Here is a 107075-nt window from a genome sequence, read left to right on the forward strand (position 1 = left end):
GACCGAGACGCTGCCGGTGCCCGGCACGAGGTCGGAGAACATGTCCAGGGTCAGCGTCAGGCTCTCGCCTTTCGCCAGGGTCCGGATTGACCGCCGTGCCAGCACCTGCGTCGCCGCCTTGACGTCGAACGCGTAGTGGCGCGCCAGCGTCAGCCCGTTCGGTCCCTTGATGTCGACATCGAGCGTCGCCTGCCCGGCCGCGGTCGCGTCGATCGCCAGCGCAAACGAGTTGCGCTGCTTGGCGGCGAGCTTGACCGTGGTGGCGGGATTGCCCGTCATCTTCACCGGGCCGCCGGTCTTCACGTTGATCACGTAGTCGCCGGCCTGGCCCTCGACATTGTCGATCTCGAGGTTGACCGTGCCGTGGTCGCCATTGAGCAGGAAGCGCGGCAGCGTCGTGGTCAGCACCACGGGGTCGCGGATCACGACGTCGGTGTTGGCGCGGCCAAGCTTGGTCGCGGTCCACGCCACCGCCATCACGCGTGCGGTGCCGGCGAACTCCGGAATGTCGAAGCTGACTTCCGCACTGCCATCGGCGCCAACCGTGACGATGCCGGAATAGAGCGCCAGCGGCTTCTGCGCGGGCGGCGAGCCCTGCAGCTCGCCAGCGCCGGCGTCACCGCCGGACTTGATCTGGCCGCGCGTGCCGGACATGCCGTCGATCAGCTGCCCGTAGAGGTCGCGGATCTCGGCGCTGAGGCGGCGCTGGCCGAGATAGTAATCGTCCGGCGCCGGCGGCTTGTAATTGGTGAGGTTGAGGATGCCGACATCGACTGCGGCAATGACAATTTTGGCGTCCTCGCCCGGATTGAGCCCGTCGAGCTTGACCGGGATCTTCAACGCTGCGTTCGGCCGGATCAGCGCCGGCGGCGACAGCTTCACCTGCAAGGTGCGGGTCTGCTTGTCGATGCCGAACCATTTCAGCCCGATCGCCCGGCCCGGCATGCGCTGGGCCGCGGCATCGAGCGGGCGGCGCAGCGTCGCCACCACGTAAGCGCCTGTGCCCCAGTCCTTGGCGACCGGGAGCTTCACCTGGGCAGTGCCTTCCTTGACGTCGATCGTCTGCGTCGTCAGCAGGCGGTCGCCGAGCACGTTGATGGTGAGCTTGCCGGCACTGCGGACATTGACCGACACCGTCATGGTGTCGCCGGAGGAATATTGCGGCTTGTCGATCGAGGTCTCCAGAAGGTCCGGCGTGTCGGCGCTGCCGTCGGAATACCAGCCGACGTCGAATTGCACCGAGGTCACCGGGCCATCGGCGTCGTTCGACTTCACATCGAGACGGTAGCGGCCGGGCTGGGCGTTGAGCGAAATACGCGCCGGCTTGTCGGCCGTAACGGTCACATCACCGTCGGCAACGCGCGAGGTCGACTTGACCGGCTCGTACTCCCAGTAATTGTTCTGGCGATACCACTGGTAGCGCGACTCCATCTTGAGGAGCTCGTAGCGCAGGCCGTCGCGGCGCAGCTTCTCACCCTCGGGCGAGACGAACAGAACATCGAACTCGGCCTTGTCGCCCTCGGCGACGTTCTTGTCACCGAATAGCGGCTTGACGCCGATCAGGGCCGTCGCGGGCGCAACCGGCAGCACGATCTTGCGCTCGACGGCGCGGCCGCCGGTCTCCACCATGCGAACGAAGATCTGGGCTTCCTGCGGACGGGTCGAAGCGGGCTGCTTGTCCAGCGTAACCGGGAAGGTCGCAACGCCATTGGCGTCGGCTTCGGGCAGGTTCTCGAGCGGCGTACGTTCGTTCGAGGTGGTCTCCTCGTCGGCGACGCCGAACTGGTAGCCGGCAAAGCCGGGGCGCTCGCTTGCGGGCGCGACCAGCATGTCGCCTTCGAGCTGCAGGCCGGACGCGGGCGCGCCATAGAGGAAATGGCCGTCCGCCTTAAGCTCCACTGGAGCGTTAGCTTTGATCAGCTTGTCCTTGGCGGACAAGTTGAATTCGATCCGATCAGGAACGTAGTCCTCGACCATGAAAGTGGTCTCGCCGACCGACGAGCCTTTCGGGTCGGTGAAGGCGCGCACCCGCCACGTCCCGGTCGGAACGGCCGAGTTGAGCGGCACGGACAGCGTACGGCCGCCGGCGCCCTGGTCGGCGAGCGCGGCACGTCGGTATTCGACGCCATCAGGGCGCTCGATCACCAGCGTCAGCGGTCCGCCGCTGACGGCATTGCCCTGCCCGTCGCGCAACAGCACGGTGAGATAGACGGTCTCGCTGGACCGGTAGACGCCACGCTCGGCATAGACGAAGGCATCGGCGCCTGCAGGGACCGCACGGCCGGAGACGCCGCGATCGGACAGGTCGAAGGCGGAGGACTTCAGGCTGAGGAAGGCATAATCGGCCTTCTCACCCGTGACCGTCAGCATCGCCGGCGACAAGCCGCCCTCGCCGCGCGCAAGCCCCGCCTCGAACAGCACGTGGCCACTGTCGTCAGTCTTGCGGGTCGCCAGGATCTCGTTGTTGCGGGCAACCAGCCGCACCTCGGCCTTGCCGACCGGATCGGTCGAGGCCAGCGAGTTCACGAACACATGGATACCATCATTGCCGGAATAGGCGGAAACGCCGAGATCGGAGACGATGAACCATTGGGTGGCGAGCTGGTAATCGTCGTCCGAACCCGGGCCCTTGGCGGCGGCCGTCATCACGTAGACGCCCGGCTGGAGCTCGCCGAGTGCCTGGTCAACCGGAAACGCCGTGGTGACGTCCTGGTTCAGCGTCATCGCGGTCGCAAGCTCGCCGGTCCAGACCTTCACGCCGCGCTCGCCGCCGAGATCGGAGAGCTGGTATTTCGACAGCGTCTTCTGGAAATCGCTGTCGACCACGGTGTTGATCAAATTGCGGTCGCCGATCCGGAACACGTTGATGTTGACCGCGGGCGTGTTGACGCTGACCACGGGAATGCCGCGCTGGCCGGTCCGGGGCAGCACATAGGCCCGGCTGGTGAAGCGCACGAACGGCTTGCGGTCGCGCACATAGACGTTGAACTCGGCCGATTTCGGCAGCCCCTCCTTCACAGTGGACGGCAGGCCGGCGCGCAGATTGATGTTGTAGCGCTCGCCGTGCTTCAGCCCGTCGACGCAGAGCTGCTTGCCTTCGGCCGACAGCGCCGGCTTGTCCTGGCCCGCCAGCGCCAGGTACGGCGCGAAGTCGGTGCGCTTTGCCAAATCCTCGGAGAACTGGAAGCAGGCGCGCGGGCTCGCCGAATCCGAGTCCACGGTGTAGTCGAGCAGCCGGAAGCCGTGCTCGTCGCGCATCTTCTCATATTGGCCGCGGACGTCGGCGACCTCGCGCATGTCGAGCGACAGCCGCAGCGAATCCAGCGCCGGCCGCCATAGCTTGCGCTCCGACAGCGACTTGCCGAGCACCGCAAGTGCGTCGGCCTCCTCGCCCGGATTGCCGGCACGGAGGTAGGCGATGTAGGCCGCGGTCGAGGCGCGTTCCAGCAGGAACGTCTGCTCGCTCGAGCTCTTCGGCGAGATCTGGAAGATGACCTTGGCAAGCCGCAGCCAGTTGCCGGCGTCTTCCGGCGTGGTCGCCGCGATCTGGCCGAGCACCGACAGGCCGGTGCGATAGTCACTGCGCCGGAAGGCGGCGTCGGCGTCCGTCTTCAACGTCGCATTGGTCTTGGCGACGGGCCCCGCCTCGCTCTTGATCTGGGCCTCCAGCTTGATCGCGGAATCGGTGAGGTCGTCGCGCTTGAACGCCTTGTCGGCAGCGTGTGCCGCGCTGAAGCCGAGCGCCAGCGTGGCGCAGATTGTGACGGCGCGGACAAGACCGATCATGATGGACTCCCGGAAATCGCGGACAGCCGCCCGCAGGCAGCATGAAATGCGCGGAAAGGTGACGGACTCAAGGCGATGGAACCAAAGGTGCTAATCGTCGCATTCGCCATGGAAAGGCAAGCCCAGAGGAGACCGATCAAGATACCGCCGCTCACGCCGTCCTGATGGCGCAGCGATACCCGACCCGTCGACCGGCGGCCACATCCCGGAAGCTGGCCAGCGTTCCCGGCGATGTGATCCATCGTCCAGTCTGCGGCCGCTCAACCCGGCACCCTGACATGCCACCGTCTCGCTTTGTCGCGGCTCTGAGGAAAACGGTTCGGTTCAGACTTGGCGAAAGACGATATTTTTCATATTTGGCATGGTAGATGAACAGCCGGCCTCCAAACAGAGGCTGGCGTAGCGACGGTCCCATAGCTCAACTGGATAGAGTAGCGGATTTCTACTCCGCGGGTTGCAGGTTCGAGTCCTGCTGGGATCGCCACTCACGATTTCACCCTCTTATTTTTCATAGGCTTACGAGCTTTTTTGGCAAACTGGTTCGGCGGTTTGCCAATTCCTGTTCCTGCTCTGACCTTGTTGGCGGCGCTCTCAGCCAGACGAATCCGATTCGCTTCTTCGATGTAGCGCTGCGCCTCAGTGATCGTTTTCCAACCGAACCAAGCCATCAGCTCAGGAGCTGTTGCACCATTCAGCGCGTGATGGATGGCCGATGCCTTGCGCAGGCCGTGCGCCCTCCCCGGAATCTCCGCTTCCTTGCATCGATCAGCGAACCAATTGCCGAAGCCGGCCGGTGTGAACTGCTCGCCGAGCTCGGTTGTGAGGAACGCCAAATTGCCCGACGAAGGATGCCGCTTCAGCTCAGCCACAAGATCCGGCAATAGCTCGATATCAAACTGCACCCCTGTCTTTTGGCGGCGCATCGAGAGTTTGCCGCTCTTCACATGCTGGCGCCCCATCCGGACGACGTCCGATCGCGCGTGCCCAGTCTGCAGCAGCAATTCCAAGGCAAGCCGCGCCCTCGTCCCAGGCTTATGACGCTCCCGATACTGAACGATTTCATCTTCAGTCCAGGTGTGGAAGCCGCCCGTCTTTTTCATTTTCGCGCGCTTCACCGCGAGCAGCGGATCCACCTTGATCATTCCTAGCTGCACGCAATGGTCAATGAATCCGCGCATCGTTTTAACGAAGTTGCGCTGCGCCGCCGGCTTCCTTGAGTTCACGATATTCTGGAGCGCCTGCGTGTGCATCATCGCGATGCGCTTGTCGCCATGGTCGTTCCGGAAGCGCTCCAGGATTGCGCGACGATTGCCCTGCGTGCTCTTCGCCAGAGACGTAAAGGGACCTGATTGGTAGTAGCTGATCAGCGCGGCGTTGACGGTGCCAGCGACGGTGCGGCTTGCACCGAGCGGCGGAGCCTCCCAATCGGCATTAAGCGCCCTCTCCCGAGCTTCCATGAATTCTGGAGACCATGGCAGCCCGGGCAACGGCACCCGCTTTCGTCCAGGTACACGAAGATAGAAACGCGGCGTTCCGTCATGATCCTCGAAAGCATGCGTGTACTTGGGATATTTGTGTTTCACCGGACCTTGTCCCACTCGTTGGGCTCGTCGCCGATGCCGGGCTCACCGGTGACCACGACGATCCGACCCGACTTGTCGACCTCGACTCGCCGCACCGGCTCTCCGGCCGCTCGCACGGCCCGCACAGCCCGCGTCACGTCCTGCTGCCGGAATGTGGAAGGCAATCGGCTCATGCCGCAGCCTCCGCCGAAGGCGCACGCCAACCCTCTGGATCGGCCTCCCAGGCTTCCACGTCGGATTTGCGCCAGGCGACCTTACCCGGCGAGATGCGGACGCGCTTGGGGAATCTTCCCTTCCGCTCCATTCGCCACATCGTCACCGTCGAGAACGGAAGTCGTTCTGCTAGCTCATCGATCAAAAAGAACTTGCACGTTGGTGCACTGCTCATCAGGTCCAACTCCAAAGGAACGCGATACAATTCCCCCGAAAGAAGCACCTGTTCGGTTGTCCCGGACTAGACCGCTTTCTTCCCCTCCCTTTCGCAACTAGGTGATTTGCAGAAGGCGCAGAATAGCGATTTCACTTATACACAGGGGTCCCACAGCCTATTTCAAGAGAGTGCGTGCCGTTTTGGTCAAAACGGAAGCCCGCCGGTTTCACGCCCGGCGAGCTCTGCTTTCCCGACGAAGGGCAGTGTCAGCCAGCCTTCACGCTGCGGATAGCTGCTAGAACAGCATGACGCATCCCGGCTGGAGGCTCCACAACCATCCAACAATGTGGGTTGCGTCCATCCTGCTCATGCAGGTGAAACCATCGGCGCGGCTGGTAATACCATTTGTATCGTTTTCCCTCGTGCGAGGCCTCTCCAAACCATTGCCCAGAGCCGACGTGCTTTTCGAAGGTGAGGATATTCATGGTGCGACCTTGATGAAGCCGCGGCATCGAGGCGGCGGAATTGATGGTGCTTGCTGCGTACATTGCTGTTCTCCCGGGTTGGCCCCTAGGCAGAGAATCGCGTTCACAGGGTTGCGGTTCTGGCGGCGCAGCGGCGGGCAGCGATGCGCTTCGGAGGCTAGCTAGAATCAGATGGACGGGAGAGGCTGGCAGAGCGCCTGGGGCGCCCGGTGATCGATTGCTGGTCATGCCGCCGCCCCTTCGTCGTCGCACTGCTCCTCGACGTCGACCCCGACCTCGGGGTGCCAGCTGGGCCAATAGGACACCGCGCCGGCCGACGTGATCTCGTGGGATCCGAGCGACGGCTCGTCGTCGCTTTCGTCACGATCGAGCTCCGAGTCGTCACAGGGGTGGTCGTCAACCTGATCCTCCAGCTCGGTGGAGGCGTAGGGGTCGGAAGCGTCCAGGAAGGCCATCAGCCGCTCGATCTCGGCCGCAGCTTTCTCCCGGAGCCCGGCGAGACGCCCGAGCGCCTTCTTGCGGTCCCGCTCTTGCCGAGCAAGGCCGGAGGAAGCGGACGCACGGGCAAGGCCCGCAGCAGGCGGGAACATAGGTCTGGCAAGTGTCATCGGATGGTGCTCTTCGGATTGGCTTTCGACAGCCGCGCCGGTGACAGACCGGCAGCCGGGGGGTCGAAACCAGCCGAAGAGACTGGTCGGCGTGCTTTTAAGCCTTTCGGCTCTGGACATGGCGCACCGCCCCCGGCATAAAGGCCAGGTTGAGGCGCGCCGCCAAGCGCTCCTAAGCGCCTGAGGAAACCCGCCAAGGTCTCCTACGCGCATTGTCGGCCGCCACCCCGCCAAGGGTCGCAGGCCTCATCTTCGGTCCGGGTTTCGACACCCACGGACATTCCACCACTGATTTGGTAAAAAATCCATCCCCTTCCGGGGCGCACGGCGCGCTGGAACGTTTGGTACCGCGGCGCGTCCTTGAGACATCGATCCTGTTGCTTGTGGGTCGACCGATGGACACAGTAGCCGCCTATGCGATCTCGGCCTTTATCGTCGGCTTTGGCGTCGGGATATTCGTTGCCGGTCTGAACTCGGGCGCGCCAGCTTTGTGGGCCTGCGTCGCCCTGATACCCGTCGCGATCGGGCTCTTGAGCGTTTTTGGTCCCAAATAACAAATCCATCCCCTTCAGGGGCTTCAGCGCGCCCGTACCACGCGAATGTTGGGGGCGGCGGAACGGCCCCGAAGCGCGCAATACCCCCGGTAAAAAACGGCCCCAGCCAATGGCGGCGGCTGGGGCCGTTGGGACTTACTCCGGCCCGCAGGGGGCATGGAGCCGGAGCACGGCACCAAGCCCGCGGCTTGCCGGTAGTTCCTAGAGAAGAGATTGCGCCGAATGCGAGAACCGGCCCATCGCCAAACGCGCGTATGACGACGGACCGTCCCGGGTGGATGGCACGTCTAGATCGCGCCACAGACCGAAATTCCAATCCTGCTGGCCGGAGAGTCGTTCCTCTATGCCAGATCTCCCGAGCGGGCCGGGAGGCCGCCCGCTGAAGCGGTCTTACTTCGGCTTCTCGGCGTGGATGTGGAGGACGTAGAGGGTGTTCTGGAACTCGTCCACTACCTCCATCCGCCATCCACGGGCCGGCGTTAGCTTCCCGTCGAGGCTTTGGAGTATCTGCCCAGCCGTCACCGTGGCTTCATGCCAAGCGGCGTGCTTGTCGGGCAGCTCCTCGCCCTCAAGGTCAGGTTCGTGGCGTTCGTGGGTCACATGGAAGAAATAGCGCGGCATGCGTCAGTAATGCTGACAAGCGGGCGCACGTTCCAGCCGACCAGTCTACTTCTGTTCCTTTGCAACTGTATTTAATTTCTAGGTTGTGGTGCATGCGAACAAACCGGGAAGCGGGATTCGCAACCAGTGAATCTAGGACACCTTATGTTGCCGGACTTCCCCAGGCTGCATGTTCAACGCCGCCGCGTCGCTGGCGCCGAGCTCCCGCTCAACAAGGCTAGCCGTCCACCCCTCAGGGATGGCATCGAGCACCGCGTCGATTGCGTTGTCCCGAGCGGTTGCCGCAAGCCATATCTGGCGTTCGCCGCTGTCAGTAATCACCCGAACAATGTGAACCCGCTGCATCCTTCACCGATTTAATGCTCATAAGAGCTTTCCCGCTGCGCCTTCTCCGCCATAGCCAGTGCCTCATCAAGGCAGGCCTTTGCTTGGCGGCGGTATCTGGCAGCGTCATTGTCCATAAGCACCAAATGCAAGAGCAAGCCGAAGGTGCCTAAAAAACAGCCGCAGGCGCTGCTTTAGAACAGCGCCCGCGGCTTCGCCGCGACAGTCCGCACGATCGGCGCGGCACGTCCAGGCTAGCACAGAGGCCCCCCAGCGTGAACCGGCGGGCCCTACGCCGCCGCTACCAAAGCCCTTCTGACACAGTGTCAATCAGCCGGGTGCCCGATCTCCTTGGCGGCCCTTACCCGTAATTTCCCTAGGTCGAGGGCGCCGACGCGCACCTGCTATTGATCTCGCGCGCCGGTTGCGCTTGGATATCCTTTTTCGGGTCGGGGGATCCTCCATGCGCAATTTGGGTATTGTGGCGCTTTGCGCCGTGCTGGGCGGCTGCATGTCGACTGGCGAGACTGTTTCTTTCCGAGCGTCAAATCCGCAACAGCAAGCCCTTATGCGCGACGGGCAACCCGCCCTCGTCTCTCGGCAAAAAAGCTCGCTCGTCTTGGTGCGCCCAGCGGCCAGGCAACTGCAAGCGAATGGCAGGCCGGTCTTCGTGGTCGGCATCAACAATCTAAGCAGGCAGCCGGTCGACTTCCGCGTGGGACAAGTCGAGGCCGTCCAGCACGCCGCAGGCTCTGACTTCGAAATGAAGGTCGTGACCTACGAGATGTTGGTCCAAGAGGAGCGAAACCGGCAAGTCGCCGCCGCCGTCCTCACCGGTCTGGCCGCGGGTGCCAACGCTTACAGCGCCGCGAACGCTGGGCATGGCAGCTACACCACCCCCAGCGGACGCACCGGAACGTTCTACAGCCCCACTGCGGCTGTGATCGCGCAGAACAACGCGGCCGTTCAAAACGAAGCAATGATCGCGGCCACTGTCGAGACGGGTCAGCGCAACATGGCGGCGCTGGAGCAAGCCGTAATCAAGGATAACACCTTGATGCCAGGCGAATGGTACGGAGGGCAGCTCCACCTCGCGCCGCCTGCTGACCAAGGCGGGGGTCCTAAGACCTACACGATAGTAATCACTGTGGGTACCGAACGCCACGTCATCGACGTGACGCAGGGGCCAGCGGGCGTCTGAAGCCGAGGCAGGAATGATTTTGGATATTTTCGACGTTGAGCATGGTGCTTGTGCGCTGATTGCGACGAGCAACAATCGCTACGTGATGATCGATTGTGGCACCAATACCACCACCGGCTGGAGACCAGGCACTTACCTCAGATCACAGGGCATCACTCACCTCGATCAGCTGATCATTTCAAATTACGATGAGGACCACGTTGCGGGCATTTCTGATTTACTGGATCAGGTAAACGTTGCCGTGCTTATGCGAAATGCATCCGTCAGCGCGAGCGATTTGAAGCACCTTAAGACTGAAGACGGTATGGGGCCCGGCATCGAACGCCTGGCTGCTGAGATCAGCCGCACCTACATTGGAGGCGCTCCTTCGCCATCGGAGAATGATTATGGGGATGTATCATTCACAAAGTATAGAAACTCCCTCGGAACTCCACCCTTCGGTTTTGATGACGAGAACAATCTTAGCCTAGTTACCTTCATTACCTGCCACACGCACAAGTTCATTTTTCCTGGCGACATGGAGAAAGCGGGCTGGAGAGCGCTGCTGCTTGATCCGACTTTCCGCGCAGAGCTTTCTGGTGTGTCTGTCTTCGTGGCATCTCACCACGGTCGAGAGAACGGCTATTGTGAGGAAGTGCTCAACCTCTGTCCGAACATCCAAGCCGTCGTGATCTCAGATAAGAAGCTCGGCTATCAAACGCAGGAGACTGTCGACCGATACCGGAACTACGCGCGAGGCTTCATCTATAACGGTACGAAGCGGCACGTCCTGACGACCAGAAGCGACGGCTCGATGACATTCATCATCGAGCCGGGCGCATCCAAAGTTTTCTTGGGCGTTTAGAACCCATGCGATTTCCAAGACAAGCCAACCTTTACGAGCAAGCCGGAATACTTATTCCCGGCGCAACTCTGGTTGCACTGCTGGCATTGCTCTGGCCAGAAGCCAGGGCGCAAATAGTCCACACGTCTATCTCGATAGGCGCTTTTGGCGTTGTGCTGGTAGTTGGTTACGCATCAGGTCAGTTGGTCGCGGCGCTCGGAAACATGGTGGATATTGTGTACTGGAAGCTCTGGGGAGGTCTTCCGTCTACCTGGATCGTAGGCCCCCATCCGAAACTATTATCCAGCGCGCAATTGCGTAAACTGGATGAGATGGTGAGGAACGAGTTGAGCATAATTTGCGCGCCCACGTCGGAGCAGACCCCCAAAGACTGGTTTCCCATCTCGCGCCAGATATACAGTTATGTGGAAGCTCACCGACGGCCCGCTAGGTTAGAGGCTTTCAACGGTAGTTACGGAATGAACCGGGGTCTCTGCGCTTCGAGCTGGTGCTACGCGATCGTGGCGTACTCGGCATCTTCAGAGAACGCCACTTATTCGATCTGCGCAGCGTTTGCCGGTGCCATCTACTTGTACCGCATGCACCGCTTTGGTGTTCACTACGCGCGCGAACTGTACGTTCAGTTTTTAACGCCGGCGCCCGCAAAGTCCGATAAGCGCAAGCGGCCGTCCGCCGTGGGGCAGCTCGCAACAGCAGAGTAATCCGATGCCCGATATTCGAACTGTTCTCGCGCAGCTAGAAGACATCGAAGCGCGAAGCGACCTGTTTTTGTTCACTACTGAAAGGATTCTAAAATGAAATTGGAAATTCCGGGCGTGGCGATGTCGTTCGACGAAGTGCCGGTCGGCGCATTTTTCAGGTTCGAACGCACAAAGCCCGAGTTTGGAATTTGCGTGACGGATGGCACAAAACGAGCAGCGATCATATTGTCGACAACTGAGCGGCCAAATGGCCACCTGCCATGGCTGGCTCTCGGCGGCCTGCCCAGCGACGCGGTTGTCTCATTCCCCGGCGCAGTTCTTAGGGCAAGTCACACTGATATCAGCGACGACACAGGCATATATGGCTATCTGATTAGCACGGGGGGTAGCTTTTACATTCGGGTGGGCGTATCGGGCGGATATCACACGTTCAGCGTTGAGACCGGCCAATCGGCGCAACTTCCGAAAGCGAAGATGGCAATCGCTTACTCAAAATGGGCCGTGGGAATCATGGTTGACGAACGATTCGAACCTATTTTTTCTTTTCCACCTTCCCAAGATCCTACGTAGCAGGCATGCATCGGGGTTCGTTGGAGGTTCTCGGCACCCGACTGGAAGTCAAGCGCGCCCTACTCGCCCGGCTGCTGCAACGGACGCGCCACTGCGCCTATCGTACTCCGCCTGGATGGCCTCCAGCATGGCGACAACAGCCTGAGCGTGCCTTGCGAGATCCTCATCGCTCATCGCCCGCACCTGCTCAGCAGCGAGCGTTGCGAACGCCTGCTGAAGCCCAGCCATCTTATCTTCACCCGCCATTTTGCTCCCTCCCTACGTCACGGCGAGCCGGTAGCCGTCCGAAACCATCTCGTTGATCCGGTCAATCCAGACGCGCAGGCCTTCACGGCTATAGACCGGATCGGACATCTGGAGCGTCACCTGCGTGACGTTGCCACCGCCGCGGCCCTGGCTTTGCTGCCCGCCACGGTTCGGCGTGATGTCGATCTGCTCGCCTGGCTCAACCATGGCCTGGAACAGCCTGCTGTCACCTCCCCCGACGCCGCCAGGGACGGTCATGGACAAGCCGTCCTTGAACCCGCCGATCGATTGCTGCTTGATAGCTGCCACCTTCGCCATACCTGCCGCAAGCGTTCCGGCTGCAAGTGCATAGTTGAAGGGCGGCGGCGCAGCCGCCAGCGCCTTCGTGAAAGCGGTGTATGTGTTGATCGTCGCCTCGATGATACCGAAGGCTTTTGCTGTTCCGGCCATTTCCTTGCTGGAAGTTGCAAACGCGCCGGCCAGCTGAGCAAATCCGCCGGCCATCTGCGCACCGGCAGTGTTCCAGGACGCACTGGCCCGCTCAGCCAGGTTCTCAGTTGCCTGCGCATACCCATCGGCGCTCATTTTGCCTGCATCGAAAAGCGCCTGGATCTTCTGCAATTCGAGCTGATACGTCTGCGCCGGCGTCAGGTTCGCCTGCGTCATCTGGAGACCGGCCAAGGTCAAGGCATAGTCGGATGTCTTCTGCTTGAGCAAGTCGAGTTGCACCTGCTGCGCAGCAGTGATCGCGGTGTTGTTCGCGCGTGCGATCGACTCCGCTTGCAGTTGCAGCTTCACCGCCTCCATTGCACCAGGAAGCATTCCGTAGGTCGCGATCTCCGCTTTCATGCCCTCTTGGGACTTGCTTTGCGACGCAATGAACTGATCGACGGCGTTCTTGCCGCCCATCGCTGAGAAATTGAAATCCTTTTGCGCCTTCGACGCCTTGTCGGTCGACTCCGCTGCAGTATCCGCGCCCGTCTGCGCACCCTTCCAGAGCTTTTCAATGAGGCCAAACGTGGTCTGCGCGGTCTCCTCGACGCCCGAGACGCCGCCCTTGACGGCGTTCCATGCGCCGGTGAACTCACCTTTCAGAACAAGCGACATCGCCGACGACACAGTCGCAATGTACTCTGACAGGGATTTGAACACCGCTCCGACGATCACGCCGCTGGTCACAAGCGCCTTCATCGCGGTCGAAACGACGGTGAGCGCGGTGCTCAGGAAGCCCGAGTTCTTCGCGGACTCGACCATCGCATTCGATATTTCGACCATCGACGGCAGCACCTGCGTCATCGATTGCGTGACGAGGCCGGTCCAAATCGCCTTCATCCTGGTCAGGTTATCGTTGAAGTCCTCCGCCGCCTTGCCGGTCTTGGCGTCGATGACGAGGCCGAACTTTTCGGCTTCCTCCGTCATCTCCTTCAGACCATCACGACCGTCATTCAGCATCGGAATGAGATCTGCGCCGGTCTTGCCGTAGATCGCCATGGCGGCAGCCGTCTTTCCGGCGCCGTCCTTCAAGCCGGAGAAAGCTTCCGCAACATCGCCATTCACTTCGGCGCTGGATTTCAATTTCCCGTTGGAATCGACGACAGAAACGCCTAGCGCGCGGAAGGCGTTGGCGGCTTCGGACGTCGGCTTGGCCGCCGCCTCCACCATGTTTTTCGACAGCTTGCCCATCGACTTACTCAGCGCGTCGAAGGACACGTCCGAAAGGTCGGCCGCATAGGCGAGAGCCGAGAGTTGCTCGATCGGAACGCCCAGCTTTGCCGACGTCTTCGATAGCTTATCCGCGTCGTCGATGGTGTGCTGGAGCGCAATGCCGATCGCCACGCCGGCGGCGACGACGGCCGCCGCAGCCGCCGCCATGCCGGTGGCGACCGCCGAGCCGAACGCGGCCAGGCCGGACTGCGAATCCTTCAGGCCCTTGTCGAGAGCCGCCGTGTCGGCGCCTAGCACCACACGGAGGGCTCCCACTACGCTCCCGCCCGCACCTGCCATGGATCAGAACTCCTGTGCCAGGCAAGTGAGATTTGCGATCGACGAGGTGGTGCCGGAGTCGTTGGTCGCCACCGAGGCATCGTACCAAACCTGAGTTCCTACGCTCAGCCCGCTTATGATGCCTTCGAGCGCGAACGGAGCATAATAGCTTCCCGACGGAGTGTTCCAGACCAAGCCGTTGTTGAACAAAGTCCCCGCCAGCGCGGCGCCGCCGGTCGGTGCAGTTCCGGTCCCATAGCGCCCCGTTAAAGTGGTGGTTTTGTTGGCATTGTTGTTCGTAGCGTTCCCGATGATGGTGAAACGCACGCGACCGCTCGTCGCCGGAGTGACCTTGCAGGTTGCCCCGAGGCCCATCATCAGCCCGGTCGTGTTTGCCGACCCGCCAGGATTGGCCGGTGTGGCGTGTTGCGACGCGCTTGTGAGCTGTTGCGTGCCATAGCCGACGCCCTCGATCTGAGTCGAATTGACCCACCGCGCAATCTGGTTGGCTGACGGCGAGCCAGATGTCGAGACGTTGCCCCCGCCGGCCGGCGTTGCCCACTGACCATCGCCGCGCCAGAACGTTGAGCTCGATGCGCTGGCGCCGCCGGCGAGGTGGCTGACAGACAGGTCACCGGTCACGTCGAAGCCGAGCCGCACCGTGCAGGTATTGTTGGCGCAGTTGAGCGTCTTGTTGGTCAGCGTGTCCGTGCTGGCGCGGCCGACGACGGTGTCAGTGCCGGCGAACAGAGTCGCCGTGCCGCCGCCAGTCGCGGGCGCCTTTAGGGTCGACGAACCCGACGACGAGCCGAGTAAGATCAATGTGCCGTCCGTGAACGACTGCGCCGCAGTCCAGGTCGCGATGGCGTTGAGCACGCCGACCGTTCCAGACGCGTTCGGCAGCGTGAACGTCTTGATCGACGTTGCCGGGCCGCTGAATTGCATGAAGGCATTGCCGGTGCCTCCCTTAGCGCCCGAGAGCGGAGAACTGCCGGGACTTGCCTGGCCGAAAGCCGCGGTGGAGCAGAGCATCGCCCCGAGCACGAGGCCGCAGGATCTCAGGACCATGGCGCTCATTGGATCATCCATCGGCTGCCGACCCGTCGAAAGCCGATTGATCCCCAATTGCCATCGATTGAGATCTCGCCCGCATCAATTTCACCGGAAATTGTCACAACCGAATCGCGGGCGGTACCGCTGCAATCCTTTACGATTACAACCGACGAGTACGCCCGCGTCGCGCGATCGAAAACCACTCTTGTTGCTTCCGGTTTTCGCTTGTTGATAAGAACGACCTTGTCGCCCGGACCAATTCGAACGTCGCCGGATTCGGTGACATTTCTGAATTCGCCATTGGAAGCGAAATCCAGCGGAGCGCATCGGCCAAGCTCGCCCGAGTGAGCCGCGGAAATGCCCACGATCAGCGCGACGACGGACAACAAGACCTGCTTCGTTGAGTGCCGATTCATATGGTTGCCTCAGTTTTTCAGATGGGAAGACACGTCGAGGCCGAGCAGCCCGGCAAATTTGCTCTTTCGCTTGGTCGCGTCTGGCATCTTGAGCGCTGCGCGGCTCTTCGGATCGAGGCCGAGCCGGTCACCAAGCGAAGCCATTAGGGCCGCCTGTTGTCGCTGCATTTTGATCCAAGGGCTCTCGACACCGGCACCGCGCTTGCTGGCTTCGATCCACTGAAACTTCGGGTCGCTGATAACGAGCGTGGCCTTCTTATGGATCGCCCAAGCCGTCGCAAACGCCGAAAGTAAGAAGCTATCGAGGGCGGAGTAGATGTGCGGCGGCATCGCCTGCTTGATCACGTCGATACATCCCCGGGCGTCGTCGGAAAGGTGCTCGGGGATGAACGGCTCCCCAAGGGCTTCGATCCCGCTTTCCTCAATCAAACGCCGGCTCGGATTGCCGTCCAAGCGGTCGATTTCTGCCAGCTTCTTCCTACGTCCCATGTCCCGCTTTCTGGAATTCTGCGAAATCTGCATTTGAGGGGCACCACCGGTCCGGAGCCAAAAGGCTGGAGAGATTTGACCCGCCCTCCCCATCGGGCTTGTCGATGATGCTCATGCGAGTTCCTGAGCACGATGGTAGTCGCCATAAGGCGAGGCATAGACGGCGTAGAGGAACGCTTCGAAGTGAGCGCTAGGCACCGTAGCGCCAACCCTGAGCCGAGCCTCGATGCCATCCAGTAGACGGCTCATCTCAGGTGACAGCACGACGTAACCTGCCCGGGCCAAGACATGCTCAGCAAAGACCAAGGTGCTTGTGTGCTGCTCGCCCGAGCCCATCACAGCCCCGCCCTGATGCGGATAAGATCGAGGTCGCGGGCCCGCTTTGCCGCGGCGCCGGTCAAGGCCTTTGCCGTCTGACCTGGGTCAAGCAACGCGTCGGGATTTGCCGGCACGGTGACAATCGAAAATTCGAGCAACTCTTGCTCTAGGAAATCGATCCCGTAGGGTCGGCGCTTGTCCTCGCTGAAGACGTACTTCAATGGCGCAAACCCGACCGACGTCGCGGTCAGAAACCCGCCCAAGATCATCTTGCGGACGCGCTCGGCGTATTGGCTCACGTCGGGAGGGGCTAATTCGGCGGTCGCCTTCAGTCTTCCGCCTTGGATCCAGACCTCGGTTGCACGACCGACCGGCAACAGACTCCCGTCATGGCCCCACAGCACCACTGGGTTTTTCCGGAACGCGTCCAGCTTCCAGCCTTGGACCGCGATGGTATCGCCCATCCTGTCGACCGTGGCGGTAGAGATCGTGAAGGTGAAGATTCGGCCGCCGTCGCTCTGGGCCTTAGCAGCCGTCGGAAGCAGAGCGGGTACGTAATCGCGGGACACGGCCGCCACCGAGCGCGGCGCCGAACCGAGCCGCGCCGTCACCGCCGAAACGTCCTCGGATCGCCACGCGATGCGGTTTGCCGAGCCGTAGAGGCGATGCTGGATGGCGTCCGCGATCATTCGCCGACCAGCCCCACAATCGCGCCGGCCGTGGTGTTATCCCCCAGCCCCTCGACGACGATGTCGATCCGTTCGGTGACGCGATACTGCACCCGGTCTTCAGCGAAGGTCTGCCCCTGGTCCGCGCGGCCGATGGTTGCCTGACGCCGATCACCGAGCGAGACCGCCCGCCGCATGTTGCCGAATAGGAGCATCACCTGTGCCGAGAGATCAGTCGTGACCTGAGGCAGGACCTGCGTCAGATAGACCGGAAAGCCCATGAAGTGCGGCAGGCGCCGGCCGGTGGCGGTTTCCTGGATGACGATTCCGCCGACGGACGCAGCGAGCCGGCAAAGCACCGTGGCGTAGCCCATCTGCGAGACGAACCAGCCCGCATCCGCGACGGCATAAGCGGGCACCTTTCCCATCAGGTTCGTCAGATCGTTGGTGTCGATCTCGGCGAATGTATCGTGGCCCGATGCCGCTACGACTTTTCCTGCGTTGTGGTTCCCATCGAGCAGCGTCGGGCAAATACCTGCGACGCCGCCATAGGTCGAAGTCCCGTCACCGTTGAAGGCGCAACTGTCTTCCTTGTTGGCGAACGCGTAAGCGGCCAGGGTCATGAGAAGGTCGCCGATATCGATCAGCGAGTCCTCGTCCAGTTCGCTCGACACGATCGAATAAGTCGCGAGCTTCTTGGCGACAAAATTGAGAGCGCCGAAAACCGCGTCAGATTGGGTCAGCGTCGTGTTTTCACCGCTGAAGTATGCGGTGAGCGCCGAAAGAACCTTCGTTGCCGATGCCACGTCCCGACTGATCGGCACGACCTCCGCGGTGGCACGGATCACGCCGCGGAGCTCCAGAGCGGAGTACAGCACCGACAGGAATTCCGCCGGCACCAAAGCCCCCCCGGCCGTGTTAATGCCCTCGCCGGCCGCTCGGTTCACGACCACGCCGTTTTCGGCACACCAAGCGGCGGCGCGTTCGTTGCCGTGAGACGCCGCGAACCAGCTTCCGAAGCGGAAGGCCTCCAAGTTCGACTTGAACGAACGCAGCGGTGCGCACCGGATAGCGTTCTTCGGCGAATAGATCAGACGGTTAGACATCTTCGATTTCTTTCCTGGTGATGATGCCGGCGGCGGTCATCGCCGTTAGAAATTCGTGAAGCGGCCCAGCCGAATTGCCGCCAAGCGCCGCTTTGAGGCCGCGGCGCCCGTACAGCAGCGACTGCCAAGCTCCAGCGCTCGCGAACGCTTGGATGAATTCTTGCCGCGCGCCCTCGACTTTCTGAGCCTTGGCAAGCGCCAACGCGATTTCTTTGAGCATCCCCCGATACTCGGCATGTCGCGTTGAAAGCTCACCGGCCGCCCAGGCGACCTTGAGGTCGCCGAGCTGTTGAGCGCCGATCTCGATAGCCCGCTTGACCACGGCCAGCTCATGACGTTTCGCCCTGAGCGTCGAACTCTTCCGTTGGGTTTCCAACGGCGCTTTGACGGCGCCCTGAAGCAGCCTGTAGGCCTCCTGATCGAGCGACGGAATTTCGTCCTCGGGTTCGATCGCTGGCAGCGCCGCGACGTCGTCCCCGCCGATCTCGTCGGACAGCTTGCGGGCGCGCGACCGAAGTTCGTCGAGCTGAGCCTCGATCGGGAATACAGGCCGCTTGGGCGGCGTGGCGGATTTGGATTTGGCGAATGGTGTTTTCATGCTGGACAGCATGATCGGTTCGCTGGGTACAAAATACGGGCTTTTGTACCCAGCTAAGTGGCTTGAGAAGACTTGAGAATTTGCCGAATGACTTCCGAGGTCGGCGCTTCTCCGTCGTTCGCCTCCAGGATTAGGAACGCCTGAAAGTTGCCACTCGACGGCGTTCCTGACTTCCGGTCCCGCGCATACGGCCCGCCCGCATATCTTTTCAGCCGAAGGTGCAATTCGTCAGCCCGCGCGCGTGCCGTCAGGCGCCCGCGCTCTGCGGGGAGAGCGGCTCGCAAGATTTCGCGTTCCTTCCTCAATCGCTTGCCCTCGTCGCCAGCAGCGGCGCCAACCATTGGCACCAGCGCCGCGCGATCGGCCGCGTCGAGAACGCCAAGGGCGCCAGTCAAAAACCGGAAGAGGCGATCCCATTGCAGCGTCGAGTGTGAGAAGCCGTTACACTGGCGCGGCATCGCTTCGCACCTGACGCATGCACATTGACCACTGCAGGACATCAATTTGCAAATCTGCGAATTTTTGGCCGGCACCGGTCTGAGAGCCGAGCGCGCTAGCGATTGCCCTTCCCCTCCCGGCCCGATGGTAGACGCCAATGCGGCGCGATCGAATAAATATCCACCGGTCGAACCTCGCCAGGCTTTGCGCGATGCTCTTTGAGCCGAGGCAGTGCGCCGGCGCGGGCAGGCAGCCGAAGTTCACAGCAATGCGCTCTGTGCTCATGCTGCGGACCCCGCTAAGCCGAACTCAGCCAGCAAATGCGAGGGGGCCCGACACTTTGGCGATTCCGGATCGGGTCCGAACTCCGCGAAGTGCTTTGTCCACTGCCCTTCGCGCTTGTAGCGCTTGAGCACGTCACGCCAAGCCGCTTCCGTGGGCCATCCATCCGGCCGACGGCTTTCTCGCGACGCTGCCCGATGGCGGCCTGAGCGAGCGTCGTCGCCGATCCACAGCCGGGCGGTAGCCTGCCAATCGCAACTGGTGGTGCCCTTGGCCCGGTGATGGTCTCGGAAACGCGATAACGATGCTGTTACCGCGTCGTCGCCGCCAAGCTGCTCAATTGCCCAAGTCTGCGTTTGATCGTTGAGAGTAAAATCTTCAGAAATCGACGTCGCGGGCGGGCGCGCTTTCTCACGCACTGGTTCCTTAAGTGGTTCTATTAATGGTTTGGCGGACAGATTTGTCCGGTCTTGACTGCCAAAATTGTCCGGTCTTGGCGCATGAAATGTCCGGTCTTGCTCGCTTGACCGGCTAATCCCATCCGGTCTTGGCGCCTGGTCCTGGTCGCTTGACCGGACAATCTCGTCCGGTTTTGCGCCGGTGATCAGATCGTCTTCCGCTGTTGCTTGATAGGACAATTCTGTCCGGTCTTGCGCTAGCCGATAGACCATAGAGTTCTGCTTTCGCCTACGCGTGATGAGATGCCCCCGAACCTCCAAGGCGTCAGTTAGGCGCCTCACCGATCGCTCGTCCTTCACCGCGATCGCATTGGCGAGCGTCTTCTGGTTCGGCCAAGCCTCCAGGGAAGTTCGGTTTATGTGCTGACTGATGATGTAGGCCAGCCTGAAGGCAGCCGGCGGCAGCTCCGGGTCTGCCGCTACTAGATTCAGCCATTTGAAGATTGCGGCAGTGAAGGGATCGCCGGCCATCAGCGCACCACCGCGCCAGTGAAGCAGGCCAGGACTTCGGCGGCAGCGAGCGCCCGGTCTCGATCCGGCAACGGAAGGGAAAGGAACGCTATGTCACCGCCACGCGATATGTGGCGTACCGCGAAAGCTTCCTCGCCATCTTGCGCCCTGATGGGCACGACGAAGACCGCGCCGCCGAGCTGGCGCAGATCACTGCCGAAGATTGGCCGCCGCCTGTGCGCCGGCATGTCGGCTCCTTGCGGATGCGCGTGGGATCGTGTATTTTCTGAGGTGCTGATCTGAATGCGTTTGGGGGCTGCCTTTGCCGAGGCGGCCCTTCGCATTTTTGGGCCACCATCCGGCGGCTTTTGATTTGCCAGTGCGCGGAAAAGCGCTTGCGGATCAATCTTGCCCGGATGCGCGGTTTGCCAATCTAAGCCATTGATGCAGGCTGATGTGCTTGTTCTGCTGGGATCGCCAGTCATTCCCCTCGCATATCAATAGCTTGGCGCAGTTTCGGCTTCGTTCTGCGGGCAAGATCGTGTTGCGCGGCGCTACAACTCGTTTCCCGCAAATTCAGGGCGTTACGCGTCATTACAAATCGCTCCACGCAACACGGGCGCAACAGGCGCTTTCGCGATCTGTTCACTACGGATGGAGGCCGGTTATGATCCGCGCCTTGTTGGTCGCGTTCGTCGCGAACAACCCTCTATCCACACCTACGACACGCAGTAGCTCGCGCGCGTTCCGCGGCTCAAGGGATTGATAGTTTGACTCTCGCCGGCGCCGCGTTTCGATGGCGCGATGACCAAATCAGAGAACAGAGCAGCCGCTAGGTCGTGGCAAGCAGAGCGCCAGCGCCAAATGAGCGAAGCCATTCAAGCAGAGCGCGTCAGGGCCGACCTGGCGGAGCTCGATCGGCTTCGCAGCTATCTTATCAAAAGCAGGACCGCCGGCTACGCACGGCCTCTGATTGACGCAATCGACGACTATGTTGAGGCCATCACCGGAGATCGCACGAAGCTGCACGCCCAAAACCACAAGTGCGGATGAGGCCCACCAGGGTGAACGCCCCCGCGAGGGCCGCAGGAGCCGCGCTGAACAGCTCCCGCGGCCGGTGCCGCGACGTTCCGCACGATCGGCGCGGCGCTGCAAGTGCTAGCACGGAGGCCAGTCAGCGTGAATGGCGCGCGCCGCCCGCCCATCCAGGCGCTCTAATTAATCGGGGGCTTGTCTTCCCGGTTGAGCAGCCCCAATCGTCGTTCAAGCTCTTCCTTCTTCGCCACCAGTCTCGCGGCGAGAATGTCATTGACGACTGTGTGGAGTCGCCACAGCTCTTCGAGAGACATGCTCTCAAACGGCTTCCGTTCCATGACCCGCCCCCGACTCACGAATTGCCCATAGCTTGGGGCTATGATCGGCAGATGGCAACTCGGGGGTTGGTTGCGCGGAAAGTTACCTACACCTGCGGCGCCGACCTAGTTTATTGGAAGCTGAACGACCCGACCTTGACCGCGAACGGCGCAACTGAGCTTGCGCTAATCGGTTTCGCAGGACACCTAGTTCAGCAATTCGACATTCGAGAAACACGATACGTTGGTGCAGAGCAACAGCGGCATCGAAAATTCGATCGGGAATACTCATCGCGACCTCAATACAACTGAACTGAAAAACATCTCAACAATCATGGTATTACGACAGTAGACGGGCACGATTGCAAGGCGAATTCTTGGGCAGCGCTCGCCGTCGTGGCCCTGGGAAAGGAACACCGGGACGGACTGAATCGGCAGGTGATTCCCGAGGCGTCGAAAGAAAAACCCGCCGACCTGGGAGCCGGCGGGTTCTCAATGCCCATGCGTATCGCGGTACTCATCACCAATCCGCAATAGAGCAATGCTACTGGCAGGCGGTTGACGTCCGGCTACGTTATCTGTTCACCGGTCCTCAGCACACCACCGGGAAAATCTAGCCGCAGGAGCGCCCATAGGGCTTGGATCAGACGCTTTCGGTCAACAGCGGCTCGCCGTCCTCCCGGTCGCAGTCGTCCTGCTCAAGATCGGCGAAGTAGCCGCCCCCGCCAGGCGTGCTCCTGGTTGATCGCTCGATCAAAGCTGCCAAGGGATCCCGCGAGCTCTGGGAGCAGATGGCTGCAGACGGGGGTGCCTAAACGCGGCCATCGAAGCAATTATAGCGATTATTCGCCCACGTCAGCGGTCTCAGAAATTGCAGGCGGCGCTATGGTTCGAAGAAATTGCACGGACCCGACTTCGCCTTCGACCTCTCGGAAGGCCAACTCCATCCAAATTGAATCTCGGCTGTTTAGCGCACCGAAAAGCCCAATCCGATCGGCGCCAGAGAACATATTGTCCACGAATTTGATGCGATACTGGGATTTCTTGTCGGGCGTGCTGCGGTCGTCTTAGATGCCGCCTTAAGCAGAGCCTCGTTCGTGGCCGTGACCGCTTCTACGGCCGGTTTCTACTCCGCGGGTTGCAGGTTCGAGTCCTGCTGGGGTCGCGCCAGTCTCATTCTCAATCCACCGCCCTTCACGAACGCGTGGGTAACCATACGCGGGCCTTTGAACCGTGCCGATCAGCCCTATGTAAGCGGCGGGCGAATTGCGCCCGCGTTAAGGACTCCGATGCTTCCTGCCGAATGGACGAGAATGGCCATCGCATCTGCGGTGGCGATCGTCGCGATGTCGTTTTTGGCAATTGACGCAGGCGTTGTGAACACCAGTGTGGTCACCAGGCCCATCAAGGTGGCTCAAGCATCGATCATTGGTGCCGCCATGGGCCAGCATCACCTTTCCTTCGCCGTTCAGGAGTGGGCGCGTCCCAGCCGCGACAACAACGAAAAACCGGCCTTGGAGCACTGCCTGGCGATCGACTGATCGAGGCGCCCTCTTCCGCGCAAGCGACGACATTCATCCTCCGCCACCTGTCGACTGACGAACCTGCCACCAGTGCGCAATCGCTGAGGTGAGATCGTCCCACACCTTCGTCGGCAAATCCGAGACCGCCACCCGCACGCTAAATCGGTCCGTGGTCGCGTCGTGAAACCACTCGGTCGCGGCAAAGTCGAAGCCGAAACTGCCGGCATGGCGAATCGGGAGGCCCTCGGCGCGCAGTTCGTTGCTCATGTCTTCGGCGGCCTGCCGCGCGCTCGCCTCGTCGAGAGGGCGCCTGCCCCGCAAGGTGACGTAGAGACCGTGGGCGAAATGGAGTTCGGCCGAGAGCGCCGGGAGTGTTGCAGCAAAATGGCGGGCCATGCTTCGGCCGTTGCGCAGGATCGCCGCAACACGCCTCTTTGTGAGGGCCCAGTAGGCCGCGCTGCCGACAAAGGGCGGGAAGTGCGCCGGCAACGCTGCGCCGCCGAGAAGTCGCACCGCGTTGCGGGTTTCGGCTGCAAGACGTGTCCATTCAGGCCGCCCTGCCCGCTGCTGGTCCTCATTCCCCTGCACGAAAACCGCCGAGCCGAGGCGGCCATATTCCGCCCCGAGCGAATCGAGCTTGTTGTGGCTTCGCACCAGCACCAGTGGAATTCCGTATCGCCGGGCCCAGCTCAGGACGCGCCGGATCCGGCCCGAGCTGCCCGCGAAGCATGTCGTATCGAAAATCACGAGATCGAGACCCGAGCTGTCGCTTCGGATCGCCGCCTCAAAAGCGCCGGCGCGGGAGCAGGAATCCAAAAGCAGAATTTTCGGCGAATTCGCCGAAGCAAACGCATCGCCCAACGGCGGACTCAAAGCCACGAGCCGCAAATGAGGAACAAGGCCCCGGATCAGCTCCAGCGTCTCGCCGTAGGAGCCGGGAAGCACCAGCAAATCAGCCTTCTCGACGATTTGCGCGGAGGCCAGCAGTACGGCGGAGATCGCAGCCATGCCCGAGGCAGTATAGATAGCCGCGCTCATGCAGCCGCATTCGAACTCATAGAAGGAAGGACCGCGCACCGTAAGATCGGCCCGCTGGTAATCGTAACTGAACTTGAAGGGCCCGCTGACGGGATCGGCGCTGTGCGACCAGGCTGTTTCCGTTGCCTTCCACTCGTTCAGCTCGTGCTCTGCCCTGAGCGCCGCAGTGATCTGGAATTTGGACCTGACGACCTCGTCGACCGATCGCGGACGCGTCAAATCGAGCGGATGGCTCAGGCAATCGTTTAACAGCCCGAGTTCCCTGTGCTTCCGTTCCAGATAGGCCTGAATGGTCTCCATGCGCGTCTTGGGCAGATCCGATCGGACGTCAACGTGCGGAAATCGCCTTGGGTCCAACGCACGCCTGCTGCAACGAACAACGATCCTGGCCGTTGAGACGGTGCAAGGAGGACAACATGTCTGAGATCAGAGAGCACATGAAAATCATCGGCAAGGACGGTGCACATGTCGGCACCGTCGACCGCGTCGAGGGCAATCGCATCAAGCTGACGCGGAAGGACAGCCCGGAAGGTCACAAGGACCATCATCACTACATCGACATGAAATATGTCGGTGCCGTCGAAGGCGATGTCGTCAAGCTTTCAATGAATGCCGACGCCGTACCGAAGACGGAAGCCGCCTGAACATTGAGCCCCTTCGGGGGCTTTTTGTTTGTTCACCATCCGACTCCGCTTCGTTCCAAAAGCACGAATCGTAATCGCAAAATCGGCGCTGCGCTTTTCTTAACATCGCGTTTCGTCGGATCGATCACGTAGCCATCGATCACGTAGCCATGGGCACGAGCGTCGGCCGCAGCAGGTAGGCGTCGATCGCAGCGTTCGACAACAGCAGCCTCCGCCGCTCTCCTCGCAGCATCAACCTATCGATCCTGTTCAGGATGAAGCGGGCGGAGTCCTCGTGCTCGCCTGTGAGCAGGCCGGATCGGTCGAGATATTTCCAGGCAATGTCGAAGGACTGTGCGCGTAACTCGGGGTCGGTCATGGACGGCCAACGTCCGCGGGGAACGGAGGTTCCTGTTTTGAGCGCGAGCAAGGCGAGCCGCCTTGCGCAACGCCAGTCGGATCGAAACGGCACAACAAAATGAGCGGCGGCGTGGAACGAGATCACGACCGGCACGTTAGATGGCTTGAAATCAAGTGGTGCCGACCTGCCAGCCCCGGTCGGCTTTGAAGGGCCCCGTGCTTGTCCCCCGAGCACGGGGCTTTCTCATGCAGATCAGCCGGCCGGCCGAGTTCGGCCCGTCATCGTCTGACGCGAAATTCCCCTAAGAATGCCCTCAGTCCGCCCGCTCATCGCGCCGGTCCCGGGCCAGCTCGTGCCAGGCCAGCGCCAACTGGATCAGCCGTTGCCGGTCGGCGCCTTCCGATGCCGCGGCCTGCTTCATCGCGGCCTCTGCTTCGTGCTGTGGGTCGTACTTGGTACACATGAGACCGACTCTAGCGGGCTATCTGGACAAGCCCATGGCAATTTCGTCCGTATGATTGCGGAGTAAGTCCGCGTCTCCGGACTGAGAACAAACGCCCCGGCACGATTGCCTCTCTGCATGCATGCGCTGATTGCGAAGCCATTTGGCTGGGCTTCATCCAGGCTATCTGTGAATTGTGTCACAGTCCGCGACCTGCATCTCGGTTAAACCATGTTTCGACGCTCCAGCAGCACGCGGAGGCATCGATGGTATTTCCCGTCATGACACAAGAAGCAGCAGCTCCGGCCAACGTCCCGACGCAACGACAAAGGACCGACCTGCTCGGCATCGCCTATCTCGGGACCATCGGCATCGTGATGCTGGCCTGGATCGCCGGCCTGGTCTGGGGCGCGATTGCGTTCTTCAACTGGCTGGTGTGACGCAGGGCAAACCGTCGCGCTGGCGAGCAAGGCTCGCGGCCGCGATCGTGCGCTAGAACAGGCAGTGCACCACCTGCCCCAGCTTGATCCCGCCGCAAACGATCATGGCCCAAAGCGCCAAGCTGATCTGGATTGCATCCAGCATGTCCCACGTCCCCGCGAATCGATTTCCCAACGCTTTTTCTTTTGAGAATCGCGTGAAGCGGTACCGGGAGCCAGTGCTATTTTGAGGCAGTTGTTGTGCGCCGCCGAACGTCGCGCCGACATACGCATCGAGACAATCGGTTGACGGCACCAGAACAAAAAGAGGCGGGCTTTCGCCCGCCTCTTTCAGGTCAGGATGCGACCAGTGCCTTAGCGGCACGCTCGCGGATCGGTCGCCACGTACTGCCCGTCCGGATAGCGGTAGTAGCAATTGCCCTGCGCCCAGTAGTAGCCCGGCTGCGATGCGGCGGTGGCACCGGCGATGGCTCCGGTCGCGCCGCCGAGAACCGCGCCCGCGGCAGCCCCTGTTGCGTTGCCCGAGATCAGTCCGCCCAGCACGCCGCCGACGATGGCGCCGCCAAGCGCGCTCGCGCCGGGATCAGCCGGCGGCGGCGGAGGTGGCGGTGCATAGGCGACCGGCGGCGGCGGGGCATAGGCCACCGGCACGTCGTCGTAATATTCCTCGGAGATGTAGGCCGGCGGGCCGGCCATTCGCTGCGGATAATAATACCAGACGCCGCCAACGTCCCACCACCAGCCGGAGCGGCCGTTGTGGACTTCGTGGCGCCAGCGCCCGCCATCCCAGGAGCGGTTGCCGCGATAGGCATGTCCGCCCCAGTCCCGCGTCGGAGCGGGACCGCGGGCGACATAGCGTCCCGGCGGCGGGCCGCCGGCGCTGTGCTGACCGGGACCCGCATGGGGCTGGCCACCGGGCTGCGGCGCGGGCCGGGCCGCCTGCTGCGGCGGGGGGCCCCTGCGGATGTTCTGACTGTCCGCAGGCGGTGCCCCTGCGCCCGGGCGGGCCGGAGGTTGACCGGCGTCCCTGGGTGGCCTGGCGTCCCTCGACGGCCCGGCGTCCTGGGCCTGCGCCGAAAGCGCGAGCAACGACATGGCCGAAACCAAGGGAATGATGATCTTCATGCGGCTGGACGCACTCATGCGTGCTTGACCCCTACTCTCTCGAATGCCGTGGTGCCTGGCGCGATAGACGATTCGGATCGCGCTCGGCTTGATGCCGGCTGACATAGCTGACCTGCTTTGTTCGGCTAAGTCGCGTTACAAATGATTAAGATCACGGCAATTTTTCGGCTCGACGGGCCGCGCTGGAGTGCTTCTAGCGGGCCGGCTCGATCACGTTGCAATTGCTCCGCCCGGACATCAGGCAGTCCTGCATCTTGCTGGCCGCGGTAAGGTCCCGCGCGAGCCACCAGCCGACACCGAGGATTAGGATCGCGATGATCAAGCCGGCGATCGCGCCGCGGCGGTTATCGCCGGATTGAGGCTTCGGCCGGGATTTCGGCTTCTCGCCCGGTTCGGGCTTGGACTCGAGCTTGGACGTGGACATGGCTACCTACCGTGCGGGCGCCGGCTTACCACCTCTGCGACGTCCCGTCACATCCCGATCGGTCCAGCTCGTCAGGTTCAGCCTCGGGTCGCCCGGATCGCATCCTTGCGCGAGGTTTCGACCGCCGGGATCGCCTGCTGGAGCCGCGGTGCACAGGTCGTGAGCACGAACGCGGTCTGGGTGCATTCCCAGTCGGCACCCAGGACGGCGCTCTCGATGGGCTGGGGACGAGCGAGCAGCAGCGCGGCGCCGGCCACGGCTATCAGAGCCAAGGCGATTGCCAGCGCCTTCTGGCGGAAGCGGAAGGTCGTCATGCCCGTGCTCCGTCTCGTATCGGGGCGGACGCTAGGCGTCGCCCTCGTGCTCCCTTATGAGGGACATCACAATTCGGCAGTTTTTCGGGGCTACGAGATCGTCGGGTCGGCGATTTTTCGTCTACCTGATCGGCTGCGATTATGGGTGGCTTCGCGACGCGCGCCGATGTACACGCTTCTGCGTCGCGTGGCGCCCGCTATGCCCAGCCGACGTACCAACACGCAGTGATGTAGGGCTGAAAGTGAGGAAGACAAGGTTCGTTCGATGAGTGGATTCAGGGAACCAGGCTTCTCCGACCGACAAAAGGCGGCGCAGGAAGCACGCAAAAATCTTTTGAACAAATTCAAGTCGCAGCCGGGTCACGACGATCCGGCGGTCGCGGCACGACGCGCCGAGCGCGAGGCACTCGCGGCCAAGCGCGCCGAGACAAAGGCCACGCGCGAGGCCGAAAAGGCCGAGCAGAAGCGTATCGCGGAAGAAGCCGCAGCGGCGGAGGCAGCCCGGATCGCCCGCGAGGCGGAAGATGCGGTCGCCAAGCAGGCTGAAATCGAGGCCGAGCAGAAGGCCAAGCGCGACGCCCGCTACGCCGCCCGCAAGGCCAAGCGCAAGTAGCATTCACGGTCGCGTTCAACTGAATTTGAACTGACTATTCCGGGGCGGTCCACGTGACCGCCCCTGGATTTTCGACGCACGTCCGTCTGCAGCGGACGACAGTCGAAGATCAGTTCTTCTTCATCATCCCGTCGTCCTTCTTCATCCCGTCCTTCGACATGTGATCCTTCTTCATGCCGTCGTCCTTGGACATGGTGTCCTTCTTCATCATGCCGTCCTTGGACATCGTGTCCTTTTTCATCATGCCGTCATCCTTGCCCATCTTGTCTTGAGCAAAGGCGGCCGGCGCGAGCGCGAGGCCGAGCGAGAGAGCGGCAGCGGAGACGCCGAGCACGATACGGGTGCGAATGGTCATGGATCATCTTCCCTTCGAGATGGTGTTTGTCAGCGACGGACGCCGCTATTCAATCTCGACGGATGGACGCCCCGCATTGTTACCCCGCCACGAGATAAATTTTTGACGAGCCTGCTGCGATCCGCGGTTCGAAGGAGGCCAGGGCCTGCGGCGGGAAGAGGATGTGTGCAGCGCAGCACAGCCACCCCCTTGCCGCGGCATTCGGTCTCGAACTATCAGATGAGAGAACATCGGGTGAAAGACCGGCTAGGATGGGCCTACGTGCCGGTCACATGACCCGCCCAAATCACACCAACAAGAACCGTTCGAAGAAACGTTCAAAGGGATCACACCATGCTTACGCGCCGCCATCTGCTCGCGACCGCGGTCGCCGCACCCGCCATTCTCCGCTTCGGCATTGGCACCGCGCATGCCGCGACCACGCTGAAGATCTCGCACCAATTCCCGGGTGGCACCATCGACAAGGGCGATTTCCGCGACCGCCTCTGCCGCATGTTCGCTGCCGAAGTCAGTAAGCGCAGCAACGGCGACATCGCCGCCGAGATCTATCCGAACTCTTCGCTGATAAAGACCAACGCGCAGTTCTCCGCGATGCGCAAGGGCGCGCTCGACATCAGCCTCTACCCGATGCCGTACGCTGGCGGTGAGCTGCCGGAGACCAATATCGGCCTGATGCCCGGCCTCGTGACCACCTACGACCAGGGCCTGCGCTGGAAGAAGGAGCCGGTCGGCAAGGCGCTGACCGACTTCCTCGCCGACAAGGGCATCATCCTGCTCTCCTGGGTCTGGCAGGCCGGCGGAGTCGCCAGCCGCTCCAAGCCGATCGTCGCGCCGGAAGACGCCAAGGGCCTGAAGGTGCGCGGCGGCTCGCGCGAGATGGACATGGTGCTCCAGACCGCCGGCGCCTCGGTGCTGTCGGTGCCCTCGAACGAAATCTACGCGGCGATGCAGACCGGCGCCTGCGATGCCGGCATCACCTCCTCGACCAGCCTGATCTCGTTCCGTCTGGAAGAGGTCGCCAAGTCCCTGACCTCGGGCGCAGGCGCCTCCTACTGGTTCATGCTCGAGCCGCTGATGATGTCGAAGGCGATCTTCGACAAGCTGCCGAAGAACCAGCAGGACATCCTGCTCGCGGTCGGCACCGAGCTCGAGGCCTTCGGCCGCAAGGGCGCGCAGGACGACGACGTCGAGGTCGCCAAGGTCTACGAGAAGGCCGGCGCCAAGGTCTCGGTGCTCGACGCCGCGACCGTGGGCAAGTGGCGTGACATCGCCCGCGACACCGCCTGGAAGGACTACAGCGCCAAGACCGCGACCTCGGCGAACCTGCTCAAGCTCGCCACAGACGTCGCCGCATGAGCCACGGTCCGCTTCCGGATCGTGACGATCAAACCATCGCTGCCGCAAGGACAGGCCTTGCGGCAGCGATCGATCGTGGTCTCGCCATCCTCAACAGCATCATCGTCGTGTTCGCCGCGATCGCGCTGGTCGCGGCCTGCGCCATCCTGAGCTACAGCGTGCTCAGCCGCGCGCTGTTCAAGGCCGCCAATTACTGGCAGGACGAGGCCGCCGTGTTCCTGCTTGTCGGCGCGACCTTCATGACGGCCGCCTATGTGCAGCAGAACCGCGGCCATATCGGCATCGAGGCTTTTGTCGGCCTGCTGTCGCCCCTCGCGAACCGGATCAGGCTCTGGCTGGTCGATGCCGCCACATTTCTGTTCTGCGCCTTCTTCACCTGGAAGTCCTGGACACTGGCCCACGAGGCCTATGTCGACGGCCAGGTCTCGAACTCGATGTGGTCGCCGCCGCTCGCCATTCCCTATTCGCTGATGGCGTTCGGCATGAGCCTGCTCTGCATCCAGATCCTCGTGCAGCTTGCGCTGCCGTTTACCGGAGCCAAGCGTCCATGAGCGTGTTCGGTATCGGCGTTGCCTACGGCGTTGCGACGCTGCTCGTGATGTTCTCGGGCATGCCCATTGCGTTCGCGCTCGGCGCGGTCGCGGTCGTGTTCATGGGCATCTACATGCCGGCGGCGTCCCTCGATACGGTGACGCAAAACGTCTACGAGGAAATGGCCTCGATCACGCTGTTGTCGATCCCGCTCTTCATCCTGAAGGGCGCCGCGATCGGCAAGTCGCGCGCCGGCCAGGATCTCTATTCGGCGCTGCATGCCTGGCTGCATCGCGTTCCCGGCGGGCTCGGCGTTGCCAACGTGTTCGCCTGCGCGCTGTTCGCGGCGATGGCGGGCTCCTCGCCTGCGACCTGCTCGGCGATCGGCTCGGCCGGCATTCCCGAGATGCGCAAGCGCGGCTATTCCGGCGGCTTTGCCGCAGGCATCATCGCTGCCGGTGGCACGCTCGGCATCCTGCTGCCGCCCTCGATCACCATGATCCTGTTCGCGGTCGCAGCTGAAAAATCGCTCGGACGACTGTTCCTCGCCGGCATCGGGCCCGGCCTGCTGCTGGTCTCGCTGTTCGGCGCCTACGCCGTGATCCGCTTCCGCCAGGAATATGCCGCCGCCGAAGCGATCTACAAGAACGGCGGCCCGGAAGCAGCGATCCTCGCCCGCGACGAATACACGCTCGCCGAACGCTTCAGCGTGCTGCCGCGCGTGATCCCGTTCGTGCTGCTGCTCACCGGCGTCATGATCGCACTCTATGGCGGCTACGCCACGCCGTCAGAGACCGCCGGCCTCGGTGGCCTCCTGGCGCTGGCGCTGATCGCGGCGATCTACAGCGTGTGGCGGCCGAGCGACCTCGCCCCGATCATGAAGTCGACGATCCGGGAATCGACCATGCTGATGATGATCATCGGCATGTCGCTGCTCTATTCCTACGTGATGAGCTATCTGCACATCTCGCAATCGGTAGCCGAATCCATCGTCGCGATGCACCTGCCGCGCTGGGAGCTGCTGTTCGCGATCCTCGTCATGGTCGTCGTGCTCGGCTTCTTCCTGCCGCCGGTCTCGATCATCCTGATGACGGCGCCGATCATCCTGCCGCCACTGCGTGCCGCAAACTTTGACATCATCTGGTTCGGCGTGGTCATGACCATCGTGATGGAGATGGGGCTGATCCATCCGCCCGTCGGCCTCAACATCTTCGTCATCCGCAACGTCGCGCCGGACATCCCCTTGCGCGAGGTGATCTGGGGCACGCTGCCGTTCGTGCTGCTGATGATGCTCGCAGTGCTGCTGCTGTGCTTCTTCCCGGCGATTTCGACCGGGCTGCCGGATCTGGTGATGGGGCCGGACGGGAGCAGGTAGCGGCAATCACGGCTGCCGTAGGGTGGGCAAAGCGCAGCGTGCCCACCATTCAAGACCAGGAGCGCGGACAGATGGTGGGCACGGCGCGACGCGCCTTTGCCCCACCCTACGATTTCTCTTTCCGCCGCACCTTCGGCGCGGCCACGCCGCCGGCGACCACCTGCAACAGATCTTTGCGCACAGCTTCGATGTGCCGCTCCAGGAAGCGGCAGGCCTCCTCGACCTTCTGCGCGCGGCAGAGCGCGATCATATGGGCGTGCTCCTTTTCGGCCGTCCCCATCGCTTTGGTGTTGGAGAGCTGCAGCCGCGTGTAGCGGTCGCTGGTCTGGAGCAGCGACAGCACGATCGCCCGCGTGCGCGGCTGCGGGGCGTGAACATAGAGCGCCATGTGGAAGTCGGCGTTGAGCTGGCCCCATTCGCTAACGTTCTTCGCCTTGATCGCCTTCTCGAAACTCTTGTGGATGTCGTCGAGCCCGTCGAAATCGTCAGCAGTGAAATGCGGCGCCGACTGCGCCAGGAGGCGGGGCTCCAGAATGCGGCGCAGATCGAAAACGTCGTTGATCTCGTCCAGTGACAGCTCGGAGACGATGGCGCCTTTCTGCGGAACAATCCGCACCAGGCCTTCGGCCTCGAGCTGAAACAGCGCCTCGCGCACCGGGATGCGGCTGACGCCATAGGCCTCGCCAAGCGCATCCTGCCGCAACTGCGATCCGGCCGGATAGGTGCCGTCGAGGATCGCCTGCCTGAGCTGGTCGACGATCGCGGCCGACAGGGTGCGATGCTTCAGAGGCTGTTTCATCTGACCTTCTGTTGTCCTTCCCGACTCGTCCGGCCGAAGCGGTCTCTCTCTTGCATGTCGGGCGCTCCAGCAAAAGCCGGGTGCCCCGCAAAGCAGCGTGCCCAGCAAAAGCGCGGCTTGCCGCCGAAATGACCCCAATCTCCGTTTGACACCCAAATTGTATAAATTATACATTTGTCGATAGCACGACAATTTTCGGGGTGTGGGGCCTCTTTCATGATCGAGCAGACGATCCCGGCCAACCGCGCGTTCAGCGTTCGACGGATGGTCATTCGCGCCTCCAGCGCCCTGCTCGCCGTGGAGCGCCTTGCGCTGATGGGCCTGATGTACGTGCTGACCGGCCTGATCCTGGTGAACGTCGTCACCCGCTACGCGCGCTTTCCAATCTACTGGATCGACGAATCCGCAGTCTATTGCGTGGTCTGGCTGACCTTCGTCGGCGCCTCCGCGATGACGCGGCTGCGGCTCGACTTCGCGGTGACCATGCTGACGGAGCGTCTTTCGGCGCGACACCAGAAGATCGCGAAGGTGATCTCGACCGGCCTCGTCGTCGTGTTCGGCGCCGCCCTGATCGTCACCTGCATGCTCTGGATGGATCCGGTTGGCCTCGCCCGCGCCGGCTTCGACGGGCGCAAGCTGGCGGCCGAAACCTTCAACTTCCTCTACACCGAGCACACCCAGACGCTGAACTGGCCGACCTGGGTGCTCTACCTGACGCTACCGATCTTCGCGGTGTCGATGACCGTTCACGGCCTCGCCAATTTGCTGGAAGATCTGGGGCTGGTGCCGCGCGTGCCGCCAAAGGGCTTCCAGCTCTCCGAGCTCGATGGGGTCAACTGATGATCACGTCAGCGGCCTTTATGGTTTTCATGCTGGTCGGCGTGCCGATCGGCCTCTGCCTGTGCCTCGCCGGGCTCGTCTACATCGCGGCATCCGGCAATCCCGTGCTGTTCCAGTCCTATCCGCTCCAGTTGTTCGGCGGTGTCGACAGCTACGGCCTGATCGCCATCCCGCTCTTCATCCTGATCGGCGAGATCATGAATGGCGGCGGCATCACACGGCGCATCGTCGACATGGCGATGGCCTTCGTCGGCTCGCTCGAAGGCGGGCTCGCCTACGTCAACATCCTCGCCAACATGTTCATCTCCTCGATCCTGGGATCGGCGACCGCGCAGGTCGCGATCATGGCCCAGATCATGGTGCCGGAGATGGAGAAGAAGGGCTACGACAAGACGTTCGCTGCGGGACTGACCGCCTATGGCGGCATGCTCGGACCGATCATCCCGCCCTCGGTGATGTTCGTGGTCTACAGCGTGCTCGCGCAGGTCTCAGTCAGCGACATGCTGATCGCCGGCATCGTGCCGGGCGTCATCCTCACCGTGATGTTCTGCCTCGTCATTGCCCTGATGGGCTATGTCTACAATTATCCGCGCGCGGATTATCAGACGCCGCGCCAGCGCGTCATGACGATCCTGCGGACGTCGCCGACGCTGCTGATCCCGGTCGTGATCGTCGGCACGATTCTGAGCGGCCTCGCCAATGCAACGGAGTCCGCCGCGGTCGGCGCGGTGGCTGCCGCACTCGTCGGAAAATACTGGACCAGGGAGTTCGAGTTCTCGCAGCTGCCGCAGATGATGCTGCGCAGCGCGATCTATTCGGCGATCGTGCTGTTCCTGGTCGCGGCCGCCGCGGTGTTCTCCTGGGTCCTGATCTTCGGCAAGGTGCCGCAGGAGACCGCCGCCTGGATCCAGACCGCCGCCAAGGACCCGGTCAGCTTCATGCTGATCTGCAACGTGATCCTGCTGGTGATCGGCACGGTCATCGACGGCATTCCCGGCCTGATCATGACCGTGCCGATCCTGCTGCCTGTCGCGACCGAGGTCTATCACATCGATCCCAGGCATTTCGGCGTCGTGGTGGTGATCAATCTCGTGCTCGGCCTGCTGTCGCCGCCGGTCGGGCTCTGCTTCTTCGTCGCGGCCGCCGTCACCGGCGCCAAGCCCGGCAAGATGTTCATGGTGACGCTGCCCTTCTTCGTCATCTCCTGCGTCCTCCTCGTGCTGCTCTCGCTCTACCCGTCGCTCTCGCTGATCCTCATCAAATAGGCCGTTCAAAAGGAAGCCCGACCATGCCGCTTACACGCCGCCGCTTTCTCGCCGCCAGTGCCGCCACATCGGTGTTCGCACCGTCACTGGCGCTCGCCCAGACCAAGGAATTCCGCCTCGGCCTGATCACGCCGAACGGCCATTCCTGGAACAAGGCCGCGCTCAAATTCGGCGACGATCTCAAGGCTGCAACCAACGGCCGCCTGACCCTGACCGTGTTCCACTCCGGCCAGCTCGGCAACGAGCCCGCGATGATGCAGCAATTGCAGTCCGGCGCGCTCGACATGGGCTTCATCCAGGCCGCCGAACTCGGCTCGCGCGTGCCGCACATCGCCGCGATCAACGCGCCCTACATCGTGCGCTCGACGCCGGCGGTGGCGAAATTCGTGCGGCATCCGGCGGCCGTCAAACTGTTCGACGTGCTGCCGCAGGAAACCGGAACGATCGGGCTTGGCTGGGGCATCACCGGCATGCGCGCGGTGTTCTCGTCGAAGGATTTGACGACGCTCGCCGACATCAAGGGCATGAAGCTGCGCATCAACCCGACGCCGGTCTATCGCGATTTCTATTCCTCGCTGGGCGCGGCGCCGACGCCGATCCCGACGCCGCAGGTGTTCGACGCCATGGCCAACGGCCAGGTCGACGGCCTTGAGGCCGACCTCGAATTCTCCTGGAACCAGCGTTTCGACAAGGTGTCGAAGGTGATCCTGCAGATGAATGCCGTCTTCATGCCGATGGCGGCCGTCGTCTCCGGACGGGTCTGGCAGTCGCTCCCCGCTGCCGACCGCGAGCTGATCGCCAAGACGGTCAAGGCGACGCTGGATGCGCAGATCGACGAACTCGCCGGCAACGAGCCCGCGCTGATCGAGAACTTCAAGAACGCGCCGATCCCGATCCGCCAGGTTCCGGCCGGCGACACCGAAGCCGTCATTGCCGAATTCGACAAGATCTGGCTGCCCAAGGCACCGGTTCTTGCCGAGCTGCGCAAGGTCGGCGCGACGCTCTGATCCCACCCGCCATCCTCTTCACCACGCCCGGCGGATCCAGCCCCCCGCCGGCAATCTTACTTGGAGTCAAATCAATGAGCCGCCGCGTTTCCTGGGAAGGCGTCTTCCCGGCCGTCACCACCCAATTCCACGACGATCTCTCGCTCGACATCGATGCAACCGCGAAGGTGATGGACGGTCTGATCCGCGACGGCGTCTCGGGCCTGATCGTCTGCGGCTCGGTCGGCGAGAACACCTCGCTGGAGCGCAAGGAGAAGGTCGCGATCATGGAGACGGCGAAGTCGGTCGCCGCCGGCCGCGTGCCCGTATTGTGCGGCATTGCCGAATTCACTACGGCGTTTGCGGTCGAGACGGCAAAGGAAGCCGCGCGCGTCGGCATCGACGGCGTGATGGTGATGCCGGCGCTGGTCTATTCGTCCAAGCCGCACGAGACCGCCGCGCATTTCCGTGCCGTTGCCTCCGCGACCGACCTGCCCGTGATGCTCTACAACAATCCGCCGATCTACAAGAACGACGTCACCCCGGACATTCTGGTCACGCTCGCTGACGTCGAGACCGTCGTATGCTTCAAGGATTCCTCCGGAGACACGCGCCGCTTCATCGACACCAGGAACATGGTGGGCGACCGCTTCGTGCTGTTCGCGGGCCTCGACGACGTCATCGTCGAGAGCATCGCCATGGGCGCCGTGGGCTGGGTCTCCGGCATGTCGAACGCCTTCCCGCGCGAGGGCGAGACGCTGTTTCGTTTGGCCAAGGCCGGCCGCCTCGCCGAGGTGATGCCGATCTACGAATGGTTCATGCCGCTGCTGCATCTCGATGCGCGCCCCGACCTCGTCCAGTGCATCAAGCTGTGCGAGCACATCATGGGCCGCGGCACCGCGCTGACCCGCCCGCCGCGCCTCGCGCTGCTGCCGCAGGAGAAGGCCGAGGTCGAAGCCATGATGGCCAAGGCGCTGAAGAGCCGGCCGCGTTTGCCGGATGTGGGCTTGAAGGCCGCCTGAGCGCAGGTCTCGTAGGGTGGGCAAAGCGCAGCGTGCCCACCACCTGTCTCGATCATAAAAAGATGGTGGGCACGGCGCTACGCGCCTTTGCCCACCCTACGGCACCTGCGCTTACAATGGCGAAGACCTACGAAGCCGCCCGCTTCTTCTTCGCATTCAGCGCGGACGCCACCCGGCTCACCGGCGGCTTGCCGAGCACACCGCTCATCTCGTTGGTCGCCGCCAGCAGCTTATCCATGTCGACGCCGGTCCTGACACCCATGCCCTCGAGCATGTAGACGACATCCTCGGTCGCGACATTGCCAGTCGCGCCCGGTGCGTAGGGGCAGCCGCCGAGGCCGCCGGCGGCGGCGTCGATGACGCGCACGCCCTCCTCCAGGCCAGCATAGAGATTGGCGAGCGCCTGCCCATAGGTGTCGTGGAAATGCATTGCAAGCTTGGCGGCGGGAATGTTGGCGGCAACCGCGCGCAGCATCGCCTTAGCCTTATCAGGCGTGCCGACGCCGATGGTGTCGCCGAGCGAGACCTCGTAGCAGCCAAGCTCCCACAACGTGCTCGCGAGATCGGCGACGGCCTTCGGCTTGATCTCACCGTCGAACGGACAGCCGAGCACACAGGAGATATAGCCGCGCACCTTGACGCCGTCGTCCCTCGCGCGCGCCAGCACCGGTTTGAACCGCTCGACGGATTCCGCGACCGTGCAATTGATGTTGGCGCGGGAAAAGCCCTCGGACGCCGCGGCGAACACCGAGACCACTTTCGCGCCCGCGGCGCGCGCTGCGTCATAGCCCTTCTCGTTGGGCACCAGCACGTGGAATTCGGCGCCCTTGATGTGGTTCACGCCGCGCAGCACGGCATCCGAGCTCGCCATTTGCGGGATCGCCTTGGGTGAGACGAACGCCCCGACCTCGACCGTATCGAGGCCGGCCGCGACCAGCGCCTCGACGAAGGCGATACGGGCTTCGACGCTGACGGGCGTCTTCTCGTTCTGGAGGCCGTCGCGCGGCCCCATTTCGATGATGCGGACGGGGTCGCTCATGTCACTCTCCCGCAGGATCGACCACCGCGAGCTCGACGCCCTCCTGCACGATGTCGCCGACCTTGCACTTGATGGACTTCAAGACGCCGGCATAGGGCGCTCGCAGCGTCTGCTCCATCTTCATCACTTCCAGCGTCAGGATCGGCGCGCCCTTCTCGAGCTTGGCCCCCTCCTCGGCCAGCACCGCGACAACGGTGCCCGGCAACGGCGCTGCGATCTTGTCCTCGCCGATATGCTCCTCGCTCTCGCCGCCGAACGGATCGACCCAGTGCAGGTCGAAGCGGCCGTTGCGCGTGCGCAAGTAAAGCTCATGGCCGGCGATGACCGCGGCGACCGACGATTTGACGCCGTCAAGGGTCAGGTCGAAACCGCCGTCCTTCGCTACGGTCGCGAACGCCAATTCGCGCTCGCCGATCACCAGCGTCGACGGGCCGCTGCCGTAGTTCAGCACGATCTTCTGCTCGGGCCCGTGCCCGACGCGGAAGGCAAAGCTGCGCTGCCGGCGGCCGACCGGCTGCCAGCCAAAGGTTTGCCAGGGCGAGTTCGCGCCCTCTTGCGCGGCTTGCCGCTCGTCATTGACGATCGCTGCAACCGCGGCGCACAGCTCGAGCTCACCCGGCGCGGGCGCGGCCTGTGTCAGCACCGCCAGTTCACGCTCGATGAAGCCGGTATCGATCGCATTCGTCCGCACCTTTGGATGCGTCATCAGCGCAGACAGGAACGGGATGTTGGTGACGATGCCGCGGACGTCGGACTCTTCCAGCCCGCGGTTCAGCCGCTCGATCGCAACGTCCCGCGTTGGCGCCCATGCGATCATCTTTGCCAGCATGGCGTCATAGTAAGGCGAGACCGTATCACCCTCGCGGTAGCCGGCATCGATGCGCAGGCCACCGGTCTCGGCGGGCAGCCGCCAGGTCGAGATCCTGCCGACCGACGGCATGAAATTCTTGGTCGGATTTTCCGCGTAGACGCGCGCCTCGACGGCGTGGCCGTTGAGCTTGATCTCGTCTTGCTTCAGCGGCAGCGCCTCGCCGAAGGCAACGCGCAGCTGCCATTCGACGAGGTCGATCCCGGTGATCAATTCGGTCACGGGATGCTCGACCTGCAGACGCGTGTTCATCTCGATGAAGAACACGTCCTTGCCGTCCGAGACGAACTCGATGGTGCCGGCGCCGACATAGTTTACCGCTCCGGCTGCTTTTCGCGCGGCGGCGCAGACCGCCTCGCGCTGGGCTGGATTGAGCGTCGGCGACGGCGCTTCCTCGATCACCTTCTGGTGCCGGCGCTGCAACGTGCATTCGCGCTCGAACAGTGACAGCAGATTGCCATGGCTGTCGCCGATGATCTGCACCTCGATATGCCGGGGATTGTCGACATATTTTTCGATCAGCATGCGATCGTCGCCGAACGCAGCCTTGGCCTCGCGCTTGGCGCTGACGATCGCCGGAGAAAGCTCGTCGGCCGAACGCACGATGCGCATGCCGCGGCCGCCGCCGCCGGCGGAGGCTTTCACCAGGATGGGGAAGCCGATCTTGTCGGCCGCCTTCGAAAGCGTCGCCTCGTCCTGGGCCTCGCCGTGATAGCCGGGCACCAGCGGCACGCCGGCCTTCTCCATCAGCTCTTTCGAGCCGGACTTCGAGCCCATCGCCGTCATCATCCCGGCGGTCGGGCCGACGAACACCAGCCCTGCATCGAAGCAGGCCCGTGCGAATTCGGCATTCTCCGACAGGAAGCCGTAGCCGGGATGCACGGCCTCGGCGCCGGTCTTGCGCGCGGCCTCGATCAGCCGTTCGACATTGAGATAGCTGTCGCGGGCCCGCGCCGGCCCGAGCAGCACGGCTTCATCCGCGAGCGCGACATGCATCGCATCGCGATCGGCCTCGGAATAGACCGCGACCGTGCGCAGCCCCATGGCGCGCGCGGTGCGGATGACGCGGCAGGCGATCTCGCCGCGGTTGGCGATCAGGAGCGTGCGAAAACGACGGTAGAGCTTTGAGTGGTCCATCGCATCACATCCTGAACAGGCCGAATTTCGTCGGTTCGATCGGCGCATTCGACGCCGCCGAGAGGCCAAGGCCGAGCACGAGGCGCGTGTCAGCGGGGTCGATCACGCCGTCGTCCCAGAGGCGCGCGGTCGCGTAATACGGGTGTCCCTGGCTCTCATATTGTGCGCGGATGGGCTCGCGGAATTTATCTTCCTCCTCCTTCGACCAGCTATCGCCCTTGGCCTCGATATTGTCGCGCCGGACCTGGCTCAGCACCATGGACGCCTGTTCGCCGCCCATCACCGAGATGCGCGCGTTCGGCCACATCCAGAGGAAGCGCGGTGAGTAGGCGCGGCCGCACATGCCGTAATTGCCGGCGCCGTAGGAGCCGCCGATAACCACGGTGAATTTCGGCACCGAGGCGGTCGCAACCGCCGTCACCAGCTTGGCACCATCGCGCGCAATGCCGCCGGCCTCGTATTTCTTGCCGACCATGAAGCCGGTGATGTTCTGCAGGAACACCAGGGGAATGCCGCGCTGGCAGCACAGCTCGATGAAATGGGCGCCCTTCAGTGAACTCTCACTGAAGAGAATGCCGTTGTTGGCGATGATGCCGACCGGATAGCCCCAGATATGGGCGAAGCCGCAGACCAGCGTAGTGCCGTAGAGTTTCTTGAACTCGTCGAACTCGGAGCCATCGACGACGCGGGCGATGATGTCGCGCACGTCGAACGGCTTGCGGCCGTCGACCGGCACCACGCCGTAGATCTCCTCCGCCGCGAACAGCGGCTCGCGCGGCTCGTGCATGTTGAGGTTCGGCCGCACCGACGGCTTCAGCGTGCCGACGATACGCCGCGCGATGCCGATCGCATGGGCATCGTTCTGGGCGTAGTGATCCGTGACTCCCGACTGGCGCGAATGCACGTCGGCGCCGCCGAGCTCCTCGGCGCTGACGACCTCGCCGGTCGCGGCCTTCACCAGCGGCGGGCCGCCGAGAAAGATGGTACCTTGATTGCGCACGATGATGCTCTCGTCCGACATCGCCGGAACATAGGCGCCCCCCGCGGTGCAGGAGCCCATCACGATCGCGATCTGCGGAATGCCCTGGGACGACATCTGCGCCTGGTTATAGAAGATACGGCCGAAATGCCGCTCGTCCGGGAAGATCTCGTCCTGCAGCGGAAGGAAGGCGCCGCCGGAATCGACCATGTAGACGCAGGGCAGATTGTTCTGCCGCGCCACGTCCTGCGCGCGCAGATGCTTCTTCACCGTCATGGGGTAGTAAGTGCCGCCCTTGATGGTGGCGTCGTTGGCGACGATCATGCATTCGCGCCCCGAAATGCGCCCCACCCCCGTCACGACGCTCGCCGAATGCACGTCGCCGCCATAGAGACCGTAGGCCGCGAGCGGCGACAGCTCCAGAAACGAGGTGCCGGGATCGACCAGGAGGTCAACGCGCTCGCGTGCCAGCATCTTGCCGCGCGAGGTGTGGCGGTTGCGCGAGGCCTCGCCGCCACCACCGGCGACCTGGCTGAGCTTTTCGCGCAAGTCCGCGACAAGCGTGCGCATGGCCTCGGAATTGCGCGCAAAGTCTGATGAAGACGGATCGATGCTGGAATGGAGCGGCATGTTGATTCCAATAAGGTGAGGGTTTTAGGCCGTCTCGGACATCAGTTCACGGCCGATCAACATGCGGCGAACCTCGGACGTCCCCGCGCCGATCTCGTACAGCTTGGCGTCGCGCCACAGACGCCCCACAGGGAATTCACTGGTATAGCCGACCCCGCCGAGCGCCTGGATCGCCTCGCCGGCCATCCACGTTGCCTTCTCCGCGGAATAGAGGATCGCCGCCGCCGCATCCTTGCGCAAGCTGCGGGCGTGGTCGGCGCGGTCGCAAGCGCGTCCCACCGCATAGACATAGGCGCGCGTGGCCTGCCATGTCGCATACATGTCGGCGAGCTTGCCCTGCATCAGCTGGAAATCGCCGATCGGCTGACCGAACTGCTTGCGCTCGTGCATGTAGGGCACGACCGCGTCCATGCAGGCCGCCATGATCCCGAGCGGGCCGCCCGACAGCACCGTGCGCTCATAGTCGAGGCCGGACATCAGCACCCTGACGCCCTCGCCCACCTTGCCGAGCACGTTCTCCTCCGGCACCTCGCACTCGTCGAAGAACAAGGGATAGGTGTTGGAACCGCGCATGCCGAGCTTGTCGAGATGCTGGCCGTGGGTAAAACCCTTGAAGCCCTTCTCGATCAAGAAAGCGGTCATCCCGCGCGGGCCGGCCGCCGGATCGGTCTTGGCGTAGACGACGAGCACGTCAGCGTCGCCGCCATTGGTGATCCACATCTTCGAGCCGTTGAGCACGTAGCGGTCGCCGCGCTTGTCGGCGCGCAGCTTCATCGAGACGACGTCGGAGCCGGCGCCCGGCTCGGACATCGCGAGCGCGCCGACATAGTCGCCGGAGATCAGCTTCGGCAAATAGCGCTGGCGCTGCGCGTCATTGCCGTTGCGGCGGATCTGGTTGACGCAGAGGTTGGAATGGGCGCCGTAGGACAGACCCACGGCCGCGGAACCGCGCGAAATCTCCTCCATGGCGACGATATGGGCGAGATAGCCCATGTTCGAGCCGCCATATTGCTCCGGCGCGGTCATGCCGAGCAGGCCAAGGTCGCCGAAGCGCTTCCAGAGGTCTGCGGGGAACAGATTGGCCTTCTCGATGTCGGCCGCGCGGGGGGTGATCTCCGCCTCCACGAAGGCGCGAAGCGTGTCGCGCAACATGCCGACGTCTTCGCCCAGATCGAAGTCGATGCTCGGGATGTTCAAGGCGATTCCTCCGTATTTTGACCTTCGAACCTAGCGGGATCGAAGCCCTCTTGCGGTCGAAAAGGTTGCATTTTCCGCCAAACTTGGCGAGGATTTTCGAGAGGAATTCCCAAAGGTTCGCAATGCCTTTTCAAGCCGCCACCGCGACCTCGCGCCGCGCCGTGACCCCCACCGCCTTCGTCCGCGGCGTGGTCGCCGCCTATGAACGATATGGCCGCGACCCGGCGGAGGCGCTGAGCCGCGGTCAGGTAGCGCCGGACCTTGTCAATTCTCCGGATGGGCGGATCACCGCCGCCCAGTTCGAGGCGTTGGCGGGCCATGCCATGCGGGAGCTCGACGACGAGGCGCTCGGCTGGTTCTCGCGGCGGCTGCCCTGGGGCACCTACGGCATGTTGTGCCGCGCTTCGATCACCGCGCCGACGCTGGAGGTCGCGCTCAAGCGCTGGTGCCGGCATCATCGTCTGCTCACCGAGGACGTGCTGCTCGATCTCGAGCTCAGCGAGGAGACCGCGGTCGTCTCGATCCGGGAACTGCGCGACCTCGGGCCCTTGCGCGAATTCTGCCTCGTCACTCTGCTCCGCTACGCCCTCGGCTTCTCCTGCTGGGCGGTCGATTCCGCGATTGCGCTACGCGCGGCGGAATTCCCTTATCCTGAGCCGGGACACGTTTCGGTCTATCCTACCATCTTCTGCAAAAGCGTCCGCTTCGACGCGGACTGCGCTCGGATCGTCTTCGACAAGCATTATCTATCGCTGCCGCTGACGCGCAGTCCGGCCGATCTCGACAACATGCTCAAGGGCGCGCTGCGGTTGACCGTGCTGCCCTATCGGCGCGACCGGCTGCTGGTCGAGCGCGTCCGCCGCGTGCTCCGCAATGCGCGCGGACGCAGTCTCGGTGCCGAGGATGTCGCAAGCGAGCTTGCGCTCTCCACCCGCACCATGCATCGGCGCCTGCGCGAGGAGGCCACCTCGTTGCGCGACCTCAAGGAAGAGGCAAAATTCGAACTGGCAAAACAGGAGCTGATGCGAGGCCGCACGCCGATCAAACGCATCGCGGAGATCGCGGGCTTCCGCAACGAGAAGAGCTTTTCCCGCGCGTTCCGCACCTGGACCGGTGCCTCGCCGCGCGAGTTTCGCGGCCGGTATCGCTGAGACACGCCCGCTGTCGCCTCACCGTCATGAATTTACGGCCCCCGAGATGAACTCTCGGAGGCCGCAGTCTCGAAACCCGTCTCATATTCAGGCGTTAGTTCGAGTTGGTCTGCGCACCGGGGCGAAGCTTGGTGCGCGACTGCTTCGGCTGATAGGCCAGCGCGTCGTTCGAGGTCTTCGCACCGCCGCTCTGCGAGCAGGTGCCGCCGATCCCGCCCGCCGCAGCCCGGCAGGCTTCCATCGTCGGATAGCCGCAGCCATGAGCGGCCTGGGCGCCGTTGGTGATGCAGTACTCTTCCGCCTGCGCGGCGGGTGCGGTCATCATGAGAAACGCCGATGCAAACAGCGTCGCAGCGGATGCGACAATCGTCTTCGAGGTCGAGGTCATGGTGTCTTTTCCAGCTTCAGGGTCCCACAAAAGAGTCCTCAGGATGCGACGCAGGCTGAGGTTCACCCCTTGCATCTAGGCGGCGCACCGGGACCGGCAATCACGTCTCAGCGCATCGCAGGACTTCCGAAATCACATGTCACAGTTATGTGAGTTAATCAGTATTATAATGCTGAAATCGACGACGCGTGGCGCCCACGGATTTTCGCGATCTTGGAGTAACGGCGCCTGGAATGTTTCCCTATCCCGCCGATACCGCCGCGACGTCCTGCAACGGCAGCGGCACGTCCTTCGCGACACCCAGCACCGGGAAGCTGCGGACGTTCTTCACGTCAGGCATTGCTGCGAAATGCAGCAGTTGCTGGCGCATGCTCTCCACGCTCGGCGCCACGCATCTCAGGAGATAGTCGGTGTCGCCCGAGATCCGCCAGCACTGCTGGATGCGCGGGATCGCAGCGATCGAGCTCTCGAACGCCTCCAATACCGGCTGGGCCTGGCTGCCGAGCTGGATCGAGACGAACGAGACCACCTCATAGCCGAGCCGCCGCTCGTCGATGACGGCCCGCACTGCCCGGATCACGCCGCGGCTGAACAGCGATTTCAGCCGGCGCAGGCAGTTCGGCGCGGACACGCCGACGCGCAGCGCCAGCTCGTTGTTGCGGATACGCCCGTCCTGCTGCAACTCGGATAATATCTTCAGATCGACGCCGTCGAGCTGGTCACGCCCCGCCATACCCCCACCCCGTCGTGGTTCCGATGTCAGGACCAGCGAAGCACGCGGCGGAACTGGTGCCAAGGGTCCGAACGCCGGGGCGCGACGCTATCGCGTTCGGGTGGAATGCCTCTCCTCCACCGTCATGGCCTGTCCCGGCGATCCACGTTCGTTCACGCCCACCCAAAACGTGGATGCCCGGGACCGGGCCCGGGCATGACAAGAGCATCAAGTCGTTTGAAGTCGATGCAGCCGCGCCCTCAATGCGTCCAGGGCTCGCCGCGGCGGAACGAGAAATTATCAGCATAGGCGGCCGGGCGGCGGATCGAATCCTGCGGCTCGATCACCTGGTAGGCGATGCCCTTGCGCTCGCAATAGGCGACCGCCTCTTCCTTGCTGTCGAAGCGCAGCGTGATCTGCTGCTTCATGTCGCCCGACGAGGTCCAGCCCATCAGCGGCTCGACCGAACGGGGCTGCTCCGGCTCGTAGTCGAGCTGCCATTCCTTCGTCTTGGACCGGCCGGATTGCATCGCGTTCTTGGCGGGCTTGAAAATGCGTGCGGTCATTGGCGGTCCGGCCTCTTCGTCTTTTCGTTCGATTTCGATGCGTCACGGTAGCAGTTGGTGGAAACCTCAGGGATAGTATACAGACACCGATTGGGAACTGATCGGTGATTCCGGCCCCGGGCACCCTCACCACCGGTATAGTCATTATGCTGCACCGTGACAATTGCGTACCGCCTTTCGCGCTGGGGGCCCGCCCGGCGGCACTGCTTCGACGACATCAGCGTAACCGCCCCTCCCGAAAGCTCCCGTCGCATGGCCTTCCTGAACATCAACGCCACGCTCCCTGAAAAAGGCCGTGACCTCAGGCTCGACCTGTTTCGCGGGGTCGCGAACTGGGCGATCTTCCTCGACCACATTCCCGACAATGTCGTGAACTGGGTCACGACGCGCAATTACGGCTTTTCCGACGCCGCCGACCTGTTCGTCTTCATCTCCGGCTATACCGCCTCGTTCGTCTATGCGCGGATGATGCTGGAGCGCGGCTTCCTGGTCGGCGCCACCCGGCTGACCAAGCGGGTCTGGCAGCTCTACGTCGCCCACATCATCCTGTTCGTGATCTATATCGCCTCGATCAGCTATCTGGCGCTGCGCTTCGGCGATAGCGAGATGATCAACGAGTTCAACGTCGCCGGCCTCGTCGACAACGCCACCGAGACGCTGCGCCAGGGCCTGTTCCTGCGCTTCAAGCCGCTCAATCTCGACGTGCTGCCGCTCTACATCGTGCTGATGGGCCTGTTCCCGCCGGTGTTGTGGTTCATGCTGCGCAAGCCCGATTTGACGATGGTGCTGGCGATCGTGCTGTGGCTGGCGGCGCGTCACTTCGGCTGGAATCTGAATGCCTATCCGGCCGGCCAGTGGTACTTCAACCCGTATTGCTGGCAGGTGCTGTTCGTGTTCGGCGCCTGGTGCGCGATGGGTGGCGCACGGCGCTCGATGACGCTGATCAACGCGCCGATCACGCTCTATCTCTGTCTCGGCTATCTCTTGTTCGCGCTGGTCATGACCATGGCCGGCCGCTTCCCCACGTTCGGCGGCATGTTCCCGGAGTGGCTGTTCTCGGCCTTCAATCCGAACGACAAGACCAACCTTGCGCCCTACCGCTTCCTCCACTTCGTCGTGATCGTGATCATGGTGATCCGCTTCGTGCCAAAGGAATGGCCGGGACTTGAATGGAAGGTGTTCGATCCCCTGATCGTCTGCGGCCAGCAGTCGCTCGCCGTGTTCTGCGTCGGCGTGTTCCTGTCGTTCGTCGGCCATTTCGAGCTGTCGATGAGCTCGGGCTCGCTGCTCGCACAGATCTTCGTCAGCGTCGCCGGCATCGCGATCATGACGACGGTGGCCTATTACATTTCGTGGTCGAAGAAGCAGGACAAGCCGCTGAAGCCACCGCCGCCCAAGCCGGCGGCAGCCGCAGCGAAGGCGGCCTGATCCGGCAACGTCTGGCGGTTGAAGCGCGGCCTTCAGCCGCCATGGGCCAAGATCGATGGCCTCAGCAATGGCCCAAGGCGCGACGACGGTTTGCCCGGCTCATCGCTCTTCAGGCGGCTTCTTCGCCGTCGAACTCGGTGAACTTCTTGTAGATCCAGTCGCGGCCGTCATGGCGGCGCCAGACCTTGCCGACCACGAGCTGCCCGTTTATCGAGCGGCGGGGCACGATCACGGTCCAGAGGTGCCAGATCTCGCTCCAGCTCGATTGCGGACCGGCGGTTTTGAAGTTGCGATCGAAAGACATGACGCAGAACTCACAGGATACGCGCGCCGCGACGAACCGTGACCTTGTGTGAGCACGAATTGCAGGCAGCCCGTCGCGAGCCGGAATCGATCTGATAACGATCGCCGAAGCGGCCGCAACAACCGCTCATCCTTAACCTAACCGGTCAACCTTACTTCCCCCTCGGCTTACGGCCGAGATCGGTTGAAAGCCGGCGCGGATTTATCTACAATGTACGTGCGATTTGAGAATGACCGCGCCATCTTGGGCGCGTGGCGATTTGATTGAGCTGACGTCCAATTTTGTAGATTGAATTTCGAGAATCTCGTCAGAGCGACCACAATGAATTTGCAATGTGAACGTCTGCGCCTGGCGCTCCGATCGTCGTCCCCTACGCTAATCGCAAGGACGCCGGCGCATGAGCTGCCGAAAGCCGCCAACGACAACCACGGCATATGGCCGCTACTACCGTTTCCGTTCGGCTGGTACGCCTCGAGCTGATCGGTCGGATCTGAAAAGCGACACCTGAAAAGCGCAACGCCGCGCAAGCGGAATATCATCGCTTGGCGGCGTCCGTTTAGACATTGGGCGCTGAAATCCCCAACACACATATGTCTGTGACGACAGCCAAAAGGTTCGATGCGGGGCCGCCAATTCTGTCCCGGTCAGCGCGCCGCAACCGCTTGAAACATCGCGCAGAAGTCGCGGAACGACGCCTGTCAGATCACGGCAGAGGTCAGAGGGAAAAAGTCCGGGAGACTCAACGAGGGGACTGGTCGGGGCAGCTGGATTCGAACCAACGACCTGCAGTACCCAAAACTGCCGCGCTACCAGGCTGCGCTATACCCCGAATGTCCGGCGAGCCCCGTCGATACACGCTTCCCAAGGCGCCAGCAAGGCTTCCAAGGCGCCAGCAAGGCTTTCAAAGCGCCGGCAAGCTTCCAGGGCCCGGCAGGCGCCCGCCTGCCCGCGCTATTTGCTGCCGAACAGCGGATGGCCGACGCGGTCGCCGGGGCGGATGCCGTATTTCTGCGCCGTTCCTGCCACCACCTCCAGCACGGCCCGGGCGGGCCCCCGGGACGAGATGATCTTGGTCGACATCGGCTCGGTATTCTCGGCGATGCGCAGGATGCGGCCGTCGGCGCGGATGAAGATCATGTCGAGCGAGACATAGGTGTTCTTCATCCACATCGACACCTCCTGCTCGGGATTGAAGTCGAACAGCATGCCTTTGCCGTCCGCCAGCTCCTTGCGGTACATCAGGCCGGTCTGCTTCTCCTCCTCGGTCGTCGCCACTTCCACCGAGAATACCTGCACGCCGTTCTTGGTGACGATCTCGAGCGGCTGGAAGCTGGCGGCGCCGGCGGGCGCGCCGGCAACGACACAGCCGGCGATGACGAGCACGGCGGCAAGCCAGCCCTTCAGAACGGACCAGACAGCCTTTCGATCAGGATTCATGGGGGCACTCGAGGCGTGGGACTGGACCAGTCCTTACGCGGCGGTCGCCGGAAAAGCCAGAGGCGCACCGGTCTGCCGGCGCGGCTCTGCTCACGATTGCGGGAAATGAAGCTTGGGGGATTTGAAAGCTTGCAGGGACTTGGAAGCCAGAGCGCGAGTCTCCTCGCGCTTAGTGCGACTGCAATCCCGGCGATCCGGTCTCGGGATGGATCTCGGCCGCCATCATGCCCTTGGAGCCGGGCCCGAAGCGGACCAGGACATACTGGCCGGGCCTGAGCTCGGTCATGCCGAAGCGGCGCAGCGTCTCCATGTGCACGAAGATGTCGGGCGTGCCCTCGCCGCAGGTCAGGAAGCCGAAGCCGCGCAGCCGGTTGAACCATTTGACCTGGGCCCGTTCCGGCCCGCTGGTCGCGGTGACCGTGACATGGGTGCGCGGCGGCAGCATCTGCGCAGGATGGATCGCGGTCGACTCATCCATCGAGACCACGCGGAAAGCCTGGTAACCCTTGGCGCGCTGGATGCACTCGACGACGATGCGGGCGCCCTCATAGGCGGTCTGGAAGCCGTCGCGCCTAAGCACGGTTACGTGCAGGAGAACGTCCGGCCAGCCGTTGTCGGGAACGATGAAGCCGTAGCCCTTGGAAGCGTCGAACCATTTGATGACGCCGTGGACTTCGACGAGATTGGCGCTGGTCTCGCCGAGCCCGCTGAACGGACTGAGCCCGCTCTCGCGACCGGCACTGCCGTGCTCGCCCGGCGTGATCCGCCCGGGCGATGCCCCCTGCCCGGGAACCCCGAGCTTCTTGGACTCAAATCCGTCCGACGACCCCATAACCCCGGACCCCACACTGTCATGCGACCCGCCTCAGCAGCGGCATCGAATCACGCGTCTTTCGAGAACCTTCTCAACTGGACGCGACGCGAATCTTTCGACTCAAAAGATAACACTCCCGGTTGCGAGGCATAGATAAAAAAGAGATTCGGCGGAACCTATGAACAGCTTGCACAGCCGCGAATCAAATTGATGCCTCAATTGGCGACAAAGGGCCCGAGCGCTTCGCCGATGTCGTGGTGGATGATGAGATCGGCAATGTCGTCCTGTTCGGTCGGCTCGCGATTGATGAACACCAGACGTGCACCGGCGTTCTTCGCCATCATCGGAAAGCCCGCCGCGGGCCACACCACGAGCGAGGAACCGATCGCGATGAAGAGGTCGCAGGCCTGCGACAATGCGGTCGCGCGCTGCATTTCATCATCGGGCATCATCTGGCCGAAGGAGATCGTGGCGGTTTTCACCGGCTCGTCGCACGCGGTGCAGTTGGGCGCGAGGCCGTCGTCGTCGAAGCGACGCTTCACCCAGTCGAGCGGATAGGCCTGCCAGCATCCGATGCAGCGCGCATAAGTGGTATTGCCGTGAAGTTCAATCACGTGCTCGCCGGCGAAACCGGAGGCCTGGTGCAGATTGTCGATGTTCTGGGTGATGACGGCGGGAACCTTGCCGGCGCAATAGAGCGAGGCCAGCGCCCGATGGCCGCGGCCGGGTTTCGCCGCCGCGAAGACCTCCTCCATCGCAAAACGGCGGCGCCAGGATTCGTCCCGCGCTGACTGGCTCGCGACGAATTCGTCGAACGGGATCGGACGGTTGCGCGTCCAAATTCCGCCCGGCGAGCTGAAGTCGGGAATGCCGCATTCGGTCGAGATGCCGGCGCCGGTGAACGGCACGATGACCCTTGCCTCGGCGATCATGTCGCCGAGCCGCTCAACGCCGCTCTGAAGATCCGATGCAATCAATCGCGGCCTCCCGATTCGTTTTGCCTGACAGCATCATGCGCAAGCGGCAAGATTGTTGACGCTCTTATCAAGCGCCAACGCGAAGTGCCCGGCAATTTTTTCCGACCTTCGCATATCACAATCCTGCAATGCCTCCTCCCCATTGACGCCCCATTCAGGAGCCCCAATGGATGTGTCAATGCGACTCAAGATGATGCGGCGGCAGTGCTTGAGTTAAGTAAACCCGAGGGGATGGTCATGACCGAAGACGAAGAACGCAAAGCTCGTGAGCGCGATGAAATCGCAGCCCGTGTCGCCGCCTTCCGTGCCACGCAGGAAAAATTCAAGCGCGAGCGCGAAGAATATTTCGTGTCGACCCTGGAGAACGCCCGCAAGGTCGAACGGCCCTCGCTTTGGCCGTAGTTCACGTCCCGATCAATGCACGTGAAAAAAGCCCGGAGCATCGCTCCGGGCTTTTCGCTTGAGAGTGGCTACCAATGGCGCCAGTGGTGATGGCGCCGGTAGTACGGTCCGCCGCCGTAATAGGCGTAGGAGCCCGGCCCGTAATAATAGTCGGGGCCGTCATAATAGCCGTAGCGCGGGCCGTAATAACCGTACGGATGGGACGCTGCGACCGCACCCGCGGTGATCGCGCCGGCGGCGAGGCCAAATGCGAGGCCCGGGCCAATGCCGCGCCCGCGCGCCTCGGCAGGCGCAGGGGCCGCAACCGCGGTCACGCCAACGGCTGCGACGGTGGCCAGAACTGCCAGTGTTTTCTTCATGCTCTCCTCCTTCGCGTCTCGCGGAGATAACGACGCGCGCCTGCGATGGTTGCGCGCAGGGTGCGGAACCGGGCGGGGCAAAAAAAGCCGATGCGGGCGGAACGAAATCGCCGGCCGAGGATTGCCTCCTCAAGTGCGGGAGCCTCCGCCATCCGGGTAGAGGCAACAGCACGAAGCCCCGTCAGCATCTCCGCGATGCTGGCGGGGTTTTCAGTTTCACGGGAGCAGATGGCAGCAGACGAGGATTGCTGCCAGCGGGGCGAACGACCGAGGAGGAGAGTTTGCCGCTATCCGCTTTGCTGGCCCGTATCCGCAGGCTGGTTCCCCGATCCGACGATCAGCACTACGACGAGATCGTTCGCAGCTTCGGTGTCGGCACGCTGCACCCGCCGCCGACGCCGATGAGCGACGGCGAGCTGGCGCGGGCGATCGCCGAGTTCCTGAAAGAGCAGCCGTCGAGCGAATCCGTCGCGACCCTCGGCCGCCGACTCGACCCCTCCTCTCCGCTTTGAGTTCCTTCGAATTTCTTCCGAATTTCTTGGCGAGAGCATGGAACCAGGAATACGCGCGGACGTTGAATCCCCCTTCACGCAGAGAGCGGAAGAGGCCCGACATGCCCGCGTGGCTCGAAGTTTTGCTCAATTTGTCCGGCTATGCCGGTTTCGTGGCGCTTGCCTCGCGCGGCACCGCGGGCCCGCAGGTGCCGGCCGACGATCGCGTCTACAGCGACGATCGCTAGCGCCGCTTTAATTGGCGTGCGCCGCCTGGCCCGCCGTGCGCACCAGCCGGTCTGCCTTGACCGCGACGCGCGTGTCCTCGAGCTGCGGCCGCAGCGAGAAGCTGATCACCACGAAAGCGAGACAGAACAGCGCGCCGACGATGGCGACGCGCCGGTAGGTCTCTCGGTCGCCTTGGTAAAAGGACGGCTCAGAAAAAGGTGTCATGATAAAAATGCTTCTTGGTAAAGGTCGTTTCTTGCTTGTCCTTGCCAGACATCTACCGCAACGAGCGCCAAGCGCAACGCGATTGGGCTTTTAACCTAACCGAATAGGGTTATCGGCTTCCGCGCAAATGATTGTTAGGAGTTTGCGGAGCGCCCGCGATTTCCAGCGAGCTGCTTGCCATATCGCAGGAAGCCGAAGCGACCGCAGCCTGGCGACCGGCTTTGTTCCAGCTTCGACACCATTTCGTTCTCGAAGAACGAATCGGAATCGAAGAAATCGGCGTGGAGCGACTCTTAACAAAACGTGCGCGCAGGCACGACGATCGGCTCAGGTCGCATCGGGAGACGAGGCCTCGGGAGATTTCGATCCCGGCGGCGGCACTTGCGGCACTGACGGTTTGCCTTTGCGCAAGCGCGAGTGCCGATCGTACCAGAACACTTTCGCGATCTCGGCAAGAAACCAGCACGCATCCATGTCGCTCTCCCTCGCCTCACTCCTTACGGAGAAGGCGCGGACGGGACTGTGCGAAGCATCACGCTGTCTCGTTTTGATGCGTGTGGCCGCATCGCCGCCGCAGGTGCAACATGTTCTGCATCCGACTCCATTTCGTTCTCAAAGAACGAATCGGAGTCGAAAAAATCAGTGCGAGGCGATTCCTAACGATCGATGAAAGCGCGCGACGCAACCTCTTCAGCGACGTAGCTCGGCACAATCTTCGGCGGCAGGAATTTCGAGACGACCGCGAACACGATGACGATCTCGCGGCAAGGTTCGCATCGAAAGCTGTTGGCGGAAGTCGCCGTCATCGGCTTGGCGCATCGCGGGCATGTCATGCAGGCCGAACGCTGACAGCACATGTTCGTTCCTGAAGCACCAGCGGCGAATTTTCGCGGCGGCAACCACAACGAACTTCAAATTGGTCGCCTCGTCGCCCCTGCGAAAGCCGCCCGATAAGCGCGAGCCGTCAGGTCAGACGGCGTTTGCCGGATCCCTAGTGTTCGGCGTCCGCCGGAGCGGATCAAGCCGCCCGCTTCACTTTTTCCTTTTCCGAGAAGCATTCCAGGATCTGGATGCGGAGCTCTTCCGCGGCCGGGCCATCGAGCTTCCTGAGCTCGTTCCAGAGCCTGATCACTTCGCGCTGTTTTTCGACGGTCATGAGTCACCTCCCAAGCGGTCCTTAAGGCGGCTCACTAGAACAAAATGAGAACAAAAAGTCCAGTCCCTCGCGCGCGATTTCCGGCATGTCGCGTTGAACCTTTTCAACGCCGCGTGGACCCATGGAAGCTGGGGATTTCAGCGCCCAGTCATATGGCAGCGCTGCGGTGAACGAACATATTCCGTCATCGCGGCGCTGTTGCTTTTTGGGTTTTCAACTTTAAGTTAGAAATACGGCTGGCGGCCAGGCGCTGAAATCCCAACGCCGTCAGCCAGAAGAGCCCCGTGCGAAAGCGCGGGGTTTTTCTTTGAAGGCAACGGCTGCCTGCCAAGGTGCAGCCGGTCGTAGCCACGGGAACGAATCTTCCAACATTCGCATTGGACCGGCCGAATGAGGCGGTGTCGCGCGCTACCGTGTCCGGCCCCAGAGCCGATGCCCCGCGCCCTTCATGATCGAGGCGCCGATGATCTGCGAATACTGTGAGACCGAGATCCCGATCGGACTTTCGGTCTGCCCGGCTTGCCGGAAACCGCAGAGCGCGCCGGGACAAACCGACCGGCGCGCTCTGTGGTTCGTCCTGATTGTCGTGGTGATGTTCGGCATCGCCGTCGCCGAGCACCACCTTGTCTTCAGTCATTGATCGTTGCGGCATCCCGCCGCAACGACATCACCAGCGCCTTAGACGGCGTCCTTGGCCACCTTCAGCGGCGAGGCCTTGACCGACTTGCTCGCCGGCTTGGCCGCAAACTGCATCGGCTCCTTGGTGAAGGGATTGACGCCCATGCGGGCTTCGGTCGCCGGCTTGTTCACGACCGACATCTTCGCGAAGCCGGGAATGACGAATTCGCCGGACTCGTTGAGCTCCTTGTAGCCGACCGTCGCCATGTACTCGATCACTGACTTCACGTCGTTCTTCGAAAGCTGCGTGCCCTCGGCAATTGCATCAATCAATTGAGTCTTCGTCATCTTCGCCATGTCTGAATTCCTTTTGTGCGCGCGAGCAACTCTGCTGGGGACGCGGCCTGAAGCGCGGGGGCGCGCTGATTTCATGCCAGAGGTCATGAAGTGACGGGGCTTAGAACCCATCGAGGCCGAAAACGCAAGCAGGGGTTCTGCGGGGTTCCCCACTTCCTGTGAAGATGCCGGAGGACCTTCCGATTTCCGTTTGAACCATTTTGCGGCCGGCGCCGTCATATCATTGAAGTCCCTAAGCTTCACCCCACAGAGAGCCCCGCTTCCCCCAGGCGGGGTTTTCGCTTTTGGGGGCATGGTAGAACGGCCCGGCCGCCTATAATGGTCTGAAGGTTTCTCGTGGGGTGCTCATGAAGGTCGCTATCGTCATCGCAGGTTTGATCGTTGTCGCCGTCGCAGCCCTCGTCGCGATCCAGCCGAGCTTCCTGAAGCCTGCGTCCCTCGCCCTCGTGAAGAAGTCCGACATCTTCGGCTTCTCGCCCGGGATGACATTCGACGAGACCAGCAAGCTCGTCAGTCAACGCCGCTATCTCTGCCGCCGGAGCCGCGACTCCTACACCTTCGAATGCGACATCAACGGCGCCAAGCTTACGGTCGACAGCGAGGAGGCCGACGCCAGGCACCCGATCTGGCGCGTCAAGGCGGAGTTGAACAATCCGGGGGCGCAGGACGCTGCCGTCAAATCGATCTCCGACCAGTTCAACGCCCAACCGATCAAGGACCGGGAGGGATGGACATGGATCGTCGGCCGAGGGCTCAAGCTGAGTTATGACGGCCACGCCTTGAACCTCGTGGACGAGTCCGCGGAGGTCCGGCTTCGCAAGGAAGAAGCAAAGCGCTAGAGCCTGAAGTCACCTCGCCGTGAAACTTGTGGCTCGGCACGCCTTGTTGACACTTCAGTAACCCAACGCCGCCAATCTCCATTCGGTCTCGTTGCGTTTGGAGTATCCCACAGTGCTGGATTTTGACGAGCTGCGTGAACTCGCGGCTGATGTTCGTGTTTTCGTCGACGTCGCCGAGGACAAGGCCGAAGCACTCAGGGCCGTCATCGCGGCCTACGACGTGGTGCTGGCGATCTTCCCCACTGACGAGGGCATGGGTCTTCACGTCATCAAGGGTAGCCAGATCCTGGACAAGATTGCAAAATCACGCAGCCATGCGATCTACAGCCACACGGCGATCGCGGTCCCTGACTTGCAACATGCACAAGCGCTCAAGCTGCTGACGGCCCCGGTCGAACAACGGATCGCGGCCTAGTTGCAGGCGGCGACGACGTCGGCGTCGATCCCAGGCAGCTCGCCCCCGCGCAAGAACGCACGCCCGCTGACATAAATCGCGGGCGGCGACCTCCGACGAAGAATTCTTGCCTCCTGAACGTCGAGTCGAGGAACATGGCTTCCGCGTTCCCGTTGGCTCATGCAACCAACGAGGAGCTTGCGATGAAGAAGTTCATGATCGCTACCGCCGCACTCGGTCTCATGTGCGGCTCCGCCTTTGCCCAAACCGGACCCGCCCCGCAGTCCGACAACATGCAGAAGCCCGGCATGAAAAACCCGGACAAGGGCTCGATGACCAAGGGCACGACCGGGATGAGCAAGGACGGCATGAGCAAGGGCGGAATGGTGAAGCCCGACGCCTCCGGCCAGGGCGGCTCCGGCCGGGGTAGCGACCAGGGCGGCACGAAGACGCGCAGCAACATGAAGTAAGCCGGCGTCCTGCACGGCTGACTGCGTCGCTCCCCACGGAGCGGCGCGGCCATCTCGTGTTCAGGCCGCCTCGCCCCTCTGGTAACAGCCTCCATCCTTCAGCTAAGCGCGCAGCCGGTTGACGATCCGGAGCGGTATCCATGATCCCAGCACCATCAAGATCGCAATCACTGTGACCACGACATACTTCAGAGGATGCTGCGACGATGCGAGCGAGCCTTCGAGGTGGAGATACGGGAGGATCGTATCCATGGCCATTCCGATGAGGGCAATTGCCGTCAGACCGCCAACGACCGACGCGAAAACATTCACGGTCCATCCGATCGCTCCGCGCCTGTTCGACCAGGCCTCGTAGATCGCGACCGCCAGCATCACGGCGACAAAGACCAGCATGAAGCCCATCGAGCCACCGACGCTCGACGTCGGGCCGAAGACCTCCAGCAGCAACATCGCCGCCACGGCAAGTAGTGTAATCGTCTTCACGATGCTTCCCTCGTCAGTGCCCCAGCGCCGACACCACAGAGCCGATCACGATACAGCCGAGGCCGAAGATGGCCGTGGCGATCTCGACGCCTTTTCAGGCCGAAGAACCTGACCACGGCTCCATGTGGCCAACAGGAGAATATCCACCATCGCGCTGAGCACGGCTTGGAGCATATGGATGGGTCGCGCCGGCGGAGTTGGGGTTCACCGCAACCGTCGCAAGAGCAGTTCAGAGGGACCTTGGCGGCGACAGGGCTGCTCAGGTCATTTGCCATCGCTAGCCCCCCTACTCCGCGGCTCCAGTCCATGCTCGGCTGGCTCGCTTCGCCAACCCTTTCCCTTCACACACATTTGCCCCGCCCCCTGCCCCTCCTCCCACTTTCCTGCTATCTCCTACTCCCGCCGCCCCGGCCCAAAGCAAAACCCTCCGAACGATAGGGAGCAACAACCATGCGTTATCTCCACACCATGCTGCGCGTGCGCAATCTCGACGTCGCGCTGAAATTCTATGTTGATGCTTTCGGGTTGAAGGAGGTGCGGCGGATCGAGAACGACAAGGGGCGGTTCACGCTGGTGTTCTTGTGCTCGGCGGACGATCTCGAGGCGCTGAAGAAGCAGCCGCAGACGCGCGGCGCGCCGCTGGTCGAGCTCACCTGGAATTGGGACGAGGAGAAGTACGGCGAGGATCGCTTCTTCGGCCATCTCGCCTATGAGGTCGACGACATCTACGCCACCTGCGCGCAGCTGATGAAGGCCGGCGTCACCATCAACCGTCCGCCGCGCGATGGCAACATGGCCTTCGTTCGCTCGCCCGACCTTCACTCGATCGAGCTGCTGCAGAAGGGCGAGCCGAAGCCGCCGCAGGAGCCCTGGGCATCGATGCCCAATACCGGCCACTGGTAAGGCGCCGGCAGGAACAAGCTCCCGCACCCGACGTTCTCTCTTCAACGAAGCCGATTGGAGGAGGATGTGATGGCGAGAGGGCTATTGCTGTGGATGCTTGGCGTGCCGATCCCGGTGATCATTCTGTTGTGGCTGTTCTTCGGCCGCTGATCGACGGGTTCAAGTTTGCGAGTTGTTTTGCAACGAAAGCTTCGCCTCGGGCGGAGCTTTTTGCATGAGAGGCGCGCCGCAATCGCGGATCGCTCCGAACGGCGAATTCCGCTATCACCCGCGGCAAGCGACAACGCCGCGGGAGACGCCTCATGCCTGACACCAAGCTGACGATCTGGGGCCGCGCCAATTCGGTCAACGTGCAGAAGGTGCTGTGGTGCCTCACCGAGCTCGCTTTGCCCTATGAGCGCGTCGACGCCGGCATGAGCTACGGCAGAACCCGCGAGGCCGACTATCTCGCGATGAACCCCAATGCGCGGATCCCGACGCTGGTCGAGGGCGACTTCGTGCTGTGGGAATCCAATTCGATCCTGCGCTACCTCTGCCTCGCACATGGAAGCGGCACGCCGATCTACCCAGAGGCGCCGAAGAGCCGCGCATCGGTCGACCGTTGGCTCGACTGGACATTGTCGACGGTGCAGCCGGTCGACCGCCCGGTGTTCTGGGGCATCGTGCGCACGGCCCCCGCCGAGCGCGACATGATCCAGGTGCAGCGCGATGCCGATACCGCCGCCGAGGTCTGGGCCATCGCCGACCGCCTGCTCTCCTCGCGCCGCTTCATGGAGGGCGATGCGTTCACGCTCGCGGACATCGCGCTCGGCTCCTATGCGCGGCGCTGGCTCGGCGTCGAGGGTATCACCCGGCCGGCGCAGCCGCATTTGACGCGCTGGCTCGCCGAGCTCGGCAAACGGCCCGGTTTTGCACAGCATGTCGCACCGCCGATGTCGTGAACCGGCAGCGCGGCGCAAGCTGCGGCGAGAGCGCGATGAATCCGCGTTTCGGCGCAATCCTGCGGCGTCAACTCAGCACTTGACGCTACTGTGCATGGGGTTGTTTTCGCGTTTTAGTTTTTGGCGCTAAGGCGCAATACGATCAGGATGAATCGTCATCGCTTGTTTAAGCATGACCTTTTCGGAAAACCGCTGCGCACTTTTCCGGATCATGCTTTACCGCCAGCCGCGCTCGACCAGCAGCACGCAGACGATCAGCACCAAGGTCACCGCCGCGGTCGCCAGCCGCGCCGTCCAGCTCAAGCCGCGGCCGACCCACCAGAGCAGTGCGCAGTACATCAGGACGGGAACGACGAGGTCGAGGCGCAGCAGATCCACCGGCATGGGCCTCTAGCGCCTCACAGTGGTGTCGATGCTGATCGAGCCGCCGATCTTCACGCAGGTCCCGGTGCCCTCGACCATGACGAAGCGCGGGCCATAAGAGGCGCAGGAGCCCGTTCGTGCCTTCCCGGCCGCGCCCTTCAGCGGCACGGTCGTGCCTGCCTTCGGCTGCTCGGCAGGCGGCAGGTGCAGGGCCTCCGCTGCGGCGGCGGATGTGGCCAGCAACGAGATCAGGATGAGGAGCGGCGCGCGCATGGCGGCGTTCTAGCCCGGACCGGCGCCGCGCGCCATCGGGCCTTCCGCGGCCCCGATCAGATGAACTTGATGCCGGCTGATTTGCCGCGGCGCCAGACCACCTGGCAGCTCCGCCCGGTGCGGGCATCGCGTGCGAAGGCGAGCCTGATTACGCCCGGGAGCTGGCTCGCGTCCTCGTCCAGCGTGATCTTGGCGCCCGAATCCGAGATGTCCTGGACCAGGCAATGCCGCGCGGCGAAGCCACCGTCGAGCGTGATCCAGGCATGCTGCGACAGCAGCTTGCGGGCTGCGCGCTTTTTCGGAGGTGGCATTGGCGAAAAATCTCCCGTTCCAGCGCTACTCAGGGAACCCTAAGAAACCGTTGAAATCGCCTCCGGATCACCCCGGGGCCAGCGCTGTCCACCGGGGCCAAAAGACCGGTCCCGGACGGCTTGCCGGGAGCCAGAAAGGCCACTATACGTTCGCCCGCTGCAAGCCGCCGGGTCCGACTCGGCCGGCCAGCGGCCGTGCCGGGAAAAACGGCAGGGCCCTGCGTTTGCTCCCTTCGTCTATCGGTTAGGACGCCACCCTTTCACGGTGGAGAGAGCGGTTCGATTCCGCTAGGGAGCGCCAGTGCAGGCGACGGCGATAGATTACGCCGCAATGGGCCGCCACGACGGCCCGGCTGCAATTTCTCCCGCTTCCTCATGAACCTCCCCTCCGCTCGCCACCGACCAATGTCAGTTGGAACCGGTCCAGGCCCATGGCGCAGTGTAACCCCGAGATTGAACGTTCGTCCGGCGCATCCACAAAGACGCCGGGCCTTCCGCCATGGCTGGGCCATCCTCGCCAGCATCCATCCGACCGGCGCGCCAAAATGCTGGAGCACATGGCGCGCGCCAGATCGCTTCCGCAGCGTCAGGCAGATTCCGCGCCGGCGGCGCTCGTGCCGTCAGGCAGCAGCGCCAAGAACGCAATCAGCGATATTCTCGGCGACGTCATCGGCCACGTTATCCTGTTCGGTATCCTCGCCCTGCTCTTCCAGTCGCGCATTCCGCTCTATCTCGGCGCGTTCGTTGTCCTGACCGACGGCGAGCGCATCGAAAGCGCGCTGGCAACGATCGGTATCCGCCTCGAGCCCGAAACGATCGGCCCCGACATCGTCAAGCGCTCCGCATTCTGGTTCGGCTGGTTCGCGTTGCTCGCCGCCTTGAAGGGCTCCGTCCAGGCCGGGCTCGCGCCATGGATGCCTCCGACCGAGTCATGGTCTTTCATCGCCGGCATCGCCCTCCTGCTCGCCATTGTCGAAGCATTCACGGCGCTGGCGATGCGGCGCGCGTTGCCGCCGTTGGGATTGCAGATCAGCCCGAACGGCCTGATATGGACGACGATCCAGTTCGCGATGGCCATGGGCTCGCTGGCTTTGCTGGTGCTGTTCGGATCACTCTAGGCGCCACAGCGCGTCGTTGCTTCACCGCACCCTCGATGACGATGTTGTGAGGCGGCCTGCAGCATAACGGGTCCTTATGCCGCGCTTTCTGCCGGGCGCGCGAAGCGCGCATTTACCGGAAATTTACCCCTGCTCCTTTGCGCTAGTATCATTTGCTTAGAATTTGACAGCTACCGTGGAATTACGGAAGCAATCCCGAACATCATTGGCACCTCATGTCCGTCGCAGAGTTCCTCAGGCAGCGTGCAGTGGACGTCACGGTCAGCGGCAGCTACTCGCTGCCCCGCTGGTATGATTGCGAGGGCAAGCTGCGCAGCTTTGCCTGTCGCACCAAGCGCGTCTCGCCCTTCCGCATGATCGTGGACGTGCCCGTCGTCGGCAAGGTCGGCGAGCGCCTCACCTCCTACTTCCAGGATTTCGGCGAATTCCAGTGCACGATCAGCGCGACGCTGAAGTCGGGCTTCCTGATGGAGCTCGACATGACGCGGGCGCGGCGCGCCTGGATGTCGGAAAAGCTGACCTGGCTCGAGAAGAAGCAGAAGGACGCCAGCGTCCAGGAGCTGCGGAACGACGCGCGTTTCGTACCGCAGGTCTCGCACACCTTCCTGACGCTCGCCAACGGCAGCAGCCATCCGTGCTTCATCATCGACGTCTCCACGGCTGGCGTCGCGATCTCCTGCGAATACGATCCGCCGCTCGGAACCCCGCTTGCGGTCGGCGCCTGCGTCGGGCGCGTGATCCGCAAGTTCGAGCACGGCTTTGCGGTCAAATTCGCCGAAAAACAGTCACGGGATGACCTCGTCCGCCTGATCGTCCGCACGCCCTTGCTCCAGTCGGCCTGAAGCCGGCCCGATCAATCTTAACTCTTTCTTAACTAAATACTGGAGATGGCGACCCCTGCGCGGTAGGGTGTGCCCCGGTGCGTCCGCAATCACTGCGGGCCTCGAGTATTGGAAGCCCCGGAATGTCCATCGCCGACGCCGAGTTCGCCCCGGCAGAGATCGCGCCGAACGCGCCCGTCGCGCCGAAGCCGCAGCTTCCACCCGGCGTCGTCACCGAAGGGCCGCTGGTCCAGGCCAAGCTGCGCGAGAGCTATCTCCTGCTCGGCATCCTCTATGTCGGCGCGGTCGCCGGCATCATCTGGGCCGTGACGCAAGGCGTCGGCAAGGTCGAGCTGTTCACGTTCGCCTGGATGTTCGCGCTGACGACGTTCGGCATCGGTGCCGGCATGCACCGCCTGTTCGTCCATCGCAGCTTCCGTACCGGCCCGATCATGCGTGTCTTCTTCTGCGCCATCGCCCAGATGGCTGTGCAGGGCTCGATCGCCAAATGGGTCGCCAACCACCGCCGCCACCATCTCTACGCCGATGACGTCGGCGATCCCCACAGCCCGCAATTCGACGGCTTCGGCAATCGCTATATCAGCGCGTTCAAGGGCTTTCTGCACGCCCAGGGCAGCTGGGTGTTCGACCAGGCGACCACCGACAACGAATACTATGCCAAGGACATCCTCGCCGATCCGATCGCGATGTTCTTCGTGCGCACGCGCTGGGTCTGGTACGGGATGTCGGCAGTCTTCATCCCCGGCGTGATCGGCTACACGTTCGGCGGCGTGCACGCCATGATCGGCTGCGTGCTGTTCTCCGGCCTGCTCCGCGCCTATCTGCTGATCCTCACCAGCCAGCTCACCGGCTCGGTCTGTCACGCCTATGGCTATCGTCGCTTCGAGGTCGTCGACGCCTCGACCAACGAGTTCGTGACCACGATCCTCACCTTCGGCGAGGGTCTGCACAACAACCATCACCGCTTCCCGCGGGACGCCTACATCTCGCACGCCTGGTGGGAGATCGATTTCAACGGCCTGATCATCCTGGGCCTGGAAAAGATCGGTCTCGTCCACGACGTCTTCCACGCCTCGCACCGTCAGCTGGAGCGGGCGGCCGAAGCAGAGGCGGCCTCGACGGCGCGCTGAATCGGCAGGCAGCGGCCACCGCCGGGCCGTCTTGCCTCCGCATCGCCGCCCTATCGCGGCCCCATTGCGGGATCAGCTTATGATCGTCCGTGCCTCCAGGCCGGGCGTCATTTGCAGACTTGCGATCGGGGGACCGAATGGCAGTCGACAAAGTTACAGTGGACAAGATCACCTGGGACAGGGTCGGCCGGGTCACTGAGCCCGGACGCTACATGTACACGTTCGGCTGGCTCACCATCACCGCCGGCGATCTGGAGATCTGGAAGCTCTACCCCCAGGCCGCGTTCACGCTGCTGGCGCAACCGGGCGAAGCCGACACATCCCTCGGCGAGGAATTCCATCTCGGCGCCTTCGACGTCGCTCCCGGGGCGCCGCCGCCGTTCACCACGCACTGAAGGCGGAAAGCACCGGCCGTTGCTGGAACGCATGGCATGGGCGTTGCTTTATCATCGCCATGATGCACATCCCCGCCGTCGACCAGGCTTTCCTGCTGGTGCTCATCGTGTTCTGCCTTGGCACCTGCCTCGTCCGCGCCTTCTGGGAGCTGGAGCAGGCGCGGATGCGCCGGCTCGCCTCGCCGCCCCGCGAGGACCCAACGAAGCGCGGCTAGCTGGCCTGACCGGCGCAGGGCTACGCCGTGAATCGAAGAAACCCACGCATTTCCTTGATCCGGCTTGCCAATCGCGCCTCAAGCTCGGCGGCGCGAGCGTTATCATGGATGACGAACAGGTGCTGTCATGCAATTGATTGCGCTTGTATTCTACGGCGCGACGGGCGACGGCAGATGAACGAAGTCTGTCGCGCTCGTTAAGCGAACCGACAGCGTGCGCATGACACATGGTCGCATCGGTGAATGTAGATAAGCGGATCAAGGGAACCTATTTTCGGCGCCGATGTACCTGATTGAAGCATTGCCCACCGTCATCGGAACGGCCGCCATCGCCCCGGCGCTGCTGATGCTGTGGCTTGTCATCGCCGCCGAGGAGCGTCCGGGACCGCCGGCCCAGGTCTGGACCGCGTTCCTGTTAGGCGCGGCCAGTATCTCGCTGCTGGGCCTCGCCCGCGCCCCCTTCGCCAAGATGGTCGCCGCGCCCGACGACCCCTGGGCGGCGCTGGCGATGCATTCGATCTTCGGCGTCGCGCTGCCAGAGGAAGCCGTCAAGGTGATCGCCATCGTGGTGATCTCCTCGACCAAGCGGCGGACCTTTGCCAATCCGATGGACACCGTGGTCTATGGCGCCGCGGTCGGCCTCGGCTTCGCCGCTTACGAGAACCTCGCCTATCTGGTTCAGCACGCCGAGATGTGGCGCTCGCTGGCCGCCTTGCGCAGCGTGCTGACGGTGCCGTTCCACGGCGCGCTCGGCATCATCGCGGGCGCTTATCTGACGATCGCGCGCGCCGGCACGGCGCTGGGTGCGAACCGGCACCATCGCGACTGGGCCCGCCTCTCCAGCCGCCTCCTGATGCTGGCCGGCCCGCTTGCGCTGCATTCCGCCTTCGACTTTCCGCTGCTGACCCTGCAAAGAATGCCCGACCTCGATCCGACGCTGCGGATGTGGCTGGGCGCCTCCAGCCTCTTGATCGGCTTCAGCTCGATCGCCTTCGCGATCCGCCTGGTCCGGCGCGTCGCCCGCCATCACGCCCCCCGGACCGATGTCGCGCGGGAGCGGCTCAGCCAGCTCCGCCGGATGTGGGCGCTGCTGCTTGCCGGCGGCGGCGTCGGCTTTCTCGGCCTCGCCTTCGTGCTGACCTCGATCCATCACTGGCTCATCAACCCCGAGCGCAATCTGACGCTGGCCCTGATCCCGATCGGTTTCGTCTCGATCCTGCTCGGCCTTGCTCTTCTGATTGTCACAACGGCGATCTATGTTCTTGGCCGCAACCGCATCCGCACCAGCGCGGAGGGTTTTTCCTCGGCGCCCGGCGGCGGGTGAGCCGCGGGATGGCGAGCGCGCTGCGCGCATACTAGATTGAGCGCTGACCTTTCGATCTGGAGCCTGCCGATGACGTCGCCCGAGGATTTTTCGCGGCTTCAATCCATGATGAGCCAGACGGTCAAGGCCCATTGGAAGGCCTTCTTGTTCGAGGGCATCCTGCTCGCAATTCTCGGCGTCGCGGCGCTGATCCTGCCGCCGCTCGCAAGCCTTGCTATCGCGATCTTCCTCGGCTGGATGTTCCTGATCAGCGGCATTGGCGGGCTGATCGTGACCTATTGGGCGCGCAGCACGCCGGGCTTCTGGTGGTCGCTGATCTCGGCTGCGCTCGCCGTGCTTGCCGGCATGCTGCTGCTGGCCCGCCCGATGCAGGCCGTGCTGACGCTGACCATCGTGGTCGGCGCCTACTTCCTGGCCGAGGGCGTCGCCACCATGATGTACGCACTGGAGCACCGCCGCGAGCTCATCGGCCGCTGGTCGTGGCTGCTGATCTCGGGCCTCGTCGACATCGCGATCTCCTTCATGGTGATCACGGGACTGCCGAGCTCGGCGGAATGGGCCATCGGCGTCCTCGTCGGTATCAACCTCCTGTTCGGCGGCGCCAGCCTGATCGGCCTGGCGCTGGCGGCGCGCAACAGCAACACCTGACCCGCCTCGTCACCTGCCGCGCCGATTGGGGGGTGACAATCCGCCGATGGCGCGCTATATGCCCCTCCATGATCACCGTCGCCACCAGCTATTTTTGGTACTTTAGCTACGACAGCTCGCTGGCGGCAGGAGGATCGCGCTCAATCTGAATATTGAAGCAAACGTCCGAACAAGCCGCCAGACCTGGCGGCTTTTTTATTGGCCGGCAGGTTCGAAACAAACAGGAGCCCGCCGTGCTGAGCACGACCGACGATCTTCGTATCCGCGAATTGAAAGAGCTGAGCACGCCCGATGAGGTGATGCGGGAAGTCCCGCGCACGCTCACCGCGACGCGTGTGGTGATGGCGGCGCGCAACGCCATCCACGCCATTCTCGCCGGCCAGGACGACCGCCTGCTGGTCGTGGTCGGCCCCTGCTCGGTGCATGACCCCAAGGCCGCGCTCGAATATGCCGAGCGGCTCGCGAGCTTGCGCGAAGAACTCGCCGACCAGCTCGAGGTCGTGATGCGGGTCTATTTCGAGAAGCCGCGCACCACGGTCGGCTGGAAGGGCCTGATCAACGATCCCGATCTGGACGGCAGCTTCGACATCAACAAGGGCCTGCGGCTGGCGCGCAACGTGCTGTCGGCGGTGAACAATCTCGGCCTGCCCGCCGGCACGGAATTCCTCGACATGACGACGCCGCAATACATCGCAGACCTCGTGTCCTGGGCCGCGATCGGTGCGCGCACGACCGAGAGCCAGATCCATCGCGAGCTGGCCTCGGGCCTGTCCTGCCCGGTCGGCTTCAAGAACGGCACCGATGGCAATGTGCGGATCGCAGCGGACGCCGTGAAGTCGGCCTCGCATCCGCATCACTTCATGGCGGTGACGAAGCTCGGCCGCTCGGCGATCGCCTCGACCGCTGGCAACGAGGACTGCCACATCATCCTGCGCGGCGGCAGCAAGCCGAACTATGATGCGGCAAGCGTCGCGGCCGCCTGCAACGAGCTGACCAAATCCGGTGTCGCGCCGCTGGTGATGGTCGATGCCAGCCACGCCAATTCGAGCAAGAAGCCCGAGAACCAGCCGCAGGTGGCGGCCGACATCGCCGGCCAGATCTCAGGCGGCGAAGGCCGTATCATGGGCGTGATGATCGAGAGCAATCTCGTTGCCGGCCGCCAGGACGTCGTGCCGGGCAAGCCGCTCACCTACGGCCAGAGCATCACCGACGGCTGCATCGATTGGCCGACTACGGCGACCGCGCTCGAGCAGCTCGCCGACGCGGTGGAAATCCGTCGCAACGCCCGGCGCGCCGGACTGCAGGAGCGCTCGGCCTAGCTCATGGCGAACTCGCATTCGCTCTCCTCACCTCTCCCCAACGGGGAGAGGTGAAAGGATCAGCAGCCGCGGCAGATGCTCTTGATCTTGCGATCGAGCTCCGCGTCTTCCTTGTTCGCGGGGGTGTTCGGATTGCTCAAATTCTTCTCGCTCGGCACGTCAGCCGCTCGCGGCTGGCGGTGACCGACCGGTGCCGGCAACACCGATCCAGAGGTTCCGCCGCTACCGCCGGAGGTCGATCCCTTGGAACCGCCGGTCTGTGCTGCCGCCGCGCCGCCAAGCAAGACCACGAGCGATGCTGCCACCATGATCTTTTTCATTTCCGCCTCTCCATTCTCGAACCGGCGCGCTCTCCATCACCGCTCAGGTCTCGGGCGGATAGAGATGAACGTCGCCGCAATAGTCCACGATACGATAGCGCGTTTCGGCTCCCGCATCACCCGCATGGGGTGCGGTATTTTGCGGCGCCAGGACGTAGCTCGGCCCCACCGGGGATTTGCCGGCGCCGCCGGGAATGTCGATGACATAGTCCGGCTGACAAAGCCCTGACACCCGCCCGCGCAACTGCCGCATCAAATCCTGTCCTTCGGCAAGGGTCGTGCGAAGATGCGCGGTGCCCGGCGCGAGGTCGCCGTGATGCAGATAATAGGGCTTGATCCGGCATTCGACGAAAGCTCGCATCAAATCCGACAGAGCGGCGATGTTGTCATTGACCCCGCGCAACAGCACGGACTGGCTGACCAGGGGAATTCCGGAATCGACGAGCCGCGCGCAGGCGGCGCGCACCGGTCCCGTCAGTTCGCGCGCATGGTTGGCATGCAGCGCCACCCAGGTGGCCGCGCCCTCGACCTTGAGCGCCGCAACCAACTCGTCGCTGATGCGCGCGGGATCGGCCACGGGCACGCGGGTGTGAAGGCGGATGATCTTGACGTGATCGATTGCCGCGAGTTCGGCCATGATCTCGCCCATCCGGCGCGGCGACAGCATCAGCGGATCGCCACCGGTCAGGATCACTTCCCAGATCTCGTGATGCGAGCGGATGTAATCGATCGCCGCGCGATAGGCGGTCTCCGACAGCGCGTTCTCCTTGCCCGGGCCCACCATCTCGCGGCGGAAGCAGAAGCGACAATAGACCGCGCAGACGTGAACGAGCTTGAACAGCACGCGATCGGGATAGCGATGCACAATCCCTGCTACCGGCGAGTGCGGATGATCGCCGATCGGATCGGCGTCCTCGCCCGGCTGCATCTCGAGCTCCGCGGCGCTCGGAACGAATTGCCGTGCGATGGGATCGTCGGGGTCGGACGGATCGATCAGCCCGACCAGCGCCGGCGTGATCGCCACCGCATAGCGCGCGGCAACGCGCTCGAGCGCCGGCAGCGCTGCTGCGGGCGCCAGACCTTCAGCGACGAGCTCAGCCGGCTCGCGCAGGGTGCGTGCAAGGTTGGTTTTCGTCATGTCTCACTAGACGCTTCATTTGCAGGTGGCGTCCAAACCACCTGATCGATCCGCGATGCGCCGCTTGCCAGCATCACCAGCCGGTCGAGGCCGAGCGCGACGCCGCTCGCCTCCGGCATTGCGGCGACTGCCGCCAGAAAGTCCTCATCGAGCGGATAGGCTTCGCCGTAGCGGCGCTGCTTCTCCATCATCGATTCCGTGAAGCGCTTTCGCTGCTCCTCGGCATCGGTCAGTTCCCCAAAGCCGTTGGCGAGCTCGACGCCGCATGCGTAGACCTCGAACCGCTCGGCAACCCTGGGATCGTCAGTCTTCACCCGTGCCAACGCCGCCTCTGGAGATGGGTATTCGAACAAAATGGTCAAACGCCCCTGCCCCAGATGCGGCTCGACGTGCTCGACCAGCACCTTGCTGAAGACGTCGGACCAGGTGTCATCCCCGGCCACACGGACCTTGCCCCTGGCCGCCTCGGCCAGCGCGGCACGGTTACCCTCGCCGTCCCTGATTGTCGACAGCAGGTCGATGCCGACGCACCGTTCGAAGGCGCCCGCGACCGTCAGGAGCTCGGGCTCGGCGAAGGGATCGGCGGTCCGCCCCCGGAACGAGAAGGTGCCGATGCCGGTCGCCTGCGCCGCACGGGCGATGACGACGACGCAATCGGCCATGATGGCGTCATAGGAGGCGCCTGCCCGATACCATTCCAGCATGGTGAATTCGGGCAGATGAAGGTCGCCGCGCTCACGGTCCCGGAACACCCGGGCGAACTCGAAAATCCGCGTCTCGCCCGCCGCCAGCAGCTTCTTGCAGGCGAATTCGGGCGACGTCCGCAGATACCGGAGGGCTCGGCTACCGTCCGGCCGCATGATCTCGGTCCGAGGGGCGTGCAGGTGGGTCTCATTGCCCGGAGACACCTGGAGAACGGAGGTTTCGACCTCCACGAACCCCTGCTCGGCGAAAAAGCCCCGTAGAGACCCGGTAATGGCCCCCCTGGCCTGGAGGAACGGCCGACGGTCGAGGTGCCGCCCGGGCGACCAGAACGGTGAGATGGGCTTGTCCCCAGCCATTACCCGACCGCCCCAGATCCGAGCAAAACGCTGGCATCTAACGGCAAAATCAGTATGTTGCGGCCCGAAACGGGCGCCGAGGTCCGATTTGAGGCCCCAAGTCCCCCATCGAATTGATCACGTCCTGGCCGGTGCCGGGCCAAGCAAGCAGGAAATATAGCTTTGAGAGTCATCGCCAGTTCTATTCGCAAAGGCAACGTGATCGAGCAAGACGGCAAGCTCTATGTCGTCGTCAGCGCCGAAAACATCCACCCCGGCAAGGGTACCCCGGTCAGCCAGATCGAAATGCGCCGAATCTCGGATGGGGTAAAGATCTCCGAGCGCTACAAGACCACCGATCAGGTCGAAAAGGCCACCATCGAAGAGCGCAACTACACGTTCCTGTATGAAGATGGCGACGGCTTCCACTTCATGAACCCGGAGACCTACGACCAGGTCCAGGTCTCCAAGGACGTCGTCGGCGACGCGGCCTCGTATCTTCAACCGGACATGACCGTCAAGCTGTCGACCCACGACGTCAACGTGGTCTCGCTCGCGCTGCCGCAGCGCGTGACGCTGGAGGTGGTCGAAACCGAGCCGGTGACCAAGGGCCAGACCGCCTCGTCCTCCTACAAGCCGGCGGTGCTTTCCAACGGCGTGCGCACCACCGTGCCGCCGCACATCGCGGTCGGTACCCGCATCGTGGTCATGACCGAGGACGGCTCCTACTCCGAACGCGCCAAGGACTGACGGGGAACAGAGCGATCGCAGGTGCCGCCGGGGGGCGAGACAGTGGTTGGGAAGGGTTTCCGCTTCGTCTCGCTTCTTTTGGCGTCGCTTTCGCTCCTCATTGCCGCTCCGCTCGCTGCGGATGAATTCCGCAGCCCCTCGCTCACGGCCCTGCGCGTCGACTGGCGCGCAGCGCTCGACCAACTCCGCACCGAGATCAACAGCCGCCCCCGCGTCGCGGACGATTTCATCTTCGCACCTCGCCGTTCGGTGCCGCGCTACGATCCGCGCGCGATGCCCGCCCTGGTGCAGCTCAACGCGGTTTCCTCGCGATTCTTCACCGGCATCACCCGCAGTCCCGTGCCGGTGCTGCTGCCGTTCGACGCCGCCGCTTACCTCGAGGCGCAACGCAGCGGCGCGACGGCGACGCTCGCGCTGTCGCGCTATCAGGCGGACTTCAATCCCGTCGACATGTTCGATGCCGGCCCCGCCGGCTACAGCGCGACTTTCTCGCTCGAGCCCGGCGCCGGTGAGGGAATGCCTAGCCGGGTGTTCACAAGGCCGGTCGAAGTGCACATCACAGGATCGGCGCTCGTCTACGACATCGCCGATCCCGCCGGCGGCAAAGGCGAGCAGATCAAACCACTCACAGCGCTCTACCCGGACCTGCGCAGGTTCATCCGGGAAGGCTATGTACGCTACGCTTTCACTCGTTTCGGCGTCGCCTATGTGGTGTCGATCCAGTGCCTCGACAGCGTCGCCAAGCCGCGGCGGCTGGCCTGCAAGGAAGCCTATCCGGTGGCCGAGCGCTTCCTGAAGGCCCTGCGCGTCGCCGGCGGCCAGCGCATGCGGCCATTGACGGACATTGCCTCCAACGTCCTCGATCGTCCGGCGGGCCGTTCGCCGGATTTCAGCTACCGGCCGAGCGGCGATATCATCCCGAACACCGGCTACCGCAAGCAGGGCGGCCATCCCGACGCAATGGCCTATGCACAAATCCGCTTTCCGCTCGAAAAGGCACCCGCCTTCATCCGCTCGCAATCCTATGCCAAGCGGGACAAGACGGAGAGCACGACCGCCTATCCCTGGCGCGACAATTTCTGCGAGTCCCGCAGTTTCGAGGTCTGGCAATGCGCGGGCGGTTACGGCCATCAGGGCGAGGACATCCGCGCCGCCGACTGCCCGCCGCCCGGCGAAGGCCGCGAGCCCTGCGATCCCAAGCAGCGCGGCGTCGTCGCCGTGCGCGATGCCATCGTGATCCGCGCGTCCAAGGATCAGGCCGCGACGCTTCAAGTCAACAGCCGCACCGAGCACATCCGCTTCCGCTACATGCACATGAATCCGCACGCAATGAACGCCGATGGCGTGCTCAATGGCCGCATCGTCACCGAAGGCGAGAAGATCGGTGTGATCTCGAATTATCTCGACCATCCAGCCGGCACCTCGATGCATCTGCATTTCGACGTGCAGGTGTTCACACGCGACGGCTGGATCTGGGTCAGCCCCTACGTCACCCTGGTCTCCGCCTACGAACGCCTGATCCACGCCCGCGGCCGCGAGGTCGGCCCGGAGATCGCGATCACGTCGCAGCCGGTCGCCCATGCGCTGCCGGACGACGTGATCAAGCCGGATCTGCGCGAGGGATCGAGCGGCGAGGAGAATTGAGGGCTTGCTCGCTCCAATGAAGGGCGGTGCAAGAGCTTGTTGTCGCGCGCACCGCCGGCTCAAACAAAAACAGGGATCGGGGTGATGAGTGTCGGACTGATCGGTCTTCTCGACGATATCGCGGCGATTGCAAAGGTGGCAGCGGCCTCGCTCGACGATGTAGCGAGCCAGGCTGCCAAAGCGGGCGTAAAGGCGGCTGGCGTGGTCATCGACGACGCGGCCGTTACGCCGAACTACGTCATCGGCTTTGCCTCGAAGCGCGAACTGCCGATCGTCGGCAAGATTGCGGTCGGATCGCTGCGCAACAAATTGCTGATTTTGCTTCCCGCTGCCCTGCTGCTTGGTTATTTCCTTCCCACCGCGGTGACGCCGCTGCTCATGCTGGGCGGAGCCTTTCTCTGCTACGAGGGTACCGAGAAGGTGCTCGAAGCCGTGATGCCGCATCATGCGCACCACCACGAAGCCCAGCTCGAGCCGATCGCACTGAATGCCCGGTCGGTCGAGGACGAGAAGGTCGCGAGCGCCATCAAGACGGATTTCATCCTGTCGGCGGAGATCATGGCGATCACGCTGGCGGCCCTCCCGGCGGGCAGCATCTGGATGCAGGCGCTGGTGCTGGCACTGGTCGGCTTCGGTATCACGGTCGGGGTCTACGGCGTGGTGGCCCTGATCGTGAAGGCGGACGATGCCGGCGTAGCCCTTGCGGGCTACGACGGCGCCTCAGTCATTGGCGCCGCGATCCGCTCGCTTGGACGCGCGCTGGTCCGCGGTATGCCCACCTTCCTGGCGGTGCTGAGCACCATCGGCACTGCCGCCATGATCTGGGTTGGCGGCGGCATCATCCTGCACGGCATCGAAAAATACGGCCCGCCCGTGGTCGGCCGCACGGTCCATGCCGCAAGCGAGGCGGCCGCACACGCCCTTCCATCCATTGCCGGCATCATCGAATGGTCGGTCGAGGCAGCCATCTCAGGCGTGCTTGGACTTCTTGTCGGCGCAGTTGCGATTCCGGCCGTCCAATACGGTCTCTCGCCGGCATGGAAACGGCTGAGGCGATCGCGGGCGGGCTGAAGGGAACGAGCCGTGTAGCCCGGATGGAGCGAACCGTAATCCGGGGACTTTCTCGCGCGAGGCAACGGTCCCGGATTACGCTTCGCTCGATCCGGGCTACCGATTATTCAAGCAACGTCGTGAGCTGCGCGCCCTCGTCCGCCACGAACACCGCGATCAATTCCGCGGGCTCCGTCGCGCTGGCGTTGGCCGAGACCAGATGCGTCGAGCCCGGCGGTTCGAAGAAGGACTGGCCGACGCCAAACGTCTCGACAGGACCGCCGCCGAGCTGGGAACGGATCTCGCCCTTGGTGATGTAGGCGGTCACGGATCCAGCGTGACGATGCGGGCGCGAGAATCCGCCCGGACCATAGGTCACGCGCACGATGGTGACGCGCTTGCCCGGCACGTTCGGCAATGCGTAGGAGCCGATCGGCTCGACCTTGTCGAGCGGCGAGCTCTCCGCCGCTGTGGCGCAGAGCGGCGCCAGCGCGCCGGAGATGGCATCCATCGTCACCGGCAGCGCCTTGCCGATCGCCAGCGCACAGGCCAGCCCTGCAACGACGGCGAACGCCGTCGAACGTGACGGCGCCGGACGCTGCACGGCAGATAAACTCATTGCTGTCATCATAACCTCCCTTTGTGCCGATCAGGATGCCGCAGCATTCGCGGCCACCGGCCGCGGCGCCGGCGTCCAGCGAAACGCAGCCCCGAAGCGGTTCCAGACGTTGATCGAGGCGACCGCCGAGGTCAGATACATCAGCTCCGTCTCGGAAAACTCCCGGGCAGCTTCGGCATAGACGTCTTCGCTGACGCCGTCGGGCAGGACGGTCAGCGCCTCGGCCCATGCCAGCGCGGCACGCTCGCGCGGCGAAAAGATCGGCGCCTCGCGCCAGACCGCGACCAAGTGGAGCTTGTCGACGGGAACGCCGATCCGTTCCGACAGCAGGACATGGTGCTGCACGCAGAAGGCGCAGCCGTTGATCTGCGAGGCGCGCAGCTTGACGAGCTCGATGAGCTGCTTGTCGAGGCCGGCCTTGGTCGCAAGCTGACCGAGCGCCAGCACCAGATCATAGACGTCAGGCGCGATCTTCTTGAAATCCTCGTATTCGCTACGGGCATGTGACATTGCGGTTCACCTCGTCTTATTATAAGTGTACTTACATATTATAAGAGCTCTGACATGTCACGCAAGACCGACGCCGTCACCAGATCGAAAACCCGCACGGTGCCCGAACCTGCCGGCGACGCGGCGGTGCGTGTTCCCGCTGCCGGCGAAGGCAAGCGCGGCGAGCAGGGCTATCTCGGCTATCTCTTGCGCCAGGCCCATGCAGCTGTCCGTCTGACGATGGAGCGGACGCTCGCAGACCTCGGCGTTACGTCGCCACAATTTGCCGTGCTGACGATGCTGAATGCCTATCCGGGACTATCGGGTGCCGATGTCGCCCGCCTCACCTTCCTCACGCCACAGACGGTCGGGGTCATCATCCGCAACCTCGAACGCGACGGCGCGATTCTGATGACGCCTCATCCCGTCCACGGCCGTATCCAGCAATGGACGCTGACCAAGCGCGGAACGACGTTGTTGAAGGCGTGCCGGGAACGGGTGATGGCGCTGGAGAAGCGTCTGGCTGGCGGCCTCGACGCCAAGGCCGAGGCGAGCATTCGCCGCTGGCTCGCCAACGTCGCGACGGAGTTGCAGGGGGACTAGGTGTGGTCTAGTCGCCGCCTCCTCCGTCACAGCCGCCGGCATCCGAGAAATCGCCACCTGCACCGCCGTCGCCGCCCTGAATACCGCGGCCAAAGTTTTCGGCGATGATCATCAGAACGACGACGAAGAGCCCGGCGCCGAAGGGCCAAGGATTGGCACGGATGATGTCGAACAGCTCCCGCATGCCGCATCCTACGCGGACGGAAGCGAACCGACCGTAAAACGACAGGCCTAAAGTCAGGGATATCGCGAAGCGCGGGACCGACTACCCGCCCTTCAACTCTTTCTTAACCTCACCATCGACCCAGGTCTCGTCCGCCGCGATCACCCGTACGCGGCTGTCGTCGGTGGCATTCACCAGCACATGCGAACTCACCCGGTCGGCGCTTTGCTCGAGGTGCAGATCGGTCTCGGGCTTCCAACTCAGCGTGGTTGCGAGATCGCCGGGAAAGATCTGCCATTGCGATCCGTCGTCGAGTTCGACGACATGGCTTTCCGCATGCGTGTGTATCTTCATTCCACCCCGAATTCTCGGTGAACAGACTGCATGCGAAAGGCGGGCCCCGACGCTCCGCCGGGGCCCTGCTCCGTCAGTCGTTGTCGTGATGAATTATGGTCTTGCTGCGATTGCCGAATTCATCCTGCTTCTTGATCACCGTGGTGCGATCAGAGGGCTCGCGCTCCCTGATGACGGTGGTGCGGTCGCGATCACGGTCTCGCTCGCGGTACTCGTGGGACTGACCGACCGTCACGCCGGCGCCGACCGGGCCGACGTGAACGCCGACTTCATCTGCGAACGCGGGCGTCGCGACGGCGGTGATCATGGCGGCGGCAAACAGATATGTCCTCATCATCATCTCCTCCTTCCGGATACGGAGGGAATGCAGGACTGCGACAGTTTGTTCCGACAGAAGCATGATCCCGGGCCGCGCAGAATCAGCCGCGCGGCTGTTCCAGGAACCGACCCACACCGGCCATGTTTCGGGCTACAATGTGCCCATGACGCACGCTGATTCCTCCCTCCATCCGACTCGCCGCAGCCTGCTGCAATCGACGTTCGGTGCAGCCGCTTTGCTCACATTCCCGACACGCGTGCTCGCCGCGCCTCCGGGCTTCGACGAATGGCGCGAGAGCTTTCGCGCGCGTGCGATGGCTAAGGGCATTTCGGCAGCGACCTGGCAACGCGCGATGGGACGGGTCGAGCCCGACATGAGCGTGTTCAAGCAGATGCGCAGCCAGCCCGAATTCCACGAGCAGGTCTGGCAATACATCAACCGTCGCGTCTCCGACTGGCGCGTCATCAACGGCAAGATCGCACTGAAGAACAACGAGGCGCTTCTGGCGCGCATCGAGCGGGATTTCGGCGTCGAGCGCGGCACGCTGCTGGCGCTGTGGGGCGTCGAGTCCGCTTATGGCGATCCCCTGGTGCAGCAGAACCACATGACGCCGGTGTTTCCCTCGCTCGCCGCGCTCGCCTGGAACGAGCCGCGCCGCAAGGCCTATTGGGAGACCGAGCTGATCAATGCGCTGCGCATCGTCGACAAGGGCTGGAGCACGCCGGAGCAGATGCAGGGATCCTGGGCCGGCGCGATGGGCCATTCGCAATGGATGCCGGAAGTCTGGCTCAATGTCGGCATCGACTATGACGGCGACGGCAAGGTCTCGCCCTTCGGCAAGCCCGACGACGCGCTGGGTTCGACCGCAAAATATCTCGTCAACCGCGGCAAATGGCATCGCGGCGAGCATTGGGGCTATGAGGTGCGCGCCGCCGGCAATATGAGCGGCAGCCGCACCTATGCGGCCTGGGCGTCAGCCGGCGTCACCCGAGCCGACGGCCAGCCGTTCCCGCAGCCGAACGAATCCGCGCAAATGTGGACACCGGTTGCGGGCGGACCGACCTTCCTGCTCGGACCGAATTTCTACTCGGTGAAGAGCTACAACCCTTCCATGAACTATGCGCTCGCGATCTGCCATCTCGGCGACCGCTGCCTGGGGGCGCCGCCCTTCATCCAGCCCTTCCCCGGCTCCGAGCGCGCGCTGACCCTCGCCGAGGTGCAGGAGATGCAGACGCGATTGACGAAAGCCGGTTTCGACACCGGCGGCACCGACGGCCGGGTCGGTAACGACACCATGAAGGCGATCAAGGATTTCCAGCAGCGCGCAGGGATTGCGCCAGCAGACGGCTATGGCGGGCTGAAGGTGCTGGCCAAGCTGCGGCAGGGGTCGTAGGGACCAGTCATTCCGAAGCTCGCGCAGCGAGAACCCGGAATCTCGCGCCACATCTCTGGATTCCGGGTTCAAGGCTTTGCCTTGCCCCGGAATGACACTGTGGTCAGTGCCGGTACTGCGGCTCCTCCGCGTCGAGCTGCCTGCGGATCGCGGCGAGATGGAGCCGGGCGGATTCGGAATCGCCTTCGCGCATCTGCCTGTAGGTCTCGGCCGCGATCGCGGGATCGACCGGCAGCACCTTCCGTCCCGTCGACATCGCCAGCACCTGCACCTCGGCGGCGCGCTCGAGATAATAGAGATCGTCCCAGGCTTCCGCGATGGTGGGCGCCAGCACCATCACGCCGTGATGCTTCATGAAGACGATGTCAGCATCGCCGACGGCGCATGCGATGCGCGCACCTTCCAGGTTGTCGAGCGCGAGGCCGTTGTAGTCGCGATCGACCGCGGTACGGCCGTAGAATTTCAGCGCGGTCTGACCGGCCCAGATCAAGGGTTCGCCTTCGGTCATCGATAACGCCGTCGCATAAGGCATGTGGGTGTGGAATGCGACCTTGGCGCGCGGCAGGCGCTTGTGCATCTCGGCATGGATGTAGAACGCGGTCGCCTCCGGCACGCCCTCGCCGTCGAGCACATTGCCGTGGAAATCGCAGATCAGCAGCTTTGAGGCCGTGATTTCGCGAAAGGCATAGCCATAGGGATTGACGAGAAACAGATCGTCATGGCCGGGTACCACGGCCGAGAAGTGGTTGCAGATGCCTTCCTCAAAACCGTTGCGCGCGGCCATGCGGAAGCAGGCGGCGAGATTCTCGCGTGCGGTGCGAATTGCATCGGTGGCGAGGTCCGGCCGGTTCGAGCGGAATGGCGCTGACGCGGGTGAGGAAGCGTGAAGGCTGTGCGCCATGGCGAAGGACACCTCTGTCGGTCGAAAGCTGCCGTCTTGTACAGGGGCTGCGCCTGCGCGTCAGCCCCTGCGACCGCCACCCTGCCCTGCGCGGCTCAGGCCCGCCGCGGCACGCCGCCGGCATTCATGCCGCCGTCGATGACGAGCTCGCTGCCGGTGACGTAGCGCGAGGCATCGGAGGCCAGATACAGCACGCCTGAGGCGATCTCCGCCGCCTGCCCTGCGCGGGCGAGCGGCGTTGCGACCTTGGCGCGCTCCTCGGGATCAATCGGCGCGTTCTGGCCGGCGCCGGTCGCGCCCGTCGGGATCTTGCCCCAGATCGGGGTATCGATGATGCCGGGATGCACGGAATTGACCCGGATGCCGTCGCCGGCCGCCGCGCATTCCATTGCAATCGATTTGGCGAATAGCCGCACGCCGCCCTTGGTCGCCGAATAGGCCGACAGGCCCGGCGCGCCGCGCAGGCCCGCGAGCGAGGACATCATGACGATCGAGCCGCCGCCATGCTTGCGCATCAGCGGCAGGCAATGCTTGACCGAGAGAAACACGCCGTCGAGATTGATCGCATTCTGCTTGCGCCAGTCGGCGAGGGTCATGTCGACGATCGATGGCACGGAGATGCCGATGCCGGCATTGGAGACGAGAATATCGAGCCGACCATAGCGCTTGGCGATTTCGGCGACGATATCGATCCAGCGCTCCTCGCTGGTGACGTCCTGCTCCAGGAATATCGCCTTGCCGCCGGCATTTGTCACGCGCTTGGCGAGCTCGGGCCCGCGCAGCTCATCGATGTCGGTGACGACAACAGTCGCGCCCTCGCGCACGAACAGCTCGACGATGGCCTCGCCGATACCCGAGGCGCCGCCGGTCACCAGCGCGACCTTGCCCTCGACCTGCCCTGCCATGTTCACTCCCTTTTTTGTTGTTGAGCGATCTATTTCTGACGCTCATGCGTTATCTAATCACGGATGGCCCCTGGTCCGGTAGCGCGACGTCGATGACGCGGAATTGCACCCGCTCGACGCCCTGGTAGCGGTCGACCGACAATGAGCCAGCGACATGCAATTGCTGGCCGCGATTGGCGAGCAGCGCATTGCCGAGCTTTTGTCCCACGGAGCGGAATGCAATGCCGTTGACGATCGAGCCATCGCCCGACTTGAAGCGCAGACGCAGATGCGCCTGCCCGACCTCGTCGGCAAAGACCAACTGATGCGCCGGCAGCGCGAGGACGGCTTCTGGATTGCCGCTGCCGAACGGACCGGCACGGTTCAGCGTCGCCGCAAGCTCCGTCGTCACGGCGCGCGCGGAGACCGCGCCGTCGATATAGAGCTCGTTGACGTGGCGCGCCTCGGCGACGTCCTGCGCCAGCGCATTTTCGAGATAGGCCCGAAACTCGGCGAGCTTCTCTTTCCGCAACGTCACGCCCGCGGCCATCGCGTGGCCGCCGCCCTTGAGCAGAATGCCGTCAGTGACCGCCTGCCGCACGGCCTTGCCGATATCGACGCCCGCGATCGAGCGGCCCGAGCCGGTGCCGATGCCGCCGGGCTCCAGAGCTATGGCGAAAGCGGGCCGCGAAAACTTTTCCTTCAGCCGGGAGGCAACGAGGCCGACGACGCCGGGGTGCCAGCCTTCGGACGCCGTCACGATGACGCCGAGCTTGTCCTCGAGCCCGATTGAGGCCAGCGCCTCGGCTTCGGCTTGCGCTTCGGCCGCCTGCTCGATGACGCGGCGCTCGCCGTTGAGGCGGTCGAGCTCGGCCGCGATCCGCGCGGCCTCGACGCTGTCGCCTTCCAGCAATAGCCGCACGCCGAGATCGGCGCGGCCGATGCGGCCGCCGGCATTGATGCGAGGCCCCAGCATGAAGCCGAGATGCCAGGCCTCCGGTGGCCCATTGAGGCGCGCCACGTCCATCAAGGCGGTATGACCGACATGGTCGCGCCGCCGCATCGCGATCAGCCCCTTGGCGACGAAAGCGCGGTTGAGACCGATCAGCGGCGCGACGTCGGCAACCGTGCCGAGCGCGACGTGGTGCAGCATGCCGAGCAGATCCGGCTCGGGCATCTCCGCGCTCCAGAAACCGCGCTGGCGCAGCTCGCGGTTGACGGCAACCAGCGTCACCAGCACGAGACCTACAGCGGCGAGATGGCCGAGGCCGGAGAGATCATCGAGCCGGTTCGGATTGACCAGCGCGTCAACCTCCGGCAGCTCGGTGCCGGCCTGGTGATGGTCGATCACGACCACGGACATGCCGAGCCGTTTTGCTTCGGCGAGCGGCTCGATGCTGGTGGTGCCGCAATCGACGGTGACGAGCAGCGTGGCGCCCTTTGCCGCCAGCCCACGAACCGCTTCGACATTGGGCCCGTAGCCTTCGAAAATGCGGTCGGGAATGTGGATCAGCGGATCGAGTCCGCAATGGCGCAGGTGCCAGGCGAGCAGTGCCGCCGAGGTCGCGCCGTCGACGTCGTAATCGCCGAAAATCGCGACCTTCTCGCCCTTCGCCGCGCCATCCGCGATCCGCTTCGCCGCGGCCTCCATCTCCGTCACGGTAAAGGGGTCCGGCAGGAGCTTGCGGATGGTCGGATCGAGGAAGTCGGCGACTGCATCGATATCGACACCACGGCCGGCCAGCACCCGGGCCAGCAGTTCGGGAAGCTGGTGCCGCTGCACGATGGCGAGCGCCTGGGCCGCTCCACGGGGATCCAGCCGGTCGCGCCAAAGCTTGTCGGTCAGCGAGCGGGCGACGCCGAGAAACGCCTGGGGCGCTTCGACGGGCAAGGCGGTTGCAGGCGGCGTCATGGGTCGCAGTTGGTTTGAGGAACCCGGAGCCGACGGTATCGGTCCGGCTTGCAGGACGATTGACCCGGAATCCTCAGGGATTTGCAATCTCCGCGCCGCACAAAGCGGTGGATTGCCGATTTGCTGCGCCGACTGACTATCATTTGGGCATTCGGCGGAACAGCAAATTAAGCAGGCGTTAGGTGGAATCCTCGAAAAAGAATCGTATTCGATCTGTAAGCGATTGTTCCGGGTTCATTGCAGATCAGACCTCATTGCCAAGGGAAATCCCCGATGTCTGCTGCGCTGGGTCTGAAAGCCAAGCCGATCGCCACCGAACCCGCTGACGATGATTCCGATATCTCCGCGCTGATCAATCGCCTCACCGCGGAGGTCAACCAGATCGCGGTCGACAAGACCAAGTCGATCCAGCAGATCACCAACCAGATGAAGATGCTGGCGCTGAACGCGCTGATCGAGAGCTCGCGCGCCGGCGCGCAAGGCGCGGGCTTCGCCGTGGTGGCACAGGAGGTACGCGGCGTCGGCCAGCAGGTCGAGACCATCGCGCGCGAGCTCGAAAGCCAGCTGACGAAGCGCACCGGCGATCTCGTCGCCTCGATCGACCGCATGAGCCAGCGCTCGCGCGGCGAGCGGATGGTCGACCTGTCGCTCAACGCCATCGAGCTGATCGACCGCAACCTCTATGAGCGCACCTGCGACGTGCGCTGGTGGGCGACCGATTCCGCCATGGTCGATTGCGCGGCCTCGCCGACCGCCGCAGCGATCTCCCACGCCTCGCAGCGCCTGGGCGTGATCCTCGGCGCCTACACGGTCTATCTCGATCTCTGGCTCTGCGACCTCGACGGCAACGTCATCGCCAACGGCCGCGCCGACCGCTTTCGCGTGGTCGGCCAGAACGTCGCCCACACCAAATGGTTTCGCGAGGCGCGAACCTTGCGCTCCGGTGACGACTACGTCGCCGGCGACGTCGAGAACCAGCCGCTGCTCGGCAATGCGCAGGTGGCGACCTATTGCGCCAGCGTCCGCGCCGGCGGTCAGGCCCACGGCGCTCCGATTGGCGTGCTCGCCATCCACTTCGACTGGGAGGCGCAGGCCCGCGCCATCGTGCAGGGCGTGCGCGTCGGCGACAGCGACAAGGCCCGCGTCCTGCTGGTCGATTCGAACTTCCGCATCATCGCGGCGTCCGACGGCCAGGGCATCCTCAGCGAGCGCATCTCGATCTCGCTGAACGGCCAGCGCTCCGGCTTCTACCATGACCGCTCGGGCGCCCTGGTCGCCTTCCATGCGACGCCGGGCTATGAGACCTATCGCGGGCTCGGCTGGTACGGCGTGATCGTCTGCGGGGTGTGAGACAGCCGGCCGATTCAAAAACCCGAAAACAACCCCATGCACAGTAGCCAAAGGGCTGCTTTCATTGGTGTTTTCAGCCGGGCTTGCCTTTCTTGTTCTCTCAAACATTTTGACAAGTCGGGCAAAACACTGGCACTCTGCGATCATCGCAGAGTGTGTTTGCGGCACGAGGGAATGACCCTAGCGGTTTTGTGAAATCGCACCCCGGCTTCTGAAGCATTTTCCGGCAAGCCGCGCCCGTAACAGGCAAGAGCCCCGCGCCCTTGATCGACTAGAGTCGCTTCGCATCACGTTAATCGACGTGAGCGCGCGAGTCCGCCCCTGGCTAATCATCTCGCGCTCGTCACATGCCAAGGAGACATGCCATGAAGATCGTCGTGATCGGCGGAACCGGATTGATCGGATCCAAGCTCGTGGCGAAGCTCAAACAGCAGGGCCACGACGCGGTAGCAGCCTCGCCGAAATCAGGTGTGAATGCCGTGACCGGGGAAGGCCTCGCGGCGGCGCTGGCCGGCGCGGATGTCGTGGTCGACGTGGCCAATGCGCCGTCTTGGGAGCCTGCCGCCGTGCTCGAATTCTTCGAGCGATCGAGCCGAAATCTCGCCGCGACCGAGGCCGCCGCAGCCGTCAAACATCACGTCGCGCTCTCGATCGTGGGGACCGATCGTTCGCCCGACATCGCCTATTTCCGTGCCAAGCTCGCCCAGGAGACCATCGTCAAGGCCTCGGCGGTCCCCTACTCCATCGTCCGCGCCACGCAGTTCTTCGAATTCCTCGGCGCCATTGGCGAGGCGGGAGCGGCCGGAGACAAGATCGTCGTTCCATCGGCGCTGTTTCAGCCGATCGCCGCCGACGACGTGGTCGATTGCCTCGCAGAGATCGCAACGGGGCGGCCGCTAAATGGCACCATCGACATCGCAGGCCCCGAGAAGGCTCCCTTCAATGAGTTCGTCGCGCGCCGCCAGAAAGCCTCCGGCGACAGCCGTACGGTGGTCGGCGACCCAAAAGCGCAATATTACGGCGCTTCCATTCAGGACACATCGCTGAACCCGCTCGGCGAGGCTCGGCTCGGGAAGACGCCGCTCGCAACATGGCTCGCGCGCCTCTGAGGGGCCGCCAGTCCCGCAATCAATACAGAAACGGCAATGAAGGAAATCCCATGCGCAGATTGCTGATTGCAACGGCGGTTTACGCCGCGTCTGTCCTGGCGGTCCATGCGGCCGAGACGGCAGCACCATCGGCCAAGGTCACCGTCGTATTCGACCAGACGCTGCCCAATGTCCCCGGCAAGAGCATGAAGGGCGTGCTGGTCGAGTATGGTCCCGGAGGCTCGTCGCCGGCCCACATCCATGCACCCTCCGCCTTCATCTACGCTACCGTCCTGGAAGGCGCGATCCGCAGTCAGGTCAATGACGGCCCGGCCAAGGTCTTTCACAAGGGGGAGAATTTTTCCGAAAGACCCGGCGACCGCCACGGCATCAGCGCGAATGCCAGCGATACCGAGCCTGCCAAGCTGCTTGCCGTGTTCGTGGTGGATACGGCCGACAAGGAGCTGACAATGCCTATGCCGAAATAGCCTGCAGACGCACTCCCGCCGGGGTCGGATTCTTATTCGAGAGGGTCTTCATGTTTCCGACCGTTGCGCGGTGAATTCTCGATCTGGGGTGGCAATCAGCGCGCGGTACCGATCTTCGTACTGTCGCGCCATTCGGCATGCGGTGAAGCGTTCCTCGAAGCGGGCGCGCACCCTCTTTCGATCCAGCTTGCTCAATTCGCCGACCGCCTCGACCGCCTGATCCTCGTTCTCGACGATGAAGCCGGTCACACCGTGCTCGATCACCTCAGGGACGGAGCCGGAGCGGTAAGCGATCACAGGCGTTCCGCAGGCCATCGCCTCGATCATGACCAACCCGAAAGGCTCCGGCCAATCGATCGGAAATAGCAGCGCGGCGGCCCTGTCGAGGAAGGCCTGCTTCTTCACGTCATCGACTTCGCCGACAAGCTGGATCTTCTCGCCATCGATTTGAGGCTCGAGGTGCTTCTTGAAATAGGCGGTCTCGGCGCGCGGAATCTTCGCGGCGATACGCAGAGGCATCCGGGCCGCGTGCGCGATGCGGATGGCGTCCTCCGGCCCCTTCTCGGCCGTCAGTCGACCGAGAAACGCCAGATAGGCTCCCTCCTCATAGGAGGGGCGCAACAGCTCCGACGGCAATCCATGCTGGATGGTTCCCATCCACTTCGCGTCCGGAAGCGGCAGGCGCTGATGATCGGAGATCGACACGAAACCAGCCTCGGGGAATTGCCGAACCAATTCGGGCAACCCAGGCAAGTCGAGGCGACCGTGCATGGTCGTCATGAACGGCACGCCAAGCCGACTGAGCAACGGGAGTTGCAGCCAGTCGATATGCGCATGGATCACATCGAAATCCCTCGCCCGCTTCGCGATCGCTTCCAGCAGCATTGCGTTGGCTGCACCCGGATCCGCGCCCTTTCGGCCGAGTCGCAGCGCGCGTGGCCATACCGGGTGAAGCTTGCCAGTCGTGCGGGAGTCGCCGCTCGCAAACAGCGTGACGTCATGTCCAAGCTTGACGAGCTCATCGACCAGCCAGGCCACCACCCGCTCGGTGCCGCCGTAGAGCTTTGGAGGGACGCTTTCGGCCAAGGGAGCAAGCTGAGCGATGCGCATGACAGCCCGCCGCTATACCGCTGACCGGACGATCAGCACGATGGTCGCGGACAGGAGGTTCGAGATCGCGAGCAGCGTCCACTGCGGCCTCGCGCTTGCGCTCGCCAGGCGGCACGCGAGGCTCTCAATCAGGCTCAGCATGAGTCGTCCGAAAGCCGCTCGAGATAGGCAAGCCCGAAACCCGTGAGCTCCTGGGCATCGCCGTTACTCTGGCGCGCTTCCCGTCTCCCTCGCAAATGACGCTCGAGCAGGCAGCGACGGCCGTCTGCGGCATCGACATCGCGATGCTGGCGCGGTACACGCACCAAGCGGTATCGACCGCCGTTCGTAGCGGGTCGTCGTCGACCATCTTCCCAGCTCCCACTGGAGATATCCATGGGACGCCAACTCGTCGCGACGGCGGAAGTTTCCAGTTTTTCCCGAAAGTCTAATCCTGCCCGCAAGGCGAGCGCAGCAAGCGCTCACTGCCTGCGCGTGCAAATCAGGCGGCGCGGCGAGCGGCCATCTCCACGGCGAGGAGCAACGCGGCGTGGCTGGCGCCGATCGAAGCGATGCCCTGCCCTGCGATGTCGTAGGCGGTGCCGTGCGCGGGCGTGCAGATCGGGAAAGGGAAGCCGCCGAGCATGGTCACGCCGCGATCGAAGCCCATCAGCTTCATCGCGATCTGGCCCTGGTCGTGATACATCGTCAGCACCGCATCGAAGGCGCCGGCTTTGGCGCGCAGGAAGACGGTGTCGGCCGGGAACGGTCCCTCCGCGGCGATGCCCTCGCGCTGACCGGCCGCGACCACGGGCGCGATGATGTCGATCTCCTCGCGACCGAAATTGCCGCCGTCGCCAGCATGTGGATTGAGACCGGCCACCGCGATCCGCGGCCGCGCGAAGCCGGCGTTGCGCATGCAGGAATCGGTCAGCTTGAGCGCGCGATGGATGCGTTCGCTGGACAGGTTTGCAGCAACGTCCCTCAGCGGGATGTGCGAGGTCACCCGCGCGTTCCAGAGCCGGTCCAGCACGTTGAACTCGCTCGCCGCCGACTTGAGTCCGACCACCTCCGCAGAGAATGCGATCTCGTCGTCGTACTCGGCGCGCGCGAGCCGCATCGCCTGCTTGTTGAAGGGGGTGAAGCAGACCGCATCGATATGGCCGTCGCGGCCGAGCTCGAGCGCGTTTTTGTAGTTGGCCAGCGCGAACCTGCCGCCGGCAAAGGTCGCGGTCTTCGGCTCGACCTCCTTGGGATCGAGATGGCCGAGATCGACAAACAGCGCCTCGCCCTTCGCCGCGCGAAGATCGGCCCCCTGCTCCGACATCTTCAGCGCCGGCTTGACGCCGGCAATGCGCGCGCCCTCCTCGAAGATGCGGCGGTCGCCGATCACGACGAGCTGGCAGCTCGCGCGGATGTCGTCCTGCGCCACCAGCTTGGCCGTCAGCTCCGGGCTGATGCCGGCGGGGTCTCCCATGGCCAATGCAATCAGCGGCTTTGCGGTCATATGATCACCTTCTCCTGGGCCGTCGTTTCGGTCGCGGGGGATGCGGGTTTGCGCCAGAGGCGCGCGAGCTGCAGCACGAGCGGAAGCAGCAGCAGCGCGATGCCGGCCATGATCAGGCATGTCACCAGCTTGTTCGCGAAGAAGATCCCGAGCGATCCCTTCGACATCAGCATCGACTGCCGGAACGCATCCTCGGCCTTGTCGCCGATGACGATGGCGAGCACGAGCGGCGCCAAGGGATAGAACAGCTTCTTGAAGAGATAGCCGACGATGCCAAAGCCGAGCATCATGACCACGTCGAGATAGGAGTTCGACACCGAATAGGCGCCGACGACGCAGATGATCACGATCAGCGGGGCGATGACGACGAAGGGAATCCGCATCAAGGCGGCAAACACCGGAACGGTTAGCAGGACCAAGGCGACGGCGACGATGTTGCCGACATACATCGAGGCGATCAGGCCCCAGACGAAGTCCTTCTGGTCGACGAACAGCATCGGCCCGGGATTGAGGCCCCAGATCATCAGCCCGCCCATCATGACGGCCGCGGTCGCCGAGCCGGGAATGCCGAGCGAGAGCATCGGCAGCAGCGCGCTGGTGCCGGCGGCATGGTCAGCCGTCTCCGGCGAGATGATGCCTTCGACCTCTCCGGTGCCGAAATAGCGGCCGCGGCGCGAGAAGCGGCGGGCAATGCCATAGCTCATGAAGGAGGCCGCGGTTGGCCCGCCTGGCGTGATCCCCATCCAGCAGCCGATTGCGGCGCTGCGCAGCAAGGCAACGCCATGCCGCGGCAGGCGGCCGACCGCGCGGAACACCTCGCGCCAGTCGATCTTCGAGGACACCGCGCGGGCATGGAATTCCTCTTCGACCGCAACCAGCAGCTCGCCGATGCCGAACAGGCCCATCACCGCGACGACGAAGCTCACGCCCTTGACGAGTTCATCAACGCCCATGGTGAGGCGGACGCTGCCAGAGACGGTGTCGATGCCGATCGCGGCGATCGCAAAGCCGATCGCGAGCGCCACGACGGTCTTGATCGGCGCGGCGCCGCCCATGCCGACGAAGCTGGCAAAGGCCAGGAAATAGACGGCAAAGTATTCCGCCGGCCCGAAGGCGAGCGCGACCTGCGCCACCCAGGACGCGAGGAAGGTAATCAGGATAACGCCGATCAGCGCACCGAAGGCGGCCGAGCCGAAGGCGGTGGCGAGCGCCGTGGTCGGCCTTCCGTCACGCGCCATCGGATAGCCGTCGAAGGTGGTCGCAACCGACGACGGCTCGCCGGGAATGTTGAACAGGATCGAGGTGACCGAGCCGCCGAACAACGCCCCCCAATACATGCTGGAGAGCAGAATGATCGCCGACACCGGCTGCATGCCAAAGGTCAGCGGCAGGAGCAGCGACACCCCATTCGGCGCACCCAGCCCCGGCAGCACGCCGACGAGAATGCCGAGCAGCACGCCGACGACCATCAGCACCAGGTGCGGCACGGTGACCGCGATGGTGAAGCCGTGGAGAAGTTCGCTGAGATTGTCCATCGGCCCTCCGTCAGAACCCGAGGGCGGCTGCGAGCGCGCCGTGCGGCAAGCTCACCTGGAACATGCGCTCGAACACGACGTAGAGCGCGAGTGCCGTCGCCGCCGCCATGGCGAGCGCGCGCGGCACGGATTGGTGCCTGGGGATCGCCAGCACCGCGAAGACATACAGCGACGAGGCGACGTACATCCCGGCGAGGGGAATCGCGGCTACGAAGATCGCGGCGGGCACGAACAGGCCGGCGAGCCGGCGCAGCTCGATCGGCGTGATCGCGATGGGAACGTTTGCCAGGGACGCAACCGGCAGCACGCCCCGCACCAGGTTGTAGAGGCTGCCGAGCACGATGATGATGCCGGTCAGGAACGGGAACGTGCCGGCGTCCACGCCCGCGCTCGACCAGCCAATGCCGTTGTCGAGGCTCGACACCACGACGGACACCCCGAAGCCGCCGGTGAGCACGGCAGTCGCAAGTTCAAGCGCGCGGCGTGAGATCATGGGGGGCTCCGCTCAGGCCGCGTACAGCGGTCGATTATCACGCACGCACTTTCCCAGCGCTCGGTGTCGTCCCGGCGAAAGCCGGGACCCATAACCCCAGGGAGGAGTTTGACGAAGACTCGGAGTTGAATTCGCATCGGTACGACGACCGTCGCCTATGGAGAGATCACGCGGTATGGGTCCCGGCGCCTCCGCGCGCAATTGCGCGCTAGGCCGGGACGACAGCGGAGTTTGAGGCGCGCCCCGCCTCACTTCACCAGCCAGCCCTGCTCGCCCGCCACCTGCTTGACGTGTTCGAGGTCCTGCTTGATGAACTTGTCGAACTCGACACCCGTCAGGAACGTGTCGACCTGGGAGGTCTTCTCGATGTAGTCCTTCCACTCCGGCGTCGCCTGCACCTTCTTCATAAGATCGACATAGAACGCGGCCTGGTCCGGCGTAACCTTGCCGGGCAACCACACCGTGCGCGGCTGCTCATATTGCTTGATGTCGAGCCCCTGCTCGACGCAGGTCGGAACGTCGCCCCAGCCTTCGGTCGCGGTGACCTTGGCGCCCTGCGGCAACCGCTTCGGGCTGAAAACGCACAGCGGCCGCTGCGTGCCGCCGCGCCATTGCCCGAGGCTTTCGCTGGGATTGTTGACGTGGGAGTCAAGATGTCCGCCGGCGAGCTGCACGGCGGTCTCGGCGCCGCTCTTGAAGGGGATATAGGTCAGCTTGACCTTGCCGGCCTTCTCGATCATGCGCGTCAGCACCTCGTCGGTGTCCTTCGACTGGGCGCCGCCCATCTTGAACTCGCCCGACCCGGCCGCCTTCAGATAGTCACCCGCCGTCTTGTAGGGTGCGTCCTGCTTGACCCAGAGCAAAAACTCGTCCTGCGCCATGGCCGCTACGGGCGTGAGATCGGTGTAGTTGAAGGCGACCTTGGAGACGAGCGGTTGCTGCCACGCGTTCGAGGTGCCGAAGATGACCTTGTAGGGATCGCCGGCGGAGGCCTTGCCGTAGACATAGCCTTCGGCTCCGCTGCCACCGCCCTTGTTGACGACGACGATCGGCTGCTCCGTCAGCTTGTGCTTGGTGATGATGTTCTGCACCGCGCGCGCGAGATTGTCGGTCCCGCCGCCGGGCCCGGCGGTGGCGACGAACTCGATCGGCTTTTGCGGTTGCCAGGCGCTGAGCGCCGGCATCGTGCCGGCGAGCATCGTCGCGGCTGCGGAGAGCATAAATATCGACGTCCGACCCATGATTTCCTCCAGCTGATTTTTGTCTCTTATTGTTGTCTGTCCTATCGACGTCCGATCAGGCGACGCGCTCCTCGCTCCTTCCTGATGCCAGGACGATTGCGCCTTCTTTTTCGAGCGCTTCGATCTGCTTCTGGTCGAACCCGTACTCGGCCAGCACCTCGCTCGTATGCTCACCATAGACCGGCGCGCCCGAGAGGACTTTGCCTGGGGTCTCCGAAAACTTGACGGGAAGACCGATCGTCTTCACCGGGCCGAGCGTGGAATGCTCGACCTCGACGACCATCTCGCGCGCCAGAGTCTGGGGATCGCTGAGCGCCTCCAGCATGTCGTGCACGGGTCCGCAAGGCACGCCCTTCTCGTCCAGCGCCGCGAGCCAGTGCGCCCGCGATTTCGTGCGGAAGCGCTCGCTCAGGACCGCTTCGAGCACCTTCAGATTGGCCATGCGGTCGGCGCCGGTGACGAAGCGCGGATCGGCGGCGAGTTCGCTGGCGCCAAGGGCTTCCAGCATCAAGAGCCAGTGCTTTTTGTTGGCGCCGCCGACCACGAGCCAGCCGTCGGACGCTTCGAACGCCTGATAAGGCGCATTGAGCGGATGGGCCGAGCCCATCGCGCGCGGCGCGGTCCCCGCGGCGAGCGCAATGGTCGACTGCCAATAGGTTTGCACCAGGGCGGCTTCATAGAGCGAGGTCTCGACCCACTGCCCCTCGCCGGTCTTGAGGCGGTGCGTATAGGCCGCGAGGATGCCCATGCTGGCGAGCAGGCCGGCGGTGATGTCGGACAGCGGCGGGCCACATTTGACGGGCGGCCCATCGGGGCGCTCGCCGGTAAAGCTCATGATGCCGCTCATGGCCTGCGCGACGAGATCGAAACCGCGGCGGTGCTTGTAGGGGCCGGTGCGGCCGAAGCCCGACAGCGAGCAGTAGATCAGCGCCGGGAATTGCTGGTGCAACGCCTCGTAGCCGAAGCCGAGGCGCTCCATCGCGCCCGGCGCAAAGTTCTCGACCAGCACGTCGGCGTCCGCGATCAGCCGCCGCAGCACTTGCTTGCCGCCCTCGGTCTTCAGATCCAGCACGATGCCGCGCTTGTTGCGGTTCATCATCAGGAAGGAGGCCGCCTCCTCGCCGATCTTCGGCGGCACCGAATGGCGGGTGTCGTCGCCGTTCGGCGATTTCTCGATCTTGATGACGTCGGCGCCCATGTCGGCGAGCATCAGGGTGCAGGTCGGCCCGGCCATGACATGGGTGAGGTCGACGACCCTAAGGCCGGCCAGCGGTCCCGAACGGCGCGAGTTGGATTGCGATCGATCGCTTTGCATCGGGCCCGTCCTATTGACCGCGCCACTGCGGGGCGCGCTTGTTGAGGAAAGCATCGAGCCCTTCGCGAAAATCCTGGCTCGTGTAGCACATCAGGATGAGGTCCTCGCCTTCGTCCCTTGTCAGCCGCCGTTGCAGGCGGGCCACCGCCTGTTTGGTCGCATTTAGCGTCAACGGCGCATGACTGGCGACGAGCCTGGCGACCTCGTCGGCGCGCTTGTCCAGCGCGGCAAGATCCTCGACCACCTCGCCGAGCAGCCCAACGCTTGCAGCCTCCGCGGCGTCGACGAGGCGTGCGGTGAAGATCAGGTCCTTGACGCGCGCGGCGCCAATGAGTGCGGTAAGACGGCTGACATTGGACATCGACAGGCAATTGCCGAGCGTCCGGGCGATGGGGAATCCGATCTTCGCGCTTGCCGTGCCGATGCGCAGGTCGCAGGCCGCAGCGATGCCGGCGCCGCCGCCGGTGCAAAAGCCGTTGATCGCCGCGATGGTCGGCACGCGGCACTGTTCGAGCGTGGTCAGCACCCGATCGATGCGGTTCTCGTAGTCGATCGCATCCTGCGGCGTCTTGAACTCGCGGAACTGATTGATGTCGGTGCCGGACGCAAAGGCCTTGTCGCCGGCTCCGCGCAGCACCAGCACCTTGATCGCATGATCGCTGTTGGCCTCCTCGCAGATCGCGGCGAGCCGCTCGTACATGGCGAAGGTGAAGGCGTTGCGGGCCTGCGGACGGTTGAAGGTGATCCGCCCGATGCCGTCATTGCATTCAAAAACGAGGTCGTCTGCCTCCATCGCCAGGTCCATTTCCTCATATCCTCTTGTTTTTTACATTTTTGAATGCAAAATCTGCGATTAGCAAGCTGGAACTTCAGAACACCAATCGATTATCCCAGTTTTGCATTCAAAATTGGAGCGCTGGTCCCCATGCTTCACGAGGAAGTCGTCGGCCGTATCCGCGCCATCCTGCTCGATGGCGAAATCCCGCCTGGCGCGCGGATTCCCGAGCGCGAGCTATGTGAACGGTTGGAGATCTCGCGCACGCCGCTGCGCGAGGCGCTCAAGGTGCTGGCCGCCGAAGGCCTCGTGCAGCTGTTGCCGCATCGCGGCTCACGCGCAGCAAAACTGACCGACAAGGACATGCGCGACCTGTTCGAGGTCTGCCAGGGCCTGGAGGCCCTCGCCGGCGAGCTCGCCTGCGAGCGCATCACGGACGCCGAGATCGACGAGATCGCCGCCGCGCATGCGGCCATGGTGCTGCATTATCGCGACGGCGATCTGATCCAGTACTACCGCGGCAATCGCGCCATCCACGAGGCCATCGTCACCGCAGCCGGAAATCCCGTGCTCGCGGGGCTCTACACATCAGTAACAGCGCGCATCCGGCGCGCGCGCTACGTCACGCCGATGACGCCGCAGCGCTGGGCGCTCGCCGTGAAGGAGCATGACGCCATCCTGAACGCGCTCCAGCGCCGCGACGGCGCCGGCCTCTCTCACATTCTGCGCGCGCATCTCCGCCACAAGCGCGAGGAAGTCCTGCAGGCTGGCTTTGCCGAGACGGAAGGGACCGATCTCATGCTGAGAATTGCGTAAGGCGCAATTCGCGTTGTCCTGGCCAGCGGAGCGCGCGTCCACACGCGGCCGGCCCGCTGCCGCGGCTCGTTCTCGCTCCGCGTGAATCTGCGCACTAATTCCACTTGCTAGCTTGTCGCGGCCGGAGCAGCATACTTCTCTGCCGACCTGCGGCCGCGCGGCCGATCAGGCCGGTCCCCACGCGCGAACAATCGCGCAAAACAAAAGACAAAAGCGAGGAAACGCATGACAGTCGATGTCTCCCGTCGATCCCTACTCGCGCTTGGAGCGGGCCTTGGTGCCAGCGCCATGCTCGGCACCAGCGCTATGGCGCGGGCACCCAAGCTTGGCACCCAGACTCCCTATTGGCACCGCTTCGTTCTCGGCGATGCCGAGGTCACCGTCGTGTCCGACGGGCCGCTGCCGCTCGGCGATCCCTCCGGAACCTTCACCGGCGTTCCCAAGGAAGAGGTGAAGAAGATGCTGGCGGACAATTTCCTGTCGCCGGACAACGTCGTGCTCGAACAGAACTCGCCGATCGTGAACACCGGCGACAAGCTCATCCTGTTCGATACCGGCATGGGCTCATCGAAGATGTTCGGCGCCAGCACCGGCCGGCAGCAGAAGAGCATGACCGAGGCCGGCATCAAGCCGGGGGACATCGATGCCGTGGTGTGCTCGCATGCCCATATCGACCATATCGGCGGCATCGTCGACGAAGGCGGCAAGCCGCTGTTTCCGAACGCACAGATCTACATCTCACAGACCGATTTCGATTTCTGGACCGACGAAGGCAAGCTCGGCAGCCCGGCCAAGGACTTCGTGGTTCACGCCCGCAAGAATCTGCTGCCGGTCCGCGACAGGATCGTGTTCTTCAAGGACGGCCAGGAATTCCTGCCGGGGGTCCAGGCGATCTCCGCGCCCGGTCACACCGTCGGCCACACCATCTTCATGGTGTCGTCGGCCGGCAAGTCCTTCGCCTTCCTCGGCGACCTCTCGCACCATTCCGTGCTGCTGCTCGAGCGGCCGCGCATGGAATTCTCCTACGACACCGACCCGAAGCAGGCGGCGGAATCGCGCGTCAAACTGCTGACGATGCTGGCGGCCAACAAGACCCCGGTGATGTCCTATCACTTTGCCTGGCCAGGCTACGGTCATGTCGCCAAGGCCGGTGAGGGCTTCCACTATTATCCCGAACCGATGCAGATGACGCTGTAGGTTCTCGAGATCAGGTCCGGGCGGCGCGTGCCGTCCGGACCATTGCTGGCCGCGTACATCCTATCGAGATGCCGGCTAGCAGCCGAGCCTATCGGCGATCCCGCCAAAGTCCTTGGCGACGATGTCCCAATTGCCGGTGGCTTCGAAATCGACCTTTTGGAGCGGACCGTACTCCGTCGGCCGTGCGACGAACGCGGTCTTCAGCCCGTTCTTCTGGGCGGCCGCGAGATCGCCGTTGTGGGCAGCGACCATCATCACCTCCTCCGGCTTGAGGCAAAGCAGCTTTGCTGCGCCGAGATAGGTCTCGGGATCGGGCTTGTAGTGCTCGAACAGTTCGGCCGACATGATGAGGTCCCAAGGCAGGCCAGCGAACTTCGCCATGTTGGTGAGCAGCGCGACATTGCCGTTCGACAGCGGCGAGATCACGAATTTCGACTTCAGCCGCGTCAGGCCCGCGACGCTGTCCGGCCAGGGATTGAGGCGATGCCAGCCCTTGGTGAGATGATCGAGATCGGCCTCGGTGAGGCCTTTGATCGCGAACTGCGCGACCAGCTTCTCCAGCGAGCGGCGGTGCAGATCGTCGAGCATGACATAGCCGCGCTCGGGATGTCTGCGCACCTCGTCCATCGAGGCCATGTACATGCCGCGCCAGCCATCGACCAGAGCGGTCCAGTCGGCGCTGATGCCGCGCTGCCTGCTCCACCACATGAAGTCGGAGATCAGGCTGGTGCGCCAGTCCACGACGGTGCCGAACACGTCGAACACCAAGGCTTTGACGGCGGAGAGTTCGGACATGGCGCTTCCTCGTGTTCTTATCGTTGGTCATTCCGGGGCGCGCGGAGCGCGAACCCGGAATCCATATCGCCTCAGACTCTGCCACCCTATGGATTCCGGGCTCGACGCTTTGCGTCGCCCCGCAATGACGGGCAGTTATCCTTACTTAGTCCAGATGGAACTTCGCCAGCTCGCGATGCTCGGCCTTGATGTAGCGCACGGTGCCGGTGACGGAGCGCATCACCACAGTTTCGGTCTCGATCACGCCATCCTTGCGGAATTTGACGCCCGAGAGCAGCGAGCCCGTGGTAACGCCGGTGGCGGCGAACAGGCAGTCGCCGCGCGCCATGTCCTCGATGCCGTAGATCATCTTGGGATCGTTGACGCCCATCTTGGCCGCGCGCTCGCGCTTCTCGTCGGAATCGAGGATCAGACGGCACTGCATCTGGCCGCCGATGCAACGCAGTGCCACGGCCGCGAGCACGCCTTCCGGCGCACCGCCGGTGCCGAGATACATGTCGACGCCGGTATTGTCGGGATCGGCGCAATGGATCACGCCGGCAACGTCGCCGTCGGTGATGAGGCGCACGGCAGCGCCGGTCGAGCGTACGCTCTCGATGATGCTGGCATGGCGCGGACGATCGAGCACCAGAACCGTGATGCCGTCGGGCTGGACACCCTTGGCCTTGGCGAGACGGCGGACGTTGTCGGCCGGCGTTGCATCGAGATCGACGACGCCCTTGTTGTAGCCCGGCCCGATCGCGAGCTTCTGCATGTAGACGTCGGGAGCGTGCAGCAGCGTGCCGCCGTCGGCCATCGCCATCGTGGCGATCGAGCCCGGCATGTTCTTGGCGCACAGCGTGGTGCCTTCGAGCGGATCGACCGCGATGTCGACCTGCGGGCCGGCGTTCAGGCCTACCTTCTCGCCGATGAAGAGCATCGGCGCCTCGTCGCGCTCGCCCTCGCCGATCACGATGGTGCCCTCGATCGGGAGCTTGTTGAGCTCGCGGCGCATCGCATCCACCGCAGCCTGGTCGGCGGCCTTTTCATTGCCGTGCCCGCGCAACCGCGCCGACGACACTGCCGCCCGCTCTGTCACCCGCACGATCTCCAGCGTAAGGATGCGCTCGAGCAACGCGTGCGGCGGGACTGAAATATGGGTCGACATCGGCTCACTCCTTCGAAACGTTTGGGACGGAAATCTCCGTCCGTATCAACTCGTAACACCCACAGTTCGTTCGAACCGTGTCAATTCTTCTCGATTCGTATCACCTGCGGCCGTCCGCTGATCACCTTGTCCTTCTGCACGGCGGCGAGCGCGCGGCGCACCGCGTCCTCATGCGTCGCATAGGTGATCAGGATGACGGGCACAGGAACCGCCTTGCCGTCGGCTGGCGCAGCGCCGCCATTGGGATGACGCTGCACGATCGACTCGATCGAAATCTTCTGCTCTGCCAGCCGGGTCGCGATCGCAGCCGCGGTGCCGGGAAAATCGCGCGCCAGGAGGCGGATGTAATAGCCGCCCTCGTGCCGCTCCATCGGCGCCTTCTTGGTGTCGCGCAAATGAGAAATGGGCCGGCCGAACGGATTGGCGCGGATTCCGCGCGCGACATCGGCGATATCGGCGACGACGGCGGATGCCGTCGCGGCACCGCCGGCGCCGGGGCCGACCAGCGTGATCGGCGGAATGCCCTCGCCGTCGATCGTGACCGCATTGGTGACGCCCATCACCTGCGCGATCGAGGAGGATTTCGGAACCATGGTCGGATGCACGCGCTGCTCGATGCCCTTGGCGGTGCGCACCGCAACGCCGAGCAGCTTGACGCGGTAGCCGAGATCGGCCGCCGCGCGCAGATCTTCCGGCGCGATGGAGGAGATGCCTTCGACATACACCGCGCTTTGAGCAACTTTCGTGCCGAAAGCGAGGCTGGCGAGAATGGCGAGTTTTTGCGCGGTGTCATGGCCGTCGACGTCAAAGGACGGGTTGGCTTCGGCATAACCGAGCCGCTGCGCATCCGCGAGGCATTCGGCGAAGGACAGGCCTTCCTGCTCCATCCGGGTCAGGATGTAATTGCAGGTGCCGTTGAGGATGCCATAAACGCGGTTGACGCCGGTTCCGGCAAGTCCCTCGCGCAACGTCTTGATGACGGGGATCGCGGCGCCGACCGCTGCCTCGTAATTCAGCGCACCGCCGTGCTTTTCAGCGCCTTTCGCCAGTTTCAAACCGTGCTTCGCGAGCAGCGCCTTGTTGGCGGTGACGACCGACTTGCCGGCGCTGAGCGCGGCCTCGACGGCCGACAGCGCGGGATCGCCGGCGCCGCCCATCAGTTCGACGAAGCAATCGATGCCGGGATGCGTGGCCAGTGCCATGGGATCCTTGACCCATTCGACGCCGCGCAGGTCGATCCCGCGCTTCTTCGCCTTCGAGCGCGCGGTGACGGCGACGACGCGGATGCCGCGGCCGCTGCGGCCTGCGAGCACGCGGGCCTGCGTTTCAATCAGACGGACAACTTCGGCGCCCACGGTGCCGAGCCCCGCAATGCCCACTTTCAGGGGTGCAACCATGATGACTTAGAAAACCTGCCGAAGAGAACTTAACGCCGATTGGCGAGCGGAACGACGTTGTGCAACGTTTCGATGCCGCTTTCAAGGAAGCGTCGCACGCCGCGCGCGGCCTGCCTGATCCGTTGCTCGTTTTCCACCATGGCGATGCGGACATATCCTTCACCATGCTCGCCGAAGCCGACGCCGGGCGAGACCGCAACGCCGGATTTCTCCACCATCAGGGTCGCGAATTGCATGCTGCCGACGCTGCGGAAGGCTTCGGGCAGCGGCACCCAGGCGAACATCGAGGCCTCCGGCGGTGGGATCTCCCAGCCGGCGCGACCGAACGATTCCACCAGCGCATCGCGGCGCTTGCGGTAGGTGTCGCGCATCTCCTTGATGCAATCGTCCGGACCGTTCAGTGCGGCGGTCGCCGCGACCTGCACCGGCGTGAAGGCGCCGTAATCGAGATAGGATTTGACGCGGGCGAGCGCCGCGATCACGCGCTCATTGCCGACGGCAAAACCCATGCGCCAGCCGGCCATCGAATAGGTCTTCGACATCGAGGTGAATTCGACGGTGACGTCCATCGCGCCGGGCACCTGGAGCACCGAGGGCGGCGGATTGTTCTCGTCGAAATAGACCTCGGCATAAGCGAGATCGGACAGGATCAGGATCTCGTGCTTCTTCGCGAAGGCGACGAGGTCCTTGTAGAAGTCGAGGCTCGCCACATAGGCGGTCGGGTTCGAGGGATAGCAGACGACGAGCGCGAGCGGCTTAGGAATCGAATGCACGATCGCCCGCTCCACCGCCTCGAAGAACTGCGGCGTCGGCTCGGAAGGCACCGAGCGGATCACGCCGCCCGCCATCAAAAAGCCGAAGGCGTGAATCGGGTAGCTCGGGTTCGGACAGAGGATGACGTCACCGGGCGCGGTGATCGCCTGCGCCACGTTGGCAAAGCCCTCCTTCGAGCCCAGCGTCGCGACGATCTGGGTATCGGGGTTGAGCTTCACGCCGAAGCGGCGGGCGTAGTAGCCAGCCTGGGCCCGGCGCAGTCCGGGGATGCCGCGAGACGCCGAGTAGCGATCGGTGCGCGGCTTGCCCAGCGTCTCCTTCAGCTTTTCCAGCACATGCGAGGGGGCCGGCAGATCCGGATTGCCCATCCCGAGGTCGATGATGTCGGCGCCGGCATTCCGCGCGGCCGCCTTGGCCCTATTGACCTGCTCGAACACGTAAGGCGGAAGGCGGCGGATGCGGTAAAATTCTTCCATGGCTCTCTGGGCTCCGGGGCAACCGGTCAGGACAGAATCGACAGGCCGGGACGGCGCTTCGGAAAGGCGTCCATTTTCGTCGTGAAAATTACTCAAAATCAAATGCTTAGAGCAATCATCGACGACAAAGACTGAAGTCGTTCGCCCTGACTCTCGGCTGAACCGTGGTCTTTTAGCACGGCAAGGCGGGGGCGCCAGCGATTACCTTGGAGCGGCTCATTTCGCATCCTTGCCGGCGACGGCCTGGCGATCGCGCGCGGCAGCGAGCTCAGCCTCGATCTTGGCGCGCTGCTCCGGCGGGATGACCGCTTGATCGCGATCCGGCGGCAGGTCGTGCACCGGCAGATAGGTGCCGGGCTCCCTGGGATGCGCCTGCGCGTCCGTAGGCGTCATATCCGCGAGCTGACTCGAGCAGCCGCCGACGGCGAGCGCCGCGATCAGCAGCGCGCCGCGGATCGGCAGCGTCTTTTGCAGGTCCCACAACGCCAACACTTGGGAAATCCCCTACTCGTCCCAAAGCACGGCCCCGGGCAACCTTACCCAAGACCGCGCCCAAGCTCAAACCATTGCTGCCCAAATGGTGCGAGCGAGAAAACAGCCAATGCCCACCAAGCCGAGCGGTGCGGCCCGAATGTGACGGAACCAAGAAGATTTGTCGCAGTGCAACACATCTTCGAGAGTGTTTAACGTCAAACATGCGAGCTTCGCGGTGACGAATACGGAATGAATCGTTACTGTTCTGCTCATGAATATGGCCACGACCGATACGCCCAAACCCGAGACGAAGTTCGATGCGGAAGCCTTCGCGATGAATGTCGCGCGGGCGATGGAGAGCGGCGGCAAGGCACTGGCCGCTTACCTCAAGCCGCGCGAGAGCGGCGAGGTGCAGGATCGCCCGCCGCCCGAGCTCACCGAGGTCGTCAGGACCTTCACCTCGGTCGCCGAATACTGGCTGTCGGATACATCCCGCTCCTCCGATCTGCAGACCAAGCTCGCCAAGGACTATCTCGACCTCTGGGGCTCGGCGGTGCGCCGCATGGCCGGCCAGGACGCGCCGCCCGCGATCGCGCCCTCGCCGCGTGACAAGCGTTTTGCCGACCCGGAATGGAAGTCGAACCAGTTCTTCGATTTCGTGATGCAGCTCTATCTGCTCACGACCAAATGGGCTCAAGAGCTGGTGCGTGACGCCGAGGGGCTCGATCCGCAGACCCGCCGCAAGGCGGAGTTCTACGTCCAGCAGGTCATCAACGCGATCTCGCCGTCCAACTTCGTGCTGACCAATCCGGAGGTGCTGCGCGAAACGGTGGCCAGCAGCGGCGAGAACCTCGCCCGCGGCCTGAAGATGCTGGCCGAGGACATCGCAGCCGGCAAGGGCATGCTGAAGATCCGCCAGTCCAACCCGGACAACCTCGTCGTCGGCGTCAACATGGCGACGACGCCGGGCAAGGTGATCTACCAGAACGAGATGATGCAGCTGATCCAGTATTCGCCGACCACGGAGACGGTGCTGCGCACCCCGCTCCTGATCGTGCCGCCCTGGATCAACAAGTTCTACATCCTCGATCTCAAGCCGGAGAAATCCTACATCAAGTGGTGCGTCGACCAGGGCATCACCGTGTTCGTGATCTCATGGGTCAATCCCGACAAGCGGCTCGGCAACAAGAGCTGGGAAGACTACATGAAGGAAGGTCCGCTCACGGCGATGGACGTGATCGAGAGGGTCACGGGCGAGATGAAGGTGCACACCGCCGGCTATTGCGTCGGCGGCACCATGCTCGCGACCACGCTGGCCTGGCTCGCCGAAAAGCGCCGCCAGCGCGTGTCGTCCGCAACGTTCTTCGCGGCACAGGTCGACTTCACCCATGCCGGCGATCTCCTGGTGTTCGTCGACGAGGAGCAGATCACGGCGCTCGAGCAGGACATGAAGGCGGCCGGCGTGCTCGAAGGCTCGAAGATGGCGATGGCCTTCAACATGCTGCGCTCCAACGATCTGATCTGGTCCTACGTCGTCAGCAACTATCTGAAGGGGCAGCAGCCGAGCGCGTTCGACCTCTTGCATTGGAATTCGGACGCGACGCGCATGACCGCGTCGAACCACTCCTATTACTTGCGCAATTGCTATCTGGAGAACCGGCTCTCCACCGGCACGTTGGTGCTCGACAACACGCTGCTCGATCTCTCCAAGGTCAAGGTTCCCGTCTACAACCTCGCCACCCGCGAGGACCACATCGCGCCTGCTGAATCGGTGCTGTACGGCTCGCAGTTCTTCGGCGGTCCGGTGAAATACGTGCTGTCGGGCTCGGGCCACATCGCCGGCGTCGTCAATCCGCCCGCCTCGAACAAGTACCAGTACTGGACCAACGACAACATCAAGGACGTCAACGTCGCGCAATGGATGAAGGACGCCGTGGAGCACAAGGGCTCGTGGTGGCCGGACTGGCGCCAATGGCTGGGCGAGCTCGATCCGGAGCAAGTCCCGGCGCGCAGCGTCGGCAGCGACGCCCTGCCCCCGATCGAGGACGCGCCCGGCAGCTATGTCAGGGTCCGCGCATAGCGGAATCTTCCGCGCTTTTGTATAGACTCGCGCTCAACGCAGCGACGACAGAGGGGATCGAACCATGACGCGCGAATTGTTCTGGCTGACACTGACTGTGATCCTGACCGGGATCCTCTGGATCCCCTACACCATCAACCGGTGCCAGGTCCGCGGCCTCAGTGGCGCGTTGGCCAACCCCTCGCGCGGCGACAAGCCGCAGTCGGAATGGGCGAACCGCCTGATGTTCGCGCATGACAATGCGGTCGAGAACCTCGTGCTCTTTGCGCCGCTGGTGCTGATCCTCAACGCGATCGACTATTCGACAAAATGGACCGTGCTCGCCTGCGCCGTCTACTTCTGGTCCCGCGTCGCGCATCTCATCGTCTACGCGATCGGCATTCCCGTGTTCCGCACGCTGGCCTTCACCGTCGGCTTCCTCGCCCAGGCCGTGCTGGCGCTGGCGATCTTCAAGGTGGTTTGATTTCGTGTCCCGGACGCGCGAAGCGCGAGCCGGGACCCAAAACGCCGCAAACGAAGCAGAAAACATGGGCCCCGGCTCTGCAGCGCATCACTGAAGGAGTGCTGCGCTGCGTCCGGGGCACGAGACTGCCCTACTCCTCCGGCAATCCCAGCATCAGCCGCATGTTCTGCACGGCCGCGCCGGAAGCACCCTTGCCGAGATTGTCGAGCCGGGCGACCAGCACGGCCTGGTGATATTTGTCGCTGGCGAAGACGTAGAGCTCGAGCACGTTGGTCTCGTTGAGCGCCTCCGGCTCGATCCGGCCGCCTTTGGCCGCCTCGTTCTGAAGCGGCATCACCTTGACGTATTTCGAGCCGGCGTAACGCTTGGCGAGCGCAGCCTGCAGATCGGTACCACCGGGCTTGCCGGGCAGCGTGTCGAGCTGCAGCGGCACCGAGACCAGCATGCCCTGCCGGTAGTTGCCGACCGACGGAATGAAGATCGGCCGCCGCGTCAGGTTCGAATAGAGCTGCATCTCCGGCAGATGCTTGTGCTCGAAGCCGAGGCCGTAGAGCTCGAAGGATGGCGCGCTGCCGTCCTCGAAGCTCGCGATCATCGACTTGCCGCCGCCGGAATAGCCGCTCACCGCGTTGACCGCGACGGGGTAATCCTGCGGCAACAGGCCGGCATCGACGATCGGCCGCAGCAGCGCGATCGCGCCGGTCGGATAGCAGCCGGGATTGGAGACCTTCTTGGCGGCCTTGATCTTGCCGGCCTGATCCGGCGTCAGCTCGGGAAAGCCGTAGGCCCAGTCAGGCGCGACGCGGTACGCGGTCGAGGCGTCCAGCACCTTCGGGCCCGCAGCGCCCATGCTGTCGACCAACGCAACCGTTTCCTTGGCGGCATCGTCGGGCAGGCAGAGGATGACGAGATCCACCTCCTCCATCAGCGCCTTCTTGGCCGCGGGGTCCTTGCGCTTGTCGTCGGCGATCGTCTTCACGACGACGTCGTTCTGGAGCTTCAGCCGCTCGTTGATGCCGAGCCCGGTGGTGCCGGAGCCGCCGTCGACGAAGACGGTTGCGGGTTTGGCGGCAGCGCCCTTCGGGGCCTGTTTGATGTCAGCGAGGCTCATAGTGCGCTCCCTTCGAGCATGTTCGTGTCGTCGGCAAAAACCTGCGGCCTTGCCTGCCGCATCAAATGTGAGATCTGCTTGGCGTCGGCATCGCCGGCGCTGAGCGCATTCGCGATCGCCGCATAGTCGGCGTCCGATTTGTGCTGGTTGAGCTTGAAGCTGCCTTCGACCTCCTCAACCGTCATCACCAGACCCACGATCGCCTTCTTCATCGCTTCCAGCCGTCCGGCCGTCATCTTGTCCGATGTCCACGGCTTCTTCGGCAGCAGCCAGTTCTCGAACTTGTCGCTGAGCGTGTCGATCTGCACCGCCAGCTCGTCGTCAGACAACATCCGCACCGGCCCGCTCAGATGCACCGACTGGTAGAGCCAGGTCGGCACCTGGTCCGGCGAGACGTACCAGTCCGGCGATACATAGGCATCGGGGCCATTGACCGCGAGCAGCCAGGACACTGCGCCGTCCGCGAGCTTTAGCAGCGGATTGTGACGGGCGACATGAAAGGCGGCCTGCGGCGTGCCGTCAGCCGCATAGGTCAAATAGAACGGCAGCGGGGAAGCGACCGGTTTCTTGCCGTCAAAGGCGCACATGGTGCCGAAGCCGCGCTCTTCGGCGAACTTCAGGCTTGCGGCGCGGTCCTGCTTGAAAAAGGGTGGCGTGTACATCGTGGTCTCCTGCTGGGCCTCCTTGGGGGGCCGCCGGATCAGATCGCGCTGACAGGAGAGAGAATGCCGCGGATCGGATCCAGCGGCAAAGACGATGATCTCAAACGCGATCGACCGCCCAAACCGCTAAAGAGCGGCGGCGGCGACGGGCGAACAGGATGGTCGCGGCGTTGATCATGGCGCGCGGCTATAAAGCCAGATCAGGTTTCCGTCAAGGTTTCGGCGTCAGATCACCCGCCAGATCCATTCCATGATCTTGGCAAGCACGTCGCCGAACAGCAGGAGCACGGCCGACCAGATCAAGGCCGAGACGAAATTGGCGGCCTGGAAGCTCCAATAAGGCATCTCGAAGATGCCGGCCGCGAGCGGCACCGAGGCGCGCAAGGGGCCGAAGAAGCGGCCGATGAAGATGCTGGGGACGCCCCAGCTGCGCACGAAAGCCTCGCCTCTGGGCAGGAGTTCCGGATAGCGCGAAAGCGGCCACATCTGCGCGACCTTCTCCTTGTAGCGGTAGCCGAACCAGTACGAGACCCAGTCGCCGAGCGCCGCGCCGAGGCCGCCGGCGATCCAGACCGGATAGAAGCTGATGCCGCTCGCCCCGATCAGCGCACCGATCGCAACCAGCGCGCCCCAGGCCGGGATCAGCAGCGAGATGAAGGCCAGCGATTCCCCGAAGGCGAGCACGAACACGATCGGAGCCGCCCAGGCCTGGTGAACGCGCACGAAATCGGCCAGGGCGTGCGCAATCTGCTCCATCTAAAAAAAGCCTTCCCGCCCCGTCTCAAGGTGCTGCTCGATGAAAAAGACTGGTAAGCCAAGGGCTTGTGTGACATCAAGTCACAAAACTCGCTCGACGCGGACGGTCCGGTCAAATTGCCGGGAATTGCAGGGCCTGCGGCGTAAAATCGCCGGGATTGGCTCCCAACCAAACCGCCCGGCCCGCCCCGCGGTAACCTTTCCAAGTCAGAAGTGGCATAGTCGGCCTAACCGATTCGCCGCTGATGCGGCCCTCAAAGCGTATCAAGATATATGTCCAAGCAGTTGAAACCCAAAGCAAAAGACGATTTTTTCGGCGGCGATGAGCCAAAGCCTCGCGCGCCTGCCAAGGCGGCTTCGCGCGGAACCGGCGGCGAAGCCGACTACACCGCGGCCGACATCGAGGTGCTCGAAGGCCTGGAACCGGTGCGGCGCCGGCCCGGCATGTATATCGGCGGCACCGACGAGAAGGCGCTGCATCATCTGTTCGCCGAAGTCATCGACAACTCGATGGACGAGGCGCTCGCGGGACATGCGACCTTCATCGGCGTCGAGCTCTCCGCGGACGGCTTCCTGACCGTCACCGACAACGGCCGCGGCATTCCGATCGACCCGCATCCAAAATTCCCGAAGAAATCGGCGCTCGAAGTCATCATGTGCACGCTGCATTCGGGCGGCAAATTCGACTCCAAGGTCTACGAGACCTCCGGCGGCTTGCACGGCGTCGGCATCTCCGTGGTGAACGCCCTCTCCTCGTTGCTCGAGGTCGAGGTCGCGCGCAGCCAGAAGCTCTACCGCATGACGTTCGAGCGCGGACACCCCAAAGGCAAGCTCGAGGATCTCGGCAAGATCAACAACCGCCGCGGCACGCGCGTCCGCTTCAAGCCCGATACCGACATCTTCGGCGCCAAGGCTGCGTTCAAGCCGCAGCGCCTGTTCAAGATGACGCGCTCGAAGGCGTATCTGTTCGGCGGCGTCGAGATCCGCTGGAATTGCGCGCCCGAACTGCTCAAGGGCGTCGAGGACGTCCCGGCCGAAGCGACGTTCCACTTCCCCGGCGGCCTCAAGGACTATCTGGCGGCTGCAATTCACGCCGACACGCTGGTGCATCCCGACATCTTCTCGGGCAAGTCGGGCCGCAACGGCGCGCATGGCGCCTGTGAATGGGCGGTCGCGTGGACCGCGGATGCCGACGGCTTTCTCTCTTCCTATACCAACACCGTCCCGACGCCCGATGGCGGCACGCACGAATCCGGCCTGCGCAGCGCGCTGCTGCGCGGCCTGAAGGATCACGCCGAGCGCGTCGGCCAGGGCAAGCGCGCCTCGTCCATTACGTCGGAAGACGTGATGGTCGGCGCCGCCGTGATGCTCTCGGTGTTCGTGCGCGAACCCGAATTCCAGGGCCAGACCAAGGATCGTCTCGCCACCGCGGAGGCGCAGCGCATCGTCGAACAGGCGATGAAGGATCCGTTCGATCACTGGCTCTCGGGCAATCCGAACATGGCCAACAGGCTGCTCGATTTCGTGATCGACCGCGCCGAGGAGCGGCTGCGGCGCCGCCAGGAAAAGGAGACGGCGCGCAAGACCGCCGGCAAGAAGCTGCGCCTGCCCGGCAAGCTCGCCGACTGCACCGACGCCGGCACCGAAGGCTCCGAGCTCTTCATCGTCGAAGGCGACTCGGCCGGCGGCAGCGCCAAGCAGGCGCGCGACCGCAAGACCCAGGCCGTGCTGCCGTTGCGCGGCAAGATCCTCAACGTCGCCTCCGCCGGCAAGGACAAGCTGACGGCCAATGCCCAGCTCTCCGACCTCGTGCAGGCCATCGGCTGCGGCCAGCTCCTGCAATACCGCGAAGAGGATCTGCGCTATCAGCGCATCATCATCATGACCGATGCCGACGTCGACGGCGCCCACATCGCTTCGCTTCTGATCACCTTCTTCTACCGGCAGATGCCGCGGCTGATCGACGAAGGGCACCTCTTCCTCGCGGTGCCGCCGCTTTACAAGCTCACGCACGGCACCAAGTCGGTTTACGCGCGCGACGACAAGCACAAGGAAGAGCTGATCAAGAGCACGTTCAACGCCAACGCCAAGGTTGAGGTGAACCGCTTCAAAGGCCTCGGCGAGATGATGCCGGCGCAGCTCAAGGAGACCACGATGGATCCGAGCAAACGCACGCTGCTCAAGGTGGTGCTGCTCGCCGACGATCGCGACACCACGGCGGATTCGGTGGAACGACTGATGGGCACCAAGGCCGAGGCGCGCTTCGCGTTCATCTCGGACAAGGCCGAGTTTGCCAGCGAAGAGCTGCTGGACGTGTGAGTCCTCGGCGCTGTAGCGCTTCATCGAGAGCCCCGGCGAAAAGCCGGGGCTCTTTTGCTTTGCGGGGGTGACGACGTCGCTGCGGTCCGTACGGCTTTGAGCGATTCCCGGCACCGTCGTTGCGACTCGGCCAACGACTCACGGCGCTCAGGCGGAGGCACGACTGCCTCCATTTCGGACAAGGCGGGATTTACTAACGAAACCTTACCCGAGGTTGAATTCCAAAAAGCTCAGTAAGGCTTTGAATTTATGTGATTATTCCAGATTTCGACAGCCGCCACCGAAATGCCCGCGTATCGGCGTTTTCCGGCGACTGTGCCTGCCCGGCAACAGCATTCCGGCGAGAAACGTCTATAGTCCGGACATCAGATGACACGAACTTCAGTGCGCTCGCGCTGCTACACAGACCAAGGTTGGGGATTTTTATCATGAAGAAGGTTTTGCTCGCTCTGACCGCGGTTGCCGCGATGACCGGTTCGGCCTCGGCGGCCGATCTCGGTGCCCGTCCCTACGTGAAGGCCCCGATGCCGGCGCCCGTCGCGAACTGGACCGGCTTCTACGTCTTCGGCGGCGGCGGCGGCGGCCTCTCCAATGCCGACCAGAGCATCGTGGACACGGCGACCGGCACTCCGTTGACGATCACACAGCGCCAGGGCGGCTCCGGCTGGTTCGGCACCGTCGGCGCCGGTTACGACTGGCAGTTCAGCGGTACTTGGGTTGCCGGTGTGTTCGGCGACGCCCAGTTCGGCAGCATCCGCGCCACCATCCAGGATCCCATCTTCGGCATCACCGGCAACCAGAAGCTGGAAACCTCCTGGGCCGCGGGCGTGCGCCTCGGCTGGCTGGTCGCCCCGAACGTTCTCTCCTACGTCAACGGCGGTTACTCGGGCGCCCACTTCGGTCAGACCAACTTCACGACGCTGGGCGGCACTCCCGTGGGCGTCCATCTCGCCAGCTACGACCGTCACGGCTGGTTCGTCGGCGGCGGTGTCGAGAACAGCCTGAACATCTTCGGTATCACTTCGCCGGGCTGGTTCATGAAGACCGAGTATCGTTCGGCCTTCTACAACGCCAAAACCCAAACCGAGCTCTTGGATGGCACCAACGCGCCGCTCATCAACAGCGTCCGCGCCAACAGCTGGAACCAGACGATCTCGACCTCGCTGGTCTACCGCTTCAACTGGACCGGTCCGGTCGTCGCGAAGTATTGATCCGAACGCAAGTTCAGACGTCAAAGCCCCGGCATCGCCGGGGCTTTTTCGTTATGGACTGGTCGGCGACCAATGCTCGACTTCAGTGTCGTACGCAGCGAGCCGAACTCCGATCACTCACATAACATTGGTGATCGCCCGCCCCCGCATCGCGACATGCGCTGGGCTTCGCCGCGTTGGCTTCTGCCGGCGGCGCCATTGTATCCGAACCGAAGCTACGGTTACTGTGTGCCCCAAGCTTTCGTGGCCGCAGCAATCGTTCGTGCCGCGAGTCGCGACGGAAACGGACCGACGGGGAGGAATGCATGCGCAGATTTCTGCTTGTAGCAGGGCTGTTTGCCCTCGCCGTTGGGCTGCTCTGGATTGGACAGGGCACGGGTACGGTGCCCTGGCCGCGATCGAGCTTCATGGTCAACCAGCTGCATTGGGCCGCCTATGGCGCCGCCATGGCCGGCTTCGGGCTGGTGCTGATCTGGCAGAGCAACCAATAAAAGAAACCAGGGAATACAAGCATGACATCCAGCCGGTTCGAGCTCCGCGGCAAGGTCGCGATCGTAACAGGAGGCAATG

126 protein-coding genes and 3 tRNA genes (1 of these 129 running past the window's edge) are annotated in these 107075 nt (G+C 63.6%); 54 read left to right on the forward strand and 75 right to left on the reverse strand.

The features are described 5' to 3' along the window. Positions 1-3786: alpha-2-macroglobulin family protein (locus CV770_RS03870; protein WP_104461398.1), on the reverse strand; the 3786-nt coding region annotated here is incomplete at its 3' end. 407 nt (positions 3787-4193) lie between these two features. On the opposite strand from CV770_RS03870, the gene CV770_RS03875 reads away from it, so the two are divergent. Further along, a tRNA-Arg gene (locus tag CV770_RS03875) sits at positions 4194-4270 on the forward strand. Position 4271: 1 nt separating this feature from the next. On the opposite strand, the gene CV770_RS03880 is transcribed toward CV770_RS03875, so the two are convergent. The 5 genes from CV770_RS03880 to CV770_RS03890 form a co-directional block, all read right to left on the reverse strand. After that, positions 4272-5369 carry a tyrosine-type recombinase/integrase gene (locus tag CV770_RS03880; RefSeq protein ID WP_146101235.1) on the reverse strand — a complete coding sequence of 366 codons (1098 nt, stop codon included), beginning with the start codon at positions 5367-5369 and terminating at the stop codon, positions 4272-4274. After that, on the reverse strand, positions 5366-5542 hold the full coding sequence (locus CV770_RS42410; protein ID WP_201759690.1) for a hypothetical protein: 177 nt from the start codon (positions 5540-5542) through the stop codon (positions 5366-5368). The genes CV770_RS03880 and CV770_RS42410 overlap by 4 nt, the downstream gene beginning before the upstream one ends. Then, on the reverse strand, positions 5539-5757 hold the full coding sequence (locus tag CV770_RS44190; RefSeq protein WP_104461490.1) for a helix-turn-helix transcriptional regulator: 219 nt from the start codon (positions 5755-5757) through the stop codon (positions 5539-5541). The genes CV770_RS42410 and CV770_RS44190 overlap by 4 nt, the downstream gene beginning before the upstream one ends. A gap of 248 nt (positions 5758-6005) precedes the next feature. Then, the gene (locus CV770_RS41445; RefSeq protein WP_146101236.1) at positions 6006-6287 is read right to left on the reverse strand and encodes a hypothetical protein; all 282 of its coding nucleotides are present in this window, start codon (positions 6285-6287) and stop codon (positions 6006-6008) included. A 161-nt stretch (positions 6288-6448) separates the two neighbouring features. Next, on the reverse strand, positions 6449-6952 hold the full coding sequence (locus tag CV770_RS03890; protein ID WP_146101237.1) for a hypothetical protein: 504 nt from the start codon (positions 6950-6952) through the stop codon (positions 6449-6451). 92 nt (positions 6953-7044) lie between these two features. On the opposite strand from CV770_RS03890, the gene CV770_RS43030 reads away from it, so the two are divergent. Further along, positions 7045-7386, forward strand: coding sequence for a hypothetical protein (locus tag CV770_RS43030; protein WP_146101238.1), 342 nt, complete (start codon positions 7045-7047; stop codon positions 7384-7386). Positions 7387-7776: 390 nt separating this feature from the next. Here the strand turns inward: CV770_RS43030 and CV770_RS03895 are convergent, their stop codons facing one another. Next, positions 7777-8007, reverse strand: a complete 231-nt coding sequence (locus CV770_RS03895) for a DUF6894 family protein (RefSeq protein WP_104461401.1) — start codon at positions 8005-8007, stop codon at positions 7777-7779. Between the two features lie 787 nt (positions 8008-8794). Here CV770_RS03895 and CV770_RS03905 point away from each other — a divergent pair. From CV770_RS03905 to CV770_RS03920, 4 genes are all read left to right on the forward strand, one after another. Continuing rightward, a complete protein-coding gene (locus CV770_RS03905) occupies positions 8795-9532 on the forward strand; it encodes a hypothetical protein (RefSeq protein ID WP_146101239.1) in 738 nt (245 codons plus the stop codon). Between the two features lie 13 nt (positions 9533-9545). After that, entirely contained in the window at positions 9546-10376 is an 831-nt protein-coding gene (locus tag CV770_RS03910; protein ID WP_146101240.1) for a ComEC/Rec2 family competence protein, read from the forward strand. 5 nt (positions 10377-10381) lie between these two features. Further along, a complete protein-coding gene (locus CV770_RS03915; RefSeq protein ID WP_104461405.1) occupies positions 10382-11077 on the forward strand; it encodes a hypothetical protein in 696 nt (231 codons plus the stop codon). Between the two features lie 93 nt (positions 11078-11170). Further along, positions 11171-11647, forward strand: coding sequence for a hypothetical protein (locus CV770_RS03920; protein WP_104461406.1), 477 nt, complete (start codon positions 11171-11173; stop codon positions 11645-11647). Positions 11648-11905: 258 nt separating this feature from the next. Here CV770_RS03920 and CV770_RS43150 read toward each other — a convergent pair whose 3' ends face one another. The 7 genes from CV770_RS43150 to CV770_RS03965 all read right to left on the reverse strand — a co-directional run bounded on the left by CV770_RS43150 (position 11906) and on the right by CV770_RS03965 (position 18536). Then, positions 11906-13765, reverse strand: coding sequence for a phage tail tape measure protein (locus CV770_RS43150; protein ID WP_245453670.1), 1860 nt, complete (start codon positions 13763-13765; stop codon positions 11906-11908). A 135-nt stretch (positions 13766-13900) separates the two neighbouring features. Beyond that, the gene (locus tag CV770_RS03935; RefSeq protein ID WP_104461408.1) at positions 13901-14953 is read right to left on the reverse strand and encodes a hypothetical protein; all 1053 of its coding nucleotides are present in this window, start codon (positions 14951-14953) and stop codon (positions 13901-13903) included. Then, complete coding sequence (locus CV770_RS03940; protein WP_146101241.1) at positions 14950-15318, reverse strand: hypothetical protein; 369 nt, start codon at positions 15316-15318, stop codon at positions 14950-14952. Before CV770_RS03940 ends, CV770_RS03935 begins: the two co-directional genes overlap by 4 nt. A gap of 36 nt (positions 15319-15354) precedes the next feature. Then, positions 15355-15867 carry a P27 family phage terminase small subunit gene (locus CV770_RS03945; protein ID WP_210203154.1) on the reverse strand — a complete coding sequence of 171 codons (513 nt, stop codon included), beginning with the start codon at positions 15865-15867 and terminating at the stop codon, positions 15355-15357. Positions 15868-16169: 302 nt separating this feature from the next. Further along, positions 16170-16841, reverse strand: a complete 672-nt coding sequence (locus tag CV770_RS03955; protein WP_104461412.1) for an HK97 family phage prohead protease — start codon at positions 16839-16841, stop codon at positions 16170-16172. After that, positions 16838-17926 (reverse strand): phage major capsid protein, encoded by a 1089-nt coding sequence (locus CV770_RS03960; RefSeq protein ID WP_104461413.1) that lies wholly within the window; start codon positions 17924-17926, stop codon positions 16838-16840. Before CV770_RS03960 ends, CV770_RS03955 begins: the two co-directional genes overlap by 4 nt. After that, the gene (locus CV770_RS03965) at positions 17919-18536 is read right to left on the reverse strand and encodes a hypothetical protein (RefSeq protein WP_104461414.1); all 618 of its coding nucleotides are present in this window, start codon (positions 18534-18536) and stop codon (positions 17919-17921) included. Before CV770_RS03965 ends, CV770_RS03960 begins: the two co-directional genes overlap by 8 nt. A 206-nt stretch (positions 18537-18742) precedes the next feature. On the opposite strand from CV770_RS03965, the gene CV770_RS41455 reads away from it, so the two are divergent. Continuing rightward, positions 18743-18958, forward strand: a complete 216-nt coding sequence (locus CV770_RS41455) for a hypothetical protein (protein WP_146101242.1) — start codon at positions 18743-18745, stop codon at positions 18956-18958. 285 nt (positions 18959-19243) lie between these two features. Here the strand turns inward: CV770_RS41455 and CV770_RS03980 are convergent, their stop codons facing one another. Both CV770_RS03980 and CV770_RS41460 read right to left on the reverse strand, forming a co-directional pair. Continuing rightward, on the reverse strand, positions 19244-20173 hold the full coding sequence (locus CV770_RS03980; protein ID WP_104461417.1) for a helix-turn-helix domain-containing protein: 930 nt from the start codon (positions 20171-20173) through the stop codon (positions 19244-19246). Continuing rightward, positions 20173-20637, reverse strand: coding sequence for a hypothetical protein (locus tag CV770_RS41460; protein ID WP_146101243.1), 465 nt, complete (start codon positions 20635-20637; stop codon positions 20173-20175). Before CV770_RS41460 ends, CV770_RS03980 begins: the two co-directional genes overlap by 1 nt. Positions 20638-21016: 379 nt before the next feature. On the opposite strand from CV770_RS41460, the gene CV770_RS03990 reads away from it, so the two are divergent. Then, positions 21017-21205, forward strand: coding sequence for a hypothetical protein (locus CV770_RS03990; protein ID WP_146101244.1), 189 nt, complete (start codon positions 21017-21019; stop codon positions 21203-21205). A gap of 161 nt (positions 21206-21366) precedes the next feature. Here CV770_RS03990 and CV770_RS42415 read toward each other — a convergent pair whose 3' ends face one another. Then, positions 21367-21525, reverse strand: coding sequence for a hypothetical protein (locus tag CV770_RS42415; protein ID WP_201759691.1), 159 nt, complete (start codon positions 21523-21525; stop codon positions 21367-21369). A 1292-nt stretch (positions 21526-22817) separates the two neighbouring features. Here CV770_RS42415 and CV770_RS03995 point away from each other — a divergent pair. Beyond that, complete coding sequence (locus tag CV770_RS03995) at positions 22818-23045, forward strand: hypothetical protein (protein WP_245453671.1); 228 nt, start codon at positions 22818-22820, stop codon at positions 23043-23045. A 33-nt stretch (positions 23046-23078) separates the two neighbouring features. On the opposite strand, the gene CV770_RS04000 is transcribed toward CV770_RS03995, so the two are convergent. Then, positions 23079-24365: a hypothetical protein gene (locus tag CV770_RS04000; protein ID WP_104461421.1), complete on the reverse strand. Its 1287-nt coding sequence runs from the start codon at positions 24363-24365 to the stop codon at positions 23079-23081. Between the two features lie 116 nt (positions 24366-24481). Here CV770_RS04000 and CV770_RS04005 point away from each other — a divergent pair, with 116 nt between their 5' ends. Then, on the forward strand, positions 24482-24709 hold the full coding sequence (locus CV770_RS04005; protein WP_028144728.1) for a DUF2171 domain-containing protein: 228 nt from the start codon (positions 24482-24484) through the stop codon (positions 24707-24709). A gap of 139 nt (positions 24710-24848) precedes the next feature. Here CV770_RS04005 and CV770_RS43155 read toward each other — a convergent pair whose 3' ends face one another. Beyond that, on the reverse strand, positions 24849-25202 hold the full coding sequence (locus tag CV770_RS43155; protein ID WP_245453672.1) for a hypothetical protein: 354 nt from the start codon (positions 25200-25202) through the stop codon (positions 24849-24851). A 555-nt stretch (positions 25203-25757) separates the two neighbouring features. On the opposite strand from CV770_RS43155, the gene CV770_RS42065 reads away from it, so the two are divergent. After that, on the forward strand, positions 25758-25931 hold the full coding sequence (locus CV770_RS42065) for a hypothetical protein (protein ID WP_161499975.1): 174 nt from the start codon (positions 25758-25760) through the stop codon (positions 25929-25931). Between the two features lie 52 nt (positions 25932-25983). Here CV770_RS42065 and CV770_RS41465 read toward each other — a convergent pair whose 3' ends face one another. The 4 genes from CV770_RS41465 to CV770_RS04025 all read right to left on the reverse strand — a co-directional run bounded on the left by CV770_RS41465 (position 25984) and on the right by CV770_RS04025 (position 27794). Further along, positions 25984-26295 carry a hypothetical protein gene (locus tag CV770_RS41465; protein ID WP_146101245.1) on the reverse strand — a complete coding sequence of 104 codons (312 nt, stop codon included), beginning with the start codon at positions 26293-26295 and terminating at the stop codon, positions 25984-25986. Beyond that, positions 26286-27074, reverse strand: coding sequence for a hypothetical protein (locus CV770_RS04015; RefSeq protein ID WP_104461422.1), 789 nt, complete (start codon positions 27072-27074; stop codon positions 26286-26288). The genes CV770_RS41465 and CV770_RS04015 overlap by 10 nt, the downstream gene beginning before the upstream one ends. A 175-nt stretch (positions 27075-27249) precedes the next feature. Continuing rightward, positions 27250-27480, reverse strand: coding sequence for a hypothetical protein (locus CV770_RS04020; protein ID WP_028144732.1), 231 nt, complete (start codon positions 27478-27480; stop codon positions 27250-27252). Between the two features lie 77 nt (positions 27481-27557). Next, positions 27558-27794: a hypothetical protein gene (locus CV770_RS04025; protein ID WP_104461423.1), complete on the reverse strand. Its 237-nt coding sequence runs from the start codon at positions 27792-27794 to the stop codon at positions 27558-27560. Between the two features lie 265 nt (positions 27795-28059). Between CV770_RS04025 and CV770_RS04030 the strand changes: the two genes are divergently transcribed. Continuing rightward, positions 28060-28407 carry a DUF6481 family protein gene (locus tag CV770_RS04030; RefSeq protein WP_091956754.1) on the forward strand — a complete coding sequence of 116 codons (348 nt, stop codon included), beginning with the start codon at positions 28060-28062 and terminating at the stop codon, positions 28405-28407. A 109-nt stretch (positions 28408-28516) separates the two neighbouring features. Here the strand turns inward: CV770_RS04030 and CV770_RS04035 are convergent, their stop codons facing one another. Then, a complete protein-coding gene (locus CV770_RS04035) occupies positions 28517-28762 on the reverse strand; it encodes a pentapeptide MXKDX repeat protein (protein WP_018323138.1) in 246 nt (81 codons plus the stop codon). A gap of 333 nt (positions 28763-29095) precedes the next feature. Here CV770_RS04035 and CV770_RS04040 point away from each other — a divergent pair, with 333 nt between their 5' ends. From CV770_RS04040 to CV770_RS04050, 3 genes are read left to right on the forward strand one after another with little or no spacing between them, the layout of a single operon-like run. Continuing rightward, positions 29096-30118 (forward strand): TRAP transporter substrate-binding protein, encoded by a 1023-nt coding sequence (locus CV770_RS04040; protein WP_091956756.1) that lies wholly within the window; start codon positions 29096-29098, stop codon positions 30116-30118. Further along, entirely contained in the window at positions 30115-30669 is a 555-nt protein-coding gene (locus CV770_RS04045; protein ID WP_104461424.1) for a TRAP transporter small permease, read from the forward strand. The genes CV770_RS04040 and CV770_RS04045 overlap by 4 nt, the downstream gene beginning before the upstream one ends. Beyond that, on the forward strand, positions 30666-32024 hold the full coding sequence (locus CV770_RS04050; protein WP_018323135.1) for a TRAP transporter large permease: 1359 nt from the start codon (positions 30666-30668) through the stop codon (positions 32022-32024). The genes CV770_RS04045 and CV770_RS04050 overlap by 4 nt, the downstream gene beginning before the upstream one ends. 106 nt (positions 32025-32130) lie before the next feature. Here the strand turns inward: CV770_RS04050 and CV770_RS04055 are convergent, their stop codons facing one another. Continuing rightward, a complete protein-coding gene (locus CV770_RS04055) occupies positions 32131-32823 on the reverse strand; it encodes a GntR family transcriptional regulator (protein WP_104461425.1) in 693 nt (230 codons plus the stop codon). A 216-nt stretch (positions 32824-33039) separates the two neighbouring features. Between CV770_RS04055 and CV770_RS04060 the strand changes: the two genes are divergently transcribed. From CV770_RS04060 to CV770_RS04075, 4 genes are all read left to right on the forward strand, one after another. Continuing rightward, positions 33040-33663 (forward strand): TRAP transporter small permease, encoded by a 624-nt coding sequence (locus CV770_RS04060; protein ID WP_201759692.1) that lies wholly within the window; start codon positions 33040-33042, stop codon positions 33661-33663. Further along, a complete protein-coding gene (locus CV770_RS04065) occupies positions 33663-34928 on the forward strand; it encodes a TRAP transporter large permease (protein ID WP_104461426.1) in 1266 nt (421 codons plus the stop codon). Before CV770_RS04060 ends, CV770_RS04065 begins: the two co-directional genes overlap by 1 nt. Before the next feature lie 23 nt (positions 34929-34951). Beyond that, positions 34952-35935, forward strand: a complete 984-nt coding sequence (locus CV770_RS04070; protein ID WP_028144740.1) for a TRAP transporter substrate-binding protein — start codon at positions 34952-34954, stop codon at positions 35933-35935. 74 nt (positions 35936-36009) lie between these two features. Beyond that, positions 36010-36936, forward strand: coding sequence for a dihydrodipicolinate synthase family protein (locus CV770_RS04075; protein ID WP_104461427.1), 927 nt, complete (start codon positions 36010-36012; stop codon positions 36934-36936). A gap of 127 nt (positions 36937-37063) precedes the next feature. Here CV770_RS04075 and CV770_RS04080 read toward each other — a convergent pair whose 3' ends face one another. The 4 genes from CV770_RS04080 to CV770_RS04095 are packed head-to-tail and all read right to left on the reverse strand — an operon-like array spanning position 37064 to position 42741. Next, positions 37064-37975 carry a hydroxymethylglutaryl-CoA lyase gene (locus tag CV770_RS04080; RefSeq protein ID WP_104461428.1) on the reverse strand — a complete coding sequence of 304 codons (912 nt, stop codon included), beginning with the start codon at positions 37973-37975 and terminating at the stop codon, positions 37064-37066. 1 nt (position 37976) lies between these two features. Next, a complete protein-coding gene (locus CV770_RS04085; protein WP_201759693.1) occupies positions 37977-39980 on the reverse strand; it encodes an acetyl/propionyl/methylcrotonyl-CoA carboxylase subunit alpha in 2004 nt (667 codons plus the stop codon). 4 nt (positions 39981-39984) lie between these two features. Next, complete coding sequence (locus CV770_RS04090) at positions 39985-41589, reverse strand: carboxyl transferase domain-containing protein (protein ID WP_091956763.1); 1605 nt, start codon at positions 41587-41589, stop codon at positions 39985-39987. A 24-nt stretch (positions 41590-41613) separates the two neighbouring features. Beyond that, on the reverse strand, positions 41614-42741 hold the full coding sequence (locus CV770_RS04095) for an isovaleryl-CoA dehydrogenase (RefSeq protein ID WP_091956974.1): 1128 nt from the start codon (positions 42739-42741) through the stop codon (positions 41614-41616). A gap of 167 nt (positions 42742-42908) precedes the next feature. Between CV770_RS04095 and CV770_RS04100 the strand changes: the two genes are divergently transcribed. Then, positions 42909-43937, forward strand: coding sequence for an AraC family transcriptional regulator (locus CV770_RS04100; RefSeq protein WP_104461430.1), 1029 nt, complete (start codon positions 42909-42911; stop codon positions 43935-43937). 94 nt (positions 43938-44031) lie between these two features. Here the strand turns inward: CV770_RS04100 and CV770_RS04105 are convergent, their stop codons facing one another. The 3 genes from CV770_RS04105 to CV770_RS04115 form a co-directional block, all read right to left on the reverse strand. Further along, positions 44032-44325 carry a DUF3551 domain-containing protein gene (locus CV770_RS04105; protein ID WP_092258394.1) on the reverse strand — a complete coding sequence of 98 codons (294 nt, stop codon included), beginning with the start codon at positions 44323-44325 and terminating at the stop codon, positions 44032-44034. 241 nt (positions 44326-44566) lie between these two features. Further along, a complete protein-coding gene (locus CV770_RS04110; RefSeq protein ID WP_018323124.1) occupies positions 44567-45058 on the reverse strand; it encodes an Lrp/AsnC family transcriptional regulator in 492 nt (163 codons plus the stop codon). Between the two features lie 239 nt (positions 45059-45297). Next, positions 45298-45603 carry an ETC complex I subunit gene (locus CV770_RS04115; protein WP_091956766.1) on the reverse strand — a complete coding sequence of 102 codons (306 nt, stop codon included), beginning with the start codon at positions 45601-45603 and terminating at the stop codon, positions 45298-45300. 252 nt (positions 45604-45855) lie between these two features. Here CV770_RS04115 and CV770_RS04120 point away from each other — a divergent pair, with 252 nt between their 5' ends. Continuing rightward, positions 45856-47031, forward strand: a complete 1176-nt coding sequence (locus CV770_RS04120; protein ID WP_104461431.1) for an OpgC domain-containing protein — start codon at positions 45856-45858, stop codon at positions 47029-47031. A 109-nt stretch (positions 47032-47140) separates the two neighbouring features. Here the strand turns inward: CV770_RS04120 and CV770_RS04125 are convergent, their stop codons facing one another. The 5 genes from CV770_RS04125 to CV770_RS04145 all read right to left on the reverse strand — a co-directional run bounded on the left by CV770_RS04125 (position 47141) and on the right by CV770_RS04145 (position 50563). Further along, entirely contained in the window at positions 47141-47335 is a 195-nt protein-coding gene (locus tag CV770_RS04125) for a hypothetical protein (RefSeq protein WP_018323121.1), read from the reverse strand. Positions 47336-48087: 752 nt separating this feature from the next. After that, a tRNA-Pro gene (locus tag CV770_RS04130) sits at positions 48088-48164 on the reverse strand. Positions 48165-48286: 122 nt separating this feature from the next. Then, positions 48287-48772: a DUF192 domain-containing protein gene (locus CV770_RS04135; protein ID WP_091956769.1), complete on the reverse strand. Its 486-nt coding sequence runs from the start codon at positions 48770-48772 to the stop codon at positions 48287-48289. A gap of 169 nt (positions 48773-48941) precedes the next feature. Beyond that, on the reverse strand, positions 48942-49604 hold the full coding sequence (locus CV770_RS04140; protein ID WP_201759694.1) for a cold-shock protein: 663 nt from the start codon (positions 49602-49604) through the stop codon (positions 48942-48944). A 197-nt stretch (positions 49605-49801) separates the two neighbouring features. Next, on the reverse strand, positions 49802-50563 hold the full coding sequence (locus CV770_RS04145) for a Sir2 family NAD-dependent protein deacetylase (RefSeq protein WP_201759695.1): 762 nt from the start codon (positions 50561-50563) through the stop codon (positions 49802-49804). Positions 50564-50800: 237 nt separating this feature from the next. Here CV770_RS04145 and CV770_RS42420 point away from each other — a divergent pair, with 237 nt between their 5' ends. Continuing rightward, positions 50801-50965 carry a hypothetical protein gene (locus tag CV770_RS42420; protein ID WP_162832225.1) on the forward strand — a complete coding sequence of 55 codons (165 nt, stop codon included), beginning with the start codon at positions 50801-50803 and terminating at the stop codon, positions 50963-50965. Positions 50966-51033: 68 nt separating this feature from the next. Here CV770_RS42420 and CV770_RS04150 read toward each other — a convergent pair whose 3' ends face one another. Then, entirely contained in the window at positions 51034-51324 is a 291-nt protein-coding gene (locus CV770_RS04150; protein WP_091956770.1) for a hypothetical protein, read from the reverse strand. Between the two features lie 281 nt (positions 51325-51605). Here CV770_RS04150 and CV770_RS04155 point away from each other — a divergent pair, with 281 nt between their 5' ends. After that, positions 51606-51836, forward strand: a complete 231-nt coding sequence (locus tag CV770_RS04155; protein ID WP_028144755.1) for a hypothetical protein — start codon at positions 51606-51608, stop codon at positions 51834-51836. A gap of 101 nt (positions 51837-51937) precedes the next feature. Further along, positions 51938-52063, forward strand: a complete 126-nt coding sequence (locus CV770_RS43840; protein WP_104461433.1) for a hypothetical protein — start codon at positions 51938-51940, stop codon at positions 52061-52063. 7 nt (positions 52064-52070) lie between these two features. Here the strand turns inward: CV770_RS43840 and CV770_RS04165 are convergent, their stop codons facing one another. The 6 genes from CV770_RS04165 to CV770_RS04175 all read right to left on the reverse strand — a co-directional run bounded on the left by CV770_RS04165 (position 52071) and on the right by CV770_RS04175 (position 54399). After that, on the reverse strand, positions 52071-52268 hold the full coding sequence (locus tag CV770_RS04165; RefSeq protein WP_091956771.1) for a hypothetical protein: 198 nt from the start codon (positions 52266-52268) through the stop codon (positions 52071-52073). Positions 52269-52595: 327 nt separating this feature from the next. Further along, positions 52596-52742 (reverse strand): hypothetical protein, encoded by a 147-nt coding sequence (locus CV770_RS42425; RefSeq protein ID WP_165637344.1) that lies wholly within the window; start codon positions 52740-52742, stop codon positions 52596-52598. 216 nt (positions 52743-52958) lie between these two features. Then, positions 52959-53183, reverse strand: coding sequence for a hypothetical protein (locus CV770_RS41470; protein ID WP_129590851.1), 225 nt, complete (start codon positions 53181-53183; stop codon positions 52959-52961). A gap of 103 nt (positions 53184-53286) precedes the next feature. Beyond that, positions 53287-53424, reverse strand: coding sequence for a hypothetical protein (locus CV770_RS42430; protein WP_165637345.1), 138 nt, complete (start codon positions 53422-53424; stop codon positions 53287-53289). Positions 53425-53608: 184 nt separating this feature from the next. Continuing rightward, positions 53609-54061, reverse strand: a complete 453-nt coding sequence (locus CV770_RS43035) for a hypothetical protein (protein WP_210203155.1) — start codon at positions 54059-54061, stop codon at positions 53609-53611. A 41-nt stretch (positions 54062-54102) separates the two neighbouring features. After that, a complete protein-coding gene (locus tag CV770_RS04175) occupies positions 54103-54399 on the reverse strand; it encodes an HU family DNA-binding protein (RefSeq protein ID WP_094896974.1) in 297 nt (98 codons plus the stop codon). A 347-nt stretch (positions 54400-54746) separates the two neighbouring features. Here CV770_RS04175 and CV770_RS04180 point away from each other — a divergent pair, with 347 nt between their 5' ends. The 3 genes from CV770_RS04180 (at position 54747) to CV770_RS04190 (ending at position 56102) form a co-directional block, all read left to right on the forward strand. Further along, positions 54747-55238, forward strand: a complete 492-nt coding sequence (locus CV770_RS04180) for a hypothetical protein (RefSeq protein WP_104461434.1) — start codon at positions 54747-54749, stop codon at positions 55236-55238. Between the two features lie 112 nt (positions 55239-55350). Continuing rightward, a complete protein-coding gene (locus CV770_RS04185; protein WP_018323106.1) occupies positions 55351-55653 on the forward strand; it encodes a hypothetical protein in 303 nt (100 codons plus the stop codon). Between the two features lie 182 nt (positions 55654-55835). Beyond that, the gene (locus tag CV770_RS04190; RefSeq protein ID WP_104461493.1) at positions 55836-56102 is read left to right on the forward strand and encodes a hypothetical protein; all 267 of its coding nucleotides are present in this window, start codon (positions 55836-55838) and stop codon (positions 56100-56102) included. Positions 56103-56204: 102 nt separating this feature from the next. Here CV770_RS04190 and CV770_RS04195 read toward each other — a convergent pair whose 3' ends face one another. Continuing rightward, on the reverse strand, positions 56205-56585 hold the full coding sequence (locus tag CV770_RS04195; protein WP_146101246.1) for a hypothetical protein: 381 nt from the start codon (positions 56583-56585) through the stop codon (positions 56205-56207). A gap of 450 nt (positions 56586-57035) precedes the next feature. Between CV770_RS04195 and CV770_RS04200 the strand changes: the two genes are divergently transcribed. Both CV770_RS04200 and CV770_RS04205 read left to right on the forward strand, forming a co-directional pair. Further along, on the forward strand, positions 57036-57488 hold the full coding sequence (locus CV770_RS04200; RefSeq protein ID WP_018323103.1) for a VOC family protein: 453 nt from the start codon (positions 57036-57038) through the stop codon (positions 57486-57488). Between the two features lie 302 nt (positions 57489-57790). Next, a complete protein-coding gene (locus tag CV770_RS04205) occupies positions 57791-58429 on the forward strand; it encodes a glutathione S-transferase family protein (RefSeq protein ID WP_104461436.1) in 639 nt (212 codons plus the stop codon). A gap of 216 nt (positions 58430-58645) precedes the next feature. On the opposite strand, the gene CV770_RS04210 is transcribed toward CV770_RS04205, so the two are convergent. The 3 genes from CV770_RS04210 to CV770_RS04220 are packed head-to-tail and all read right to left on the reverse strand — an operon-like array spanning position 58646 to position 59376. Continuing rightward, positions 58646-58813 carry a hypothetical protein gene (locus CV770_RS04210; protein WP_104461437.1) on the reverse strand — a complete coding sequence of 56 codons (168 nt, stop codon included), beginning with the start codon at positions 58811-58813 and terminating at the stop codon, positions 58646-58648. A gap of 6 nt (positions 58814-58819) precedes the next feature. Beyond that, positions 58820-59065: a hypothetical protein gene (locus CV770_RS04215; RefSeq protein WP_104461438.1), complete on the reverse strand. Its 246-nt coding sequence runs from the start codon at positions 59063-59065 to the stop codon at positions 58820-58822. 56 nt (positions 59066-59121) lie between these two features. Further along, positions 59122-59376 carry a PilZ domain-containing protein gene (locus CV770_RS04220; RefSeq protein ID WP_018323099.1) on the reverse strand — a complete coding sequence of 85 codons (255 nt, stop codon included), beginning with the start codon at positions 59374-59376 and terminating at the stop codon, positions 59122-59124. Positions 59377-59602: 226 nt separating this feature from the next. Here CV770_RS04220 and CV770_RS04225 point away from each other — a divergent pair. The 9 genes from CV770_RS04225 to CV770_RS04260 all read left to right on the forward strand — a co-directional run bounded on the left by CV770_RS04225 (position 59603) and on the right by CV770_RS04260 (position 66367). Then, a tRNA-Glu gene (locus CV770_RS04225) sits at positions 59603-59677 on the forward strand. Between the two features lie 244 nt (positions 59678-59921). Further along, positions 59922-60494, forward strand: coding sequence for a hypothetical protein (locus CV770_RS04230; RefSeq protein WP_245453674.1), 573 nt, complete (start codon positions 59922-59924; stop codon positions 60492-60494). Positions 60495-60709: 215 nt separating this feature from the next. Beyond that, entirely contained in the window at positions 60710-61336 is a 627-nt protein-coding gene (locus CV770_RS04235) for a PilZ domain-containing protein (RefSeq protein ID WP_038946697.1), read from the forward strand. Positions 61337-61458: 122 nt separating this feature from the next. Further along, positions 61459-62466, forward strand: coding sequence for an acyl-CoA desaturase (locus CV770_RS04240; RefSeq protein WP_104461440.1), 1008 nt, complete (start codon positions 61459-61461; stop codon positions 62464-62466). 137 nt (positions 62467-62603) lie between these two features. Next, complete coding sequence (locus tag CV770_RS42435; protein ID WP_165637347.1) at positions 62604-62861, forward strand: hypothetical protein; 258 nt, start codon at positions 62604-62606, stop codon at positions 62859-62861. Positions 62862-62920: 59 nt separating this feature from the next. After that, entirely contained in the window at positions 62921-63076 is a 156-nt protein-coding gene (locus CV770_RS42440; protein WP_165637348.1) for a hypothetical protein, read from the forward strand. 283 nt (positions 63077-63359) lie between these two features. Beyond that, complete coding sequence (locus CV770_RS04250; RefSeq protein WP_028144767.1) at positions 63360-64400, forward strand: PrsW family glutamic-type intramembrane protease; 1041 nt, start codon at positions 63360-63362, stop codon at positions 64398-64400. Positions 64401-64469: 69 nt separating this feature from the next. Then, positions 64470-65048, forward strand: a complete 579-nt coding sequence (locus CV770_RS04255) for an HdeD family acid-resistance protein (RefSeq protein WP_104461441.1) — start codon at positions 64470-64472, stop codon at positions 65046-65048. Between the two features lie 233 nt (positions 65049-65281). Continuing rightward, on the forward strand, positions 65282-66367 hold the full coding sequence (locus CV770_RS04260) for a 3-deoxy-7-phosphoheptulonate synthase (protein WP_104461442.1): 1086 nt from the start codon (positions 65282-65284) through the stop codon (positions 66365-66367). Between the two features lie 59 nt (positions 66368-66426). Here the strand turns inward: CV770_RS04260 and CV770_RS04265 are convergent, their stop codons facing one another. The 3 genes from CV770_RS04265 to epmA are packed head-to-tail and all read right to left on the reverse strand — an operon-like array spanning position 66427 to position 68886. Continuing rightward, the gene (locus tag CV770_RS04265; RefSeq protein WP_091956807.1) at positions 66427-66687 is read right to left on the reverse strand and encodes a hypothetical protein; all 261 of its coding nucleotides are present in this window, start codon (positions 66685-66687) and stop codon (positions 66427-66429) included. A gap of 43 nt (positions 66688-66730) precedes the next feature. Continuing rightward, positions 66731-67825: a lysine-2,3-aminomutase-like protein gene (locus CV770_RS04270; RefSeq protein ID WP_104461443.1), complete on the reverse strand. Its 1095-nt coding sequence runs from the start codon at positions 67823-67825 to the stop codon at positions 66731-66733. Next, the gene (gene epmA / locus CV770_RS04275) at positions 67822-68886 is read right to left on the reverse strand and encodes an EF-P lysine aminoacylase EpmA (RefSeq protein WP_104461444.1); all 1065 of its coding nucleotides are present in this window, start codon (positions 68884-68886) and stop codon (positions 67822-67824) included. Before epmA ends, CV770_RS04270 begins: the two co-directional genes overlap by 4 nt. Positions 68887-69048: 162 nt before the next feature. On the opposite strand from epmA, the gene efp reads away from it, so the two are divergent. The 3 genes from efp to CV770_RS04290 all read left to right on the forward strand — a co-directional run bounded on the left by efp (position 69049) and on the right by CV770_RS04290 (position 72330). Continuing rightward, positions 69049-69615, forward strand: a complete 567-nt coding sequence (gene efp, locus CV770_RS04280; RefSeq protein ID WP_018323088.1) for an elongation factor P — start codon at positions 69049-69051, stop codon at positions 69613-69615. A 21-nt stretch (positions 69616-69636) separates the two neighbouring features. After that, positions 69637-71259, forward strand: a complete 1623-nt coding sequence (locus CV770_RS04285) for a peptidoglycan DD-metalloendopeptidase family protein (RefSeq protein ID WP_104461445.1) — start codon at positions 69637-69639, stop codon at positions 71257-71259. An 84-nt stretch (positions 71260-71343) separates the two neighbouring features. Further along, on the forward strand, positions 71344-72330 hold the full coding sequence (locus CV770_RS04290) for a DUF808 domain-containing protein (protein WP_091956811.1): 987 nt from the start codon (positions 71344-71346) through the stop codon (positions 72328-72330). Positions 72331-72433: 103 nt separating this feature from the next. On the opposite strand, the gene CV770_RS04295 is transcribed toward CV770_RS04290, so the two are convergent. Continuing rightward, on the reverse strand, positions 72434-72937 hold the full coding sequence (locus tag CV770_RS04295; protein ID WP_104461494.1) for a cupin domain-containing protein: 504 nt from the start codon (positions 72935-72937) through the stop codon (positions 72434-72436). A gap of 21 nt (positions 72938-72958) precedes the next feature. Beyond that, complete coding sequence (locus tag CV770_RS04300) at positions 72959-73438, reverse strand: carboxymuconolactone decarboxylase family protein (RefSeq protein WP_104461446.1); 480 nt, start codon at positions 73436-73438, stop codon at positions 72959-72961. Positions 73439-73492: 54 nt separating this feature from the next. Between CV770_RS04300 and CV770_RS04305 the strand changes: the two genes are divergently transcribed. Next, positions 73493-74020: a MarR family winged helix-turn-helix transcriptional regulator gene (locus CV770_RS04305; protein WP_104461447.1), complete on the forward strand. Its 528-nt coding sequence runs from the start codon at positions 73493-73495 to the stop codon at positions 74018-74020. A 7-nt stretch (positions 74021-74027) separates the two neighbouring features. Here the strand turns inward: CV770_RS04305 and CV770_RS42445 are convergent, their stop codons facing one another. The 3 genes from CV770_RS42445 to CV770_RS04315 all read right to left on the reverse strand — a co-directional run bounded on the left by CV770_RS42445 (position 74028) and on the right by CV770_RS04315 (position 74871). Further along, positions 74028-74204, reverse strand: coding sequence for a hypothetical protein (locus CV770_RS42445; RefSeq protein ID WP_165637349.1), 177 nt, complete (start codon positions 74202-74204; stop codon positions 74028-74030). Between the two features lie 81 nt (positions 74205-74285). Then, positions 74286-74537 carry a hypothetical protein gene (locus CV770_RS04310; protein WP_091956814.1) on the reverse strand — a complete coding sequence of 84 codons (252 nt, stop codon included), beginning with the start codon at positions 74535-74537 and terminating at the stop codon, positions 74286-74288. Positions 74538-74610: 73 nt separating this feature from the next. After that, positions 74611-74871 (reverse strand): hypothetical protein, encoded by a 261-nt coding sequence (locus CV770_RS04315; protein WP_104461495.1) that lies wholly within the window; start codon positions 74869-74871, stop codon positions 74611-74613. Positions 74872-75019: 148 nt separating this feature from the next. Between CV770_RS04315 and CV770_RS04320 the strand changes: the two genes are divergently transcribed. Continuing rightward, entirely contained in the window at positions 75020-76249 is a 1230-nt protein-coding gene (locus tag CV770_RS04320) for a lytic murein transglycosylase (RefSeq protein WP_104461496.1), read from the forward strand. Between the two features lie 103 nt (positions 76250-76352). On the opposite strand, the gene CV770_RS04325 is transcribed toward CV770_RS04320, so the two are convergent. From CV770_RS04325 to recJ, 3 genes are all read right to left on the reverse strand, one after another. Next, a complete protein-coding gene (locus CV770_RS04325; RefSeq protein ID WP_104461448.1) occupies positions 76353-77150 on the reverse strand; it encodes an aldolase in 798 nt (265 codons plus the stop codon). A 95-nt stretch (positions 77151-77245) separates the two neighbouring features. Then, entirely contained in the window at positions 77246-78055 is an 810-nt protein-coding gene (locus tag CV770_RS04330; protein WP_201759696.1) for an SDR family NAD(P)-dependent oxidoreductase, read from the reverse strand. A gap of 49 nt (positions 78056-78104) precedes the next feature. Further along, a complete protein-coding gene (gene recJ, locus CV770_RS04335) occupies positions 78105-79946 on the reverse strand; it encodes a single-stranded-DNA-specific exonuclease RecJ (protein WP_104461450.1) in 1842 nt (613 codons plus the stop codon). A gap of 273 nt (positions 79947-80219) precedes the next feature. Between recJ and CV770_RS04340 the strand changes: the two genes are divergently transcribed. From CV770_RS04340 to CV770_RS04350, 3 genes are all read left to right on the forward strand, one after another. Then, entirely contained in the window at positions 80220-81296 is a 1077-nt protein-coding gene (locus CV770_RS04340) for a methyl-accepting chemotaxis protein (protein ID WP_091956818.1), read from the forward strand. 365 nt (positions 81297-81661) lie between these two features. Then, complete coding sequence (locus CV770_RS04345) at positions 81662-82405, forward strand: SDR family oxidoreductase (protein WP_091956819.1); 744 nt, start codon at positions 81662-81664, stop codon at positions 82403-82405. A 50-nt stretch (positions 82406-82455) separates the two neighbouring features. Continuing rightward, positions 82456-82872 carry a cupin domain-containing protein gene (locus CV770_RS04350; protein WP_091956820.1) on the forward strand — a complete coding sequence of 139 codons (417 nt, stop codon included), beginning with the start codon at positions 82456-82458 and terminating at the stop codon, positions 82870-82872. 48 nt (positions 82873-82920) lie between these two features. Here the strand turns inward: CV770_RS04350 and CV770_RS04355 are convergent, their stop codons facing one another. The 8 genes from CV770_RS04355 to CV770_RS04390 all read right to left on the reverse strand — a co-directional run bounded on the left by CV770_RS04355 (position 82921) and on the right by CV770_RS04390 (position 90857). Then, entirely contained in the window at positions 82921-83982 is a 1062-nt protein-coding gene (locus tag CV770_RS04355; RefSeq protein WP_091956821.1) for a glycosyltransferase family 4 protein, read from the reverse strand. Positions 83983-83994: 12 nt separating this feature from the next. After that, positions 83995-84123, reverse strand: a complete 129-nt coding sequence (locus CV770_RS43845) for a hypothetical protein (protein WP_283807988.1) — start codon at positions 84121-84123, stop codon at positions 83995-83997. 340 nt (positions 84124-84463) lie between these two features. Then, positions 84464-85468 carry a 4-hydroxythreonine-4-phosphate dehydrogenase PdxA gene (locus CV770_RS04365; protein ID WP_104461451.1) on the reverse strand — a complete coding sequence of 335 codons (1005 nt, stop codon included), beginning with the start codon at positions 85466-85468 and terminating at the stop codon, positions 84464-84466. Then, positions 85465-87003 carry a tripartite tricarboxylate transporter permease gene (locus CV770_RS04370; protein WP_091956824.1) on the reverse strand — a complete coding sequence of 513 codons (1539 nt, stop codon included), beginning with the start codon at positions 87001-87003 and terminating at the stop codon, positions 85465-85467. The genes CV770_RS04365 and CV770_RS04370 overlap by 4 nt, the downstream gene beginning before the upstream one ends. Before the next feature lie 10 nt (positions 87004-87013). Then, a complete protein-coding gene (locus CV770_RS04375; protein ID WP_091956825.1) occupies positions 87014-87496 on the reverse strand; it encodes a tripartite tricarboxylate transporter TctB family protein in 483 nt (160 codons plus the stop codon). 248 nt (positions 87497-87744) lie between these two features. Further along, positions 87745-88737, reverse strand: a complete 993-nt coding sequence (locus CV770_RS04380) for a Bug family tripartite tricarboxylate transporter substrate binding protein (RefSeq protein ID WP_091956826.1) — start codon at positions 88735-88737, stop codon at positions 87745-87747. A gap of 55 nt (positions 88738-88792) precedes the next feature. After that, complete coding sequence (locus CV770_RS04385) at positions 88793-90052, reverse strand: CaiB/BaiF CoA transferase family protein (RefSeq protein WP_104461452.1); 1260 nt, start codon at positions 90050-90052, stop codon at positions 88793-88795. A gap of 10 nt (positions 90053-90062) precedes the next feature. Then, positions 90063-90857: an enoyl-CoA hydratase/isomerase family protein gene (locus CV770_RS04390; RefSeq protein WP_104461453.1), complete on the reverse strand. Its 795-nt coding sequence runs from the start codon at positions 90855-90857 to the stop codon at positions 90063-90065. A 120-nt stretch (positions 90858-90977) separates the two neighbouring features. On the opposite strand from CV770_RS04390, the gene CV770_RS04395 reads away from it, so the two are divergent. After that, complete coding sequence (locus tag CV770_RS04395; protein WP_165637351.1) at positions 90978-91643, forward strand: GntR family transcriptional regulator; 666 nt, start codon at positions 90978-90980, stop codon at positions 91641-91643. A 225-nt stretch (positions 91644-91868) separates the two neighbouring features. Further along, positions 91869-92840 (forward strand): MBL fold metallo-hydrolase, encoded by a 972-nt coding sequence (locus CV770_RS04400; RefSeq protein ID WP_091956830.1) that lies wholly within the window; start codon positions 91869-91871, stop codon positions 92838-92840. A 75-nt stretch (positions 92841-92915) separates the two neighbouring features. Here CV770_RS04400 and CV770_RS04405 read toward each other — a convergent pair whose 3' ends face one another. The 5 genes from CV770_RS04405 to CV770_RS04425 form a co-directional block, all read right to left on the reverse strand. Continuing rightward, the gene (locus CV770_RS04405; protein WP_104461454.1) at positions 92916-93635 is read right to left on the reverse strand and encodes a haloacid dehalogenase type II; all 720 of its coding nucleotides are present in this window, start codon (positions 93633-93635) and stop codon (positions 92916-92918) included. A 145-nt stretch (positions 93636-93780) separates the two neighbouring features. Further along, positions 93781-94782, reverse strand: coding sequence for a class II fructose-bisphosphatase (glpX, locus tag CV770_RS04410; protein WP_018323059.1), 1002 nt, complete (start codon positions 94780-94782; stop codon positions 93781-93783). Positions 94783-94862: 80 nt separating this feature from the next. Beyond that, the gene (locus CV770_RS04415) at positions 94863-96179 is read right to left on the reverse strand and encodes a homoserine dehydrogenase (protein WP_091956832.1); all 1317 of its coding nucleotides are present in this window, start codon (positions 96177-96179) and stop codon (positions 94863-94865) included. A gap of 29 nt (positions 96180-96208) precedes the next feature. Further along, positions 96209-97429, reverse strand: a complete 1221-nt coding sequence (locus tag CV770_RS04420) for an LL-diaminopimelate aminotransferase (protein ID WP_018323057.1) — start codon at positions 97427-97429, stop codon at positions 96209-96211. A gap of 216 nt (positions 97430-97645) precedes the next feature. After that, on the reverse strand, positions 97646-97921 hold the full coding sequence (locus CV770_RS04425) for a hypothetical protein (protein WP_049815128.1): 276 nt from the start codon (positions 97919-97921) through the stop codon (positions 97646-97648). A gap of 253 nt (positions 97922-98174) precedes the next feature. Between CV770_RS04425 and CV770_RS04430 the strand changes: the two genes are divergently transcribed. Both CV770_RS04430 and CV770_RS04435 read left to right on the forward strand, forming a co-directional pair. Beyond that, entirely contained in the window at positions 98175-99983 is a 1809-nt protein-coding gene (locus tag CV770_RS04430) for a PHA/PHB synthase family protein (protein ID WP_165637352.1), read from the forward strand. Between the two features lie 64 nt (positions 99984-100047). Then, positions 100048-100446 carry an MAPEG family protein gene (locus CV770_RS04435; RefSeq protein ID WP_091956833.1) on the forward strand — a complete coding sequence of 133 codons (399 nt, stop codon included), beginning with the start codon at positions 100048-100050 and terminating at the stop codon, positions 100444-100446. Between the two features lie 130 nt (positions 100447-100576). Here CV770_RS04435 and argC read toward each other — a convergent pair whose 3' ends face one another. The 3 genes from argC to CV770_RS04450 form a co-directional block, all read right to left on the reverse strand. Then, positions 100577-101557, reverse strand: coding sequence for an N-acetyl-gamma-glutamyl-phosphate reductase (gene argC, locus CV770_RS04440; protein WP_091956834.1), 981 nt, complete (start codon positions 101555-101557; stop codon positions 100577-100579). After that, on the reverse strand, positions 101554-102219 hold the full coding sequence (locus CV770_RS04445) for an FMN-binding negative transcriptional regulator (RefSeq protein ID WP_091956835.1): 666 nt from the start codon (positions 102217-102219) through the stop codon (positions 101554-101556). The genes argC and CV770_RS04445 overlap by 4 nt, the downstream gene beginning before the upstream one ends. Positions 102220-102444: 225 nt before the next feature. Next, positions 102445-102975 carry a DedA family protein gene (locus tag CV770_RS04450; RefSeq protein ID WP_091956836.1) on the reverse strand — a complete coding sequence of 177 codons (531 nt, stop codon included), beginning with the start codon at positions 102973-102975 and terminating at the stop codon, positions 102445-102447. 273 nt (positions 102976-103248) lie between these two features. Between CV770_RS04450 and parE the strand changes: the two genes are divergently transcribed. From parE to CV770_RS04470, 4 genes are all read left to right on the forward strand, one after another. Next, entirely contained in the window at positions 103249-105294 is a 2046-nt protein-coding gene (gene parE, locus CV770_RS04455) for a DNA topoisomerase IV subunit B (protein ID WP_091956837.1), read from the forward strand. 428 nt (positions 105295-105722) lie between these two features. Further along, entirely contained in the window at positions 105723-106505 is a 783-nt protein-coding gene (locus tag CV770_RS04460; RefSeq protein ID WP_091956838.1) for an outer membrane protein, read from the forward strand. 305 nt (positions 106506-106810) lie between these two features. Further along, positions 106811-106996, forward strand: a complete 186-nt coding sequence (locus CV770_RS04465) for a hypothetical protein (protein WP_091956839.1) — start codon at positions 106811-106813, stop codon at positions 106994-106996. A gap of 21 nt (positions 106997-107017) precedes the next feature. Next, positions 107018-107075: the 5' portion of an SDR family NAD(P)-dependent oxidoreductase gene (locus tag CV770_RS04470; RefSeq protein ID WP_091956840.1), read on the forward strand. It continues 713 nt past the right edge of the window; 58 of the gene's 771 nt are visible here — the first part of the coding sequence; it begins with the start codon at positions 107018-107020; its stop codon lies beyond the right edge, outside the window.

It is taken from the genome of Bradyrhizobium sp. AC87j1, from assembly GCF_002936975.1.
Lineage (GTDB): Bacteria > Pseudomonadota > Alphaproteobacteria > Rhizobiales > Xanthobacteraceae > Bradyrhizobium > Bradyrhizobium shewense.

What these genes read in the sequence shown, in the direction of transcription:
- CV770_RS04115 (WP_091956766.1), bottom strand. Translation starts at nt 45,603, where the DNA reads ATGACCGCACGCATTTTCAAGCCCGCCAAGAACGCGATGCAATCCGGC.
- CV770_RS04070 (WP_028144740.1), top strand. Translation starts at nt 34,952, where the DNA reads ATGCCGCTTACACGCCGCCGCTTTCTCGCCGCCAGTGCCGCCACATCG.
- CV770_RS04150 (WP_091956770.1), bottom strand. Translation starts at nt 51,324, where the DNA reads ATGAAGAAAACACTGGCAGTTCTGGCCACCGTCGCAGCCGTTGGCGTG.
- CV770_RS04305 (WP_104461447.1), top strand. Translation starts at nt 73,493, where the DNA reads ATGTCACGCAAGACCGACGCCGTCACCAGATCGAAAACCCGCACGGTG.
- CV770_RS04105 (WP_092258394.1), bottom strand. Translation starts at nt 44,325, where the DNA reads ATGACCTCGACCTCGAAGACGATTGTCGCATCCGCTGCGACGCTGTTT.
- CV770_RS41445 (WP_146101236.1), bottom strand. Translation starts at nt 6,287, where the DNA reads ATGTACGCAGCAAGCACCATCAATTCCGCCGCCTCGATGCCGCGGCTT.
- CV770_RS43845 (WP_283807988.1), bottom strand. Translation starts at nt 84,123, where the DNA reads ATGCTGAGCCTGATTGAGAGCCTCGCGTGCCGCCTGGCGAGCGCAAGC.
- CV770_RS04020 (WP_028144732.1), bottom strand. Translation starts at nt 27,480, where the DNA reads ATGTCCACGTCCAAGCTCGAGTCCAAGCCCGAACCGGGCGAGAAGCCG.
- CV770_RS04340 (WP_091956818.1), top strand. Translation starts at nt 80,220, where the DNA reads ATGTCTGCTGCGCTGGGTCTGAAAGCCAAGCCGATCGCCACCGAACCC.
- CV770_RS04000 (WP_104461421.1), bottom strand. Translation starts at nt 24,365, where the DNA reads ATGGAGACCATTCAGGCCTATCTGGAACGGAAGCACAGGGAACTCGGG.
- CV770_RS04420 (WP_018323057.1), bottom strand. Translation starts at nt 97,429, where the DNA reads ATGGAAGAATTTTACCGCATCCGCCGCCTTCCGCCTTACGTGTTCGAG.
- CV770_RS04365 (WP_104461451.1), bottom strand. Translation starts at nt 85,468, where the DNA reads ATGACCGCAAAGCCGCTGATTGCATTGGCCATGGGAGACCCCGCCGGC.
- CV770_RS04140 (WP_201759694.1), bottom strand. Translation starts at nt 49,604, where the DNA reads ATGGGGTCGTCGGACGGATTTGAGTCCAAGAAGCTCGGGGTTCCCGGG.
- CV770_RS04015 (WP_104461422.1), bottom strand. Translation starts at nt 27,074, where the DNA reads ATGAGTGCGTCCAGCCGCATGAAGATCATCATTCCCTTGGTTTCGGCC.
- CV770_RS42410 (WP_201759690.1), bottom strand. Translation starts at nt 5,542, where the DNA reads ATGAGCCGATTGCCTTCCACATTCCGGCAGCAGGACGTGACGCGGGCT.
- CV770_RS42435 (WP_165637347.1), top strand. Translation starts at nt 62,604, where the DNA reads ATGGCAGTCGACAAAGTTACAGTGGACAAGATCACCTGGGACAGGGTC.
- CV770_RS04375 (WP_091956825.1), bottom strand. Translation starts at nt 87,496, where the DNA reads ATGATCTCACGCCGCGCGCTTGAACTTGCGACTGCCGTGCTCACCGGC.
- CV770_RS42420 (WP_162832225.1), top strand. Translation starts at nt 50,801, where the DNA reads ATGACCGAAGACGAAGAACGCAAAGCTCGTGAGCGCGATGAAATCGCA.
- epmA (WP_104461444.1), bottom strand. Translation starts at nt 68,886, where the DNA reads ATGGCTGGGGACAAGCCCATCTCACCGTTCTGGTCGCCCGGGCGGCAC.
- CV770_RS04110 (WP_018323124.1), bottom strand. Translation starts at nt 45,058, where the DNA reads ATGGCGGGGCGTGACCAGCTCGACGGCGTCGATCTGAAGATATTATCC.
- CV770_RS04255 (WP_104461441.1), top strand. Translation starts at nt 64,470, where the DNA reads ATGACGTCGCCCGAGGATTTTTCGCGGCTTCAATCCATGATGAGCCAG.
- CV770_RS04430 (WP_165637352.1), top strand. Translation starts at nt 98,175, where the DNA reads ATGAATATGGCCACGACCGATACGCCCAAACCCGAGACGAAGTTCGAT.
- CV770_RS04345 (WP_091956819.1), top strand. Translation starts at nt 81,662, where the DNA reads ATGAAGATCGTCGTGATCGGCGGAACCGGATTGATCGGATCCAAGCTC.
- CV770_RS04330 (WP_201759696.1), bottom strand. Translation starts at nt 78,055, where the DNA reads ATGGCAGGGCAGGTCGAGGGCAAGGTCGCGCTGGTGACCGGCGGCGCC.
- CV770_RS04065 (WP_104461426.1), top strand. Translation starts at nt 33,663, where the DNA reads ATGATCACGTCAGCGGCCTTTATGGTTTTCATGCTGGTCGGCGTGCCG.
- CV770_RS42065 (WP_161499975.1), top strand. Translation starts at nt 25,758, where the DNA reads ATGGTATTTCCCGTCATGACACAAGAAGCAGCAGCTCCGGCCAACGTC.
- CV770_RS03990 (WP_146101244.1), top strand. Translation starts at nt 21,017, where the DNA reads ATGAGCGAAGCCATTCAAGCAGAGCGCGTCAGGGCCGACCTGGCGGAG.
- CV770_RS04355 (WP_091956821.1), bottom strand. Translation starts at nt 83,982, where the DNA reads ATGCGCATCGCTCAGCTTGCTCCCTTGGCCGAAAGCGTCCCTCCAAAG.
- CV770_RS04075 (WP_104461427.1), top strand. Translation starts at nt 36,010, where the DNA reads ATGAGCCGCCGCGTTTCCTGGGAAGGCGTCTTCCCGGCCGTCACCACC.
- CV770_RS04085 (WP_201759693.1), bottom strand. Translation starts at nt 39,980, where the DNA reads ATGGACCACTCAAAGCTCTACCGTCGTTTTCGCACGCTCCTGATCGCC.
- CV770_RS04165 (WP_091956771.1), bottom strand. Translation starts at nt 52,268, where the DNA reads ATGACACCTTTTTCTGAGCCGTCCTTTTACCAAGGCGACCGAGAGACC.
- CV770_RS04030 (WP_091956754.1), top strand. Translation starts at nt 28,060, where the DNA reads ATGAGTGGATTCAGGGAACCAGGCTTCTCCGACCGACAAAAGGCGGCG.
- CV770_RS04350 (WP_091956820.1), top strand. Translation starts at nt 82,456, where the DNA reads ATGCGCAGATTGCTGATTGCAACGGCGGTTTACGCCGCGTCTGTCCTG.
- CV770_RS04380 (WP_091956826.1), bottom strand. Translation starts at nt 88,737, where the DNA reads ATGGGTCGGACGTCGATATTTATGCTCTCCGCAGCCGCGACGATGCTC.
- CV770_RS04040 (WP_091956756.1), top strand. Translation starts at nt 29,096, where the DNA reads ATGCTTACGCGCCGCCATCTGCTCGCGACCGCGGTCGCCGCACCCGCC.
- CV770_RS04325 (WP_104461448.1), bottom strand. Translation starts at nt 77,150, where the DNA reads ATGGCGCACAGCCTTCACGCTTCCTCACCCGCGTCAGCGCCATTCCGC.
- CV770_RS04450 (WP_091956836.1), bottom strand. Translation starts at nt 102,975, where the DNA reads ATGGAGCAGATTGCGCACGCCCTGGCCGATTTCGTGCGCGTTCACCAG.
- CV770_RS04435 (WP_091956833.1), top strand. Translation starts at nt 100,048, where the DNA reads ATGACGCGCGAATTGTTCTGGCTGACACTGACTGTGATCCTGACCGGG.
- CV770_RS04465 (WP_091956839.1), top strand. Translation starts at nt 106,811, where the DNA reads ATGCGCAGATTTCTGCTTGTAGCAGGGCTGTTTGCCCTCGCCGTTGGG.
- CV770_RS04215 (WP_104461438.1), bottom strand. Translation starts at nt 59,065, where the DNA reads ATGCGCGCGCCGCTCCTCATCCTGATCTCGTTGCTGGCCACATCCGCC.
- CV770_RS04090 (WP_091956763.1), bottom strand. Translation starts at nt 41,589, where the DNA reads ATGCCGCTCCATTCCAGCATCGATCCGTCTTCATCAGACTTTGCGCGC.
- CV770_RS04310 (WP_091956814.1), bottom strand. Translation starts at nt 74,537, where the DNA reads ATGAAGATACACACGCATGCGGAAAGCCATGTCGTCGAACTCGACGAC.
- CV770_RS03910 (WP_146101240.1), top strand. Translation starts at nt 9,546, where the DNA reads ATGATTTTGGATATTTTCGACGTTGAGCATGGTGCTTGTGCGCTGATT.
- CV770_RS43840 (WP_104461433.1), top strand. Translation starts at nt 51,938, where the DNA reads ATGCCCGCGTGGCTCGAAGTTTTGCTCAATTTGTCCGGCTATGCCGGT.
- CV770_RS04005 (WP_028144728.1), top strand. Translation starts at nt 24,482, where the DNA reads ATGTCTGAGATCAGAGAGCACATGAAAATCATCGGCAAGGACGGTGCA.
- CV770_RS04385 (WP_104461452.1), bottom strand. Translation starts at nt 90,052, where the DNA reads ATGCAAAGCGATCGATCGCAATCCAACTCGCGCCGTTCGGGACCGCTG.
- CV770_RS04035 (WP_018323138.1), bottom strand. Translation starts at nt 28,762, where the DNA reads ATGACCATTCGCACCCGTATCGTGCTCGGCGTCTCCGCTGCCGCTCTC.
- CV770_RS42425 (WP_165637344.1), bottom strand. Translation starts at nt 52,742, where the DNA reads ATGGATGCGTGCTGGTTTCTTGCCGAGATCGCGAAAGTGTTCTGGTAC.
- CV770_RS42445 (WP_165637349.1), bottom strand. Translation starts at nt 74,204, where the DNA reads ATGCGGGAGCTGTTCGACATCATCCGTGCCAATCCTTGGCCCTTCGGC.
- CV770_RS03905 (WP_146101239.1), top strand. Translation starts at nt 8,795, where the DNA reads ATGCGCAATTTGGGTATTGTGGCGCTTTGCGCCGTGCTGGGCGGCTGC.
- CV770_RS03955 (WP_104461412.1), bottom strand. Translation starts at nt 16,841, where the DNA reads ATGATCGCGGACGCCATCCAGCATCGCCTCTACGGCTCGGCAAACCGC.
- CV770_RS41460 (WP_146101243.1), bottom strand. Translation starts at nt 20,637, where the DNA reads ATGACTGGCGATCCCAGCAGAACAAGCACATCAGCCTGCATCAATGGC.
- CV770_RS42430 (WP_165637345.1), bottom strand. Translation starts at nt 53,424, where the DNA reads ATGACCGTCGAAAAACAGCGCGAAGTGATCAGGCTCTGGAACGAGCTC.
- CV770_RS03980 (WP_104461417.1), bottom strand. Translation starts at nt 20,173, where the DNA reads ATGGCCGGCGATCCCTTCACTGCCGCAATCTTCAAATGGCTGAATCTA.
- glpX (WP_018323059.1), bottom strand. Translation starts at nt 94,782, where the DNA reads ATGTCGACCCATATTTCAGTCCCGCCGCACGCGTTGCTCGAGCGCATC.
- CV770_RS04265 (WP_091956807.1), bottom strand. Translation starts at nt 66,687, where the DNA reads ATGAAAAAGATCATGGTGGCAGCATCGCTCGTGGTCTTGCTTGGCGGC.
- CV770_RS03960 (WP_104461413.1), bottom strand. Translation starts at nt 17,926, where the DNA reads ATGTCTAACCGTCTGATCTATTCGCCGAAGAACGCTATCCGGTGCGCA.
- CV770_RS04100 (WP_104461430.1), top strand. Translation starts at nt 42,909, where the DNA reads ATGCCTTTTCAAGCCGCCACCGCGACCTCGCGCCGCGCCGTGACCCCC.
- CV770_RS04445 (WP_091956835.1), bottom strand. Translation starts at nt 102,219, where the DNA reads ATGTACACGCCACCCTTTTTCAAGCAGGACCGCGCCGCAAGCCTGAAG.
- CV770_RS04300 (WP_104461446.1), bottom strand. Translation starts at nt 73,438, where the DNA reads ATGTCACATGCCCGTAGCGAATACGAGGATTTCAAGAAGATCGCGCCT.
- CV770_RS03995 (WP_245453671.1), top strand. Translation starts at nt 22,818, where the DNA reads ATGGCCATCGCATCTGCGGTGGCGATCGTCGCGATGTCGTTTTTGGCA.
- CV770_RS04135 (WP_091956769.1), bottom strand. Translation starts at nt 48,772, where the DNA reads ATGAATCCTGATCGAAAGGCTGTCTGGTCCGTTCTGAAGGGCTGGCTT.
- CV770_RS04230 (WP_245453674.1), top strand. Translation starts at nt 59,922, where the DNA reads ATGCTGGAGCACATGGCGCGCGCCAGATCGCTTCCGCAGCGTCAGGCA.
- CV770_RS04180 (WP_104461434.1), top strand. Translation starts at nt 54,747, where the DNA reads ATGAAGGTCGCTATCGTCATCGCAGGTTTGATCGTTGTCGCCGTCGCA.
- CV770_RS04045 (WP_104461424.1), top strand. Translation starts at nt 30,115, where the DNA reads ATGAGCCACGGTCCGCTTCCGGATCGTGACGATCAAACCATCGCTGCC.
- CV770_RS03920 (WP_104461406.1), top strand. Translation starts at nt 11,171, where the DNA reads ATGAAATTGGAAATTCCGGGCGTGGCGATGTCGTTCGACGAAGTGCCG.
- CV770_RS04175 (WP_094896974.1), bottom strand. Translation starts at nt 54,399, where the DNA reads ATGGCGAAGATGACGAAGACTCAATTGATTGATGCAATTGCCGAGGGC.
- recJ (WP_104461450.1), bottom strand. Translation starts at nt 79,946, where the DNA reads ATGACGCCGCCTGCAACCGCCTTGCCCGTCGAAGCGCCCCAGGCGTTT.
- CV770_RS04235 (WP_038946697.1), top strand. Translation starts at nt 60,710, where the DNA reads ATGTCCGTCGCAGAGTTCCTCAGGCAGCGTGCAGTGGACGTCACGGTC.
- CV770_RS03935 (WP_104461408.1), bottom strand. Translation starts at nt 14,953, where the DNA reads ATGAGCGCCATGGTCCTGAGATCCTGCGGCCTCGTGCTCGGGGCGATG.
- CV770_RS03915 (WP_104461405.1), top strand. Translation starts at nt 10,382, where the DNA reads ATGCGATTTCCAAGACAAGCCAACCTTTACGAGCAAGCCGGAATACTT.
- parE (WP_091956837.1), top strand. Translation starts at nt 103,249, where the DNA reads ATGTCCAAGCAGTTGAAACCCAAAGCAAAAGACGATTTTTTCGGCGGC.
- CV770_RS04055 (WP_104461425.1), bottom strand. Translation starts at nt 32,823, where the DNA reads ATGAAACAGCCTCTGAAGCATCGCACCCTGTCGGCCGCGATCGTCGAC.
- CV770_RS04270 (WP_104461443.1), bottom strand. Translation starts at nt 67,825, where the DNA reads ATGACGAAAACCAACCTTGCACGCACCCTGCGCGAGCCGGCTGAGCTC.
- CV770_RS04250 (WP_028144767.1), top strand. Translation starts at nt 63,360, where the DNA reads ATGTACCTGATTGAAGCATTGCCCACCGTCATCGGAACGGCCGCCATC.
- CV770_RS03965 (WP_104461414.1), bottom strand. Translation starts at nt 18,536, where the DNA reads ATGCTGTCCAGCATGAAAACACCATTCGCCAAATCCAAATCCGCCACG.
- CV770_RS04460 (WP_091956838.1), top strand. Translation starts at nt 105,723, where the DNA reads ATGAAGAAGGTTTTGCTCGCTCTGACCGCGGTTGCCGCGATGACCGGT.
- CV770_RS42415 (WP_201759691.1), bottom strand. Translation starts at nt 21,525, where the DNA reads ATGGAACGGAAGCCGTTTGAGAGCATGTCTCTCGAAGAGCTGTGGCGA.
- CV770_RS04405 (WP_104461454.1), bottom strand. Translation starts at nt 93,635, where the DNA reads ATGTCCGAACTCTCCGCCGTCAAAGCCTTGGTGTTCGACGTGTTCGGC.
- CV770_RS03945 (WP_210203154.1), bottom strand. Translation starts at nt 15,867, where the DNA reads ATGCAGATTTCGCAGAATTCCAGAAAGCGGGACATGGGACGTAGGAAG.
- CV770_RS04120 (WP_104461431.1), top strand. Translation starts at nt 45,856, where the DNA reads ATGGCCTTCCTGAACATCAACGCCACGCTCCCTGAAAAAGGCCGTGAC.
- CV770_RS04190 (WP_104461493.1), top strand. Translation starts at nt 55,836, where the DNA reads ATGAAGAAGTTCATGATCGCTACCGCCGCACTCGGTCTCATGTGCGGC.
- CV770_RS04320 (WP_104461496.1), top strand. Translation starts at nt 75,020, where the DNA reads ATGACGCACGCTGATTCCTCCCTCCATCCGACTCGCCGCAGCCTGCTG.
- CV770_RS04400 (WP_091956830.1), top strand. Translation starts at nt 91,869, where the DNA reads ATGACAGTCGATGTCTCCCGTCGATCCCTACTCGCGCTTGGAGCGGGC.
- CV770_RS04200 (WP_018323103.1), top strand. Translation starts at nt 57,036, where the DNA reads ATGCGTTATCTCCACACCATGCTGCGCGTGCGCAATCTCGACGTCGCG.
- CV770_RS04080 (WP_104461428.1), bottom strand. Translation starts at nt 37,975, where the DNA reads ATGAGCGACCCCGTCCGCATCATCGAAATGGGGCCGCGCGACGGCCTC.
- CV770_RS04060 (WP_201759692.1), top strand. Translation starts at nt 33,040, where the DNA reads ATGATCGAGCAGACGATCCCGGCCAACCGCGCGTTCAGCGTTCGACGG.
- CV770_RS04415 (WP_091956832.1), bottom strand. Translation starts at nt 96,179, where the DNA reads ATGGTTGCACCCCTGAAAGTGGGCATTGCGGGGCTCGGCACCGTGGGC.
- CV770_RS04370 (WP_091956824.1), bottom strand. Translation starts at nt 87,003, where the DNA reads ATGGACAATCTCAGCGAACTTCTCCACGGCTTCACCATCGCGGTCACC.
- CV770_RS42440 (WP_165637348.1), top strand. Translation starts at nt 62,921, where the DNA reads ATGATGCACATCCCCGCCGTCGACCAGGCTTTCCTGCTGGTGCTCATC.
- CV770_RS04395 (WP_165637351.1), top strand. Translation starts at nt 90,978, where the DNA reads ATGCTTCACGAGGAAGTCGTCGGCCGTATCCGCGCCATCCTGCTCGAT.
- CV770_RS44190 (WP_104461490.1), bottom strand. Translation starts at nt 5,757, where the DNA reads ATGAGCAGTGCACCAACGTGCAAGTTCTTTTTGATCGATGAGCTAGCA.
- CV770_RS43035 (WP_210203155.1), bottom strand. Translation starts at nt 54,061, where the DNA reads ATGACTGAAGACAAGGTGGTGCTCGGCGACGGCGATGCCGAACATCAC.
- CV770_RS04240 (WP_104461440.1), top strand. Translation starts at nt 61,459, where the DNA reads ATGTCCATCGCCGACGCCGAGTTCGCCCCGGCAGAGATCGCGCCGAAC.
- CV770_RS04295 (WP_104461494.1), bottom strand. Translation starts at nt 72,937, where the DNA reads ATGACAGCAATGAGTTTATCTGCCGTGCAGCGTCCGGCGCCGTCACGT.
- CV770_RS03890 (WP_146101237.1), bottom strand. Translation starts at nt 6,952, where the DNA reads ATGTCCAGAGCCGAAAGGCTTAAAAGCACGCCGACCAGTCTCTTCGGC.
- CV770_RS04315 (WP_104461495.1), bottom strand. Translation starts at nt 74,871, where the DNA reads ATGAGGACATATCTGTTTGCCGCCGCCATGATCACCGCCGTCGCGACG.
- CV770_RS04205 (WP_104461436.1), top strand. Translation starts at nt 57,791, where the DNA reads ATGCCTGACACCAAGCTGACGATCTGGGGCCGCGCCAATTCGGTCAAC.
- CV770_RS43150 (WP_245453670.1), bottom strand. Translation starts at nt 13,765, where the DNA reads ATGGCGGCGGCTGCGGCGGCCGTCGTCGCCGCCGGCGTGGCGATCGGC.
- CV770_RS04095 (WP_091956974.1), bottom strand. Translation starts at nt 42,741, where the DNA reads ATGTTGCGCGACACGCTTCGCGCCTTCGTGGAGGCGGAGATCACCCCC.
- CV770_RS04290 (WP_091956811.1), top strand. Translation starts at nt 71,344, where the DNA reads ATGAGTGTCGGACTGATCGGTCTTCTCGACGATATCGCGGCGATTGCA.
- CV770_RS04210 (WP_104461437.1), bottom strand. Translation starts at nt 58,813, where the DNA reads ATGCCGGTGGATCTGCTGCGCCTCGACCTCGTCGTTCCCGTCCTGATG.
- CV770_RS04390 (WP_104461453.1), bottom strand. Translation starts at nt 90,857, where the DNA reads ATGGACCTGGCGATGGAGGCAGACGACCTCGTTTTTGAATGCAATGAC.
- CV770_RS04220 (WP_018323099.1), bottom strand. Translation starts at nt 59,376, where the DNA reads ATGCCACCTCCGAAAAAGCGCGCAGCCCGCAAGCTGCTGTCGCAGCAT.
- CV770_RS04125 (WP_018323121.1), bottom strand. Translation starts at nt 47,335, where the DNA reads ATGTCTTTCGATCGCAACTTCAAAACCGCCGGTCCGCAATCGAGCTGG.
- CV770_RS04025 (WP_104461423.1), bottom strand. Translation starts at nt 27,794, where the DNA reads ATGACGACCTTCCGCTTCCGCCAGAAGGCGCTGGCAATCGCCTTGGCT.
- CV770_RS03895 (WP_104461401.1), bottom strand. Translation starts at nt 8,007, where the DNA reads ATGCCGCGCTATTTCTTCCATGTGACCCACGAACGCCACGAACCTGAC.
- CV770_RS04050 (WP_018323135.1), top strand. Translation starts at nt 30,666, where the DNA reads ATGAGCGTGTTCGGTATCGGCGTTGCCTACGGCGTTGCGACGCTGCTC.
- argC (WP_091956834.1), bottom strand. Translation starts at nt 101,557, where the DNA reads ATGAGCCTCGCTGACATCAAACAGGCCCCGAAGGGCGCTGCCGCCAAA.